The following is a 115,343-nucleotide window of genomic DNA, read 5'->3' as shown; positions in this document are numbered from 1 at the left end:
CATCGTCCGCGAACAGATCCGCATCGCCTCCGGCCTGCCGCTGTCGGTGAAGCAGGAAGACATCCAGCACCGTGGTTTCGCGTTGCAGTTCCGCATCAACGCTGAAGACCCGAAAAACAACTTCCTGCCGAGCTTCGGCAAGATCACCCGTTACTACGCCCCCGGTGGCCCGGGCGTGCGAACTGACACGGCGATCTACACCGGTTACACCATCCCGCCGTTCTACGACTCGATGTGCCTGAAACTGGTGGTCTGGGCGCTGACTTGGGAAGAGGCCATGGATCGTGGCCTGCGCGCCCTCGACGACATGCGTCTGCAAGGTGTGAAAACCACCGCCGCGTACTACCAGGAAATCCTGCGCAACCCGGAATTCCGTAGCGGCCAGTTCAATACCAGCTTCGTTGAAAGCCACCCTGAACTGACCAACTACTCGATCAAGCGCAAACCCGAAGAGCTGGCCTTGGCCATCGCCGCCGCCATCGCCGCCCACGCAGGCCTGTGAGGAATAGAACAATGACTAAAAAGATTTTTGTAACCGACACCATCCTGCGCGACGCCCACCAATCGCTGCTCGCCACCCGCATGCGCACCGAAGACATGCTGCCGATTTGCGACAAGCTCGACAAAGTCGGCTACTGGTCGCTGGAATGCTGGGGCGGCGCGACGTTCGACGCCTGCGTACGTTTCCTGAAAGAAGACCCGTGGGAACGTCTGCGCCAACTGCGCGCCGCGTTGCCTAACACGCGTCTGCAAATGCTCCTGCGTGGCCAGAACCTGCTGGGCTACCGCCACTACAGCGACGATGTGGTCAGAGCCTTCGTCGCTAAAGCCGCTGTTAATGGCATCGACGTGTTCCGCATCTTCGACGCCATGAACGACGTGCGTAACCTGCGCGTGGCTATCGAAGCGGTGAAAGCGGCGGGCAAACACGCCCAAGGCACCATCGCCTACACCACCAGCCCGGTGCACACCATCGACGCCTTCGTGGCGCAAGCCAAACAAATGGAAGCCATGGGTTGCGACTCGGTGGCGATCAAGGACATGGCCGGCCTGCTGACCCCGTACGCCACTGGCGAACTGGTCCGGGCGCTGAAAGCCGAGCAGTCGCTGCCGGTGTTCATTCACTCCCACGACACCGCCGGTCTGGCGACCATGTGTCAGCTCAAGGCCATCGAAAACGGCGCCGACCACATCGACACCGCGATCTCCAGCTTCGCCTCGGGCACTAGCCACCCAGGCACCGAATCGATGGTCGCCGCCCTTAAAGGCACCGAGTACGACACCGGTCTGAACCTGGAGCTGCTGCAAGAAATTGGCCTGTACTTCTACGCCGTGCGTAAGAAGTACCACCAGTTTGAAAGCGAATTCACCGCCGTCGATACCCGTGTGCAAGTCAACCAGGTGCCGGGCGGGATGATCTCCAACCTCGCCAACCAGTTGAAAGAGCAGGGCGCGCTGAATCGCATGGCCGAAGTGCTGGCGGAAATCCCGCGTGTGCGTGAAGACCTCGGTTTCCCGCCGCTGGTGACCCCGACCTCGCAGATCGTTGGTACTCAGGCGTTCTTCAACGTGCTGGCCGGCGAGCGCTACAAGACCATCACCAACGAAGTGAAGCTCTATCTGCAGGGTGGTTACGGCAAGGCACCGGGCGTGGTCGACGAGAAGCTGCGTCGTCAGGCCATCGGCAGCGAAGAAGTCATCGACGTGCGCCCGGCCGATCTGCTCAAGCCGGAAATGACCAAGTTGCGTGCCGACATCGGCGCACTGGCCAAGTCCGAAGAAGACGTGCTGACCTTCGCCATGTTCCCGGACATCGGCCGCAAGTTCCTTGAAGAGCGTGCCGCCGGCACCCTCACGCCGGAAGTGCTGCTGCCGATTCCAGAGCCAGGCAGTGTCGCGTCGGCGGGCGGTGCGGGTGTGCCAACCGAGTTCGTCATCGACGTCCACGGCGAAACCTACCGCGTTGATATCACCGGTGTTGGCGTGAAGGCTGAAGGCAAGCGTCACTTCTACCTGTCCATCGACGGCATGCCGGAAGAAGTGGTGTTCGAACCGCTCAACGAATTCGTCAGCGGTGGCAGCAGCAAGCGCAAGCAGGCCTCTGCACCGGGCCACGTCAGCACCACCATGCCGGGCAACATCGTCGATGTGCTGGTCAAGGAAGGCGACACCGTCAAGGCTGGCCAGGCTGTGCTGATCACTGAAGCCATGAAGATGGAAACCGAAGTGCAGGCGGCCATCGCCGGTAAGGTCACCGCCATTCATGTCGCCAAGGGCGACCGGGTGAATCCGGGCGAAATCCTGATCGAGATCGAAGGCTGAGATAACGGCCGCGATCCAACGCTTTAAACCTCGGGGGGGCATGTGCTCCCCTTTTTTTCGCCTGAAATTACTGACTCACACAAATCCCCTGTGGGGGCGAGCAAGCTCGCTCCCACAGGGACAGTGTTCAGACCATCAGAACGCCATTCGCCACTGGCCTATCACGCCCTGATTGCGGCTCTCGGTACCGTACTCACCGGTGACACCCACGCCCAGTGTGTGGTTGGCCGACAGTCCGAGATCGAGACTGGCGTCGATGCCCAGGCTGTTGCGATCCAGCGCGGCACCGGCCACTTTGAAGCGCTTGCCACCCTTGACCAGTTGCTGGCGAGTATCGCTGTCGAGCTCGCCGAAGGTGTGTTTCCAGCCGGCACTGAATCGAGGTGTCAGGCTCATGCCGTTATCCAGGCGATTGAGTTTTGCCGTGCGCAGGCCAAAGGTACTGCTGAGGTTATCGCGGGTTTGCCCAGAAACTTTCAGCGCTGCATCGCCGCCTTTTTCGCTGTAGCTGTCACGTTGATAACGTTGATAGCCAAGGCTGGCGAATGGCTCAAGCGTGACGTTGTTACGACCGAGGTTGAAGCCCAGTTCGGCAAAGGCTTGCTGGGTGTTGGCGTCGTAATTGCCTTTGAGGCGATCGCTGAATCCGTTGAACGCCACCCGACGTTTACTGCTGCCGTCATGGCTGGCATAGGTGGCGCCGAGGCGCAGCGCCAGCGGTCCGTCCTGACGTACGGCGTAGGCGCCGAGGTGCCAGCTGTCGAGGTCGCCATCGTACTGGCGGGCATCGAGTCTGGTCTGGGATTTGCCACCCAGCAGACCGACATGCCATTGCTCATCGAGCCGCCAGTCAGCGCCCACGACCAGACCCTGGGTGGCGTGTTTCAGGGTGCTGTCGAACTCGCGGTCGACCTTGCCGCCATGACCGAGTGCCTGAACCCAAACTCGGCCAGAGTCTGCACCGCCAGCGGCTTGGCGAGGATTGTTGCCGGAGCCATGGGCGGAACTGCTGCGGTTATCGAGTTGGCGCATGGCCGAAAGCATGCTCGCGCTCACGGGCGTGACGGCGCTCAGTGTGGCTTTGGCGAGGTTGGCGTTGCTGCCGGCGGCGAGTTGTTCGATGGCGACAGGAGCGGATGTTTTACTGCTGTTCACAAGGGCGCGAACGGCGGTGTTGAGAGTGGCAGCCTTTGGCGTGTCAACGCTGCGGGCCAAGGCTCGGCCACTGGTGGATGTCGCCAGTTCCTGGAATGTTACGTCGTTGCGCTGATAGGTCAGTGCCACGGCAGTCTCGGTGTAGGAAAGCGTCGGCGTCATGAAGGCCAGGTTGGTACTGACTCTTGCGAATTCGCCGTCGATTTTGCCGGCACGCAAAACCGGACGTACTGTGCTGTCGGCGTATTCGCCGGGGGTGCCGTAAACAACGAGATCGGCATTTCCCAGTGTGGCGGTACCTTCAACCAAAATGGCATCAGAGAACTTGTCAGGGGTTACTCCGTAGGAAACTGTCGCCCCTTCACCTAACGTCAGATTGCCGTTGATTTTTGGCGATCCAAGGTCGGGGTTGGCGATCAGGAAACCCTCTACGTGCAGGTTTTTGACATTACCGGAACCCCCGTAAAAGGCTTTTGCGTCGACGTAGGCATCACCTTTTATCGAGCCGTTGTTGATCAGACTGGCGTGCGTTTTAACTTCGGCACTACCGTTGAAATCATGGTGCAGTTGCCAGTTTCCTCGTGCAACTCGCACACCTTCAAAGTTTGCTGTTTCACCAATCTCGCCGCCTTCGGAGGCGTTCAGCAGCAAGGCGTTTTTGCCCGCGCCACCGTCCAGCCGCCCAGCCCATCGGTCACCGTTGTTGATGACCAGCAGGTCGTCCCCGTCCCTGAGTTGTAATGCGCCGTCGCTGTTTTGGAATGCTTCCGATAGGGACGTGAGCTGCGTGGTATAGGCATTCTGAAAACCGTCGAACGGGTTTTCATCTGTCTCGGCTAACGACGTTTCGCCAGTGGCTGGCTCGGGGAATTCAAGATCTTTAAAGAAGGCGTCATCGAACGCGACAACTACATGCCGCTCCTTTATGGAACGAAGGGTGGTTTTCAGCGGACCGATAAAGTCCGGGATCGCAAAGATATCCTCGATAGGCTCGAAGTCATCGATGGTTGCCTCGGAAATGACAGGCGCAGCAGGAGCAGCCGCTTTGGGTTTTTTACGCGCTTTGCTTCCTTCTGCGGCGGCAATAATAACGGGGTCATCCGCATTCTGAGCGACGGAGGTCTCTACGCAACAAACAGTAAGCGCAACGGCCAAAGCCAGGTGTTTCGGTTTGAATTTGTGTTGAACGGGCATCAAGAAAGGCCTCTTTTGATAGGAGTCCCAACTCTATTGATGCACCGAAAATTCCGATGTCGGCTGCTTCCCGCAGTCTTGCAGGCGACATCGCATCATTCTGTAGAAATCTTCCCTCAGATCCGGAACCGGTATTTTTACTCGACTACACCGATTCCTTTTCCTACACCCAATCAAGACCTCGCCGGCTGTTCAACATCAAAAACTCATCTGCCACTGCCCAATCAACCCATGATTGCGACTGTTGCTACCCATTTCACCGCTGTAACCCACACCCAGCGTATGCCGAGCAGAAATCCCAACGTCCAGGCCCGCCTCCAGCACCAGACTATCGCGATCCAGCGAACTGCCATCGACACTGAACGCCGTGCCGCCGACCACGAAGGCCTGACGCGTCGAGCTGCTGACGTCGCCATAGGTGTGCTTCCAGCCCACCGCCATGCGCGGGGTCAGGCTCATGCCGTTGTCCAGGCTGCTCAGGTGCGCCAGGCGCAGGCCGAAGGTGCTGTTGAAGTTGTCCTGGGTCTGGCTGTCGACTTGCAGCGCCGCGGCGCCGCCCTTTTCCCGATAGCTGTCGCGGTGGTAGCGCTGGTAGCCGAGGCTGGCGAACGGTTCGGCGCTGAGACGGCCGCTGCCCATGGCGTAGCCGAGTTCGGCGAAGGCTTGCTGGCTGTCGGCGTCGTAGTCGCCTTTCGGGCGATCGCTGAAACCGTTGAAGGCGATGGTGCGTTTGCTTTCGCCTTGATGGCCGCTGTACGCCGCGCCGAGGCGCAGAGAGATCGGGCCGTTCTGATGCAATGCGTATACGCCGGCATGCCAGCTCTCGACATTGCCATCGACGCCGGTGGCGTCCAGATCGGTTTTCGAATAACCACCGAGCACGCCTAGACGCCATTGCGGATTCAGAGACCAGTCGGCACCGAGTACGCTGCCCTTGGTGCGCTGTTCCAGACCGCTGCTGCCGTGTTCGCCGTCGAGCTTGCCGTAGCCACCGATGCCTTGCAGCCAGAGGCGGCCGCGCGCGTTCGGATCATTCAGGTTACGCGCTGCGGATGGCACGCCGTTGGCCGCCAACACCGGTGTATCGCGCTGATCGAGGCCGACCATCAGTCCCGGGCTGCCGCCGATCTGCTGCATCGCCGAGAGCATGCTGCTGCCGATCTGACTGCTGGCGCCGAGGGTCGCGCTGGTGAGGTTGGCGTTGCTGGCGCCGGCCAGTTGCTCGATCGCCGCGCCGGCCGTGCTTTGGGTGGTGTTAAGCAACGCGTTGTACAGCGCGTTGTTCTTGCCCATCGAGGCCAGGCTGTTGGCGGCGTTGCTGCCGTTGCCGGTGGCGGCGAAATCATTGAAGGCCACGTCGTTGCGGGTGTACGTCAGATCGACTTGAGTCGGCGTGTAGGCCAGCGTCGGCGTGAGAAACGCGTAGTCGCTGCTGACTTTGCCGAAGGTGCCGTTGACCTGTGCCGCTTGCAGCACGGTGTAATGGCTCTGCCATGGATAAGTGCCGCTGCCGGGGTTTACCGCCAGGGTCGCGCCGTTGAGATTCGCGGTGCCGCCGACCTGCACTGACGCGCTGCTGCCGTCGGCGTTGACGCCGTAGGCGAGGGTGGAGGCGCTGCCCATGTTCAGGTCATGAACAATGGTCGCGCGGCCGAGGCTGGTGTCGGTTCGCAGCGTGCCGTTGACGTTGAGGCTGCCCACCGAACCACCGCCGGCATATACACCGCCGGCATCCACGGTCAGGTTGCCTGCGATACTGCCTTGGTTGATCAGCGTCGCGTTGTCACGCACCGCACCGCCATCACTGAAATCGCCAGTACCGGTCAGCGTCCACGCGCCTTGCTTGACCTCCAGCCATTCAAAGTTGCGACTCTCGCCGAAGTTGCCGCCCGCCGCGTCGTCCATCACCACCCGGTCGTACCCGCTACCGCCATCGACCCTACCGACGAAGCGACTGCCATTGCGCAAGTTCAGGCTGTCATCGCCGCCGCCCAGATCCAGCGCCAGGCCATTGCTGCCGCTGATCGTGCCGCCGTTGATGACGTTGTCGGCGAACTCTCCGACAAGCTTCACGCCGAAACCGTCGAGGCCCTGGATGGTGCCGAAGTTCTCCAGCGTGGTCGCCGCCAGCCCCGAGCCACCGCTGCCGTCATCCACCAGAATGGCACTGGTGGCGCCGCTGATCATCGCGCCGCTGGCGTTGAGAATGTAGCCGCCGCCGAGGGCGATGCCCTCACTGCCATTGGCAAAACCACCCTTGTCGACACCGCCCGCGCCGACGCCTTGGATGGTGCCGTAGTTTTCGATGTGGGCGATCTTGTCGATGTCCACGCCGTCGCCGTCACCGTTGGGTTGCAGCCCGGAGTAGGCGCCGGTGATGGTGCCGTGGTTGATCACCGTGCCGTCGCCATCGGAACCGAAGCCGGAGCCATTGCGCCCGGTGATTTGCCCGTAGTTGATCAGTGTTGCGCCGAGGTCGGTGGTGATGCCGTGGCGGCCGCCGGAAATGACGCCGTAGTTGGTCACGCTGACACCGGTTGCGGTGTCGATATCGATGCCGTCGAATTTCTGATCGGCGTTGTGCGAGTCTCCCGTGGAGATCTCGCCGTAGTTGGTAATCGTCGCGTTGGCGCCGGTCTTCATGCCGTCGCTGGCGTCGCCGCGAATCAGTCCGCCTGTGCGGTTGATGATCGTGGTTTTCACCCCGTCGCTGCGCAGTGCATCCAGATCCAGCCCTTGGCCGGTGGTGGAGCGGATGATGCCGCTGTTATCAATCAACAGACTGCCGCTGACGAAGTTACTGTCGATGCGCAAGGCATCGTTGGCGCCGAGAATCTGCCCGCCGCTGCGGTTGTAGAGGGCGTAGTTGCGCGCCTGGGTCAGGTCGCCGCTGCTGTCGATGGCCCGGCCACCGGTTGAAACGATTTTGCCGGCGTTATCGATCACCACCCCGGCGCCGCTGGTGCTGTCCTTCAGGCTGACGGCCTTGCCACTGTTGGTGATGCTGCCCGGCGCCGAAATTGTCAGCGTGTCGCTGCCGCCCAGGGTTTGCGAGGCGGTGGTGGCAGTGTCGATCTGCACGGTTTTACCGTGGGCGGCCGTGGTGGCGATCAACAGGGCGATGGCGAGGGACAGGCGCTGAGGCGGGAAGGGCATGGACGGACGGCCTTTTGTTATAAGCGGGCCGTCCTGTATAGCGATGGGTTTTTACAGAATGATGTCTGTGGTGTTGCAGAACACCTTAAGTTCGGCGCTCGTAAGCCTTGCCGTAATGCCGTTCCATGCGCGCCTGGATCAGCTCCAGCCCGATCGACATCACCCAGTAAATGATCGCGGCGGTCGTGAGCATCTCGATGTAGCGATAGCTTGAACGACCATACGACTGCGCCAGAAACATCACTTCCCAAACGCCCATCACCGAGATCAGCGACGAGTCTTTGAGCATCGAGATGAATTGGTTGGTGGTCGGCGGGATGATGGTGCGCATGGCCTGGGGCAGGGTGATGCGCCAGAAAATCACGCTCTCGCGCATGCCCAGCGCCAGCGACGCTTCGCGTTGGCCGTAGGGGACGCCGAGGATGCCGGCGCGGAAAATCTCGCTGAGATAGGCGCCGTAGTTCAGCGACAGCGCGATGATCCCGGCAGCGATGGCGCCGGGCACGATGCCCAGTTGCGGCAGGCCGAGGTAGATCAGCAGGATCTGGATCAGCAGTGGCGTGCCGCGAAAGAACGAGGCGTAGAAACTGGCGATGCCAAAGGCCACAGCGCTTTTCGACAGTCGCGCCAAAGCCGTCACGAAGCCCAGTAATGACGAGGTGACAATCGAGCATACGCACAGAAACAACGTCAGCGCCGCGCCTTGCAGGAAGCCATTGGGTGCGAGTTTGAGGCCGACCAGGTTGGGCAGTTTGTCGAGGATGATCGAGAACTTCAGGTCGAAGCTCAGGAAGAACCCGGCGAACAGGCAGAACATCACCGCCCATGTCAGGTACAGCCGCGTACGAAAACCGAAGAGTCGGCGCAGACGTGATTCAGCCACCGGTTGCGGTGGCTGTGGAGGTGTCGGAAAAGAAGTCATTGACTGATATCGGCGCCGATCCATTTCTGCGAGAGCTTGCTCAGTGTGCCGTCCTGCTTGAGCTGCGCAAACACCTCGCGCACTTTCGCATCCCACTGGGCATCACCCTTTTCGATGGCCACCGAGTTCGGCTCCGAATACAGCGGCGCACCGGCCAGTTTGAAGCGCTTGTCTTCATTCAGGCGTGGCTGCGCAGTGACGAGGTTGGTGAGGATCGCATCCAGTCGCACGCCAGCGCCCAGGCCCAAGTCCTGGAAGGCAACGTTGTCGGTGTCATAAGGGGCGATCTGCACCTCTTCGAACGGGTACTGCAACTGCGTGTCTTCGGCGCCTTCGATGACCAGATTCTTGTTCAGATAGCTTTCGTAGCTGGAGGCGCTGGTGAGGCCGACTTTCTTGCCGCTCAGATCCTTGGCACTGTGGATGCGATCGTCTTTGGCGTTGACCACGATCACGGCTGGCGAAGCGTAGTACTCGACCGGGAAGTCGAACACCTCGGCGCGGGCCTTGCTCGGGGTCATCGAGCAGATGCAGATGTCGTAGCGCCCGCTCCAGCGGCCGGCGGCGATGACATCCCAGGACGGTGTTTCGAGGCGCAGCTTGACGCCGAGTTTGTCCGCCACGGCTTTGGCCACATCGACGTCGAAGCCGTCGAGCTGGTTCTGCTCGTTAAGGAACGAGAAGGGTGGATAGCTCTCCATCAACACGCCAACCAGTTCTTTTTTCTGCTCGACGCGATCCAGCGTGGCGCCGCCGAAGGCTTGAGTGGAGGCGGCCAGAATCGTCAGGCCCAGGGCCAGTAGCGGTTGAAATTTCACAGTCGATCCCTGGTTAAAAAAGAGGTTGTTATTAACGGAATGGTGCGTATTAAATAGTTATAAGAACGACTCTGATAGTGAGTTATTTTCATAAGCTTATGAGTGAAAGGCATATGGGCGCAGCAAACACGATTATTCTCGATGGCGGCATGGGCCGTGAGTTGCAACGCGCCGGTGCGCCATTCCGGCAGCCAGAGTGGTCAGCCCTGGCGCTGAGCGAAGCGCCGCAAGCAGTGGAAGCGGTACACGCCGCCTACATCGCCAGCGGTGCCAATGTGATCACCAGCAACAGTTACGCGGTGGTGCCGTTCCACATCGGCGAAGAGCGCTTCGCCGCTGAAGGGCAGGCGCTGGCGGCGTTGGCCGGTGAACTGGCGCGGCGTGCGGTAGAGGCTTCGGGCAAAGCTGTGCTGGTGGCTGGTTCCTTGCCGCCGTTGTTCGGTTCTTATCGCCCGGATCTGTTCGAGGCGTCCCGCGTGACCGAGTTGCTCAACCCATTGGTCAAGGGCCTGGCACCGCACGTTGATCTGTGGCTGGCGGAAACCCAGAGTTCGATCGTCGAGGCGCGCGCCATTCACGCCGGCCTGCCGCAGGACGGCAAGCCGTTCTGGCTGTCGTTTACCTTGAAGGACGAAGACACCGACGAAGTGCCGCGTTTGCGTTCCGGCGAGCCAGTGGCCGACGCGGCTGCAGTGGCCGCCGAGTTGGGCGTTGAGACGCTGTTGTTCAATTGCAGTCAGCCGGAAGTGATCGGCGCGGCGATTGATGCGGCGCGCGACACCTTTGAACGTCTGGGGGTGAAGATTCACATCGGCGCGTATGCCAATGCGTTTCCGCCGCAGCCTAAAGAAGCCACGGCCAATGACGGACTCGACCCGTTGCGCGAAGATCTCGACCCGCCGGGTTATCTGCATTGGGCGCTTGATTGGCAGCAGCGTGGTGCCAGCCATTTGGGCGGTTGCTGCGGGATCGGCCCGGAGCATATCGCGGTGCTGGCGCAGAAACTCGGTTAAGAGAAGAGGCCTGATACGACAGAAAAATCGCCAATTTTTCTTGTGCAGTAAACCTCTGTCGCCGCTCTTGTTTAAAGCCTATTGGCTTTACGTCTTGCGACCTACAAAACCTTGCGCCGCTGCCTACGCATGCACCAGAATCCGCCGGCTTGTGCGCCTTTGGCTGGCTGCGTAACTTGGTTTGCATCACTGATTTCCAGTGATCGGGCTTAGCGGCCCGGCTAGTCACTACGGTTGCACATATCTATCCAGTCAGGCATTCGCCTGCACTTGATGGTGGCTGTGCGCATGGCACCTTCGGGTGCACCGGGTTTTTGGTGACTACCGGTCCGCTAACTTGCGCACAGCCGCCACCCTTTCGCTTAGCGGCGAAAAGATGGCGGCCTCACAGAGGTTAGTCACCATGTTCAAACCAACGCCAAACCCGCCGACGACAGACCCGGCATCCCCCTACGAATCGCCCGATTCAAAGAAATTCCACGAAGCCGCCGAGCGCGCCCTCGACCACTATCTTGGCCCATCGGCGGCCGACATCATGGCCGCGCCTTACAAACCCAACGCGCTCTACATGGCAAGCCCCGAGGCCGACAACGAGTCCTTGCTGGTAGATGCCAGTGAAACCCTTGGCTCGGCCACCGTCATGATCAACAACCATATCGTGCAGGTTGAAGGTACCCACCGCAAAACCCTGCAAGGCATCGCGCAGGTGGTGATGCTGGCAGAGCTGGCGGTCAATCGGGTGCTGGACAGGTTAGTGCCAACGGAGTGATCAACGCGCTGGCGGCGCATTCGCATGTGCTGCCAGCACATTGGCTGGGAAATACGTTGTTGAGGCGTGAATGACCCGCGATTGAAAAAGAGGGATCTGAAATGAGCCTGACCGTTGCCGAACGCACTGTGCTTATTGAAAACATAAAAGAGGGGCTGGCGCAGGAAACGCTTGAGATCGGTGAGGCCGTTCGCCGCTTGCGTGTGGAAGTGACGGGTTTGCATCAGACCCAATTTGCGAAAATGTGCAAAATTTCGGTTCGTACCTTGGTGCACATCGAACACGGTGAAGGTAATCAGACGCTGAAGTCGCTGAACGCCGTGTTTCGTCCGTTTGGGATGAAGATGGGCGTTGTGCGGATTCGGCGAGATATCAGTTAAAGATCAAAAGATCGCAGCCTGCGGCAGCACCTACATTTACCTTGTGTAGGAGCTGCCGAAGGCTCGGGCCGCGTTCGGACGATCTTTTGCTTTTAAAAGGTTAAGAACGGCACTCGACCAACCCTTTCACCTGCCCATCAGGCGTCTGGTTTTCATCCGACAGCCACCGCTCAAACCCCGCCGCAATCGCCGGCCACTCACCATCCAGAATCGAGTACCACGCAGTGTCGCGGTTCTGACCCTTGACCACCATGTGCTGGCGGAACACGCCTTCGAAGCTGAAGCCCAAGCGCTCGGCCGCGTATTTGGAGCGGGCGTTACCGTTGTTGCACTTCCATTCGAGGCGGCGGTAGCCCAGCGCAAAGGAATACTTGGCCAGCAGGTACACCGCCTCGGTGCTTTTTGGCGAGCGCTGCATCGGTGCGCCGAAGGTGACGTGGCCGATTTCGATGCGGCCCTGAGCCGGGACGATCGACATCAGGCTGAGGATGCCTTGCACTTGATTTGTTGCGCGGTCGATGACGCTGAAGAAATACGGATCGCTGCTGGCTGCGTGATTGTTCAGCCAGGCATTGAACACGCTGCGCTCCGGGAACGGGCCGTAGGGCAAGTAATCCCAGAGTTTCGGGTCGGCACCGGCGCCTTGCAGGGCGTTGAACAGCTCGTCGGCGTGGAGCGTCGGGTCGAGTCTTTCCAGACGGATGAAGCGGCCTTCAAGCAGTTTGGTGGTGGGGGCAGGGACGCCTTTCCAGTCGGCAAGTGAAGCAGTCATGAGCGTCTCTCCTTAAAGGGCTTTGCGAAACTGGATGAACCCCGGGCGCTCGGCGATGCGCTCGTAGAGCTGGATCGCGGTGGCATTGGTTTCGTGGGTCAGCCAATGGACTTTGCAGCAACCGTCGGCCTTGGCCGTGGCGTAGACGTGTTCGATCAGCAGGCGACCGACGCCGCTGCCGCGAGTGTGTTCCTCGACCAGCAAGTCTTGCAGGTAGCAGGAGTTTTCGATGCTCCAGTTCGAGCGATGGTAGATGTAATGCACCATGCCCACCGCTTTGCCGTCAGCCCAGGCGAGCGCGGCATGAGTCGGCTCGCCCGGATCGAGAAAGCGCTGCCAGGTGCTGTGCGTGACGGCGTCCGGCAGTTCGCCTTTGTAGAAGGCCAGGTAAGCCTGCCACAGCGGCAACCAGGCAGCGTGGTCGCCGGCGGTAACTGGGCGGATATCGATCTGACTCATGTGTTTTCCTTAACGCATCAATTGGGCAAGGGTTTGGTCGTTGACCTCTGGGCTGGCCGCGAGCCCTTCGCGCACACCGGCAATATCCTCGGGGCTGCGGTTCTGGCTGAGCTTGCGTTTGCCTTCGAGACGATCGATGGGAATGGCGAAACCGACGATGGCCTTAAGCATGCCGTCGATGTAATCGGCGGGGGCGTCGTCGACCTTCCATGGTTGCGCACGGCCGGCTTCATGGCGGTCGGTGAGGGTGCTGACGATGTCGAGCAGGCGTCCGCCATCACTGAAGGTTTCGGCGTGGCCATAGGCGTGGACGGCGACGTAGTTCCAGGTCGGCACCACTTTGCCGTGTTCGGCTTTGCTTGGGTAAAAGCCCGGGCTGACGTAGGCGTCCGGGCCGGCAAAGATCAGCATCGCTTCGGCGCCGTCGCGCAGGTCTTTCCACTGCGGATTGGCCTTGGCCAGATGCCCGTAGAGCGTGCCGTTCTCGCCTTGCTCGCAATGCAGCAGCACCGGCACATGGCTGGCTTGCAGACCGTTTTCGCCGTGGGTCACCAGAATGGCGAGGCGGGTGGCGAGGATCAGTTCGTGGAGCTGCGACAACTCGTCGATGGCAAAGGCGCGTGGCGTGTACATGGAGATATTTTCCTTGGCGAATGCCAGCATCGTAGGCAGGCTATTGGTCTGTTGTAAGAGCCATTGATGACCAATTTCATAGGTCCATTGCCATGCCCGATTCGAGCACGCTGTCGCTTTCCTTCAACCCGGCCGGTATTGAACTCGACCGTCGTCAAGGCTTGAGTCGTCAGCTCTATCAAGAACTGCGCCTGCGCGTACTCGACGGTCGATTGAGCAGTGGCACGCGGCTGCCGGCCAGCCGTGATCTGGCGGCGGCACTGGCGATTTCACGCAACAGCGTGGTTCGCGCTTACGATCAGCTCTACGCCGAAGGCTTCATTGAGGGGCGGGTGGGCGATGGTACTTACGTGGCGCAATTGCCCGGTGAGCAACTCTCGGCAAAAAAACTATCCACAAAAGTATCCACAGGGTTTTCAACAGGCTTATCCACAGCCTTATCCACAAATTGGCTGGATTTGCCTGTTGATCCATCCAGTAAAGTTATCCACAACGATCCGCTGAGTCGGGTGAAAAACAACCATTTATCCAAACCTCCCAGTGGTCCGCCACGGGCATTTCGCGTCGGCGTGCCGGCCTTCGATCTGTTCCCGTTTGACGTCTGGGCCAAGCTCAACGCGGCTTTCTGGCGTAAACCGGATCTTCAGCAGCTCTGTTACGGCGACCCGGCTGGCGATGCGCGCCTGCGCGGGCTGATCGCCGCTTATTTGCGCAGTTCGCGCGGCATGCAGTGCTCGGCTGAGCAAATTGTGATCACCAGTGGCGCGCAGCAAGGCATTAGCCTTTGTGCACAGCTGCTGGTGGAGCCGGGCGACGGTGTTGGCATCGAAAATCCGGGGTACCGCGCGGCCGGCCATGCGTTCGCTGTGGCGGGTGGCCGGTTGCGCGGGATTGCTGTGGATGAAGAGGGTATGGATTGCTCGGCATTGTCGGCGGCCACTGATTGCCGCGTGGCTTATGTCACGCCGTCCCATCAATACCCGACGGGCGTGGTGATGAGTCTGGCGCGACGTCTTGAGCTGCTGGCCTGGGCTGAACGCACCCAAGGCTGGATCATTGAGGATGACTACGACGGCGAGTACCGCTACACCGGCGCGCCATTGGCACCGTTGGCGGCGCTCGATCGCCAGGGGCGCGTGTTGTATGTCGGCACCTTTGGCAAGGTCGCGTTCCCGGCGTTGCGCCTGGGTTATCTGGTGCTGCCACCGGGGCTGGTGGAAGCGTTTTCGCAACGCCGGGCGGTGGACGTCCGGCATTCCGAGGTGAGCACGCAAGCGGTGATGGCCGAGTTCATGGCGGCCGGGCATTTCCAGCGGCATATCCGCCGGATGCGCCGGGCCGCGCTGAGTCGTCGCAATACCCTGCTCGACGGTTGGCCGACAGCCATCGCCGGTGTCGGCAAGCTGCCGGCGGTGTCTGCCGGTTTGCACCTGACGGTGGCTGTGGACAGCATCGAGCGCGAGCAGCAACTGGTTGAGCAGGCTGCTCGCGTGGATGTGGAGATCAACGGTTTGAGCAATTACTGGTTGCCTGACTCATTGACCTCGCCCGACCAGCGCGCCGGTCTGGTTCTGGGCTTTGCCGCCGTGCCGGAGGTTGCGATCAAAGCGGCGCTGACCCGGTTGCAACAGGTTTGGCGAGAGTGAAGAACACGTTCTCGGCGAGCTGCGTTGAAATCTCGCTGCGGTAAATATCAATGACTTGCTGATTATTGAGGCCGCGCAGTTCATAGGCGCCACCGAGGTGACGCTGTGCGACGGTTTTCATGTGGCCGGCTTCGAAAGCAATGTCCGGGGCGCTCACGCTGGTGTAGTGAAAGTGCGCATAACACAGCACCTTTCGGGTCTTGACCTCGCGTACCTCGTACTCGTCCAGAAAGTCATTGGGACGGCTTTGGAGTTTGCGTCGCGTAACGGTTTTGTAGATGTAGACCTCATCTTTGCTTTTAAGCCACTCGATCCCGGCCGCCGATGGCGGTTGTTGTTTGATCATGCGGATGCGGGTGCTGGTGCCTTTTTCATACAGGCGGGTTGCGGCGTCGCTGAGCGCGTGACCGAGGGCTTCAGTTCCGGCGGAGGAGCCGGCGGTGAGATTGCTGGCGGTCAACGCCTCATCTATTGCTGCATTGGCTCTGGTTAAACGGTCGGCATGGCGGTGGTATTCCTCCTCAATCTCGACGGGAACTCGTCGATCTCGTTTGATGCGGGCTTCGATCAGTCGATGAAACGCCGCCAGCCCGTCGATCAAGGCCTGACCCTGCGCGAGGCTTCTTTTGAGATTCGGTCTGGCCTTGGCAGGCTGCGAGTGTGTACTGGCCTGTTCGACCCATTCCCCCGGCGACTTCTCATGAAACGTAGCGATCACTCCTGTCAGCTCGCTACGCACTTCAACCAGGTCAGTGTCTTGACCATCAACACTTTTTTTCCGCTCGCCGACCAAGGTGCCCTTGAACTTGGTCTTGATGATTTTTCGCCCGGAGGCTGAACCGGAGGAGGGTCTCGACGGCCCGGGCAAGGGGTCGAGTAAATGTTTGTTGCGCAGCAGATCCGCCAGGCGCACATCTGTTCCCGCCTTGAACTCGCTCACCCGCGTGCGTATGTGTCTGAGTCGATCAGTCTGAATCTGGTTGGCAAACTCTGCGGTGAAGTCGGCAAAGCGTTGATCCACCGAGCTGAACTGCTCGGAAACATTGCTCAGGGCTTCGATCCGTTCACGCAGGTTGCTCAGGCCATCGTCGGCGGTCAGATTCAGTGAGCTCTGAATATTCAGCGCAGCATCTTCGATCAGGGTTTCCAAAGCCTGTTGTGCCTCGACCCGGAAGGCGTTCTCGCCGGGCTTGAGGCCGATTTCCTGCCCGAGGCTGATCTGTAAAAGCTTGAGGTCATTCAGGTCGTAGGTCGGCAACGCCTTTCGATAAAGGGCCAGGGTTTCCACGGCGTCCTTGCCCAGCAGTTCCAGTTCCTGGAATCGGCTATGAGCCGACTCGACCTTTTCGATGATGCTCTGGGTCTGATCGGTCATTCGTTCGCAGGCCTGGACAAAGGCCTGCCGTTCGACATTGGCGTCGTCAGCAATCATCGCCATCGTCGCGGTCACGTTGGTTTGATAGTCGGTGGCGTTCTCAGTGAGCCACTGTTGGCCGAGAAACAACTGCATTTCCAGCCGCTGGATCATGGTGGTGCGGTAGTTGGGAATGTTCTGCACCAGGTTCAATGCCTTGATCTGCTCGATGTTCGCGCCGTACGCCTTGCTCTGTGAGTCGAGGGTGTCCAGATACTGTTGGCGTGCCACGTCAACGGCTTGTGGCTGAGCAGCGGTCATTGCGCTGTGGGCCTGGTCGAGCCGGGCTTGCTTATCCTCCATGGTCAGGTCGAAAGCCTTGAGGTCGGCGGTGAGTTTTTCGGCTTGTTTGTCGCGTTTGCTTTTGGCTTCCTTGCGGCGATTGCGCAGCCCGCCTCCGCGCAGGCGCAAGCGAAGATCGAGGACCCATTGACCGCCGGCGGTGCGGGTCAGCAAGGGGCCTTTTAATGGCGGTTGCTGACGTGAGTCGATGATCTGCACGTCTTCGTTGTCATTGATCTCCACTTCAAACCAGCGTTTGCCGACGGGGGCATACCATTTGTTCTCGTGTGCATAGAGGTGCTGATGCCGACCTGTACTGGCGGCCTCCCCGAGCCCTTCGGGTTTGGAGATATTGAAGCTGTCGAGCAGGGCGGTCAGCGCAAGGGGCGAGCGCAGTAGCGCGGCGATGGCGTTGACGGAGGTCTCGTGGGCGGCGGGCAACTCGGTACTGGTAATGTCAGGCAAACGGAGCGGTTTGATCACCTCGGAGGGTGGGGTTATTGCCTGCGGTTCTTCCTCCTGCACCAGGGGGAGCGATTCGCTGGCTGGCCTGTCACCGACCGCTGCGCGATGAGCAAGCACCATACCCAGCGCGAGGAAAATATCGGCCAGCGCCGTCCAGGCCACCTTGCCGGACTCTTGATTGGCGACGTCGCTGATCTCCTGCAAGTCGTCCATGATTTGCCATATCCATGCCGCCGTACCAACACTGCGGCCCAGAAACGGTAATGCCGCATTGAATAGCATCCAGCCGCCGCGCTTGAGGCTGGCCCAGCGTGCTTCAGCATTGGAGACGGACTGGCGATCGGCCTGGTTGATGACTGCCTGAACGTTGGTGGTGTGCAGTGTCGCCAGGATATCGCCTTCGATCACTGCAGCACCGAGTGTCACAGGGCCGGACATGTCGAGGGCGGTGAGCGGATTGACCAACAGTTGCGGAATCGTCCACACCGACGGCAGTTTGGCGGTGAACACGAACTGGCTGTAGTTGAATCTCACATCGTCCGGCAACCAGGCCAGAACCGATTCACGCAGTTGCCGGGAATGCTGGATCGCATACAGCAGGTTGGCGTGGCTGGGGTACTGAATCAGTGCCATTTGGAACAGCGGTCGATAAAGCACGCAGGGGCCCTTGTCCGCGTCGCGCGGGCCGATGACGAACATGTTGGTCACGGTGTCGGTCTGTGAACCGCTGCGGTGGGCAGCGAACGCGAGCGGCCGGATGACGATCTCATGCCCATCGACCTGACGCGCCTGGGCACTGCTGTTCAGGGCGGCAACCACATACCGGTAACCGAGTTCGTTGATACCGGCATTGCCACGGATCTTGTGTTGCAGCGCCAGAAGCGGCAGCTCGAGGGATAACTGGCAGGTGTACAACCTCTGCAAGGCCGCCGCGTGCACCGCATCGTCCACCAGCAGCTTTTTCAAGTGTGCGGGGTAGGTTTTGCCAATATCGACGCTGCTGACCAGTTGTTCGAGGTACGTCACGGTCATCCAGTCCGGCAGGGCGCTACCGTCCTTGTAATGCACGGTTTTATTGCCCAGCGGCAGGCCCGCCAGGTTTTGCAGGGCAAGCTCGGTCAGCGACAGGCTTTTGATCTGAATATTGCCCGGCAGGACGAACGTGCCCCACACCTCCAGGCTGGCAATGCTGATTTCGATCTTGTCGATCTTCAGATCTTTTGCTGTCGGGTGATCCTCGAGCATTTGTCGGCTCAGGGCATCGCGAGTAAAGGTCTGCAGGCTGGCAACCTGCTCCTGAAACGACTTGCCCTTGTTCGAATGCTGCAACACCGTCAGGTCCAACAGATAACGACTGTAGGCGGCCTGGTCCGCGGGCGCAGCCTCGTCCAGCCAGACTGGCAGTATCGGACGCATGCGATCGATATGCGGTTTAAGGTTGGGTGGTGGTTGCCGAGGTTTACCGGTGTGCGAGTAGAGCTGATCGGTTGTCGAGCTCCCAAAGAAATTGATCTCCCCGAGGGCGTCGCCTTCCAGGGCGATCAGTGTGCAGGCCTGGTGGTCGAAAAAGTTGCCTTCCGGTTCCAGTAACCGCCACTTGAGCGGGATGCTGGAGGTTCTTTGCCAGGATTTGCGCGGCAATGCGTCGCCGAGTTCATCCAGGGAGTCGAAACTCTGGAAACCATGGATCACTGAATAGGTCAGGATTATCGTGCGCTCGTCGACGCTACCGATCAGCACTGCGCTGTCCAGCAGGGTCAGATGCTCGTTGCTGTCGCCGTCACCCTGGTCGAGGTCAATCAGGCAGGCGCGGGTCTTGTATTTGTCATTGGGCAAGCGCTGTTGTTTGTCCGGGACCTTGAAAACGGCATGGGCCATGGCCCGTTGTTCGGCATCCCAGCCTTGGCGGGCGTCGACGTTCCACAGGTTGCGCAGGGCGTCCGACATTTGCTGCCAGCGCGGCCGCTCCGGGGCGATGAAGGTGCCCCAGTAAGCGATATGTTGTTCTTTGAAGGCGACGAACATCAAAGGCGCAAATTCATTGAGCAGGCGGCCGACCGCGTCGATCTTCACGGGCAGCTGGATTGCCGACCGGCCGGGCTGCAAGGTCAGAAAGTGCTCTCCGTCGAGGTAGTTCACCGTGGTGCCGCTCAGCGTGAGTCGTACCAGAACATCGGTCAGAGACTCGATCTGCTCGCGGCCGGGCACGACTTGCTCGCCTTCGATGACCCACGTTGGTGTCACCACCATGGCCTGTTGCGGATCGATGTGCAGGGTCGGGTACAGCGTCTTGAGCGCCGGTTGCAGCGTTTTCGAGGCGACTTCGCGCAACGAAGGGCCGGTCACCAGTTGTGTCACGACATCAACGGCGCTGGGTATGGAAGATTCGGGCATTGGCAATTCCTGATCTGACGAAAGAGGCGCGCCGCAAGGGCGTCATATCAGGGCAAGGTAGAGGTCACGTTGTGGCGCTGTGCGGTACATAAATGTTGCGGGCAAAAAAAGACCCGCGAGTGCGGGTCGTTTACGGCTGCGTTGCTCTCTACGGGTTTTCAAATCCTTCGAGGACGTTCACCGCGTTGATCCCGATTTCTTCCACGGCGTAGCCGCCCTCCATGACGAACAGGGTCGGTTTGCCAAGGGCGGCAATGCGCTTGCCCATCGCCAGATAATCCGGGCTGTCGAGTTTGAATTGCGAGATCGGATCATCCTTGAAGGTGTCGACACCCAGCGACACGACGATGATGTCGGCGCCGTAGCTGTCGATCTCGTTGCAGGCCTGATCCAGCGCTGCGCTCCATGCATCCCAGCCAGAGCCGGCCGGCAGCGGATAGTTGAAGTTGAAACCCTCACCGTCGCCTTCGCCGTGTTCATCGTCATAGCCGAGGAAGAACGGGAATTCCGCTTCCGGGTGGCCATGAATCGAGGTGAACAACACGTCGCTGCGCTCATAGAAAATCGACTGCGTGCCGTTGCCGTGGTGATAGTCGACGTCGAGGATCGCGACTTTTTTATGGCCCTGATCGAGGAACGCCTGCGCGGCAATGGCAGCGTTGTTGAGGTAGCAATAACCACCCATCAAGTCGCCGGCGGCGTGGTGCCCCGGTGGACGGCAGAGGGCGAACGCAGCGCGTGCGCCACGCTGGATGGCCGCCTGCGCAGTCAGGGCAACTTGCGCTGCGCTGTACGCTGCTTGCCAAGTGCCGGCGGTTATCGGCGCGCCGCCGTCGAAGCTGTAATAGCCGAGTTGGCCGTGCAGGCTGGTCGGCTTGATCGCACGCAAGGTGCGCGCCGGCCAGGTGTAGGGCAACAAATCGCCGTCGGTGTTGAATTCGGTCCAGCGCGCCCACGCGCCTTTGAAGAAATCCAGGTAGTCGCGGCTGTGGATGCGGGCGATCGGTTCGAGGCCGAAATCCTTCGGCGCTTCCACAGGCCCCAGGTGCTGGTGTTGCACCCGTTGCAGCACATGGTCGGCGCGCGACGGCATCTCGAAGCACGGCTTGAGCTGGCCATCGATCAATTCGCAGCGGCCATGGTGCAGGTGGTGATCGTCCGAGTAGATCGTCAGCATTTGTTGTTCTCCGCAGGGCTGAATCGGTTGCCCCAAGTGTTGCGGCGCGAGGCGATTCGGAGAACGGCAGGAAAGGCCAAAAGGGGATTGATCTGGCCAAAAATGCTGACCGCTATTCGCCCCTCGCTGGAGCAGCCTGCCCCCACAGGGTTTATCAGTGCGGCCGGAACTGACTCGGCGCCACGCCGCTCCAGCGCACGAATGCATGGCGGAAACTCGCGGTCTCGCTAAAGCCCAATGTCTCGGCGATACGGTAGATCGGCAACTGATCTTCGCAAAGCATCTGCTTGGCCCGTTCGAAGCGCAGTTCGTCGAGCAGCTCCTGATAACTGCTGCCCATGTCCTTGAGGTGTCGGCGCAAGGTACGTGGCGAGCACTTCATCTGCTGCGCCAAGCCTTCCAGCCCCGGGGCCGCGTTCAACTGGGCGCTGAGCAACTGACGGATGCGCCCGAGCCACGCCTGACGCCCGGTGAACTCGAGGTTTTGCTTGCGGCAGCGTTCGGCCATGGCTTGATGGGTGATGGCATCGGCCAGCGGCAGCGGCTGATCGAGCCAGTGCCGGTCGAAGGCGAAGGCATTGTCCTTGGCGGCGAAGTGCAATGGGCTGGCGAAGTGCTCGGCGTAGCTGTCGCGGTAATCCGGCGCGGCGTGTTCGAACCGCGTGGCGAGTAGCGGCAGCGGATGGCCAAGCAAGTCATCGCAAATGACTTTCAGCGAAACCAGACAGAACTCGGCATTAAACACCGCCATCGCCGGGCTCTCGCGATAATCGGCTGCGACGAACCAGACGCGCTCGCCGTCCTCTTCCAGGCTCAGCTCGAAAAGTGTTCCCAACAGCGCCGGATAACGGATAGCCAGACGCAAAGCGTCACCGAAGGTGGCACAGGTGAGCAGCGCGTAACCGAGCATGCCGTAGCAGGAAACGTGCATGCGCCGGCCCAGTTCCAGGCCGATGTCGTGCTTGAGCGCGACAGCATTGGCGCAGACCTGCATTTCCTGATTGGTGGTGATGCGCGTATCAGCACGGTTCAGATCCGCCGCACTGATGCCGCTGCCGGCCAGCAGTGCTTCGCTCGGCAAGCCTTCTTCGTTGAAGGTTTTGAGAATCAGGGAGACGGCATTGAGGGTGGTGAGGTGGGAGTGGAGCATGGTGGGTTCCAGCCTTAGGAGGCTGGGAACAGAGCAAGTTGCATGCCTATCGCCCTCCTGTAGGAGCTGCCGAAGGCTGCGATCTTTTGATCCGGAAAAACCAAATCAAAAGATCGCAGCCTTCGGCAGCTCCTACAGGGGTTTTGTGTGGTGTCAGATCAGTTCGCCACACAGGTCGAGTTCGACCAGTCGGCGGACTTCAGCGGTTTCCAGGCCTGCCCCCAGCAACCCATGCAACTTGCCGAACGCCGCTTCGCGCGTCATGCCGCCACCGGACAGGACACCGACGCCGCGCAAACGGCTGCCAGCCTCATACACATCCAACTCGACCCCGCCTTCATGGCACTGCGTGACCGCGACCACCACCACGCCCTTATCCCGCGCACGGCCGAGGCTGGCGAGGAATTCCGGGTTGTCGCTCGGCCCGGTGCCGCTGCCGTAGCATTCCAGCACCAGCCCCTGAATGCCGCTGTCGAGCAGGCCGTCGAGGATCTCGGCGCCGATGCCGGGGAACAGCGGCAGCACGGCAACTTTCGCCAATTGCTTTGGCTGGTTGTAGTTCAACGCGGCTGGAATCGAAGTGGCTTTCACGCCGCCGCCCTGACGCTCCAGACGTTTGAACGGGTGACGGCCGAAGCTGCGCACTTTCGCGCAACGGGTTGGTGCCAGCAGTTCGCCGTGAAAGTACAGGTGCACGCCCGGCGCCAGGCCTTGGCCGAGGGCGACCAGCGCACCGCCGAGGTTTTCCCAGGCATCGCTGTCGGTCACGCCCGCCGGCAACATGGAGCCGGTGAAGCACACGCGGGCGTGCAGGCCGAGCAACTGGAAGCTCATGGCTGCGGCGCTGTAAGCCAGGGTGTCGGTGCCGTGCAGGATCAGCACGCTGTCGCAGCCTTGCACGTCCACGGCATCGACCACCGCTTCACGCAGTTGCTGCCAATAGGCCGGGGTCATGTTGGCGCTGTCGATCAGCGGCGACATCTCGCGAAAGCGCCACTGCGGCACGACCAGTTCAGGCTGGCTGTGCAGGTACTCGCGCATCCGCGCTTCAAAACCGGACGCCGGGGCCAGGCCATTGGCGCTGGCCTGCATGCCGATGGTGCCACCGGTGTACAAAACCATGACGTGCTGGGCGGCAGGATAAGTCGACGAATTCATGAGGATTCTCCGAGAGGAAGAGTTCCTGTGGGAGCGAGCAAGTCGGCTCCCACAGTTTTTCGAACTGTAACTGACGGGCGCAGAGGATGCGCCCGTCATTTACCCATCAGCGTTGCGCTGCGGGTACGCCTTGCGGCTCGGCTTCAGTCTTGCCGGCAGCGGCAGGCGGGTTGGCCGGCCAGGCTTTGCGGTCGAGGTCCAGATCCGGGAACTTGCTCGAATCGAACACCGGGGTCTTGATGCCGGCAGCACGCTGGTCATCGTAGTCACGCAGGATGCGCATGCCGACCTTGAACAGCAGGAACAGCGCGATCAGGTTCACAAACGCCAGCATGGTCATGGTGATGTCGGCGAAGGCGAACACGGTGCCGAGGTTTTCGATGGCACCCCAGAAGATCAATACCAGTACCAGTGCGCGGTAGCCGATCAGCGCCTTGCGGTTTTCACCGATCAGGAAGCGCAGGTTGCTCTCGCCCAGGTAGTAGTTGTAGAGGATCGAGGTGAACACGAACAACGCCAGTGCCACCGAGATGAACATCCGGCCCCATTCACCGACCACGGCGGCCAGCGAGTTCTGGGTCAGGGCAATGCCGTCGCCTTCGAAACCCGGGGTGTAGAAACCGGAGAGCAGGATCAACAACGCGGTGCAGGTGCAGATCACGAAAGTGTCGAGGAACACGCTGAACGCTTGAACCACACCTTGTGCCACCGGGTGCTCGACCGAAGCCACCGCCGCCACGTTCGGCGCACTGCCAAGGCCTGCTTCGTTGGCGAACACGCCGCGCTTCACGCCCATGACAATCGCGCTGCCGATCAGGCCGCCGAAAGCCTGGTCGAGACCGAAGGCGCTCTTGACGATGGTCATCAGCATGGCTGGAACGTGGTCGAATTGCAGCACGATCACGTAGAGGGTCACGCCGATGTAGACCAGGGTTTTCACCGGCACCAGCAGGTCAGCGACCTTGGCGATGCGCTTGATCCCGCCGATGAACACCAGACCCAGCAGTACCGCCAGCGCGAGGCCGGTGTAAGTGGTGTCGAGGCCGAAGGCGTTGTTCAGCGAGTGAGTCACGGCGTGGGCTTGCAGGCCGTTGAAGGCGAAACCGAAGGTCACCAGCAACAGGAACGCCATGACCATACCCAACCAGCGCTTCTGCAAGCCGTGCTGAATGTAGTAGGACGGGCCGCCACGGAAGGTGCCGTCTGAATCAGTGCGTTTGTACAGCTGACCGAGGGAGCACTCGAAGAAGCTGCTGGACATGCCGACCAGTGCGGTTACCCACATCCAGAACACCGCACCTGGCCCACCAAGGGTCACGGCGATGCCGACACCGGCGATGTTGCCTGCACCAACGCGGCCGGCGAGGCTGAGCATCAGGGCCTGGAACGAGCTGAGCTGCCCGGCGCTGCTTTTCAGGCTGTCGCGGAACACCGCGAACATGTGGAAAAAGTGACGCAATTGAACGAAACGCGAGCGAATCGTGAAGTAGCTACCGAGCCCGACAATGAGCACGATCAGTACTTTCCCTGAGAGGAAGTCGTTAATGACTTCGAGCATGGATTTTTCCTCGCTGTTTTTTGTGTAAGCAAATGCTGGATGTTCGGAAACATCGCGTTACACCGGTTTGCGCGCGGCACAACAGGTGGGGCGAAGGTTTCGTCCCGGTTCCATTTCGCGGGTTTGTTATTAGTTCGGGTTTCGCATGGGTTATGGCCTCGTTACCGACGACCGCTCACGCGAAGAGGGGCGGCACTATACCGATCAGTGGCGCGCCCGTCTGCACGGTAGTGGTGCAAGCGACGAAACGAAGCTTTGAAACACCCGGCGTTACCGGCGCCGGGCTTGTGCAGGAACTGCTTTTTTGTTGACGCAAACCCTGTGGCGAGGGGATTCATCCCCGATCGGCTGCGAAGCAGTCGCAAAACCATTCGGCGCGGTGCACCGGATACATTGCGATTGCAGTTTTTGGGGCCGCTTCGCGACCCATCGGGGATGAATCCCCTCGCCACAAGGGCTCACCTCCACATGAAGCAATCCCCAGACATACGGGTCTCAGGATCAAAAAGTTAAAAAAAAGGGCCTGGGGACTGATCCCCAGGCCCTCAAAAGGTGAGAGGTGTCTAGTCCCTCGACCTGGTGAGCGGTGCTACAAACAACACGTCGGTTCAGCCTTTGAGCGGAACCAGACGCGGAGCAATCATGTTTTCCGGGCGCAGGATGTCGGCGAGACTGGCTTCGTCGAGCAGACCTTCTTCGCGCACCAGTTCCAGCACGCCGCGGCCGCTTTCAAGAGCGATACGGGCGATGCGGGTGGCGTTTTTGTAGCCGATGTACGGGTTCAGCGCGGTGACCAGACCGATCGAGTGTTCGACCAGTTCGCGGCAGCGGGCTTCGTTGGCAGTGATACCGACAATGCAGTGCTCGCGCAGCATGTCCATGGCGCGTTGCAGCAGGCGGATCGAGTCGAAGATCTTGAACGCGATCAGCGGCTCCATCACGTTCAGTTGCAACTGGCCGCCTTCAGCCGCCATGGTCAGCGCCAAGTCGTTACCGATGACCTGGAAAGCCACCTGGTTAACGGCTTCCGGGATCACCGGGTTGACCTTGCCGGGCATGATCGAGCTGCCTGGCTGACGCGCCGGCAGGTTGATTTCGTTGATACCGGTGCGTGGGCCGCTGGACAACAGACGCAAGTCGTTGCAGATCTTCGACAGCTTGACCGCGGTGCGCTTGAGCATGCCGGAGAACAGGACGAAGGCACCCATGTCGGAGGTGGCTTCGATCAGGTCGGCTGCCGGTACCACCGGTTGACCGCTGATCAGCGCCAGACGCTGTACAGCCAAGGCCTGATAACGCGGGTCGGCGTTAATGCCGGTACCGATCGCGGTGCCACCCAGGTTCACTTCAGTCAGCAGTTCCGGGGCCAGCGTCTTCAGACGGGCCAGGTCTTCGCCCATGGTGGTGGCGAAAGCACGGAATTCCTGGCCGAGGGTCATCGGCACAGCGTCTTGCAACTGGGTACGGCCCATTTTCAGGACGTGATCGAATTCTTTGCCCTTGGCCGCGAATGCCTGAATCAGGCTGTCGAGGCTGGCCAGCAGGGTGTCGTGACCCAACAGCAGACCCAGGCGGATGGCCGTCGGGTAGGCGTCGTTGGTCGACTGCGCCATGTTCACGTCGTCGTTCGGGTGCAGGTACTGGTACTCGCCTTTCTGGTGACCCATCGCTTCGAGCGCAATGTTGGCGATCACTTCGTTGGCGTTCATGTTGGTGGAAGTACCGGCGCCACCTTGAATCATGTCGACCACGAACTCTTCGTGGAAATCACCGCGGATCAATCGGGCACAGGCTTCGCTGATGGCAGCGTGCTTGGCTTCGCTCAGGTGACCCAACTCGCGGTTGGCGTCAGCGGCGGCCTGTTTGACCATCGCCAGACCGACAACCAGTTTCGGGTAATGCGAAATCGGAACGCCCGAGAGGCGGAAGTTATTCACCGCTCGCAGGGTCTGGATGCCGTAATACGCTTGAGCCGGTACTTCGAGGGCGCCAAGCAGGTCGTTTTCTGTGCGGAAAGATGCAGCGGAGGACATGATAGAAATCATCTCGATATGGACCCGGTCGATGCCGGAACGCTGCGAATGCTAGGCTTGTGGGAAATTTTGGGCCAATGCTGTTCAGCACTGACCTATGCACATTCGGCATAATGCCCGTGTGACGCCGCGTGCGCGGCAGACGTGTGACCTGTTTTGGTGCGTGTCCGGGAGGACGTGATGAATCTGGAAAGCAAATGGCTCGAGGACTTCAGTGCTCTGGCCGCCACCCGCAGCTTCTCGCAGGCCGCCGAACGGCGCTTCGTGACCCAGCCGGCCTTCAGTCGGCGGATACGCAGCCTGGAAGCCGCGCTGGGGCTGACATTGGTCAACCGCTCGCGCACGCCAGTCGAGCTGACGGCGGCGGGGCAATTGTTTCTGGTGACCGCGCGCACCGTGGTCGAACAGCTCGGTGAAGTGCTGCGCCATCTGCATCATCTGGAGGGCGGGCAGGGCGAGGTGATGCAGGTTGCCGCCGCTCACTCCCTGGCACTGGGTTTTTTCCCGCGTTGGATCGCGCAGTTGCGCAATGAAGGCCTGAACATCGCCACGCGACTGGTGGCGACCAACGTCGGTGACGCCGTGCACGCACTGCGCGAAGGTGGCTGCGACTTGATGCTGGCGTTCTACGACCCGGACGCGGCGATGCAGATGGACCCGGAAATTTTCCCGTCACTGCATTTGGGCCAGACCGAGATGCTCCCGGTGTGCGCGGCGGATGCCGATGGCAAGCCGCTGTTCGATCTGGAAGGTGACGCCAGCGTGCCGTTGCTGGCGTACAGCGCCGGGGCGTTTCTCGGGCGTTCGGTGAATGGCCTGCTGCGTCAGCGACAGCTGCGCTTCACCACGATCTATGAAACCGCGATGGCCGACAGCCTGAAGAGCATGGCGCTGGAAGGCCTCGGGATTGCCTGGGTGCCGCAGTTGAGCGTGCGTGCCGAACTGGCCCGGGGCGAACTCGTCGTATGCGGCGGCCCGCAATGGCATGTGCCGCTGGAGATTCGTCTGTACCGCTGCGCGCTGGTGCGCAAGGCCAACGTGCGGTTGTTGTGGCGCAAGCTCGAAGGTGGCGCCGCCCAAGCTTCCTGATGGATGGTGTCTGGGGGAAAAGATCGCAGCCTTCGGCAGCTCCTACATGTTGAAGTGCGTTTCCCTGTAGGAGCTGCCGAAGGCTGCGATCTTTTGATCTTTTTGGCTGACCTTCAAGTCAATAAAACCGGGCTTTTGCGGCAGGTGACAGATGGTCGTGACGGGGGCTGTTTATTGCTTTCTTTGCGGTATACTGCGCGGCCTTCGGCCGGTACGTCCGGCCATTTTTCCTACAACAAGCCACGCATTCTGCGTGGCTTGTTGTTTTTGACGCGCCTGCGGGCGCCCAGAGAGAAGAGGCGCGACGATGAGTGCACTGGTTGGCGTGATCATGGGCTCCAAGTCCGATTGGTCCACCCTTAGCCACACCGCCGATATGCTGGAAAAGCTCGGCATCCCGTACGAGGTCAAGGTGGTCTCTGCCCACCGCACCCCGGATTTGCTGTTCCAGTACGCCGAAGAGGCTGAAAGCCGCGGCATCGAGGTGATTATCGCCGGTGCCGGCGGCGCAGCCCACTTGCCAGGCATGTGTGCGGCCAAGACCCACCTGCCGGTGCTGGGTGTTCCGGTGCAATCGTCGATGCTCTCGGGCGTCGATTCGCTGCTGTCGATCGTGCAGATGCCGGCCGGTATTCCGGTCGCCACCCTGGCCATCGGCAAAGCGGGCGCGATCAACGCCGCCCTGCTCTCGGCGAGCATCCTCGGCGCCAAGCATCCACAGTTCCACGCGGTACTGAAAACCTTCCGTGCCGAGCAGACAGACAGCGTCCTGGACAATCCAGACCCACGTATTGCCTGAGGTTGTTGAGATGAAGATCGGTGTAATCGGTGGCGGCCAGTTGGGTCGCATGTTGGCCCTGGCGGGCACCCCGCTGGGCATGAACTTCGCTTTCCTCGACCCTGCGCCGGACGCTTGCGCCGCTGCGCTGGGCGAACACCTGCGGGCCGATTACGGCGATCAGGATCATCTGCGTCAACTGGCTGATGAAGTCGATCTGGTGACCTTCGAGTTCGAAAGCGTCCCGGCTGAAACCGTGGCGTTCCTTTCGCAATTCGTGCCGGTTTATCCGAGCGCCGAAGCCCTGCGCATTGCTCGCGACCGCTGGTTCGAAAAGAGCATGTTCAAGGATCTGGGGATTCCGACCCCGGCCTTCGCCGACATCCAGTCGCAAGCCGATCTGGATGCCGCCGTGGCCTCGATCGGTCTGCCGGCCGTGCTGAAAACCCGCACCCTGGGTTACGACGGCAAGGGCCAGAAAGTCCTGCGCAAACCCGAAGACGTGGTTGGCACCTTCGCCGAGCTCGGCAGCGTGGCCTGCCTGCTGGAAGGCTTCGTGCCGTTCACTGGTGAAGTCTCACTGATCGCCGTTCGCGCTCGCGATGGCGAAACCAAGTTCTACCCGTTGGTGCACAACACCCACGACAGCGGCATCCTCAAGCTGTCTGTGGCCAGCACCGATCACCCGTTGCAGGCCTTGGCCGAAGACTATTCCAGCCGCGTGCTCAAGCAACTGGACTACGTCGGCGTGATGGCGTTCGAGTTCTTTGAAGTCGACGGCGGCCTCAAGGCCAACGAAATCGCCCCGCGCGTGCACAACTCCGGGCACTGGACCACTGAAGGTGCCGAGTGCAGCCAGTTTGAAAACCATCTGCGTGCCGTTGCCGGTCTGCCGCTGGGTTCGACGGCCAAGGTCGGCGAGAGCGCGATGCTCAACTTTATCGGTGTGGTTCCGCCGGTAGAGAAGGTCATCGCCATCGAAGACTGCCATCTGCACCACTACGGCAAGGCCTTCAAGGCCGGGCGCAAGGTCGGTCACGCCAACCTGCGTTGCGCCGACAAGGCCACGCTCCAGGCGCAGATTCTCAAGGTCCAGGCGCTGATCGCCGAGTAAAACAGTTTCATGTGGCAGCGGCGGAACCATTCAGGGGCCGCCGTTCTCTGATGGCAGGATGCCAAAGTCTGTCTAGGCTTTGGCATAGCCAATTCACACAGAGGGAAATGCCATGGGAATTATCGGAACCATCTTTATCGGCTTGATCGTCGGCCTGCTGGCTCGGTTCCTGAAACCGGGCGATGACAGCATGGGCTGGATCATGACCATCCTGCTCGGTATCGGCGGTTCGCTGGCAGCCACCTACGGCGGCCAGGCCCTGGGCATCTATCGGGCGGGCGAGGGCGCAGGTTTCATCGGCGCACTGGTTGGCGCGATCGTGTTGCTGGTGATCTACGGCCTGATCAAAAAGAAGTGATCCAAAGCGACAAAGCCCTCTCTGCCAATCGGGCAGGGAGGGCTAGAATGCTCGGCGATTTATAGTCCTTTCCTTTGTCCGAGCACCTTCATGCGCCGTCTTTTGTTGACTCTCCTTTTACTGGGCAGCGGTTTGGCCCACGCCGGCGAACTGCCGGAAACCGACTGGCTCGAACTGATGCCCAAGTCGGATCAAAAGGCCCTGGAGGCCATGCCCGACATCGACCACAACTCCCCGGAAGCCACCGGCACCTTCACCGAGAAGGGCGGGATGAAACAGGCCAAAGGTCTGCCGGCGGTGATGTACTCGACCAAAACCGTGGCGTCGATGAACGACAAGCACATCCGCATCGGTGGTTATCCGGTGCCGCTGGAATCCGATGCCAAGGGTCGCAGCACCCTGTTTTTCCTGGTGCCGTACCCGGGCGCGTGTATCCACGTGCCGCCACCGCCGCCGAATCAACTGGTACTGGTGCGCTATCCGAAGGGGCTGAAGCTGGAAGACATCTACACGCCGCTGTGGGTGACCGGCACGCTGAAGGTCGAAAAGGTCAGCAACGATCTGGCCGATGCGGCGTATGCGCTGGAGGCGGACAAGGTGCGGGTGGTGCAGGAGTCGGATCTCTAGGACCTACACAAATTAACTGTAGGAGTGAGCTTTTGTGGTGAGGGGATTTATCCCCGATAGGTCGCGAAGCGGCCCCGGCTGTTCAAATCAAGAGTCGGGGACTGCTGCGCAGTCCATCGGGGATAAATCCCCTCGCCACAAAGGCTCGCTTCCATGAGTTATCTGGTTTGGGTTAGAGCTGTTTGCTGCCGATGCTGACACCCATGGTATGGCTCCCATCCGGCGCCAGACTCACCACATCATCCATCACATTCGCCGTCTCGATGCACAGCATGCGTTGCCAGCCATCGTTATCCATATCGCTGAGCGCTGCGGCGCGGTCGATCCACGGGTTCCAGATCACCGCAGTGCGCGAGCCCGTGCTGGTGAGGACAATGCGCCGCTCCCACGTCGGGTCGACGATGCTCAACTGCGGCGGGGCGTCGAGGTAGATGCGGTCGGTTTCGCCGGCAAAATGCAGGTCGCCTGTCTGGGCGTTGGTCTTCCAGTCGTCCAGGGTCTCGATGTAATTCAAACCGTCCACACCTTCGACATGCACATTGCGCACATCGCTGACGGCGAAGTAGGTGTGCAACGCCTGGCTGAGGCTGACAGTGTCGCCGCCACGGTTATGGCTGGTCAGGCTGAGGTGCAACTGATCGTCCAGACGCAGGGTCAGGGCCAGATCGACCTGATGTGGCCAACCCGGCAGGCCGCCTTCAGGGTAGGGCAGTTTGAACTCGACCTTGAGGCCATCGCCTTCGGCTTCTATGCCGCCCAGCTCCCAATCCATCGCCCGCACAAGACCGTGCGCGGGTGCGGGTTGCTCACCGGTGTACATGGCCTGCACGTTCTGCGGGTTGCGTTCGAATTTGCCGAACCACGGCCAGCACACCGGCACGCCAGCACGGATGCTCTTACCGGTCTTGAACTCGGCCTTGTCGTTGAGCCAGATGATCGGCGGCTGGCCGTCAACCTGATAACTGAGGATGTGCGCGCCTTGCTGGGCTACCAGCACTTCGGCCTGACCGTGGCGGATGCGCCAGCAGTTCAGTTCATCCAGTTTCACGGCTTCAACGTTGGGCGTGTTCATGGGACAGCTCTCGATCAGACACTTGGGACAACTATCGACCGTGAAACGGCCGTGAGGTTTAGCGTGCGCGCGGCGGAACCGACCGGGTGCGACCACTGCCGTCGATGGCGACGAAGACAAACACCGCTTCGGTCACTTTACGCCACTCGCTGGACAACGGATCGTCGCTCCACACTTCGACCATCATCTGGATCGAGCTGCGGCCGATTTCCAGGGTCTGGGTATAAAAGGACAATTGCGCGCCAACGGCGACCGGAACCAGGAACGCCATGCGGTCGATAGCGACGGTGGCCACGCGGCCTCCGGCGACACGGCTGGCCATCGCGGTGCCGGCCAAATCCATCTGTGCCACCAGCCAGCCGCCGAAAATATCGCCAAAGCCGTTGGTTTCACGCGGGAGAGCGGTGATTTGCAGGGCCAGGTCGCCTTGCGGGATTGGATCTTCTTGTTCGAGCTCTATCATGCCGGGGGTGCCTCTGACCCGTGACTCTTGTTGGTATTGCTGGTGGTAGCCGTCTTCAGGAAAAACGATTCAGCACCGAACATACTACGTCCGTCACGTCTTCCATAAGGCGCCTAAAGGGAAACTCTGCGAAACCGGCTGCTCCGTTCAAAGGGCGGGCCAACGACGTTTTCGCACAGCAACCCCCTACAAACCGGGGCAAGGTTGCGAGTATATCGGTCGGTAGACTCCGCGACGACCACCCGGTTCTGATTTTGACCGTCAAATACGCGCCTCTATGTGCTTTTTCGAACAATTTGCTATGGTGCCGAACCTGCCAAAGCTCCAGCCAGCGTTGTTGGAGTCGCAGATCCGCCTATAAGAGAAGCCCTTGCCATGACCACAGCGCCTTCGAGCCTCGCGCAGCCCGACCAACCCGCACGACCATTGACCCGCAATGACTACAAGACTCTGTCGCTATCGGCTCTGGGCGGTGCGCTGGAGTTTTACGATTTCATCATCTTCGTATTCTTCGCCACCGTGGTCGGCAAGTTGTTCTTCCCGGCCGACATGCCTGAGTGGCTGCGCCTGATGCAGACCTTCGGCATCTTTGCCGCCGGTTACCTGGCGCGGCCGCTGGGCGGCATTGTCATGGCGCACTTCGGCGACCTGCTGGGGCGCAAGAAAATGTTCACCCTGAGCATCTTCATGATGGCCGTGCCGACCCTGATCATGGGTCTGCTGCCGACGTATGCGCAGATCGGCATGTGGGCGCCGATCCTTTTACTGCTGATGCGGGTGATTCAAGGCGCGGCGATTGGCGGTGAAGTACCGGGGGCATGGGTCTTCGTTTCCGAACACGTCCCGCAGAAGCACATGGGCTACGCCTGCGGCACCCTGACCAGCGGCCTGACCGCCGGAATTCTGCTCGGCTCGCTGGTCGCCACGGCGATCAACAGCATCTATACGCCGACCGAGGTTGCGGATTACGCCTGGCGGATTCCGTTCCTGCTCGGTGGCGTGTTCGGTCTGTTCTCGGTTTACCTGCGCCGCTGGCTGCACGAAACCCCGGTGTTTGCCGAGCTGCAACTGCGCAAGGCGCTGGCCGAAGAAGTGCCGCTGCGCGCGGTGCTGCGTGACCATCGCGGGGCGATTGCGATCTCGATGCTGCTGACCTGGCTGCTGTCGGCCGGGATCGTCGTAGTCATTCTGATGACCCCGACTGTGCTGCAAACCGTTTACCACTTCTCGCCGACCACCGCGCTGCAATCCAACAGCCTGGCGATCGTGTTCCTGAGCTTCGGTTGCATCATTTCCGGTGCGCTGGCGGATCGCTTTGGCGCCGGCCGGGTGTTTGTGTTCGGTTGCCTGGGCTTGCTGATCAGCTCCTGGACCTTCTATCACAGCCTCGCCGATCACCCGAACTGGCTGTTCCCGCTGTATGCGTTGACCGGTTTGCTGGTCGGCACCATTGGTGCGGTGCCCTACGTGATGGTCAAGGCGTTCCCGCCGGTGGTGCGTTTCAGTGGGTTGTCGTTCTCTTACAACGTGGCGTACGCAATCTTCGGTGGCCTGACGCCGATGATCGTCAGCCTGCTGCTTAAAGAAAGCGCGATGGGCCCGGCCTACTACGTGGCAGTGCTGTGTGCGATGGGGATTCTGGTGGGGGCGTGGCTCTGGAAGAAGGGTCGCTGATCCGAAATCTCCTCAGTAGTCACGGCCATTTCGCGAGCAGGCTCGCTCCCACATTGGAATGCATTTCAAACGGTGGGAGCGAGCCTGCTCGCGAATGGGGGCACCACGAATCATCCAGTAAAACCTTGGATGCTGGCCTTTCATCCAATTGTCATATTTCAGCCATAGAGTGTTCACACGGCCTGCTGATACTTGGCCCCGACTTAACACACCCTATCTGCTAGGAGTAAGGCATGAAACTGAAGCGTTTGATGGCGGCAATGACTTTTGTCGCTGCTGGCGTTGCGACTGCCAACGCGGTTGCCGCTGTTGACCCTGCTATCCCGAGCTACACCAAGACCACTGGTGTGTCGGGCAACCTGTCCAGCGTCGGCTCCGATACCCTGGCCAACCTCATGACCCTGTGGGCCGAGAACTACAAGAAAGAATACCCGAACGTAAACATCCAGATTCAGGCCGCTGGCTCCGCCACTGCGCCACCTGCGCTGACTGAAGGCACCTCGAACCTGGGCCCGATGAGCCGCAAGATGAAGGACACCGAACTGGCGGCCTTCGAGCAGAAGTACGGCTACAAGCCAACCGCTATCCCGGTTGCCGTGGATGCCCTGGCTGTATTCGTACACAAGGACAACCCGATCCAGCACCTGACCATGGAACAGGTTGACGCGATCTTCTCGTCCACCCGTCTGTGCGGCGCCAAAGCCGACGTGAAAACCTGGGGTGAGCTGGGTGTAACCGGTGACCTGGCCAACAAGCCAGTGCAACTGTTCGGCCGTAACTCGGTATCCGGCACTTACGGCTACTTCAAAGAAGAAGCCCTGTGCAAAGGTGACTACAAGCCAAACGTCAACGAACAACCAGGTTCGGCTTCGGTCGTGCAGTCGATCAGCTCCTCGCTGAACGGCATCGGTTACTCGGGTATCGGCTACAAGACCGCTAGCGTGAAGACCGTGCCTCTGGCCAAGAAGGGCAGCACTGACTTCATCGAAGACACCGAAGAAAACGCCCTGAACGGCAAGTACCCGCTGTCGCGTTTCCTCTACGTTTACGTCAACAAAGCCCCGAACAAGCCTCTGGCCCCGCTGGAAGCCGAGTTCGTGAAGCTGGTTCTGTCCAAACAGGGCCAGGAAGTTGTAGTCAAGGACGGTTACATCCCGTTGCCAGCCAAAGTCGCTGCCAAAGCACTGGCTGACCTGGGCTTGCAAGAAGGCGCTGCAGTCGTAAAGAAGTAACAAATTGAGTCCGGGGTGAACCCCGTCGGACTCAAGTGAAAGGCCGGATCTGCCCGCAGACCGGCCTTTTACACACCTCAAATTTTCGATCCTCTGCCAGCCCCGCTGGCGGTGGATTTGCTGCGTCACTGCACTGTCATCTTTCTGTCATACAGGATCGCTAGGGTGAGCGCATGAATGATCTGGCCAATTCCCAAATGACTACTAATCCTCCCAAGCGCATTGATTTCAATACGCCTGAGCTGCAACGCAAGCGCCGCATTCGCGCGCTCAAGGATCGCTTCACTCGCTGGTACGTCCTCGTTGGCGGTCTGGCGGTGCTGGCAGCCATCACCCTGATCTTCTTCTTCCTCGCCTACGTGGTCGCGCCGTTGTTCCAGGGCGCTGACCTGGAGGCGAAAGACTCGATCACTCCAGCCTGGATGCAGGACGCCGGCAAGCCGCTGATGATTTCGCTCGAAGAGCAGAATCAGGTGGCCATGCGCGTTTCCGACAAGGGCCAGGCATTGTTCTTCGATATCGACAGTGGCGCTGAACTGAAGCGCGTCGATCTGCCGCTGCCCGCCGGTGCAACCGTGACCTCCATTGGTGAAGACCAGCCAGGTCATCCGCTGGTTGCCGTGGGTCTGTCCAACGGTCAGGCGCTGGTGTTCCGTCACACTTATAAGGTCAGCTACCCCGACGGCAAGAAAACCATCACCCCGGCCATCGAATACCCCTACGGCGAGGCGCCAATCGCGCTGAACGAAGCGGGCGGTGCGCTGGAGCATGTCAGCCTCAACGCCACCGATACGACGCTGATGCTGGTGGGTTCGACCGGTTCGCAACTCAATGTGCTGTCGCTGACCAGCGAAGAAAACATGATGACCGGCGAAGTCACCAACGAGCAGAAGCGTATCGATCTGCCGCAAATGACTGAGCCGGTTAAAAACATCTTCGTCGACCCGCGTCAGCAATGGCTTTATGTGGTCAACGGTCGTGCCCAGGCCGACGTGTTCAGCCTGCGCGACAAGAGCCTCAACGGTCGCTACAAATTGCTGGAAAACGCCGATACCGAAGTCACTGCGACCACACAACTGGTGGGCGGTATCTCGCTGATCGTCGGTGACTCCAAGGGCGGCCTGGCCCAATGGTTCATGGCCCGCGACACCGATGGTGAGCTGCGTCTGAAGCAGATCCGCACCTTCCAGATGGGCACCACGCCGATCGTTGAAATCAGCGCCGAAGAGCGTCGCAAAGGCTTCGTTGCCCTGGATGCCAGCGGCAAGCTCGGCGTGTTCCACAGCACCGCGCACCGTACTTTGCTGGTTGACCAAGTGGTCGATGGCCCGGGCCTGTTCGGTCTGTCGCCGCGCGCCAACCGCGTGATCGTCGAGTCTGGCGGCAAGCTGCAACCGTTGCTGCTCGACAACCCGCACCCGGAAGTTTCCTGGAGCGCGCTGTGGAGCAAGGTCTGGTACGAAAACTACGACGAGCCTAAATACGTCTGGCAATCGACCGCGGCCAACACCGATTTCGAACCAAAGCTGAGCCTGTCGCCACTGACCTTCGGCACCCTGAAAGCTGCGTTTTACGCGATGCTGCTGGCCGCGCCACTGGCCGTTGCCGCTGCGATCTACACCGCGTACTTCATGGCCCCGGGCATGCGCCGCAAGGTCAAGCCGGTGATCGAACTGATGGAAGCGATGCCGACGGTGATCCTCGGTTTCTTCGCCGGTCTGTTCCTCGCGCCGTATGTCGAAGGGCATCTGCCGGGCATCTTCAGCCTGCTGATGCTGCTGCCGATCGGCATTCTGGTCGCCGGTTTCGCCTTCAGCCGTCTGCCTGAGTCGATCCGCCTGAGAGTCCCGGATGGCTGGGAAAGTGCGCTGCTGATTCCAGTGATCCTGTTTGTGGGCTGGCTGTCGCTGTACATGAGCCCGTACATGGAGAACTGGTTCTTCGGCGGCGACATGCGCATGTGGATCTCCCACGACCTGGGCATCACCTACGACCAGCGCAACGCTCTGGTGGTCGGTCTGGCCATGGGTTTTGCGGTGATCCCGAACATCTATTCGATTGCCGAAGACGCCGTGTTCAGCGTGCCGCGTGGCCTGACCCTCGGTTCGCTGGCCCTCGGTGCCACACCGTGGCAGACCATGACGCGTGTGGTGATCCTGACCGCCAGCCCGGGCATCTTCTCGGCGCTGATGATCGGCATGGGCCGTGCGGTCGGTGAAACCATGATCGTGCTGATGGCCACCGGTAACACCCCGGTCATGGAAATGAACCTGTTCGAAGGCCTGCGCACCCTGGCCGCCAACGTCGCGGTGGAAATGCCGGAGTCGGAAGTCGGCGGCAGCCACTACCGCGTGCTGTTCCTCTCGGCGCTGGTGCTGCTGATGTTCACCTTCGTCATGAACACCCTGGCAGAACTGATTCGTCAGCGTCTGCGCAAGAAATACTCGTCGCTTTAAGCAAAGGTAGAAGTCTGTGAAACAGAACTCCCTGAAAGGATGGTTCAAGAGCGGCGCCCCGGGCGTCTGGATCAGCGGTGGCGCGGTGTCCATCGCGGTCATCATGACCATTGGCCTGCTGGCGGTGATTGCCGTGCGCGGTCTGGGTCACTTCTGGCCGGCGGATCTGATCCACGCCAGCTACGACGTACCGGGCCAGGCCCAGCACCTCGTGGTCGGCGAAGTGGTACAGAAGGAAGAAGTGCCCCGTGCCCGCCTCAAAAGCGCTGGTTTGCCAGTGCCGGACGAAGGCCCGGAATTCATGACCCGCGAGCTGATCAAGGTCGGCAACCGTGACCTGAACGGCAACGACTTCACCTGGATCGTCGGCGAGTGGCTGACCAACCAGAAGACGCCGCCAGAGCTGATGGCGCTGGAGCGTCGCGAGTGGGGCAACTTCTACGGCTACCTGGTCAACGTCAAACAGGACGGCAAGGTCATCGCCGAAGGCGAAGCCGCATGGCCAGAGCTGCAAGCGCGGATCAACCGTGTGAACGGCCTCGCCGCGCAGCTCAAGTCGATGGAAAAAGTCGATATCGGCGCGATCAACGCAGGGCTGGAACGCATCCGTCTGCACGGTCGCAAGCTGGAACTGGAAGGCAAGCTCGACGCCACCGCGCAAGCGGACATGGAATCCGAGCGCGCCGAACTGAACGCCCGTTATCAGGACATCGAAGCGCGTCTGGCCGATCTGCATGCGCAGTTCAACCGCGATGCGCTGACGGCTCGCGATGCCAACGGTAAAGAGATCGAAATCGGTCTGGGCAAAGTGGTTCACGCTTACCAGCCGAACGCCATGAGCACCTTCACCAAGGTCGGTTTCTACTTCAGCAAGATCTGGGAATTCCTCTCCGACGATCCGCGTGAAGCCAACACCGAAGGCGGGATCTTCCCGGCGATTTTCGGCACCGTGATGATGACCCTGATCATGGCGATGATCGTTACCCCGTTCGGCGTACTGGCGGCGGTGTACCTGCGTGAATACGCCAAGCAGAACACCCTGACGCGGATCATCCGTATCGCGGTGAACAACCTGGCGGGCGTTCCGGCGATCGTTTACGGCGTGTTTGGTCTGGGCTTCTTTGTGTATGTGTTGGGTGGTTCGGTCGACCGCTTGTTCTTCCCCGAAGCACTGCCGGCACCGACCTTTGGTACGCCGGGCCTGCTCTGGGCTTCGTTGACCCTGGCGCTGCTGGCGGTGCCGGTGGTGATCGTGGCCACCGAAGAAGGTTTGGCGCGGATTCCTCGCACCGTGCGTGAAGGCTCGTTGGCCCTCGGCGCGACCAAGGCTGAAACCTTGTGGAAGATTGTGATCCCGATGGCCAGCCCGGCCATGATGACCGGCATGATCCTCGCCGTGGCCCGTGCCGCCGGTGAAGTGGCGCCGCTGATGCTGGTGGGTGTGGTGAAACTGGCGCCGTCGCTGCCGGTGGATGGCAACTATCCGTACCTGCACCTGGACCAGAAGATCATGCACTTGGGCTTCCACATTTATGACGTCGGGTTCCAGAGCCCGAACGTCGAAGCCGCACGCCCGCTGGTGTACGCCACGGCGCTGTTGCTGGTGCTGGTGATTGCGACACTGAACCTGTCGGCCGTTTATATCCGTAACCATCTGCGCGAGAAGTACAAAGCGCTCGATAGCTGATTTCTTATGTAGGAGTGAGCCTGCTCGCGATGGCAACACCGCGGTTTAATAGAAAAACCGCAGCGCCTGAATCGCGAGCAGGCTCACTCCTACAAAAAACCGAACCGAATTTGTTAGCACAGGGAGCCTCCCATGCAGCACGAAACACATAGCCACGGCATCAACATGTCTGCCTTGGGCCGCGACAAGCAGAGCCTGAATCTTGAACAGGAAACCGTGGCCATTGAAGTCCCGGGCCTGAACCTGTTCTACGGCGATAAACAAGCGCTGTACGACGTCAGCCTGAACATCCCGAAACAGCGCGTGACTGCCTTCATCGGCCCGTCCGGCTGCGGCAAGTCCACACTGCTGCGTACCTTCAACCGTATGAACGATCTGGTTGACGGCTGCCGCGTCGAAGGCGCGATCAACCTGTACGGCAACAACATCTATCGCAAAGGCGAAGACGTTGCTGAACTGCGTCGTCGCGTCGGCATGGTGTTCCAGAAGCCCAACCCGTTCCCGAAAACCATCTACGAAAACGTGGTTTACGGTCTGCGCATTCAGGGCATCAACAAGAAGCGCATCCTCGACGAAGCCGTTGAGTGGGCGTTGAAAGGCGCGGCACTGTGGGACGAAGTCAAAGACCGTCTGCACGAGTCGGCTCTCGGTCTGTCCGGTGGTCAGCAGCAGCGTCTGGTGATCGCCCGCACCATCGCGGTTGAGCCGGAAGTGCTGCTGCTCGACGAACCGTGCTCGGCCCTCGACCCGATCTCGACCCTGAAGGTTGAAGAGCTGATCTACGAGCTGAAATCCAAGTTCACCATCGTTATCGTGACCCACAACATGCAGCAGGCGGCGCGGGTGTCCGACTACACGGCGTTCATGTATATGGGCAAACTGGTGGAATTCGGCGACACCGATACCCTGTTCACCAATCCGGCGAAGAAGCAGACCGAAGACTACATCACTGGTCGCTACGGCTAACAGTTGCGGGTTATTCACAGAATTTGATGCTGCGGCCCACCGCACCTTACCGGACGCTCCAAGGACGCCAACATGATTAGTAAAGAAGGCCTTACCCATCACATCTCCGCGCAGTTCAACGCCGAGCTTGAGGAAGTGCGCAGCCACCTCCTGGCCATGGGCGGGCTGGTGGAGAAGCAGGTCAACGACGCGGTGACCGCTCTGATCGAAGCCGACTCCGGTCTGGCTCAGCAGGTGCGCGAGATCGACGACCAGATCAATCAGATGGAACGCAACATCGACGAAGAATGCCTGCGCATTCTGGCCCGTCGTCAGCCGGCGGCGTCTGATCTGCGGCTGATCATCAGCATCTCCAAGTCGGTGATCGACCTTGAGCGCATCGGCGACGAAGCGACCAAAATCGCCCGTCGTGCCATTCAGTTGTGTGAAGAAGGCGAAGCGCCGCGCGGTTACGTCGAGGTTCGCCACATCGGCGACCAGGTGCGCAACATGGTTCGCGATGCGCTGGACGCGTTTGCCCGTTTCGACGCCGATCTGGCCTTGTCGGTGGCGCAGTACGACAAGATCATCGACCGCGAATACAAGACCGCCCTGCGTGAGCTGGCCACCTACATGATGGAAGACCCGCGCTCTATCTCGCGGGTCTTGAGCATTATCTGGGTGCTGCGTTCGCTGGAGCGCATCGGCGACCACGCGCGCAATATCTCGGAACTGGTGATCTATCTGGTGCGCGGCACTGACGTTCGCCACATGGGCCTCAAGCGCATGAAGGAAGAAGTTGAAGGCACAAGCGGCGAAACCGCTAATGTTCCGGGCGATGCTGACGATAAGTAAGATTGCCTGAGAAAAGCGCCCGGCCCTTTGGCCGGGCGTTTTTGTTAGGGGCTTTCGAATTAAAAAGCAGCACCCGCGAACGAAAAGTCCCGGCGTGACTGAAGATTGTTGGCAATGTGCCATCAGCAAAGCGGTATGCTTGCCGGGATTTTTATAGGGGTGTTGGATGAGCAAGATCAGTGTGTTGGTCGTGGACGATGCTTCGTTCATTCGTGACCTGGTGAAAAAGTGCCTGCGTAATTACTTCCCGGGGATCCGCACCGAGGACGCCGTCAACGGTAAAAAGGCTCAGGCCATGCTGGCCAAGGAAGCGTTCGACCTGGTTCTGTGCGACTGGGAAATGCCGGAAATGTCCGGCCTCGAACTGCTGACCTGGTGCCGCGAGCAAGACAATCTCAAGACCATGCCATTCGTGATGGTCACCAGCCGTGGCGACAAGGAAAACGTGGTGCAGGCGATTCAGGCCGGCGTTTCCGGCTACGTCAGCAAGCCGTTCACCAACGAGCAACTGCTGACCAAGGTCAAGCAGGCGCTGAACAAGGTCGGCAAGCTCGACACCTTGATGAACAGCGCGCCGACCAAGATGAACTCGGCATTCGGCAATGACTCCCTGAGCGCGCTGACCGGCGGCAAGCCTGCCGTGGTCGGTGGTGCTCCGGCGGCCGCTGCGGTCAACCCGTTCGCCAAGCCGGCTGTTGTCGCGCCGACACCAGCCGCTGCGCCGTCTCGTGGCTTGCTCAACAGCCCGCCAGTCAAAGCGCCAGCTGCCTCGGCAGCGCCTGCAGGTGGTCGTGGTCAAGGCCAGTTGCGCCTGCCAAGCGGCAATCAGCAGTGTGTGATCAAGGCCCTGAGCATCAAGGAAGCGCTGTTGGTGGTGAAGCGCACCGACACCCTGCCGCAGATCCTCGACAGCGCCGTGCTCGACCTGGAGCAGGGCGACAACGCCGAAATCGCCCGCCTCAACGGTTATCTGCACGCCATCGTCGCCTTTGAGCAGAAAGCCGACAGCGACTGGCTGCAACTGACCTTCCGTTTCGTCGACCAGGACGCACAGAAGCTCGACTACATCTCCCGCCTGATCGCCCGCGGCACGGCGCAGAAGCACTTCGTTCCCGGCGCTTGATCACAGCTTTACGCTGATCGTTCCCACGCAGAGCGTGGGGACGATCATTTGAAACATCTGTCGACTAGCCTGGTCTGCTTCACCTGCTAGGCTCTCTTCCAGGCCTTACTTCGACAGAACCTTTGCCATGCTCGCGCGCCTGCTGTTTTTCTGTGGTCTTTTCATGGCCTCCACCTCGACTGTGGCCATGACCATTTACAAATCCACCGATGCCAACGGCGTGGTCTCGTACAGCGACCGTCCGAGCAAAGGCTCGCAGGTGTTCGTCTTTCAGGATCGGATGGTCGAACGCCTCGAGCGGCAGGTCTATCTCGACATCAAAAAGCAGAAGGGCGTCGACGTGGTGTTCGTGCGCAACGATCTGTATGCGCCGGTTGAGGTGGCACTGGCGTTTACCGAGATGAGCAATGTACGTGGCGCACCGGCTCAAACCATCCGCCGGGTGTTGCCGGCACGCAGCAATACGCGGTTAGCGTTGCTGAAGGCGATTACCGGCGGCAAACCGCTGGTGTATACGCCGCAGTTTCATTACGCCCTGGGTGACCCTGCCGGAAAGGCTCAGGGCTATCGCTATCCACTGCCATGGCGTGGCGGGCCGTTCCGCTTGAGTCAGGGCGCCGAGGGCCAATACAGCCATTACGGGCCGAAGAACAAATATGCGATGGACATCGCCATGCCGGTTGGCACGCCGATCATTGCCGCGCGGGCAGGGGTTGTGGTGAAAACCGAGAATTCGCAGAGCGGACGCGGCACCGACCCCTCCGGCAATTTCGTGCGGGTGCTGCACGATGACGGCACGATGGGCGTGTACCTGCATCTCAAGCAAGGGTCGGTGAGCGTGCGCGAAGGGCAGCGGGTGGTGGTGGGCAGCCCGTTGGCGCTGTCGGGCAACACCGGCAACAGCAGCGGCCCGCACCTGCACTTTGTGGTGCAGCGCAATACCGGGTTGGGGCTGGTATCGATTCCGTATCAGTTCAACCAGCCGCTGGGGGCGTTGCCCAACTTTGCGTTGGGCAAGCAGTAGAACCGTTAGGGGGCCGCTGTGGAGGGGCTTTTGTGGTGAGGGGATTTATCCCCGATGGACGGCGCAGCCGTCCCTAAATCATTGAAGGCATTGAGTCAGGAGTTACGCGATTGCAGATTACAGGGCCGCTCCGCGACCCATCGGGGATAAATCCCCTCACCACAGAAGCGTCCCCCAAAACACCCATCAATCCAGCATCAACACCTTGGCCAGCACAATCTTCGGCCCTTTCATCTTCTTGATGATGATCCGCAGGCCTTCGACTTCCAGCACTTCTTCCTCTTCCGGCACCCGTTTCAGGGTTTCGTAGACCAGCCCGGCGAGGGTTTCGGCTTCGATGTGGTCAAGGTCGATACCCAGCAGGCGTTCAACCTTGAACAACGGCGTGTCGCCACGCACCAGTAGCTTGCCCGGTTGATAGGCGAGGATCCCGCGTTCAGCCTTGCGGTGTTCGTCCTGAATGTCGCCGACCAGCACTTCCAGCACGTCTTCCATGGTCAGGTAGCCGATGATGTTGCCGTCAGCCTCCTCGACCACGGCGAAGTGCGAACCGCCCTTGCGGAACTGCTCCAGCAACTGCGACAGCGGCATGTGTCGCGACACGCGCTCCAGCGGACGGGTCAGTTCAGCCAGGTTGAACGATTCGGGAATGTGATCCAGCGCCGCCAGTTCCAGCAGCAGATCCTTGATGTGCAGCAGGCCGACGAACTCCTGACGTTCGCTGTCGTACACCGGATAACGGCTGAACTTGTGGCGACGGAACATCGCCAGGATTTCTTTCAGCGGTGCGTTGAATTCCAGAGTGATCAGGTCTTCCCGGGAGTTGGCCCAGTCGACCACTTCCAGTTCACCCATTTCCACCGCCGAGGCCAATACGCGCATGCCTTGGTCGCTCGGGTCCTGGCCACGGCTGGAGTGCAGGATCAGTTTCAGTTCTTCGCGGCTGTAATGGTGTTCGTGGTGCGGGCCGGGTTCACCTTGGCCTGCGATACGCAAAATGGCGTTGGCGCTGGCGTTGAGCAGGTAAATCGCCGGGTACATCGCCCAATAGAACAGGTACAGCGGCACCGCCGTCCACAGCGACAGCAACTCGGGTTTGCGGATCGCCCATGACTTGGGTGCCAGCTCGCCGACGACGATGTGCAGGTACGAAATCACGAAGAACGCAGCGAAGAACGACACGCCTTTGATCACTTCGGGCGACTGCACGCCAACGCTTTCCAGCAATGGCTCGAGAATGTGCGCAAACGCCGGTTCACCAACCCAGCCCAGACCAAGAGAGGCGAGGGTGATGCCGAGCTGGCACGCCGAGAGGTACGCATCGAGCTGACTGTGCACGGTGCGCAGGATGTGCCCGCGCCAGCCGTTCTTGTCAGCGATGGCCTCGACCCGGGTCGAGCGCAGTTTGACCATGGCGAATTCCGCCGCAACGAAAAAGCCGTTGAGCAAAACCAGGATCAGAGCAAAAAGGATCATGCCGAAATCGGCGAAAATTGTAGCGAGGGACAAGCCAGGGGAAGGGTCCATGATGGAGTTTTGCGGGTTCCGTGTGATTCGTAAGAGAGAAGAAGTCGCGCCTGAAAGGCAGGCGCAAGTCCGCCAATGTAGCGGCTGACTGGGCGATTGCCTAGTGGCGCGTGCCGGCCGGTATCACTCGGCTGCGCTGATCGCCCGTGCCTGAGCCACCTGAGCCGGGGCGAAATGGCAGGTGAACGTGCTGCCATGACCGGGCACGCTGCTGATTTCCATGCGTGCGCGGTGGCGCAACAAGACGTGTTTGACGATGGCCAGGCCTAGGCCGGTGCCTCCGGTGTTGGAGTTGCGGCTGGAGTCGACGCGGTAGAAGCGTTCGGTCAGGCGCGGCAGGTGTTTGCTGTCGATGCCGATTCCCGAATCCTGCACGCTCAGGTGCGCGCCATGTGCGTCACCCCACCAGCGAATGCGGATATTGCCCTCGGCCGGGGTGTACTTCACCGCATTGAACACCAGATTGGAGAACGCACTGCGCAGTTCCGCCTCGCTGCCCTTGAGCAACAGGCTGGCGTCGGCTTCAAGAGTGATGCGTTGGTTTTTCGACCCGGACAATTGCTGCGCGTCGCTCGTGATCGATTGCAACAGCGTGTCGATCTGTATCGGTTGGTTGTCGGATGGATAATCGGTGGCTTCCAGCTTAGCCAGCAGCAGCAAGTCATTGAGCAGCGTCTGCATGCGTCCGCCCTGTTGCTGCATCTGCTGCAAGGCGCGGCTCCAGCGCGGGTTCACTTCCTCGACGTTGTCGAGCAGAGTTTCCAGATAGCCGCAGATCACCGTCAGCGGCGTGCGCAGTTCGTGGGAGACGTTGGCGATGAAGTCTTTGCGCATCTGTTCCAACTGATGAATGCGGGTGACGTCGCGCACCAGCATCAAGTGTTCATTGTTGCCGTAGCGGGTCAGGTACAGCTGAATGCGAACTCGATCGTTGGTTGGCGAGGGGATTTCCAGCGGCTCGGCGTAGCTGTCCTGCTCGAAGTATTCCTTGAAGCGCGGATGCCGTACCAGGTTGGTCACCGGTTGGCCGCTGTCTTGCGGGGTCTTGAGGCCGAGCAGGGTTTCGGCGGCGCGGTTCCACCATTCCAGATTGCCGTCGCTGTCGAGCATGATCACCGCGTCTTTCAGCGCTGCGGTGGATTCCTGCACTCGGTCGATCACCGCTTGCAGGCGCCCGCGCACCCGTTGGTCGCGGCGTTGCAGGTGATAGATGCTGTCGAACACTTCGCCCCACAGGCCATAGCCATCGGGCGGAGCTTCATCGGGTTGGTGTAGGCGCAGCCATTCGTGCAAACGCAGCAATTGCTTGAGCGTCCAGGCCAGGTAAATACCCAGGCCCGCCGCGAGGCTCCAGCCGTAATAGCCGGTGATCAGGCCGATCACCAGACAGGCGGTGACCAGCAGCAGCATGTGGCGAATCAGGGTGCCATGCCAGTTTTGATTCACGGAAATTACAGTCCTTGTCAGCGAGTCTGGCGGTCGGGTCAGGCCTTGGTGGAAAACCGGTAGCCAGTGCCGCGCACGGTTTGTACCAGATTTTCGTAGGCGTCGCCGAGAGCCTTGCGCAGGCGTCGGATGTGCACGTCGACGGTGCGCTCTTCAACGTAGACGTTGCCACCCCAGACCTGATCCAGCAACTGGCCACGGGTGTAGGCGCGTTCTTGGTGGGTCATGAAGAATTGCAGCAGACGGTATTCGGTCGGGCCCATTTCGGCAGGCTTGCCGTCGATGGTCACGCGGTGGCTGATCGGGTCGAGCAGCAGGCCACCGACTTCGATCGGCGCTTCGCCATCGGTCGGACCGGCGCGGCGCAGCACGGCTTTGAGGCGTGCAACCAGTTCACGCGGGGAAAACGGTTTGGTGATGTAGTCGTCGGCGCCGACTTCCAGGCCCTGGATCTTGTTGTCCTCTTCGCCCTTGGCGGTGAGCATGATGATCGGGATGTCTCCGGTCAGCTCATCACGCTTCAAGCGGCGGGCCAGCTCGATGCCGGAGGTGCCGGGCAGCATCCAGTCGAGCAGGATCAGGTCCGGTTTGCGGTCGACGATGATGGCGTGCGCCTGCTGCGAGTTCTCCGCCTCGAGGCAGTCATAGCCGGCCATCTCCAACGCAACGGCGATCATTTCGCGAATGGGCGCTTCGTCGTCGACGATCAGAATGCTCCTGCCAACCATGCCTTAATCCTCTTGTCATTTAACTGTCTTGCGCCGCATTAGATAACGGAATTATTGCAGTCGTGTGACAGTATTTTAGTCGCCCGGCGGTGGGAGGGATCCTGAACTAAGCTTTAAGTCCGAATCCTGACAACCACAAAAGAAGGTTTCCATGACTCAGATGACTGCTTGCTTCAAAGGTTTGCTGCTTGCCGCCGCCCTGACACTGCCCGGACTGGCGATGGCGGCGGAACCCGCCATGATGAAAGACGGCATGATGGTCGATCACAAAGGCATGACCGTTTATACGTTCGACAAAGACGCTGACGGCAAGTCGATGTGCACCGGTGAATGCGCGAAAAACTGGCCACCGATGATGGCGCCGGCAGATGCCAAGGCTGAGGGCAAATGGAGTGTCATCAAGCGCGATGACGGCATGATGCAGTACGCCTACGACGGCAAGCCGCTGTACACGTTCGTGAAGGATGAAAAACCTGGAGAAAAGAAAGGCGACATGATGAAAGACATGTGGCACGTCGTGCATATGTCGCAGAAATAACTGCGATTCCCTGTGGGAGCGAGCAAATTCGCTCCCACAAGTTTTGCGGATTAGCGCAACGCGTAATCCAGCACAATCCCCACAAAAATCGCCAACCCGGCCCAGTGGTTGTGCAAAAACGCCTGGAAGCAACGCATCCGGTCCTTGCTGCGGGTGTACCAGAACTCCCACGCGTAACAACCGGCGGCCACCAGCAGACCGAGATGGAACCAGATCCCCAGTTCGAAATTCGACCCCGCCAGTAACAGACAGCCCAGCGACAGCGCCTGTAAGGTCAAAATGATCACCCGATCAGCCTCGCCGAACAGAATCGCCGTGGATTTCACGCCAATCTTCAAATCGTCATCACGATCAGTCATCGCATAATAGGTGTCGTAACCCACCGTCCACAGCAGGTTGGCGATCCACAGCAACCACGCAGCGGCGGGCACTTCGCCGGTCTCGGCGGTGAACGCCATCGGCATGCCCCAGGAAAACGCCGCGCCCAGCACCACTTGCGGGTAATAGGTGTAGCGCTTCATGAACGGATAGGTGAACGCCAGCGCCAGGCCGCCCAACGACAGCCAGATCGTCGGCGCGTTGGTGCACAGCACCAGCAGGAAGCTCACGCCCATCAGGATGGCGAAGAACACCAGCGCCTCTTTCGAGCTGATCTTGCCGCTGGCCAGCGGCCGTTGCGCGGTGCGTTTGACGTGGCCGTCGACCTTGCGATCGGCCCAGTCGTTGATCACGCAGCCACCGGCGCGGGTCAATACCACGCCGAGGACAAAAATCACCACGTTGGCCAGCGACGGCGAACCTTTGCCAGCAATCCACAAGGCCCACAAGGTCGGCCATAGCAACAGGTAAATGCCGATCGGCTTGTCCATGCGGGTCAACTGAATGAAGTCCCAGGCGCGTGGGTTCAAGCGGTTGAAGGACTTGAGCAGGCTCTGGTACATCAGCAGTTCTCCGGATGGGCGCGGGCGGCGTGCCACAGGCTCGGCAGGAAGATTTCGGCGACCAGTACGCTCAGTGCGCCTCGGTCGAAACGCGAACGACGGCCCCACAGCTCAGGGGCGCGAGAGGCTTGCGGCAGCCAGTCTTCGGGGTAGTGACAGACTTCGATGGCGCGGCGCTGGAAGGCATGATCGCAAAACAGCAGTTCACCCAGCGAGCGGCTACCCAACTCATCCATGTGCAAACCGTCGCCCTGCAAGGCGCTGCGCGAGGCCACGCTGCGGGCGAACACCCAGGCCTCGCCATGGCCACGCAAATACACCTCACGCACCCAGCCTTCACTGCCTTCGGCCAGATCCAGCGCGGCGCATTCGTCCGTGCGCAACGTGTCCCAGCCTTCGAACAGCGGCGTGACGCTGAAGCCATCGTTGGATAGACGAGTCAGGCGGCGAGTCAGGGAACCTTCGTCGAACAACCAGTCGAGGGTCGACGAATCGGGGAGGGGCGTCAGTCGGCTTTGAGTCAGCCAGAGCGGGGCCGGGCAGGCATTTGAATGTTGCACAATGAGTCATTATTGGCCGCAAATGAGGCGGCGAGCTTACCATGGCGGGCCGCGAGATTGATTGATCCGGGAAGCCGTTGCGCCGAACAGGCTTGCATCTGCCCGGCACCATCAGTACAAAACGCGCTGAGCCGGATGGCAGAGCACCACCCATCGACCGTTCGCGCCGACAAAAGCCTGAAACCTGAGGAAGTACCTGAATGAAAAAGTGGCAATGCATCGTCTGCGGCCTGATCTATAACGAAGCCGACGGCTGGCCGGATGACGGCATCGCACCGGGCACCCTGTGGCAGGACGTGCCGGAAGACTGGCTATGCCCGGACTGCGGCGTCGGCAAGATGGACTTCGAAATGATCGAAATCAACTGAGCAAACTCAAGGAGTAAGGCATGAACGCACCTGTCGTAATCATCGGCACCGGGCTTGCGGGCTATAACCTGGCCCGGGAGTTTCGCAAGCTCGATAGCGAAACCCCGCTGCTGCTGATTACCGCCGATGACGGCCGCTCTTACTCCAAGCCAATGCTTTCCACCGGTTTCGGCAAGAACAAGGACGCCGATGGCCTGAGCATGGCCGAACCGGGCGCCATGGCCGAGCAGTTGAAGGCCGAAGTGCGCACCCATACGCGCATCAGCGGCATCGATGCCGGCCACAAGCGCCTGTGGATCGGCGAAGAAGCGGTGTACTACCGCGACCTGATCCTCGCCTGGGGCGCGGAAACCGTGCGTGTGCCGATTGAAGGCGATGGCGCGGATCTGGTGTTCCCGATCAACGATCTTGAAGACTACGCACGCTTTCGCATCGCAGCGGCCGGCAAGCGTCGTGTGCTGCTGCTCGGCGCCGGGCTAATTGGTTGTGAATTCGCCAACGACTTGATCCTCGGTGGCTACGAAGTGCAACTGGTCGCGCCGTGCGAGCAGGTCATGCCGATGTTGCTGCATCCAGCGGCCGCAGCAGCGGTGCAGTCCGGGCTGGAAAGCCTCGGCGCAAAATTCCACCTCGGCCCGGTGCTGACCCGTCTGCACAAGGTCGCCGACGGCCTGGAAGCGCATTTGTCCGACGGTCAGGTCATTGCGTGCGACGTGGTGGTCTCGGCTATCGGCCTGCGCCCACGCATCGATCTGGCGGCGGCTGCCGGCGTGCAGGTCAATCGCGGCGTCGTGGTCGATCGCCATCTGAAGACCTCCCACGCCAACATCTACGCCCTGGGCGATTGCGCCGAGGTCGACGGGCTGAATTTGCTGTACGTGATGCCCCTGATGAGCTGTGCGCGAGCGCTTGCCCAAACGTTGGCGGGGAACCCGACAGCGGTGAGCTACGGCCCGATGCCGATCACTGTTAAAACCCCGGTGTGCCCGCTGGTGGTTTCGCCACCGCCGCGGGGCAGCGAAGGTCTCTGGACAGTCGAAGGGCAGGGCGCCGACATCAAGGCGCTGTGTCATGGCACCGATGGTCAGTTGCTCGGATATGCCCTGACTGGCGCGGCCGTCATGGAAAAACTCGCCCTGAACAAACAGCTTCCGGCCCTGCTGGCGTAAATACCGGTCGTTCTGTCGGAATCACCCCGCTTTTGCCCCTACAAAGGTCGCGGGGAGACTGGCGCCGCCGGTATCCGCGTGCCATCCTCACTCCCGTCTGCCGCAGAGTAGAGCCTGCGGCGCCTTGGGCGCTGTTCCAACGAGAACAGCACGGACATAACAACAAAAAACCGTCAAAGGGGCTTCACTAATGCGTAAACCAGAACTCGCCGCTGCAATCGCTGAAAAAGCAGATCTGACCAAAGAACAGGCCAACCGCGTGCTCAACGCCGTTCTCGAAGAAATCACCGGCGCTCTGCACCGCAAGGACAGCGTCACGCTGGTGGGCTTCGGCACCTTCCTGCAACGCCACCGCGGCGCCCGCACCGGCAAAAACCCGCAAACCGGTGAACCGGTGAAAATCAAGGCCAGCAACACCGTTGCGTTCAAGCCAGGCAAATCGTTGAAAGACAGCGTTAATCCGTAATTGCGGCGAACTCCCTGAATAACGGGGAGAAGCGCAATGAAAAAATGGGCATACCGATTGCGGTCGGGTGCCCATTTTTTATGGATGTATGTCAGGTTATTTGCGGAAGCAGGCTTTGCCGTTGCCAAAGTCTACGGCCAGGCAGTTTGGCTCGATCGCCAGTTGCAGATCTTTGAACAACACAGAAAGATCGCCGTTGGCAGGGTCAGGATAGGCTTGCCAGTCCAGCGTCGCCCATCGAGTTTCCGGCATGACGGTGAACCACTCGATTTCATCAGGAGAATTTTGTGTATGTAAGCCGATTTTCGCCAATGCTTTATTTGGGGAAAACGGCAGTGTCAGCGTGTTTTGCTGCGAGTCTGTCCAAACCTCCTTCAATGTCGAACCGTCTTCGAATTGCCAATGAACTTCCACTGGACGGATCGCGGGTGGTGAGACCGGATCGAAGTGATAAAACGTCAACCAATAGTTATGGTCAACTCGTTCTCGCTCTTCTGGAGCCAGATAACGGCTGGTGGTCGCCAGATCAAATCCGATTGGTTGTTCGAACGTTAAGGGCTGATTTTTTCGTTTCTTCCAGCCAATGTTGAAGGCTCGGCTATCCCCCGCGACATCGAACCATTGATAGGTTCCACGATTATGATCTGTGCCAAAGCCAATTTTTTTCAGAGTTCTCTGATGATCGTAAGGAAACCAGAGATCTGTTTGTTGATTCGAGTTCAAGAGCAATTGACCCGGTGGACCTGAATTGAACTCGAGACTGACCATCACGGGCTTTAGGGGCGGCGGCGGAGGTTGGTGATCGTACCGTAGCTCTAAAACGTAGCTCTCTTTAGCCAACTCATTTTTTTCTTTTTCGGCATATTCCTTGAGTTCGATCAGAGTTCTCTCGCGTGAAAGATTGTAGGAAAGCTTCTTTGCTGGTTGGGCAGCAGGCTCTTGCTCCAGCATGAGAGTGTTTTCCTCGACATACCAGTTTCCCTTGGCAACACCGCCAGCCGATCCGTAGGCGATACCAGCAGAAAAGGTGCCGTCCTTACGCAACAGCAACTCGGCGGCCATTTCCATGGCGCCAGACAGGTAGTAATGACCGTCCAGTGGCGGGTTGTCTGTGGATGCGTGGGTAACGGGAGGCCACATCAGCGCTGCGAACAACAGCGGTTTCAATTCCATGAGGTAATGCTCCTTACCAGCTCCCGAAGGGAATGCCGAATTTTTCGATGTAGGCTTTAGATACGTCAGTTAGAGGCCGATGTTTACCGCCGGATTTGCTCTCGTAGGGGCCTTTGGGATTGATTATTCCTTGGACGCGGGCAATTTCGACCGCCTTAAAGCAGGGGCCGCCCAGCCAGACCTTTGCTATGCCTCCGGGTGCCAGGCCGATACCAATGTCATTGCGGTAATCGGTGATCCATTTTCCATCAGCCCTGCAGAAAGCTTTTTCCGGCTTACGCATGATTTCCCGAGCCGATTCGGAAATGGTGATGTAAGCCTCATAGGTTTGAGGTTCGGCCAGGGATTGCCATCGTACATAGATCAAGCGGGGCAGGTCGGCGCCGGTGATATCTCGCCCTGCGCCACTTCCGGGGTTTTCTGGCCACCCTGCGGGCGTGCCTTTGTTATCAGCGGGAGCTCTTACCGAAGCAATCCCGGCTCCGGCACGTCGGAATACTCGCTCTCGAATATCCACCACATCGGCGGTTTCAATCCAGACCTCCATGTAGTCCGGTGCTCCAAAGCCAAGGAACCATGGGAGCTTGTCCGCAGCTTGGGAGACGTCTAGTCCGCAGCCGGCCAATAATATGCCTAGAAGGAAGTACATTGTTTTCCTGATAGGTCGAGTGAAGTCATTCATGGGGGTGCACCACTCGTTGGTTGTTCTTGGCTGGTCGGTTGATGAAAACAATATTCAAGTCGCTGCTGTTCAAGCCCTTGGCTGCATTCCAGTGAGCGGAAAGATGTATATAGCGGCTACGTAACAAAGCCCTTTCTTTGATAGTCAGCGCTTCGACAGATGATTTCCCAAGCGCATAAGCTTCAAGCTTGGCGTGGATCGTGATCAATTCCGGAGGAAGGGACAGTCTTGGCTCATTCTCGTCAATCTCTTCGAATGGCACCCCATGTCTGACCGCAAGCTCACGCATGATGCGCAGATACACCAGTGACAGCTCGCCATGTACTGGCCGCTCGATGCTGGCCGCCGCGTAAACCCGCTTTTGGGGATCCGGGCTGGATCTGCCATTTGCTGTTGATTGAGTCACGGCTCTTTCCCAAAATGCCACGCGCAATTGACTGCCTGGGACGTCCTCTTCGATGACGCCTTTTGCATACCAGGCAAATGCTTCTTTCTCGGCAGCAACATAGGCTGCACTGCGGGTCGCGTCCTTGTCTCGGCTGATAGTGCTGGTGATCGGGTTGCTCAGCAGAAGTTTTTCCTTGGCTCTGGGCAAGTAGCCGCCGCCCAGATCCGAGTGAGCGCCGGGTAAAACCAGATCGATGTCGCCCAGGCTGTTGAGTGCAAAGTTCTCGCGATATTCATCCCGCGCAACCAGATGGACTACTTTGTTGGCGCAACCATCAGGCAGCTTTAAATCGAGTCCGGAGTTTCTGCTGTTAGCGCCAGTAAAATCGAACAGCCATGGGTTGGCGATTGCCGCAACGGTGTCAAACAGACCAATGAAATTGATGCTGATGCTCGATTGCGGGCGCCAGTCAAAGGTGCTGGAGAGTGCCGGAGAACCTGCTGGAAGCGCATCTGCGAGAATACTGCGCTCGCCTTTGAGAACCTCATTTGCAAAGTGTCGAGCCGCGGCGGCACCTCGACTGAAGCCGAAAATATCGAACTCGATCTTTTCTATAAGTAGATTGGGATTCTTATCGATCAGTGAGCGCACTTGACCGATAATTTTTTCAGGGCTCTGCTCCACACGAGCTGATACGCCAGTCTCACCTCGGCCTGTCGCTTGTGCGTAAAGTGAGTCACCTGCGTCAGTTGTTGTGCCAATACCTTCGATGTACACGCGCAAAGAGGCGTTTCTCGTTGTCTCCGGCAGTGTTTCGAAGGAGTGGTCCGCATACAGCTCATACAGCCGCACAATATTGCTTACATCATTCCCATAACTGTTGTCCGGCGAACTTCCGTTCCCGTCGTAACCGTAGGTGGCGCAGTGCTGCTGGATCTCTGCAGCCGCTTCTGCGAGATTGGCGTCCGGGGCGTAGCACGCGGCGACCGTCTCGCTGTTGGCCTTGTTGTTCCCGGTTCCATCGAAAAACACGCCGATCCGCAAAGTAATGCCACCCGGCGTTTCATCCTCCAGATCGACTTCCTCCTCCTCTTCTTCGAGTTCTTCCTCGATAAGTGCTTGTGCCGGCGCCGAGGAGGAAACGGGTAATGCGCCCTCCAGCCCAGGCAGTAGCAAATGACTGTCACCGCTGTCGGCTGGCTTGCGGCCCGTTTCAATTTCGACGCTGCTGAAAATACCGCCAGCATCAATCACGAGGTGATGGCCGCCGGCTTTCAGCGTGATGCTGGCGCCGGCATCCAGTACGACGCTGGAACCGGCCTTGAGGTGCACCTGCTGGCCGGCTTCAATGTCGAGGATCTTGCCGACACGTGTGTGGCTGTTGCCGTTGATGGTTTCGCGGCGTTCGTTGTCGACTTCCAGTTGAAGGCTGTTGCCGATTTCCTGAACCATGTCGCGTTGCGCGCGCAAGTAGATCAACTCTTGCCCGGCGCGATCTTCGATCGCCAGTTCGTTGTAGCCGCCTGTATTGGGCGAACTGTGGCTGCGCAGTACGGTTCTGGTTTTGTGCTCGGGCAAGGCGTAGGGCGGCTGCGTGACTTTGTTGGCGACGCAGCCGGTGATCAGTGGTTTATCCGGATCGCCCTCCAGAAAGGTCACCACGACTTCCATGCCGATGCGTGGGAGGGTCACCGTACCGAAATGATCTCCGGCCCAACCCGTCGCCACGCGTACCCAGCAACTGCTGCGCTCATTGTCCAGCTCAGCGCGATCCCACGGAAACTCAATTTTCACGCGCCCGAATTCGTCGCAATAGATCTCTTCGCTCGCTGGCCCGGTGACTCGCGCGGTCTGGGCCACCAGCAGTGGTCGACGTGGGGGCAGCGGTGGGCGGTAAATCACTTCGGCGGGAATCGCGCTGAAGGTATTTCGATAGCCTTGGGTAAAACCATCGGTGGCTTTGGCGTCACTGGTGACCGATTCTTCGAGCACTTGTGGCTGTCGGCCGAGGTGGGACACGCTGAGCAACAGCCACAAGTCGTTGCACTGTTGGCGTGTGTGCTCGGTCAGATCGAACAGGTGGCCGCAGCGCAGGTTCGGCTGATCGCTTTTACCTTCGCCCCGTTCATAGTCGCTGCGATGCCGTTCCAGCGCCTGACGGGCAAGTTGCTTGGCGTGCTTTTCATTATCCAGCACCAAGGGGTAACGATAGTCCTCCAGCACCGGAGTGAACTCGGCGCTGAAGCGGCTTTCGAGCAACAGGCTCGGACGCTTGAGGTCATAGTCGCGGCGGGTGGTCGTACTGGTCCGGGTGCTGGTCCGAACGCTGAACCGGCTGACTACCGGATGTTCCGTGGCCATGCCGGAATCTTGCTGATAGGGTGTTGCGCGAAGTCTGGGCAGGAATACCTGATCATCGGTGAACACCAGCAGATGCCCATCCGCCGAGTGCTGATGATGCCAGGCGATACCGTCCTCGGCGCATAACCTTTGGATGAATTCCAGATCATTTTCCGCGTACTGGACGCAGTATTCGCGTGGCACGCTGGAGCTGACATGGAAGTTAAATGCATCGGCCTGAATGCCATGTCCCTTGAGCACCTGCGCGATGATCTGTGGCACCGTGCGTTGCTGAAAGATTCGCTGATCGTGACTGAACTGCAAGTAATACAGCGCTGGGACAAGCGTCAGCTCATAGCGAGTCAGGCGTTTTCCAGACTCGGCTGCCATCACATCTTCAATGCGTCCGTGAATGCCTTCGTTATTCAAGCCGAACTGCAGAAACGCCGGGAGACTGAGCAGGCTCTCCAAATCGATCCCGGGTCGCTCGCTGACCAGTTCGATTCGGATGGAGTAAAGCTGACTCATGGCTTCGGTGCCGTTGAAGGAAAGCACTTTGAAATCGTGGCGAACAGCGGGGATTTGCAGAGTAAATAATGCGCAATTGCTCAAACTGACCATGCGCTTGTCCTTAAGCAGAATGATTCGAAGCGTGGCGTCTGATCGTCCGTGATCAGCCACGCGAGAAAGTTTGCCAAGGCACGCTAGCTGCGCAGGAAATAAATTGATGTAGGAAGTATCTCTGACATTTGTAAGGGCATTCTTGGTTGAAACGAGTTGCACGGATTGCAGGAAAAGACTGTAGGACTCCACCTCGATAATTATTGAGTTAGCATCAACATCCAGTACTTCGGGCTTCAAGAAGTTTCAAAAGTATGAAATGCCATCAAATTGATGGCACTTTTATTGGTGGCTGTTGTCGCGGGTAATTTGATAATAGAAGGCAGTGAATTTTCGGAAGAATCCTACTTTTATTTTTTTCAAGTCTTGTCATGATTGCCGCCGTGCAATGGGACGAGCTTTCGAGAAAAAGCGTTCTGGTTCCGCCGGATGCTCTGGATCAACGGTTTGGCAGGCGCGGTTCAAATGCGAAGCATATAAAACGGCATCAGGGAAACCCCTGCCACATATAGGGCGATCTCTTACAAGCGCCAATGAACACTTCGTCTTGTTGTTTGATCAGATGCTTGCTAGTGGCCATCATAGTGATTACGATGCGCCAACTTGAAAGAGCACTCACTCAATTGGATGAGTCGCGTCACTGCTCTTCGATACTGTCCCGCGCCGTTGCAACTCCAAAAGGCGCCTGACTGTAATCCTAATTAAAGGCCATGGATGTCCTACTCAAGCAAACTTTCCGCCCATTACCTCGAACTCGCTAAAGTCTCTGTTTCCAAAGAGAATTTTGCGGGCGAAGACGTTCGTTTTTCGAGCGAATTCGAGGCGCTGGAAAGCGAGCTGGCCAAAGCCTCGTCGATGCACGAAAGCGGGCAGATCGACTGGCTGAAAATTCGCGAAAACAGCGAAAACCTCCTGCGTACCCAATCCAAGGATTTGCGTGTCGGCGCCTGGCTGACCTGGTCGCTGTACCAGCGTGAATCCTTCCCCGGGCTGCTGGCCGGTCTTGGATTGCTGCACCATCTGTCGGAAAACAACTGGGCCGACGTTCACCCGCTCAAACCCCGCACCCGTGCTGCCGCCATTGGCTGGCTGGTGCCGCGTCTTGAGCAGGTCATCACCGAAAACATCGCGATCAAAGAGCAGTTACCGATGTTCCGGCAGCTCTCCGAGCATCTGGCTGACCTCGACGCTGCCTGCACCGAACATCTGGGTGATGACGCGCCGCTGCTGCTGCCGCTCTCCCGTCGCCTGAAAACCATGATCCAGCGCGCTTCCGACAACCAGCCGGCACCCGGGGTAGTGGGCGCGGCGGTGGCGCAGGTCAAGCAGGCCGCGAGCCAGTTGCTCACCCCCGGCGCACCGATCGACAACGAAAAAGACGCCCACAAGGCACTGCGCGCCCAGCAGGAAAGCGCGCGGCCGCTGTGCGCCTGGTGGCTCAAGCAGAAAGCCACCGACCTGCGCGCCCTGCGCCTGAATCGCACGCTGCTGTGGATGACCATCGACGCGGTACCCGAACGCAACGCCGAGCAGATCACCGTGCTGCGCGGTCTGCCGGTCGACAAGCTCAAGCAATATCAGGATCGCTTCGATCAGGGCAAATACGCGGATCTGCTGGTGGAACTGGAGGCGAGCCTGGCGAAGGCGCCGTTCTGGTTCGATGGCCAGCGAATGGTCTGGGAGTGTCTCCAGAACCTCAACGCCGAGTTGGCAATGCGCGAAGTGGAAATCCACTTCGCGCTTTTGGTTCAGCGCCTGCCCGGCATCATCGAATGTCGTTTCCATGACGGCGCGCCGTTTGCCGATCCGTCCACCCGGGCGTGGATCGCCGGCAATGTCATGCCGCACCTGCAAAGCGCCAGCGCGCCGCGCAAGGCCGAAACCGAAGATGTTCAGACGCAGCCAGCCTGGGAAAAGGCCCTCGAAGAAGTCTTGCCGCTTCTGCGCAAGGAAGGCCTCAAGCCTGCCGTGCAGATCCTCAAGCAAGGGCTGCAGTCGGCCCACGGTGGACGCGAGCGCTTTTTCTGGCAGTTCGCGCTCGCCCGCCTGTGTTTCATGGCCAAGAAATACGAACTGGCCAAGAACCAGCTCGAAACACTCGATCAGACATTACAGGACTCAGGCCTGCACGCCTGGGAGCCCGATCTTGCATTGGAAGTGCTGCACCTGCTGCACAGTTGCTGCGAGTTGTTGCCGCAGAACCATGCAGTGCGTGAACGCAAGGAAGAGATTTATCGCAGGCTGTGCCACCTCGATCTCGAAGTGGTACTCGAATAGGCCCCAGGGCCACAACCGCAAGGAGAAAAGCCATGGCCAAAGAAGGCTCGGTAGCCCCCAAGGAACGCATCAACGTCACCTTCAAACCCGCCACCGGCGGTGCTCAGGAAGAGATTGAACTGCCGCTGAAACTGCTGGCAATCGGTGACTACACCCACCGCAAGGACGAGCGCAAGATCGAAGATCGCAAGCCGATCAGCATCGACAAGATGACCTTCGACGAAGTGCTGGCCAAGCAAGAGCTTAGCCTGACGATGAACGTGCCGAACCGTCTGCAGGAAGAAGGCAGCACTGAAGAGTTGGGCGTGCAACTGCGCGTCAATTCGATGAAGGACTTCAACCCGGCCAGCCTGGTCGAGCAAGTGCCTGAGCTGAAAAAGCTGATGGAACTGCGTGACGCGCTGGTAGCCCTCAAAGGCCCGCTGGGTAACGCACCTGCTTTCCGTAAAGCCATCGAAGGCGTGCTCGCCGACGACGAATCCCGCGGTCGCGTACTCGGTGAGCTGGGCCTGAACGCCGCAGCCACCGACGCCTGAACCCAGCAGCCAAGGAAGCCAACACAATGAGCACTAGTGCAGCACAAGAGAAAGGCGCCGCGAGCGGCGAGTACAGCATTCTCGACAGCATCATCGCCGAAACCCGCCTGACACCGGACGACGAAGCCTACGACATCGCCAAGCGCGGTGTGTCGGCCTTCATCGAAGAGCTGCTCAAGCCGCAGAACAACGGTGAACCGGTCAAGAAAGCCATGGTTGACCGCATGATCGCCGAGATCGATGCCAAGCTCAGCCGTCAGATGGACGAAATCCTGCACCACCCGGACTTCCAGTCGCTGGAATCGGCATGGCGTGGTTTGCAGTTGCTGGTCGATCGCACCAACTTCCGCGAAAACATCAAGATTGAAATCCTCAACGTCTCCAAAGACGACCTGCTGGACGATTTCGAAGATTCGCCGGAAGTCATGCAGTCGGGCCTGTACAAGCACATCTACACCGCTGAATACGGCCAGTTCGGTGGTCAGCCGGTTGGCGCGATCATTGCCAACTACTACATGTCCCCAAGCTCGCCGGACGTGAAACTGATGCAGTACGTTTCCAGCGTAGCCTGCATGTCCCACGCGCCGTTCATCGCTGCGGCCGGTCCGAAGTTCTTCGGTCTGGAAAGCTTCACCGGCCTGCCGGATCTGAAAGATCTGAAAGACCACTTCGAAGGCCCGCAATTCGCCAAATGGCAGAGCTTCCGTACCTCGGAAGACTCCCGCTACGTTGGCCTGACTGTGCCACGTTTCCTGCTGCGTAACCCGTACGACCCGGAAGAAAACCCGGTCAAATCGTTCGTGTACAAGGAAACCGTTGCCAACAGCCACGAGCACTACCTGTGGGGCAACACTGCCTACGCGTTCGGCACCAAGCTGACCGACAGCTTCGCCAAATTCCGCTGGTGCCCGAACATCATCGGCCCACAGAGCGGTGGCGCGGTTGAAGATCTGCCGCTGCACCACTTCGAAAGCATGGGCGAAATCGAAACCAAGATTCCTACCGAAGTATTGGTTTCCGACCGTCGTGAATACGAACTGGCCGAGGAAGGCTTCATCTCCCTGACCATGCGTAAAGGCTCCGACAACGCGGCGTTCTTCTCCGCAAGCTCGGTGCAGAAGCCGAAGTTCTTCGGCATCAGCGCAGAAGGCAAGGCAGCAGAGCTGAACTACAAGCTCGGCACCCAACTGCCGTACATGATGATCGTCAACCGCCTGGCTCACTACTTGAAAGTGCTGCAGCGCGAGCAACTCGGTTCGTGGAAAGAACGTACCGACCTCGAGCTGGAACTCAACAAGTGGATCCGCCAGTACGTGGCCGACCAGGAAAACCCGAGCGCCGAAGTACGTGGCCGTCGTCCGCTGCGCGCTGCGCAAATCATCGTCAGCGACGTTGAAGGCGAGCCGGGCTGGTACCGCGTGAGCTTGAACGTGCGTCCGCACTTCAAGTACATGGGTGCCGATTTCACCCTGTCGCTGGTTGGCAAGCTGGACAAAGAGTAAGAGCGACTCATGGACGGATACGGCAGCCTTTTCGAACGTCTCAATGGCGACGCGGAAAAACGCAAGGGCAGGAGCCTCGAGGTTTCTGCCATGGCGTCAGTCGCTGCCCATCTGGCCAAAATGCTCAGCACCCGGGCCGGCAGCGTGCAAACGCTGTCCGACTACGGGTTGCCCGATCTCAATGACATGCGTCTGAGCCTGCACGACTCCCTGAGTCAGGCCCGCCTGGCCATCGAAAGCTTCATCGAAGCCTACGAGCCGCGCCTGAGCAACGTGCGTGTCATTTCCCTGCCGCGTGACCACGATCAGCTTCGCCTGGCCTTCAGTATCGAAGGGCTTCTGGAAGTTGAAGGTTTCAAGCGTCAGGTCAGTTTTTCCGCGCGCCTGGATGGCAGCGGACAAGTGAAGGTCAACTAAGGAGAACCCCGATGTCTGGCAAACCCGCAGCACGCGTATCCGACCCCACCGCTTGCCCACTTCCAGGCCACGGTACCAACCCGATCGCCGCCGGTTCCGGCGACGTGTTCTTCGACGGCCTCGCGGCCGCCCGCCAAGGCGATGCCTCGGCGTGTGGTGGTGCGATGTCGGGAGGTTTGGCGACCACTGTGTTGATCAACGGCAAGCCTGCCGCCACTGTTGATTCGGTGGGTACGCATGGCAACAAGGTCACGGCAGGTTCCGGGACGGTGATTATCGGGAATTCGCATTCGCCAGCGTCATTTGTGCCTCCGTTGCCTTTGATCATTCCGGGCTTTGATGCTCAGTTCCAGCTCAAGAACGGTCTGGGCAATCCGCTTGCCGATACTAAATACCTACTCCGTCGAGCGGATGGTTCTCTCGAAAGTGGAATCACCAATGAGTTGGGCCTGACTCATCGCGTGAAGGCCCATACAGCTTCCGAAAAAATCGAAGTTTTTATTGAGAGCTGAGGGAGTACTCGTTCATGGCCGAGGCTGAAAAAATCAACAAGGATGGGCAGGAATATGTGCCAGCTGGCGCGGCCGCGAGCACAAAAACCTCTGAGGTTGCGCCGGTAGAGTTGCAGGTTTGCCGCTGTAACGGAAAAGAAGTCACAACGCTGGCTGGCTACGACAGCATCCCGAGCTATACCGGCGAGCTGCCTTCTCCGTTGCAAATTATGTGGTACGTGCCAAAAACCAAGGAAATGCTTAAGGCAAGTTTCTCTGATACAGAAATTCGTGTCTGGATAAAGCAGGCGGCTGAATATTATGGCGTCCCGCATATTTTGCTGGCGGTTATTCTGCAGCAGGAGAATGGACCTAAGGGCAGTAAATTTCTTCAATCCATGCAATTCGGCGAACGGTCGCTGACCACTCTGCTGGCGATTGTTGACAACTTGGCTTTCGATGCCGTCCCGGACAAGTTGGCCGGTGGCTCCAGCGGCTTTGCCAATATGAGTAGGGCAACATTGCAGAAGTCCGTTCAATACACAGAGAACTATTACTGCAAGAAACCATTGCCCGAAGACGTTCAGTACCGGATTTTCGGGTGGAACCAAGACACGCGAATCCCGGGTGATGACTGGAAGGCGGACCTCTACTATTGCGCCGGCCATCTACGTGAACTGGTTGACCGGGCTACCGGGACTCGCTGTCACTCCGGGGTGCTGTCCGCAGACCAGTTGAAAAAGGTGATTGCTTCCTACAACGGTTCGGGGCCGCTTGCCGAAAAGTATTCAACCGATGCTATGACGTTGTTAGACGCAGCGAAAGCAGGTACGGCGTGGTTGTATTTTTATGAAAGATAAACTCTCGACGTCTACCACTCTTGCGCTTGCTGCCGGCATTTTGGCTGTGGGGGTTGTCGTGTGGACAAATATTTTCTCCAATTCGCTGATGCTGTTAATGGACGGCGTTAATTTTATTCCTGCGGAATCTTCAATCCTCGCATTTGAACCTTATGAGATAAATCAAGGGTCGTCTTCTTATTGGATCTACGGTCAGGATGGGGAAAATTATTATTATTTTTCTTATGACGCGGCTGCGCCTTACATTTTTATTTCCAAAGCAAATGTTTGTCAGGGGTTTGATCGTCTGAATTTCAAAACATGGTGCAGTGCGAAACAAGGTACGAAGAAATGATCAGCGAGGCATCGATCTGCTCATGAAACAGTCAAGGATGATTTCGATGTCGGGCGGGGCAGTGTTTTTCACGTTTTTCATCCCAGTGACTACCTACGCCGCTCAGCAGGTCTACAGCAATAATGTTTTCCTGCTGAACACCTGTGGCGTGCCTCTGGAATTGTCCGTGGTGCATGACTCCAACTATGACGATAAAGCCCGCCGCTTGGTGTTGAATCCAAATCAGCGCAGAACTATCGCCAACTACAGATCGTTCGGCGAGGACGTAGCCGGTCAGATCAGCGACCAGTACAGCCTGTCGATTAAGAGCTCGACGGGGACCAAAACCATCGACGCGCAGACGTTGCGAAAGGCTGTCGCAAGCACCGAAAGAACTGAAGAAAAAGCTGTTCGTTCATGGGTCATTACTGATGGGGCGTTCTGTCCATGACGCACATGTTCGGGTCGGCTCAATGAAACTCAGAGCCTGGCAATGTCTTGTCGCTTTTCTCAGCTCGGTTGGTTTGCTGGTGATTCTGGTCGGCTTCGCGCTGCTGTTGCGAATGGAAAGCTCGACCAAACCAAAGCTGTTCGCTCATCCCAACGCGTTGTGGGTTGGCGCCGAGGATGGCGGGGTATTCGTTGAAGTTACCAGGAACGAGGCGCCGGACTATTACGTCGAGATTCGCCACGAGAGTGGCGGAGTGTGGACTGAGGGCTGGGTTCGATACGGCACGCGGGACAGCTACCCATTGAGCGCTGCAGCCATTGGCGGCTATGACGGCGTCGAGCTCTATGTGTATTCGGGGATGGCGATCACGCCGAAAAAGCAGGGAGTGGCGCAGTGATGAATATCTATGCGCGTCTTGCACTCTGTCTGGCGATCCACGCGGCGGGATGTGTGGCCTACGTGTTTCTGAATAACGCAGTGGTTGTGGCCTACAAGGCTTTCAACGGCGGATTCACCACCCGTGGCGTGGCGATTGGCATCGCCCACTACATGTTCATCTACATATTTTTTGGCATAAACGCGCTGGCCGCGATCATCCCGAACCTGTGGGCCAAGCTCGGTCTGCTCGCTCTGATGGTTGCCTGGATTCTGTTCATGATGGTGCCTGACTACCCGCTACGTGCGCTGTTCTACACCGTGGCCCAAGGCGGAGTCACGTTGTTGGCGATTCTGCTCACGCAGGTCATTGAACTGCGTTGGGAGAGGCTTGCGCTGATGCGACAGACGTCGCCTGCGAGTCCTGCTCATGCTTAGCCGTGCGCAACTGAGCTTCTTCATGGCCGCCTTGTGGTGGCCATTGCTGGCGGTGTTGGCGATCAGTTCCTATGGCCTGTGGAATGGCGAGTACTCAACACCCGAGTCGTCCGGGATTTATTGGCAGTACCTGTTGTGGTGGGGAGTTCCCGGGTTTCTGGGTTTTTCGCTGTGGATGTCCCGATCGGCGCAGAGCCGCAACGAGCAACAGGCACTGCGGATGGTTTGGTGGGCGCCGGTGAAGTTCATCCCGTTCTACGCCGTGCCATGGATGCTGTATGGCTTGTTCAGTCTGCTCGTCGGGCCGTCCAGTGACGCTTACATGGCGTACGGCTGGATCTCGATTGTGCCGTTTCTCCTGATTGGCGGTTACGTCAGTGCCGGCGTGACGGTCGCGGTCTACAGGATATTTTTTTGATGAGTTCCACTACCAGGCAGGTAACCCGTGTCCTTTAACCACTACTACCAAAGCGAACTCACCGCACTGCGCCAACTCGGTCGCCGTTTCGCCGAGCGTAGTCCGGCGTTGGCGCCGTATCTGGGGCAGGCCGGGCGGGATCCGGATGTGGAGCGGTTGCTGGAAGGCTTTGCGTTTCTGACCGGGCGGCTGCGCCAGAAACTCGATGACGAGTTGCCGGAGCTCAGCCATTCCCTGATGCAATTGCTGTGGCCGAACTACATGCGCCCGCTGCCGGCGTTCAGCATTTTGCAGTTCGATCCGCTCAAGCGTTCGGGTCCGGCGCTGGTGGTCGAGCGCGATACGCCGGTGGAAAGCAAGCCGATCGAAGACGTGCGCTGCCGCTTCCGCACCTGCTACCCGACCGAGGTGTTGCCGCTGGATCTGGCCGCGCTGAACTACTCGGTGAAGGGCGACGGGTCGTTGCTCAGCCTGCGTCTGGAAATGAGCGCCGACGGCCACCTCGGCGAGTTGGAGCTGAGCAAACTGCGCCTGCACTTTGCCGGTGAGCGCTACATCAGCCAGATGCTTTACCTGAGCCTGCTGCGCAACCTCGAAGGCATCGAGCTGATCCCGCTCGACGGCGCCGGCAAGCCGATTGATGGCGTCAGCGGCAAACCGATGGCGTTCAAGATTCCCGGTGACCGGGTCAAACCGGTGGGCTTTGCCGAAGAAGAAGCGCTGATTCCGTATCCGCTGAACACCTTCCGGGGCTATCGCTACCTGCAGGAATACTTCGCCTTTCAGGACAAGTTCCTGTTCGTCGACGTCAACGGTCTGGACATTCTCAAGGCACTGCCGGAAGACACCCTCAAGCAGATGCGCGGCCTGGAGTTGCGCTTTGATATCCGCAAGAGCGGGATCATGCGCATGCGTCCGACCCTGGACAACGTGAAGCTGTTCTGCACGCCGATTGCCAACCTGTTCGCGCACGACGCATTGCCGATTCGCCTCGACGGCAAGCAGGACGAATACCTGCTGCTGCCAGCGGAATACGATCTGGAAAACTGCGGCGTGTTCTCGGTGGAAACCGTGACTGGCTGGAAGCCCGGCGGCCTCGGTTATCAGGAGTACGTGCCGTTCGAATCCTTCGAGCACGACCCGAGTTTCGACGTGCCCAACAGCCGTCCGCATTACAGCATTCGACAGCGTTCGTCCTTGCTGCACGACGGCCTCGACACTTACCTGAGCTTCGGTATTCGCCACACCGAAGCCCATGAAACCCTGTCGATCGAGCTGATGTGCACCAACCAGAACCTGCCGCGCAAGCTCAAGCTCGGCGACATCTGCATGGCCTGCGAAGAGACCCCGGAATTCCTGAGTTTCCGCAACATCACCCCGGCCACATCGAGTTTTGCGCCGCCGCTGAACCGTGACTTCCTGTGGAAGCTGATCAGCAACATGTCGCTTAACTATCTGTCGCTGGCCGACGTCAATGCGTTGAAGGTGATTCTGGAAACCTACGACCTGCCGCGCTACTACGACCAGCACGCGGAGAAGGTCAGCAAGCGCCTGCTCGGCGGCCTCAAACACATCAAGCACCACCACGTCGATCGGTTGCACCGTGGCCTGCCGGTGCGCGGTTTGCGCACCGAACTGACCATCGACCCGGAAGGGTATATCGGCGAAGGCGACCTGTTCGTTTTCGCTTCGGTTCTTAACGAGTTTTTCGCGCTTTACGCCAGTCTCAATTCATTCCATGAGCTGCGGGTAAAAAGCACACAGGGAGAGGTGTACCAATGGACACCACGTATGGGTCTGCAACCCCTGCTTTAAGCGGGTTGACCCGGGTAATACGCGAATACTCGCTGTTTCAGGCCGTGCTGCTGGTGATCGACCGGCTGCGCGAGGCACACCCGCACCTGAGCGAAGACGATTTGTACGATCACGTCGAGTTCCAGGCCAACCCGAGCCTCGGATTCCCGCGCAGCGATGTCGATCGCGTGGAGTTTTTCGAAGAGCACGGGCAGATGCGCGCGCGCATGCGGTTCAACCTGATCGGGCTGGTCGGTTCCGGCTCGCCGCTGCCGGCGTTCTACGGCGAGCAGGCACTGGGCGACAGCGAAGACGGCAACCCGACGCGCAATTTCCTCGACCTGTTCCACCATCGCCTGCAACGGCTGATGCTGCCGATCTGGCGCAAGTACCGCTACCGCGCGAGTTTCCAGAGCGGCGCGATCGACCCGTTCTCGTCGCAACTGTTCGCGCTGATCGGTCTGGGCGGTGACGAGATCCGCAAGGCCAAGGAACTCAACTGGAAACGCCTGCTGCCGTACCTCGGCCTGCTCAGCTTGCGGGCGCACTCGGCGGCGCTGATCGAAGCCGTGCTGCGTTACTACTTCAAGCACGAAGACCTGGTCATCGAGCAGTGCATCGAGCGCCGCGTGGAAATTCTCGAAGAGCAGCGCAATCGTTTGGGGCGTGCCAATAGCATGCTCGGCGAAGACCTGGTGCTCGGTGAACACGTGCGCGACCGCAGCGGCAAATTCCGCATTCACATCACCCAACTCGACTGGCAGCGATTCCACGAATTCCTGCCGATCGGCTTCGGTTACCAGCCGCTCTGCGCGCTGGTGCGGTTCACCCTGCGTGACCCGCTCGATTACGACATTCGCCTGGTTTTGCGCCAGGAAGAAATCCGCGAACTGCGCATTGGTGAGCAGAACGCCTGTCGCCTCGGTTGGACCAGTTGGCTGGGCCGCGAAAAAGCGGACGGCGTGGTGACCCTGGGCAGCAAAATTCATTAAGGACGTGAGCCATGATCAACGTAGACCTGCAACAACTCATCCAGGCGCTGGACGCCGAAACCCGTCGTGATCTGGAGCGTTCGGCCGAGCGTTGCGTTGCCCGTGGCGGCAGCAAGATCCTCGTCGAAGACTTGATGCTCGGCCTGCTGGAGCGTCCGAACGGCTTGCTCGCACGCGCGTTGCAAGATGCTGACGTCGACGCCGGTGAGCTGAGTGCCGCGCTGCAATCGCGCGTTGAACACAGCGCTTCGCGCAACCCGGTGTTCGCCCCGGAACTGGTGCAATGGCTGCAAGACGCCCTGTTGGTGGCCAACCTCGAACTGGGCCAGACCCAGGTCGAAGACGCCGCGCTGATCCTCGCCCTGCTGCGTAACCCGATGCGTTATGCCGGCAGCCGTTATCAGCCGCTGCTCGCCAAGCTGAACATCGATCGCCTGAAAGAATTTGCTCTGTCGCAACAGGAACAACCGGCGGCCAATGGCAAACCGGCCGCGCAGGGCGAATCGCTGTTGCAGCGTTTCACCCACAACCTGACCCAACAGGCCCGTGACGGCAAACTCGACCCGGTGCTGTGCCGCGACGGCGCGATCCGTCAGATGGTCGATATCCTTGCCCGTCGCCGCAAAAACAACCCGATCGTGGTCGGTGAGGCCGGTGTCGGTAAAACCGCCATCGTCGAAGGCCTGGCCTCGCGCATTGCTGCCGGTGAAGTGCCGCAAGTGCTCAAAGGCGTTGAGCTGCTGTCGCTGGACATGGGCCTGTTGCAGGCTGGCGCCAGCGTCAAAGGCGAATTCGAACGCCGTCTCAAAGGCGTGATCGACGAGGTCAAAGCCTCGCCGAAGCCGATCATTCTGTTCATCGACGAAGCCCACACCCTGATCGGCGCGGGCGGCAATGCCGGTGGTTCCGACGCGGCCAACCTGCTGAAACCGGCACTGGCTCGGGGTGAGCTGCGCACCATCGCCGCGACCACTTGGGCCGAGTACAAAAAATACTTCGAGAAAGACCCGGCCCTGGCCCGTCGTTTCCAACCAGTGCAATTGCACGAACCGACTGTCAGCGAAGCGGTGACCATCCTCCGTGGTCTGGCTCAGGTCTACGAGAAGAGCCACGGCATCTACCTGCGTGATGACGCGGTGGTGTCTGCCGCCGAACTGTCCGCGCGTTATCTGGCCGGTCGGCAACTGCCGGACAAAGCCGTCGACGTCCTCGATACTGCGTGCGCCCGCGTGCGCATCAGCCTCGCCGCCGCCCCGGAAAGCCTGGAGCGTCTGCGTGGCGAACTGGCCGAAGGTGGGCGTCAGCGTCAGGCCCTGCGCCGCGATGCCGAAGCCGGTCTGCTGATCGACCACGAAGCGCTGGAAGCACTGGAAGCGCGCCTGGACGAAGCCGAAAACGAAATGGTCGCGCTGGAAACCCTGTGGACTGAGCAGAAGCAACTGGCCGAGCGTCTGTTGGAGCTGCGTCAGCAACTGGCCAAGGCCCGCGAAGCTGCCGCCGTCGAGCCGACCGTCAACGTTGAAGAAGACGCTGAAGGCACCGTGATCGAAACGATTGCAGCCGAAGTCGAGGAAGGCCAAAGCGTTGAAGCGCTGGAAGCCCAGCTCAACGAAACCCACAGTGCTCTGACCGCCGCGCAAGTCAAAGAGCGTCTGGTCAGCTTCGAAGTCTGCCCGCGTCTGGTGGCTGAAGTGATCAGCGCCTGGACTGGCGTGCCGCTGGCGCAACTGGCCCGTGAGCACAACGCCAAAGTCGCCAGTTTCGCCACCGACCTGCGCACGCGCATCCGTGGTCAGGAACAAGCCGTACACGCCCTGGACCGCTCGATGCGCGCCACCGCCGCCGGCCTGAACAAGCCTGATGCGCCGGTCGGCGTGTTCCTGCTGGTTGGCCCGAGCGGCGTCGGCAAGACCGAAACCGCACTGGCACTCGCCGATCTGCTGTACGGCGGTGATCGTTTCATCACCACCATCAACATGTCCGAGTTCCAGGAGAAGCACACCGTCTCGCGCCTGATCGGTGCACCGCCGGGCTACGTCGGTTACGGCGAGGGCGGCATGCTTACCGAAGCCGTGCGCCAGAAACCGTACTCGGTGGTGCTGCTCGATGAAGTCGAAAAGGCTGATCCGGACGTGCTCAACCTGTTCTACCAAATCTTCGACAAAGGCGTGGCCAACGACGGCGAAGGTCGCGAGATCGACTTCCGCAATACGTTGATCCTGATGACCTCGAACCTCGGTAGCGACAAGATCAGCGACCTCTGCGAAGACGGCGCGCGGCCAACCGCCGAACTGCTCGAAGAAACCATTCGCCCAGTACTCAGCAAACACTTCAAGCCGGCGCTGCTGGCGCGGATGAAAGTGGTGCCGTACTACCCGGTCGGTGGCCCGGTATTGCGCGAGCTGATCGAGATCAAACTCGGTCGTCTCGGCGAGCGCCTCAACCGTCGTCAGCTGGATTTCAGCTGGTGCCAGAACCTCGTCGATCACCTGTCCGAGCGCTGCACGCAAAGCGAAAGCGGCGCACGCCTGATTGATCATCTGCTTGATCAGCACGTACTGCCGCTGGTGGCGGATCGTCTGCTCGACGCGATGGCCACCGGCGAAAGCCTCAAGCGTGTGCATGCCACGCTCGACGGCAACGCCAGCGTGATGTGCGAGTTCGCCTGAGGTGGGCGTGATGTTCACTCAAGTGCCGCAGCCGCTGGTCTATGCCGAAGCGTTGCTGGCGCAGTTCGCCAGTCTGTCGCGGGCGGCGGACGGTGCTGCGTTGCTGGGTGAATTCGTGCGTGGGTTGGCCGAGTTGAGTGGCTGCGAATTGACGCAGCTGTATCTGCTCGACGCCACCCACACGTGCCTCGGGATGAACGCCGAGTACCTCGACGGTGCGTTGCAACCGCGTCAGGCCGCGAGCCTGCCGGCGGATTACAACGGTGAGCAACTGTTGCAATTCGCTCTGTGCCAGAACCGCGTGGTGTGCCTCGACGACCTCAGCGGCAGCCTGCACGAAACCAGTTTCCTGCCCGCCGCGACGACGCCGTGGCAGTCGCTGTTGTGCGTGCCGCTGGTCAATCAGCACAAGGCTGTCGAAGGCTTGCTGCTGTGTGCCAGTCGTCATCGCACCGACCTGCAGGGCTTTGCTGATTCGCTCGGCCAGCTCGGCTCGTTTGTGCTGGGGCAATTGCATTTGCTGCAACGCCTGCGTCAGCCGCTGGATGTAATGGAACCGGCACTGCGCAGTGTGCCGAGCATCAGCGGTTACGGGTTGATCGGCAAAAGCGCGGCGATGCGTCAGACCTACTCGCTGATCAGCAAAGTCCTGCACAGCCCGTACACCGTGCTGTTGCGCGGCGAGACCGGTACCGGCAAGGAAGTCGTGGCGCGGGCGATTCATGATTGCGGCCCGCGTCGTTCCCAGGCGTTCATCGTGCAGAACTGCGCGGCGTTCCCGGAAAACCTGCTGGAAAGCGAACTGTTCGGTTATCGCAAAGGTGCCTTCACCGGTGCCGACCGCGACCGCGCCGGGCTGTTCGACGCGGCCAATGGCGGCACGCTGTTGCTCGACGAAATTGGTGACATGCCGCTGTCGTTGCAGGCCAAGATCCTGCGCGTGTTGCAGGAAGGCGAGATCCGTCCGCTGGGTTCCAACGACACGCACAAGATCGACGTGCGCATCATCGCCGCGACGCACCGCGATCTGTCGGTGCTGGTCAGCGAAGGTAAATTCCGCGAGGACTTGTACTACCGCCTCGCGCAATTCCCGATCGAGTTGCCGGCCCTGCGCCAGCGCGAAGGCGACATCCTCGATCTGGCTCGGCACTTCGCCGAAAAGACCTGCACCTTCTTGCAGCGTGATCCGGTGCGCTGGTCGGACGGGGCGCTTGAGCACCTGTGCGGTTACACCTTCCCCGGCAACGTTCGCGAACTCAAGGCGCTGGTCGAACGCGCGGTGCTGTTGTGCGAGGGCGGCGAGTTGCTCGCCGAGCATTTTTCCCTGCGCATGGAGCCGATGCCTGAAGACAGCAGCGGTCTGAATCTGCGCGAACGCCTGGAACAGGTCGAGCGCACTTTACTGCTCGATTGCCTGCGCAAAAACGACGGCAACCAGACCCTCGCCGCCCGCGAACTGGGCCTGCCCCGGCGCACGCTGCTGTATCGCCTCGGGCGGTTGAACATCAATCTGGGAGATTTCGATGGGTAGGCCAAAATCATCGATTTCCCCGCAAAAAAACAATTTCAGCGCCGCCCGCAAGGGTTGGCGCTTTGTGCTTTGTCTACCCCTGGAGACCCTCTGATGTCTGTTCGTCACTGGCACGCTGTCCTGCTGACCCTCGTCGTTCTATGCGGCCTTGGCGGCTGTAGCGGCAATTACAAATTCAACGACAACGACTATCGCCCGTTGGGTGATCCGCAAGCGGTCAATCGCGGCAAGTGACCGCAAGGAGCATCAAACATGGAATTGGTTTTCGAAATGCTGAACACCAAGCAGTTCGTGCCCACCGAGTTGTGCCAGAAGACCTTCAAACAGGCCGGCGGCGTGATCGGGCGGGGCGAGGACTGCGACTGGATCATCCCTGACCGCAAGCGTCATCTGTCCAATCATCACGCGATTGTCAGCTACCGCGAAGGCACGTTTTTCCTGACCGACACCAGCAGCAATGGTGTTCAGGACGGCACAAGCGGCGCACGCCTGCACAAGGGCGAACCGATGCGCATCGAGCACGGCAGCACCTACGTGCTGGGTGACTTCGAGATTCGCGCGCGACTGGTGCGTGACCCGGCAACCTTCGACGGTGAAGTCGGCCGTCCGCGCGCTGCCGGCAGCATCATCCCCGACGACGCGTTCCTCGATCTCGATCCGCTTAACGCCCTCGAACAGCAAGAGCGCGTCTACTCGGAAATCGACGAACTGCTGGCGCCGAACACCAAGCCTGAAGACTCCCGTCAGCGTGCCGACTACGCGCGCATCGACATGGAAAGCCTGATGGTGCCGGAACTGATCGCCGCGCCCGCCGAACCTGAGCCTGCTCCGGCGCCTAAAGCCGTCGAGCGTCAGAGCGAAGGTTTCTGGGATCACTTCGGTGCTGCGCTGGGTGTGGATGTCAAAGGCCTCAGCCATGACGAACGCGAAGCCCTGGCGCTGAACGCCGCGCGTCTGCTGCGTCAGAGCATCGGCGGTTTGCAGCAGAGCCTGCGCACCCGTTCGGAGCTGAAAAATGAACTGCGTCTGGCCCAGACCACCGTGCAAGGCACCAACAAGAATCCGCTGAAATTCGCCGTCGACCCGAGCGAAGCACTGCAGATTCTGTTGCAGCCGAGCAAGCCCGGGCATCTGCCGGCCGAGCAAGCCATCTCTCGCGCGTTCCGTGACTTGCAGGCGCATCAGGTGGCTTTGCTGACCGCCAGCCGCGCCGCTGTGCGCGGCACGCTGGAGCACTTCTCGCCGGAGCAACTGACCCTGCGTTTCGAGCGCGACAACAAGCCACTGATCGCCACGTCCGGCGGGCGCTGGAGAGCGTTCGGCCGTTATCACCAGGCGCTGCGTCAGGACGATGACTGGAGCGAGCGTCTGCTGGCCCGCGACTTCGCTCAGGCCTACGAAGAACAGATCCGCCTGATCTCCACCCTCCACACCGACCACCAAGGATGATGCGCATGTCTCGCCGCTCGACCGCTTTTTTCAAGACGCTGACTGCGCTCACCGTGCTGGTGCTGCTCGCCGGTTGCTCGTCGCTGTCGCCGTACTCGAAAGTGACCAAGGTCAACCTGAAACTGACCGGCAGCGATCAGTTGAACCCGGATCTCAACGGCCGTCCTTCGCCGATCGTGGTGCGCCTGTTCGAACTCAAGCACCCGGTGACCTTCGAGAACGCTGACTTCTTCAGCCTTTACGAGCGCGCCAAGGAATCCCTCAACCCGGATCTGGTGGCCAGCGAAGAACTCGAACTGCGCCCGGGGGAAACCGTGGAGCTGAAACTCAGCGTAGAGGAGGGCAGCCGTTACGTCGGCATCCTCGCCGCCTACCGCGACCTGCCGGAAACCAAATGGCGCTACACGGTGCAGATCACTCCGCTGGAGCTCACCGACGCTGATCTGACCCTCGATCAGGCTGGTATCCGCAACACCCACGAAGTGATCGCCAAGGCGGATGACTGAACATGAATACCCATAAAGTCATTTGGCAGGAAGGCATGCTGCTGCGTCCGCAGCACTTCCAGCACAACGATCGCTACTTCGATCACCAGATGAAAACCCGCACCCAATTGCTGGGTGGCTACACCTGGGGTTTCCTCAATCTGGAGATCGACTTGCAGTTCCTCAACATGGGCAAACTGGTGATCAGTGAAGCCTCGGGGATTCTGCCGGACGGCAGCCTGTTCGAACTCGGTGGCAACACCGAACCGCTGGCGCTGGACGTGCCGCCGAACACCGGCAACACACCGATCTACCTGGCACTGCCGCTGGTCACCGGCAACCACATCGAGGCGCGCCGTCCGGAGCAGTCCGACGTGCTCGCGCGTTACACCGCGTACGACGCCGAAGTGGCCGACTCCAACGCCGGCGACGATTCCGCCAGCCAGGTCAGCTGCGGTCGCCCGGATTTCAAACTGTTGCTCGGCGAGCAGCAGAGCGATCAGGCCTACGTAAAGCTGAAGATCTGCGACGTGCTCGACACCACGCCCGACGGCGTGATCAGCCTCGATCCGGACTTCGTGCCGACCTACATTCAGGCCCACGCCTCCAGCTACTTGCTGTCGTGCCTGAAAGAAGTCATCAGCATGCTCAGCCACCGTGGCGACACCATTGCCGAGCGGATTCGCTCCAACGGCAAGGTCGGCGGTGCGGAAGTCGGCGACTTCATGATGCTGCAACTGATCAACCGCACTGAACTGCTGCTGCGCCACTATCTGGGTCTGGAGCAGGTGCACCCTGAAGAGTTGTATCGCACGCTGCTGACCATGCTCGGCGATCTGGCGACCTTCTCCGGCGAGAGCAAACGCCCGCGTCTGGACAGCCGCTACTCCCACGCCGACCAGGGCGCGAGCTTCCGCAAACTGATGGAAGCGATTCGTCAGGTGCTGTCGATGGTGCTCGAACAGCACGCCATCGAACTGATCCTGCAAGCGCGTCAGTACGGCATCATCGTGTCGCCGTTGCACGACCACAAACTGCTCGGCTCGGCTTCGTTCGTGCTGGCGGCCAGTGCCAACTGCGACTCCGAAGAACTGCGCCAGCGCCTGCCGGCGCACCTCAAGGTCGGCCCGGTGGAGCGCATCCGCCAACTGGTCAACCTGCACTTGCCGGGGATCAAGGTCAAACCGTTGCCGGTGGCCCCGCGGCAGATCGCGTTCCACTCCAACAAAACCTATTTCATCCTCGAACTCAGTTCCGAAGACCTGGCACAACTCGAGCGCTCCGGCGGCTTCGCGTTCCACGTGTCCGGCGAATTCGCCGAGCTTGAACTGAAATTCTGGGCCATCAGGAACTGACCGACATGATCAAGGAAACGGATTACAACCAGGACGACAAAACCGTCCTGCTCGATCGTCAGGGCCACGGACCGGCAGCCAGTCCGCTGACCGACTTCGCCGCGCCGCCGCGTTTCGAGCAACTGGAAGAACGCATGATCTACGCCGCGCGCCTGCGTCCGGCGGAAGCGTTCAATATCAGCCTCAACTCGCTGGTGGCGGCGTCGTCCGAACTGCTCTCGGAAGTGGTGCGCCTCAAACACAGCGAGACCCGCGAAGATTTGTACGCGCTCAACGAGCGCCTGACCGCCGGGCTCAAGCTGTTTGAAGTGCGCGCCCTGCACAATGGCGCCGAAAGCAGCCAGGTGATGGCCGCGCGTTACGTGCTCTGCACCGTGGTCGACGAAGCCGTCGTGACCACGCCGTGGGGCAACGAAAGCGAGTGGTCGCAGATGAGCCTGCTCAGCAGCTTCCACAACGAAACTTTCGGTGGCGAGAAGTTCTTCCAGCTGCTCGATCGGTTGTCGAAGAACCCGGTCAAGCACCTGCCGATGCTGGAGCTGATGTACCTGTGCCTGTCCCTCGGTTTCGAGGGCAAGTACCGCGTACAGGCGCGCGGCATGCTCGAACTCGAAGGCATCCGCGATGCCTTGTATCGCCAGATCCGTCAGTTGCGTGGCGATGTGCCGCGCGAGTTGTCGCCGCACTGGGAAGGCCTGAACGATCAGCGTCGCAACCTGGTGCGCATCGTGCCGGCGTGGATGGTGGTGTTGTTCACTTTCGTCTGTCTGGTGGTGATGTATTCGGGCTTCGCCTGGGTCTTGGGCGAGCAGCGCGACACCGTTCTGCAACCTTATCAGCCGCTTGATCCAGCCGCGGTTCAACCGCAGTCGCAGCCGTAAACAGGGACGTGTGATGAAAAAGTTTTTCAAGAAAGTCGGCGCCTTCCTGCGCCAGACCTGGGTCTGGACCCTGCTGCTGGTGCTGTTCGTGGCGCTGCTGGTGTGGTTCGCAGGTCCATTGTTGGCGGTAGATGACTACAAGTTCTGGGAGAGCGCGACCTCGCGCCTGCTGACCATCAGCGTGCTGTTCCTGATCTGGGGCCTGACCATGGTCTTCGTCAGCTGGCGCGCCGGTGTACGCAAGAAAGAAGTCGAAGCCACCGAAGACGGCCAGGATCGTATCCGCCGTGAAGAGTTGATCGACGACGAGCAGAAAGAGTTGAAGGCGCGCTTCAAAGACGCGCTGAAAACCCTGAAGACTTCGAGCCTGTATCGCGGCCGCAGCGAGCGCTGGCGCAGTGACTTGCCGTGGTATCTGCTGATCGGCCCACAGGCCTCGGGCAAGACCAGCCTGCTGGACTTTTCCGGTCTGGAATTCCCGATCAACAAGATCGACCGCAAGCTGACCCGCGACACCCTCGGCACCCGGCATTGCGACTGGTACTTCGCCGACCATGGTGTACTGATCGACACCGCCGGGCGCTACACCACCCAGCCGGACGCCGAAGTCGACGGCAGCGCCTGGCGCACCTTGCTGGAGCTGCTGCGCAAGCGTCGTCGCGGCCGTCCGTTGAACGGCGTGCTGGTGACCATTCCGGTGGAAACCCTCACCGGTGGCAGCGAGCAGGACATCGACACCCTGGCGCGCCAGGTTCGTGGTCGTCTGCAAGACGTCTATCAGAAGCTGCACGTCGACGTACCGGTCTATCTGGTGCTGAGCAAGGCTGACAAGCTGCTGGGCTTCGACGAGTTCTTCGATCAACTGACCCGCGAAGAAAGCGATCAGGTGCTCGGTACCAGTTTCCGCAAGGATCAACAGGGCACCGACGTGGCTGTGCTGCGCAACGAGTTCGAAGAACTGCTGCGTCGCCTCAACAGCCAGGTGATCATGCGCATGCACTCCGAGCGCGATACCCAGCGCCGTGGCCGCATCCTCGACTTCCCGCATCAACTGGGGCAGATCGGCGAGCGCCTGTGCCTGTTCGTCGACATGGCGTTCACCGGCAACCGTTATCAGCGTGCCACGCAACTGCGTGGTTTCTACCTGACCAGCGCCCCGCACCTGACGCAAGAGATGGACGCAACCACCGCCGGCATCGGCGCCAGTCTCGGCATGAATGCCGGTGTGCTGCCGACTCTGCGCAGCGGTCGTTCGCGTTTCATCCATCATCTGTTCAGCCAGGTGATTTTCCCCGAGGCCGATCTGGCCGGTCTGGACAAACGCGAACGCAGCCGCATTCATTGGGGCCAGCGCGCGCTGTACGTCGGCGCACTGGCGGCACTGGCGCTGTTCGGCATGCTTTGGGCGGGCGGATTCTCGGCCAACTACGAGCGGCTGGAAAACCTGCGCACACTGGCACAGAACTGGACTCAGCAACGCACGGCGCTGTCCCCGCGTGATGACGCGATGGGCGCGCTGAAAACCCTCGACACCAGCTACGCGGCGACGCAGGCGTTCCCGAAAAAGGGCGACGTCTCGTACCACGAGCGTGGTGGTCTGTATCAGGGCGAAGACGTCAATCCAGTGGTCAAAGTGGCTTATGAGCGCGAGCTTGAAACGCAACTGCTGCCACGGGTTGCGACCATGCTCGAAGGGCAGATCCGCGCCAACATGAAGGACCGCGAAAAGCTGCTCAACAGCCTGCGTGCGTACCTGATGTTGAACATGAAAGATCGTCGCGACGCCGCATGGCTCAAGGACTGGGTCGCCACTGACTGGTCGCAGCGCTACACCGGCAACACCGCGGTGCAGAACGGTCTGAACACCCACCTCGAACGCCTGCTGAAGCAGCCGTTTATCTACCCTCTGAACGATCAGTTGGTGACGCAGGCACGTCAGGTTCTGCGCGCCGAATCACTGGCGACCGTGGTCTATCGCATGCTCCGCGAGCAGGCGCGCAACCTGCCGGAATACCGCTTCAGCCAACACCTCGGCCCACAGGGCTCGTTGTTTATCGGCACCGAGTACGTGATCCCGGGTTTCTACACCCAACAGGGTTATCAGCAGTACTTCTCGGTGCAGGGTTCGGCGCTGGTCACCGACATCCTGCGTGACAACTGGGTGCTGGGTGAAGGCGTGGGCATCAGTGACATGGACTTGCGTCGCCTGATGGTCGAGCTGGAGCAACTGTACTTCCGCGACTACGCCAACTACTGGAGCGAGGCCGTTGGCCAGGTGGCTTTGCCGCCGATCAGCGACGCCGGTGAAGGCGCCGAGCAATTGGCGGGCCTGACTTCGGCCAACTCGCCGGTACTGGCATTGCTGACTGAAGTCCGCGAAAACACCCGCTTCGAAGCCGCCGCCGATCCGGTGGATGAAGCTGGTGATGCCGCTGATGCGCTGGCCGGCCAGAAGGGCAAGATTGGCAAAGTCGGCAAACTGGCGTCGGCTGTGGCGGACAAGGCTTCGGCCCTGAACGTCGCGAAAAACCTGCCGGACACCGCGAAGAAATCGCTGCAACGTCGCTTCGAACCGCTGCATCGTTTGCTCGATGACAACAACGGCCCGGCCGCTGACCTGACCCCGGCCCTCAGCGCGCTCAACGACCTGCAACTGCAACTGTCCGGTCTGGCCCGTTCCAGTACGCCGGAACAAGCCGCGTTCGAAATGGCGAAAACCCGCATGAGCGGCCAGCGTGATGCGCTGACCAACCTGCGTGCCGCCTCGGGTCGTCTGCCGCGTCCGCTGAGCGTGTGGTTCAACGTGCTGGCCGAAGACTCGTGGCGCCTGGTGCTCAACGATGCTTACCAATACCTGAACGGCCGTTATCAGAACGAGCTGTACAGCGTGTATGGCAAAACCATCAGCAAGCGTTATCCGTTCAGCGCCAGCAGCACCAGCGACGTGGCGATCAGCGACTTCCGCGAGTTCTTCCGGGCTCAAGGCACCGTCGACCGCTTCTTCGACAGCTACATGCGTCCGTTCGTCAGCGGTGATCCGGGCAACTACCGGATGCGCAGCGTCGACGGCCACAGCCTGCCGGTGTCCAAGGTCTACCTCGATCAGATGGCTGCAGCGCTGACAATTCGTCAGAGCTTCTTCTCGATCAACCCGGCCGAGCCGACCGTGCAGTTCAAACTTGAGCCGTACACACTCGATCCGGCGGTCAGCCGTTCCGAATTCAAGTTCGGCGACAAGACCATGGAATACCGTCACGGCCCGATCCTGCCAATGTCGTTCAAGTGGCCGACCGATGCTGAAGACGGCCGCACCAGCCTGGTCATGGACAAAATGGCCGGGCGTCCGATCGGTATCGAGAAGAACTCCGGTCCATGGTCGCTGTTCCGTCTGTTCGACCTGATGCAGACCGAGTACCTGACCGGTCGCGACGTGCTGGTGCTGAAAGCCGACGTGGGTGGCCTGCGCGCCAACTACCTGCTGACCAGCCAACGCACGCCGAACCCGTTCGACATGGGCGTACTGCGCACCTTCCGTATGCCGGTGCAGCTCTGATGCTCGTGGCCAGTACCTGGCGCAGCGCGGCGCGTACCGACCCGGGCAAGGTGCGGGCGCGCAACGAAGATGCCTTCCTCGACTCGCCACAGCAGGGGCTGTGGGTGGTCGCGGACGGCATGGGCGGTCATCAGGGTGGCGACATCGCCAGCCAGTTGATCGTCGCCAGCCTGGCTGAACTGCCGCAACACGAGGACTTCGACGAACGCCTCAAAGCCATCCGCCAGTGCTTGCACTGGCTGAACCGGCGTTTGGGGCAGGAGTTGACCGTCACTGCCGGCCGTCACGACAGCATCATGGGCAGCACCGTCGTGGCGCTGCTGGTGGAAGGCAATCGCGCGGCCTGCATCTGGGCCGGCGACAGCCGTTGCTATATGTGGCGCGGGCAGCGTCTGTATCAGCTGTCCAAAGACCATTCGCTGCAACAACAACTGATCGACGAACAGCAAATGAGCGTCGAACAGGCGGCGGCGCACCCGGCGGCTCAGGCATTGACCCGAGCTGTTGGTGCGGCCGAAACACTGACCCTGGATGTGCTGGAACTTGAGGTGTATCCGGGCGATGCGTTTTTGCTGTGCAGCGATGGTTTGTACCAAGGCCTGAGCAGCGATGCCCTCGGCAACGCCCTCAGTCTGAGTGCGCCACACGTGGCGCTGGAACGTTTGTTCGACGGCGCCCTGCGGGGCTCCGCTCGCGACAACCTGACTGCCGTGGTGATCCGCCAATGACCAATATCGAATCGCCAATCGATGACTTGCTGATGAGCGAAGAACAGGCCAACAACCTGACCTACTTCGCCTTCGCCAAGTCCAACAACGCAGAGCCTGCGCTGGCCCCGACCAAGGCCAGCATCGGTGCGCTGCCGGACGTGCTCGCCGGTCGCTACCACCTCGAGCGTCTGCTCGGGGCGGGCGGCATGGGTGCTGTCTACCGGGCAAGGGATCTGCTGCACGAACAGTTCGGCGATCCCGACCCTTACATTGCGCTGAAAATCCTCAGCGAAGAATTTGCCGAGTCGCCGGACGCCAGTGCCTTGCTCTACAGCGAGTTCGCCCTGACCCGACGCCTGCGCCACGACAACGTTGTGCGCGCACACACCTTTGAAGTCGACACTGACTGCCAGCGGGCCTTCATCACCATGGAATACATGCGTGGCCTGACCCTGGACAAATTGCTCTGCGAGCGGCCCCTCGGCCTGCCGTGGAAAGAACTGCGCGACATCGTGCTGCCGCTGCTCGACACGTTGGCTTATGCCCACCGTCGCGGCGTGCTGCACGGTGACATGAAACCGAGCAACGTCATGCTCAGCGAAGACGGCCTGCGCCTCTTCGACTTCGGTTTGGGCCAGGCAGAAGAGGGCACCTTGCCCGGTCTGCCACACCTCAGCCGTGAGCGCTTTAACGCCTGGACCCCGGGCTACGCCGCCCCCGAACTGCTTGAGGGCCAACCGTTGTCGGCCAGCGCGGACGTGTACGGCGTGGCCTGCGTGATCTATGAACTGGCGAGCGGCAAACACCCGTTCCGCCGCTTGCCCTCGACCCAGGCCCGCGACGAGCACCTGGAGCGCGAACTGCAAGCACCGCAAAACCTACCGAAACACTGTTGGCCAGCGCTGCAAACCGCGCTGAGCTTTGATCCGGCAGCACGCACCATCACTGCCGACCAACTGCGTGACGCCATGGGCGCCACTTCGTCCTGGCTACAACGTCTGCGACTTCGGGCGTAACGGATGACATTCGAACAGGGAGCACACGATGTTCAACTCAGCTAACGAAACCCACTTCAGCCTCAAGGTCGAAGACTACGTGGGCGACCTGCAAGTGCTGTCGTTTGTCGGCACCGAAGGCATCAGCCAGCCGTATCGCTTCGACCTCGAACTGGTCAGCGAAAACCCCGATCTCGACCTGGAAAAGCTCCTGCACAAGCAGGCCTTCCTGGCGTTCGATCCGCAGGGCTCAGGCATCCACGGCCAGATCTACCGCGTCGCCCAAGGCGATGCCGGCAAGCGCCTGACCCGCTACAAAGTGTCGATGGTGCCGCAACTGCAATACCTGCATCACCGCACCAACCAGCGCATCTACCAGCAGATGTCGGCGCCGAAAATCATCGCGCTGATCCTCGAAGAGCACGGCATCAAAGGCAACGCCTACAGCTTCCAGCTGAGCCAGCCGTGCCCGGATCGCGACTACTGCGTGCAGTACGATGAAACCGACCTGCACTTCGTCCAGCGCCTGTGCGAAGAAGAAGGCATTCACTACCACTTCCAGCACAGCGACAAAGGTCATCTGCTGGTGTTCGGCGACGACCAAACCGTGTTCCCCGACCTCGGCCAGCCGACCGCGTATGTGCAAGGCAGCGGCATGGTCGCCGACGAACCGGTGATCAAAGGCTTCAAGCTGCGCCTGGAAACCCGCACCAGCCGCACCACGCGCCGCGACTACGACTTCGAAAAGCCGCGCCTGCAAATGGAAGCGGCGTACAAACCTGAAGGCGCTCTCGATAGCAAAGACGCCGAACCGGATCTGGAAGAATACGACTACCCGGGCCGCTTCATCGACCGCGCGCGCGGCAAATTCCTCAGCCAACGCGCCCTCGAACGCCACCGCGCCGACTACCGCCAGGCCGAAGGTCGCGGCGACCAGACCAAACTGGTCAGCGGCCACTTCATGGCCATGTCCGACCACCCGCGCAGCGAGTGGAACGACCTGTGGCTGCTCACCGAAATCGTCCACGAAGGCAAACAGCCGCAAGTGCTCGAAGAAGGCGTGACCAGCGACACCACCGACAACAAGGACGACTTCCACCAAGGCTACCGCAACACCTTCCTCGCCACCCCGTGGGACGTGTTCTACCGCCCGGCCCTCGAACACCCGAAACCCCGCGTCCTCGGCAGCCAGACCGCCCACGTCACCGGCCCCAAAGGCGAAGAAATCCACTGCGACCAATACGGCCGCATCAAAGTCCAATTCCACTGGGACCGCGAAGGCCTGGCCGACGACAAAACCAGCTGCTGGCTGCGCGTCTCCAGCTCCTGGGCCGGCGACCGCTACGGCGCCATCAGCATCCCGCGCATCGGCATGGAAGTCCTCGTCACCTTCCTCGAAGGCGACCCCGACCAACCCCTCGTCACCGGCTGCCTGTACCACAAGGAAAACCCGGTGCCGTACGCCTTGCCGGCGAACAAAACCCGCAGCGTGTTCAAAACGCTCAGCTCCCCGGGTGGCGGCGGCTACAACGAACTGCGCATCGAAGACAAAAAAGGCGCCGAGCAGATCTACATTCATGCGCAGCGCGATTGGGATGAAAACGTTGAGCACGACCAGAAGATTCGGGTCGGTAATGAGCGTCACGATACGGTGGTGAAGAACACTTACACCGAGCTGAAGGCCGAAGAACACCGCACGACGATTGCCGACCGCAAGGTTGAAGTCAAAGCCAACGACCACCTTAGCGTGAGCCAGAACCAGCACATCAAACTGGGCACGGCTCAGTTGACCTATGCCGGGCAAGAAATTCACCTGAAGTCTGGCGACAAGATAGTGATCGAGGCGGGAACGGAATTGACGATCAACGCGGGAGGCAGCTTTATCAAACTCGACGCCGGCGGCATCACCGTCGTCGGGCCGCTGGTGAAGATCAACGCCGGCGGGGCTGCGGGAACAGGTTCGGGGATTGCGATCTTGCTGCCTGTGCTACCGGTACTCGCGGATAAAGACAAGGCCGGAAACCTGATGGATCGCGCGCAGGGCAATGCCCGAACGCCCGTCCCGCCGGTCGAGCCGAAGAACCTGCGCTTTGACATTCGTCTGGCCGACCGGCCGGGGGACGGCGCCTTTGCGTTGGCGAACACACCGTGGCGCATCATCAAAATGAGCGAGCCGACCTGGAAAAAAATCGGTCGTGTGGCGGAAAGCGACGTCATCGCCAAAGGCGAAACCGATGACGAAGGCAAAGTCACTCTTACCGATGCCATTCAGAAAAAGCTTTCTCTCGAATACCCACAAAATCCGGAAATGTTCTGGCTGGTGTATCCAGGCCAGTGTGTCGCGCTCAAGGCACATACCGACACCGGCTGGTCTGAGGAACAGCGTGAACTGCTGGCACTGGCAAGTATGGACTTCAGCAGCGAGCCCCACACCAACGCCCGTCACGAACAAGCCGGCACAGACAAACTCAGCGCCTTCGAAAACTTGTCACTGACCGACGGCATTGCACTCTTCGAAAAATTAAAGGGGTTTAAGGCATGAGCAACTTGAACGGCGTTCAGCCCAAGCAACTGAACCAGCTCAACTCAAAAGACGGCGATGCCTACACCGCTACTTCCGCTCCCGGATGGTTCATCAAAGGCAATGCCAAATACGGCGAAGCTTTTTCACCTGAGCGCCCGGGCAACGAAGTGAAGTTTTTCACCACCGGCAGTGACTACTTCAAAGATGTCGCCAACGCGATAAAAAACGCCAAGAAGTCCATCTTCATTTCCGGTTGGCAGATCAACTACGAAGTGCGGCTGGAGGGCGAAACCCGGCTGTGGGACTGCTTGCATTATGCGTTGCACAAAGGCGCAGCACCGGACATCTACCTCATGCCCTGGCTGTCCCCGAAGGCCGCTGTTGATACCGGTGATCTGGAAACCATGGTGGCCGCGTTTGTTCTGAATGCCGGTCTCGCGAAGAAAAAAGTTTGGTGCCTGCCGGCGATCCAGCAAAGCGACATGGGCACCCTCGGTCTGTTCTTTTCCCATCACCAGAAGATGGTGGTGATCGACAACGAAATCGCCTACGTCGGTGGGATCGACCTCGCCTACGGGCGCCGCGATGACAACAACTTTCGTCTGGCCGCCGAAGGCCGAACCGCCAACGAGTTTTACAACCCGTGCATCCCGCCGATCAAGGAAATCGAAGCCCACAAGCAATACCCGTACATGACCACCGTCGAGTTGATCGGCGCAGCCTTGATGGAGGGTGATGTATTGAGCAAGGCCCAGCGCAAGCTGGCATGGGCCAAGGACAACAAGATGTTCAACGTGCTGCGCGAGGCGAAGAAAGACGCCGGTGAATGGTTCGCCGAAAAGGGCAAGGACGGTCTGCGCTTGCTAGGCGCGGGCGCGGCGTACTCCACTGGCGGTGTGATCTACATTGCTGAGTTCATCCAGCAACAGTTGACCGGAGACAATCTGGAAGGCTGGAAGAAAAGCTTGCGCCAATGGAAAACCTCGCTCGATGGCGCCGTCGGCACCATTGATCATGAAGTCCAGACGCTGCAAAAAACCGACAGTGCCCTGACTGAACTGCGCCAGGAAGCCAAATCCATCAGCGAGGCCATTGGTGTGGCGCTGAACAAACCGGAGCAAGCCTCGGCCATTCAGCAGCGCGTCGAGAACTGGCTGGTGCGCGCGCAACAGAAAATTCCTGCGGTGACCGCGGTCACTCAGCCGGGTCGCGCCAAGTTGCAAACTCAGGTCACCCGCCTCAAGGGTGAAGTGCAGACCTGGGTAGAGCGCGCTGCTCCGCAGGCGGACAAGCTTCAACAAGACTTGTCCGCCTGGGCTGGCCAAGTCATAAAGTCCGGCGGTCAAATCAGCGAGCAGCTATTGAACGAGGGCAGCGAACTCACCAGTCTGTGGATCCAGCAAACAGGGCTGGGCGCGTTTTATGCCTGGCTCAACAACACGCCAACGCCGATTATCACCGCCAAGGCGATGACGGAATTCGAACAGATCTCCACACCTTTTGTCCTCTACCTGCACTCGGTTCTCGACCGATTGAGCGATGCTCAATCGGGCCAGCCCTATTCGTACCTGGCTGACCCCGCGACTCGCCTGCTGCCACCCGGGGGCATGATGCTCGACAGCATCAAACAACCGCGCATGCCTTGGCATGACGTGCACATGCGCCTGGAAGGCAGCTCGGTTTATGACCTGTCTCGCAACTTCATCGATCGCTGGAACAGTCTGCAGGCGCGCTTCGACGGCAAAGTGCAGAAGATGCCCAGCGCTCTGGCAGGCCTGCTTAAGTTCGCTGACAAAAACCTAGAGCCTGTCCCGTTCAAACCGCGCTACCTCGCGCAACCCGAACGTGTCGCACCAAAGGGCAAAATGAGCATGCAAGTACTGCGAAGCGCTCCGCTGCGCATGCAAACCGAAGAACGCCAGGGCGCCAGCAAGTCAGGCGCCAAAGCTCCAGCCTCCGCCCCGGCAGGCGTTCAGGCAAATTGCATGCAGGCCATGCTGCAAGCGATCTCGGGGGCGCAGCATTTCATTTACATTGAGAATCAGTTTTTTCAGAGTGCGTATGGCGAGGGGACCAAGGAGTCACCTTCTGTAGTCGATGGACCGATGCAAAGCTTGATGAGCATCTCAGGGTTACCAGGGTACGAAACCTATAAGAAACGGCTACGACTGGACGAAGTGGAAAAGGACCCTAAGAAGCTTCACAAAATCAATTATTTCGCATTGGCGGAGATGATACGAAACAAAGAGGCCGAGGCGTTTACTCAGGGCGTCATGCAGGTTTTGACCAATCAGGCGACCGTCGAGAGCTTGAATCTCCTGCAAACACCACAAACCGCCCTGATAAACCCCTTGTGCGAAGCGCTGGCCGATCGAATTGAACGCGCGATCGAAATGGGCGAGAACTTCCATGTCTACATGGTTCTTCCCGTGCACCCCGAAGGACCGCTCAACGCGATCAACCTGATGACCCAAGTTCACCTGACGATGCAAAGCATTTCGCTGGGCGAGCAGAGCCTGATAAAACGAGTACAGCGGGCGATGGCGATTAAGGAGCAGATGGATAGAGGCAGACCGGAAGCAGAGGCTAAGGCTGGTGTAGAGTTCATTTCTGGCACAGACAAAACACTTCGAGTTTTTGAAACAATGGAGTGGAGCCGTTATTTGACTCTATTGAATCTTCGCGCTTGGGAAAACCTAGATCGCCCCGTGACTGAGCAAATTTATGTTCACAGTAAGCTGCTGATTGCAGATGATCGCGTGGCGATATTAGGTAGTGCAAACATAAATGATCGCAGCCAATTGGGGGGTCGAGACTCTGAACTCGCTGTCATCGTATCGGGAACTGTATCGATGCCTGCGCCGGTGAACGGCAAAAAGCAACATCCCGTCTGCGCTGAAATCAAGGCGCTACGAAGTAAGCTCTGGAGTAAGCTATTCGCCCTTGACGTCACAGATAAAAAAGTCAAAGTCCAGCCAGCTACGTTCTTGGGTAGTTTAATTGATCAACCTGCGTCACCAGAAACCTGGAAAGCGATTCAAGAACAGGCGCAATTGAACTCTGACGAGTACACAAAAGCGTTTCCTTTTATCCCAAGCGACAACATGTCTATCTGGCCAACTTGGAAAAAGACACCCAGCAAAAACGAAACAACCAAACCAGCCGCAAGTAAAAAAGACGAACCAATGCCATTCGAGTCTGACTTCTGGAAAAAATCCAGAGCCAGCGAGATGCCTGGAGTAATCTTAGGGTTTATCACAACGCTCCCCGTCGACTGGACAAAAAACGAAATCAATGATTCCAAATTCAATTTGACCATTCTTGCTCAAATAGAACCAAACAAACAGGACGGTGATTACAAAGCTATCGCAGCTTTAACCAACAATCGATCCACGGAAAATTCATAATGCACTCTATTAAATCAATCTACACTCTGATCAGCTGTTGCTTTCTCTTAGCTCAAGGTGTGCAAGCAGAAACCAACACCGCCACACAACAATCTAGAACAGAGTGCTTGGGGCGATCGGTATTCGACATAAAACCAGAATTAACGTGGCACCTGCTTAACGACCAATGGACCTATACTGCCGGCACTGATTTCACCACTTATTCACCGGATATACGCTTGGCGGACAAGCAGCTCAGTTACGGCAGTGATCCAACAAATGATGCATACGGTCTAGTCACCATTGAAGTCTCACCTAAAACCGATTTAGAAACCTTTAACGAATTGGTCAGCAGCCATCGCCCAGACATAACCGTGGCAAAAGAACGTGTAGTAAAAAACAAAATCGACAAAATTTCAGAAATAATGACAGGAGACTTATCTCGCTCGGACCCCGCAAAATATAAATCACTGCAAAAGCAACGACTCGATCTCCGCAAAACATTAACCAGAATCAGAAAAGTAAGCACCGAACTCGTTGTGTTGGCGGACTTTATAAGTCAGTTCAAAAGAGAAAACCGTCCCTACGAACATTTTGAAATTGAACTGGAAGCCTACAAAAAAGAATTCGACACCTACCCCACGGACGATCTGTACGCCGAACAGTCCGCCTTCGACTTCGGCATGCCAGATGCCTACGGCGCTCGCTATCCCGATAAACTCATCGTGCTCTTGTGGCGTGACGACCGAATCTATCGCTTCGCATTCGGCCAACAAAGCGACTATTCCGAACACAGAAGCTCGTTCGAAAAACTACTCCCCGCCGCCCGTGACGTGCTCGCGCGGTTCCGCACGCGCGCAGAATTTGAGATACCCAAAGAGACTGGCTTTTGCCTGCCCTTCGGCTTCATCGCCGATGATGGCAAAGCCCACTACTCGATCACCATGGCCTGGCATCCCACTGACAACCCGAACCTTCTTTACAGCCTGAGTTTGAGCGACGACATCGGCAAAGCCCTTAATCTGCTCCCGGTATTGACCACGCCGATCATGGGCAACCCATTCCCAAGTGCCGGCGTCATTCAAACCTTCGGCCCTTCAAAAGTGCAAATCGGATCGCGGACAGGAATCATGGGCGGGAAGTATTACAAGCCCACGGACCCGCAAGGCAAAGAAACCGAGTCCACAGAAAGATTCGTCATGACCGCAGGTCTGGCCAGCAAGGGTTATGAGCCGAGTATGGTGTTGAAGGCCGAGAATTACGCTTCGACACAAGTCAGATCCTTTGAGCAGAGCAAGGAAGACTTTCTCAACATTCTGAAGAGCTTCCGCCTGCAACCGGGTATGGACAAACTGACCGGTAAGTGAAAGCAGAATCCGGGGGCGCAAATAGAGCAGATTTTTCTGTATGGGAGACTTGAATAAATCTGCTGCCCCCCCTACACCACTACAATTGCATTATTGGCGCACGTAAATCAGAACATGGATACGCTAGACGCGCCTTCTAAAAACTAGTCCTAGAGAGCTGTAAATAATCGTAAATATCGCCGGAGAAAATAAATGGGGTATTACGCTGCTTTGCCGCTTCAGGTTTAATAAGTATGAAAAAAAGACAGCCGTTTTTTACTGAGGCCTATTATAAAAGCCTTGTCGGGCTTTATGATTCTTCGGAATCGTATTGGAGTACGCACAATCTGGAAGAGGATTTTCCAGGCCAGGAAGCATCTTTGAAAGCCTTTGAGGTTAAACAGGATTCACTCGGCGCTTTGATAATCAGGTATACAGCTGGCGAACCTATTTCAGAGTTGTTTGAACCGCTTGAAAGAGTCGTGCGAAATTTTGAGGTGTATCAAAATGCCTTGGCTGAGTATGAGGGGGTGCCGAATATATCGCCACTAGATCTTGAAGATTCTCCAGCAGATTTTGAGGAGTTTGTTCAGGTGGCCAGCCTGTGCATCCTGTTGCATCGGAATGATCTATTGGCCAGGTTTGTAAGTTTGACAGATGCGGCAGGCTTTAATAGTGAGGATACGCTGTACGAAGATTTGCTACGTAAAAACTTGGCAGGTAGGGCTGATATAGATGAGTGGTTTCATCCAGTATATACGAAGCTGATCAGATCAATTTATACCTCTAGCAAAACCGAGGCATCTAAGCTTTTGAATGAATATTGCGGTCAGTGGTATGAGTCTTTTGGTGAACTCCAGGCGAGTTGGCACGACTCGCATTTAAGTATTGATGGTGATGATGGTAGCTACGTTGGTTACTGGGCCTTTGAAGCAGGTGCTATTGCATTTCTTTATGGGATTGATGATAGCAAAATAGATCATATGGTTTATCCGAAGGACTTGGTTGAGTATGCTAGAAACTATACCGGCTCCAGCATCTCACAAGTTGGTCGTGTTGACTCGGGGCAACCATGTAGTAAACAAGGTTATTGGTTTACTCCCGCGCAAGCTAACTCTCGGCGATACTTCAAGCAGGGCGAAATTATGCCGAATGTAGATGATTCGCGATGGGGCGATACAATTTGGTATTGGTCAGGGGAATAGAGGTTTAATAAATTAAATGGGCACAGACCCTGAGAAATCCCCGCTTTTTCCTACGAGAAATCAAGAAGTTGGGAATTGAAGAGACCTGCATGGGTCGGCAGCTTGTATTGCACCACACAAAAACAAGATCCCGATCCCATGCAGGCAATCCGATTCTTACACAGCGCGCTCGCTCAAGCACTTCCCACTGTCCATTCCCATCGTCTGAAAACGCTGATGTGTTGTGTCAGTTCATTACTGAAAGGCCGTCGTCTGACGCTGACAGGACTGGGTCGATTCATGTCTGGCAAGGCCTATCCCAAACATGCCATCAAACGGGTGGATCGACTTCTCGGTAATCGCCATCTGCAAACGGAGCGTTCGCTGTTTTATTGGGTCATGTTGCGGGCCTTGCTGGGGTCGTTGAAACATCCCTTGATTCTGGTCGACTGGTCACCGATCGATGCGGCGGGAGAGTTCTTTTTGTTACGCGCCGCCATCCCGTTGGCTGGGCGCTCGTTTCCTATTTACGAGAGCGTTCACGAGCGCGAAGGATGTCCTAAATATCAAAAGCGATTGCTGCAAACGCTGGCCGAAATGCTTCCCAAAGACTGTGTGCCGATCCTTGTGGCCGATGCGGGTTTTCGACGGCCCTGGATCAAGGTTGTCGAGGCGCAAGGCTGGTATTACGTGGCTCGGGTGCGCAATCGTGATCTTTACCGCGGTGATTCGAACACCTGGCTGCCAGTGAAAAACCTGCACGCTTTGGCGTCTTCTTCACCGAAGTCTCTGGGCCGGATCGAGATGACCCAAAGCGCTCCGCATTTCATCCAGTTGTACTGCGTCAAGCACCGAGCCAAGGGGCGAAAGCATCAGCGCGTCACCGGCTCAATCGCCAAAAACAAGCTCAGCAGGCAATCGGCCAATCGTGAACGAGAGCCGTGGTTGCTGGCCAGTAATCTGCCGGAGGAGCTATGGAATCCATCGAAAATCGTGGCGATTTACAAACAACGGATGCAGATAGAAGAAGGCTTCCGGGATGTAAAAAGCGAGTACTTCGGTGTTGGCGTGACTCGTCATCGAAGTCACTGCCCACGCCGAATTGAAGTGCTATTACTGATCGCGGCTTTGGCCAACTACATCATCTGTTTGACCGGCTTACAGGCCCGCGAGGCGGGCCACGAACATCGCTTTCAAAGCAATAGTCTTAAACACCGACGAGTGTTATCGCTGTGGCGACTGGGGCTTGAATACTGGCGTAGCGGACGCGGCTCAAAGTCTGGAAAAACCTTGGAGAGACTTGAGCACGCGTTAAGAAACGAGGTGCGTCAACAGGCGCAGGCTCTGGAGTAGATTTGTGGGGATCTATCAGGGTCTGTCCCCGGTTTCCTTTAAATAGTTGGAAAGTGAGGACGGATTTTTATTTAACCCAATCAGTCCCCTCGTTCCGCTTACGTTTTCGCTTCCAGCCTTGCCGCGATCAATTCTTCTAAGTGATCCAACGCACGTTCCACCATGAGCTGCGCACCATCGGCAATTCTACTCAGTGCCAATGCCACCGAGCGGTTTGAGCCTTCGACGTCGTCCGCTAGTTTGGCGGCGATGGCGCTGATGGACAGCATGTCTTCGGAGGCATTGGCCAAGAGGGCTTCCGGATCAATGCCGGTTGAGATGGTGAAGAGTCTGCCTTTACGGCGTTTGGATGGTTTGTCGTTGGTAGGTGGGAAGTAATGGGCGAAGGCGCGGTCGGCGGCTTCTTTGTCGAGCGTTGCAGTGTTGAGGGATTCTTCGGCGGGGGTGCCAGTGTTGTCTGGCGGGTTGGGCGTCACTTTGAACATGGATGTATCTCCGTCTGTATATTAGGAGCCACCACCGTTCGCTTGCACGCAAATAAGGTGGCAGCTGTGCGCAGGTGTGCAAGACCGGGCAGACGGACCCGGCAGATCGCTCTCGAAAGAAGGATCTCCCGCGCACAGCCGCCATACAGTCGATAACGCGAGCAGGGATATGCCCGATCAGCGGCCAATGACGTTGCGCGTCGTCTTTTACCCGGACTTGCACGTCCGTGTCACCGTTTTTTGCGGTGACAAATCAAGGTTAGCGGCGAATGGGAAGGTCGGATAGTTCATGGAGGGCTCGGCGTCTTGCGGGAAATGTCCGACGAACATGACATCCGTTTAGCAGTAGATCGAAAGATCGTGACTTCTGTTTAAGTGGTTGCGACACAGCGAGGATCGGTCTGACAACAACGGCCTATCCACGTAACCGACGCCTACCGATGACAGATTTTTTGCTGGAGAAAGCCGGGAGTTAAAGAGCAGTGAACCCGACTCTCATAAGGAAATGAACATGAAAAAAATACTTCTGTTGCTCTGCTGCCTCTTCCCGCTGATGGCCCACAGCGCAGTCACCAGCGAATCACTCTGCTTCGAACTCTCCGAAACCAGCCCGGTAAAGTTCGAACTCCGCACTTATTACGACGAAGCCAGCAAATGGTCTGGTGGCTTTGTGAAGTACGCCAAATCCAATGAGCCAATTTCCATTGTTCTAACGGATTCCGAGAACGAAATTCTCGACCCGGACGCCCCTTGGCAGCACACCAGAACCTGGTCCGAAGTCGTCAACGGCAAGGTCACGGGCACTTATGAGTTGATGACGCAGGGCTCACAGATCGTCTCGATGTCTTACACAAAGCAGTCCAACGGCAAGGTGTACAGCTTCGGATTCAATACCAGCATCGATTCCTCCCTGGAGTCCGGATGCAAATGGGAGTAGGGCGAGTACATGCAATTCAAAACTTTGGCGTTATCACTGCTCGGCCTGATGTGGACGATCCCGGCGTTGGCCGAAACCACCACGTTCAGCCCAACCAAAGGCGTCGAAGCGACGCTGGTTCTCGAAGGCTCCAAGCTGAACATCGCGGTTAAAAGCGAAACGCACAGCGAGTCGCGAACAATCGATTTTGAAGCCGAAAACGAACTCCATGTGCAGTTCGATGATTTCAATTTCGACGGCACCCAGGATTTCGCGATCTGGCAGCTGGATGACGGCATGGGTACTTACGATTACTACCGGGTGTTCGTTTACCAAACCAGAACCGGAATGTTCGAAGAGTTGCAGCCGGACTGCGGCGATGGCTTCGTTAACCTGCGCGTCGACAAAAAACGTAAGACGTTGCTCAGCACTTACTGGGGCATGAACGGACCAGATCAATGCATCACCCGATTCACCAAACGCAAAACCTTAATGACTCAAGGATGAACACAGTGAACCGTTTTGTTTTTACCCTGCTGGCCGTGCTGCTGCCGGTTTCAGCGGCCTATGCGCAGGATGACTGCAGCCAGGTCACCTCAAGTCTGGAAATGGTGCCCTGCTCGGAGGCGGCGAAGAAGGCTGCCGATGCGCAGTTGAATGTCAGTTACAAGCAGTTGATGACGCGGCTTGAGTCTGACTATCGAGCAGATCCGGGGTTGGGCGCGGAGTACGCGGCGAAGGTTAAAGAGTCGCAACGTGCGTGGTTGAAATTGCGCGATGCGAACTGCCCTTTGGAGGCGTTCGAGATCGAGACGGGGATGCCGGCGCATGTGTTCGCCGTCAACTCGTGCATCGCCAGAATGAGTCGCGAGCGTTCGGCGTATCTGGACAAGATTGCGCCGGAACAGTCCGCGCATCTATCCGATAAAGGCAATGCCAGCGACGCTTGTCCATCCGAGGATTTCTTACCGTTCCTGGAAGTGTTTTCTGCCGATATCGAAGCACAGCGCCGGCTCACTGCGTTTACCGTCAAATCGCTGGTATTAAAGCCAAAGGCCGAACCGGGTCGTTTCGAACCGGTGACCACGGGCGAGAAGGGGGCTGGGTTGGCCTATCCGTTGATGGCGCCTATCGAATCTCGCAAAACCCCGGGTGTTGTGATTTGGGAATACGACGACAGCCATTCCACTGTTGTGGATCGACGCGCCGGTTGGAGCAACGTCAAAGCCTTCAACTTTTCCCGGCAGGCGTGTTGGGTGCTCGAGGGTGTTGAAGACTGGTCGATTCGGGAAAAAGATCTGGTAGCGGCGAGCACGCCGACGATGAGCAAGAAAGAAAGTTTCTGTTTCCAGCGTGCCGAGGCGTTCGAAGCATTGGGTGCGCCGGAAGACCAGCCTCGCACCGTTGAGTTGTTTGAGGCCACGCTAGAAAACTTGTTATGTGCAGCGCACTCCGGAGACCCACTCGCCAGTTATAAAGCAGCCATTCTGAGTCTCTCTGGCATGGCGCCGCAGGTGCCGACGAATACTTTGGAGTCACTATTCAAAGCAGCGGCCACCACTTTGCCGAACGGTGCGATGGGGCTTTCCGAGTTTTACTGCGACGGCAACGAGCTAACTTTTGACGGTCCCTGCAAAAATCCTGCGCTTGCAGAGCAAGCACTGATGGGCGCCGTGAAAATGGGCAATGCCACCGCGATCAGCAAGTTGGGATCTACCTTCGCGAGCGGCGAATGGGGTACCAAAGATCCATCCCGAGCCATGGCCTGTTATCAACTGGCTCTCGCGAAGGGTAGCGAAGGCGCGAGTTTCGGTTTGGAACACTTGAAGAAAAACTCCACCACGCCAATCAAACCCAGCTACTGCTACTGACAACCCCCGAAACCCCAAGCTTTTCCTTTAAACTCCCCACCCCCAAGGAATGCGCTCAGGACACGGAATGCCAGCCCCCTCGACCTCGCTTCGCCCAGCGCTAGTGCTCTGGCTATACGCCGCCACAATCGTCCACATTCTCGCCGGCCTTACCCTGACCTGGGCCGGTCACTCCGGTTTACTCGATGGCTATCTGCAAGTTCTCGAAAAGGCATTCTGGGGCACCGAGGCAGTACCCACCGCCGGCCACGAACAACAGGTCTGGTGGCTCGCACTCTTCGGCGCGACGCTGCAAAGTTATTCGCTGTACATGCTCGCGCTGGTGCACATCGGCAATCGTTCGAAAGTGCCGAGTGTGTGGGGCTGGTTGATCGCCGGCATCCTGTTATGGGCGCCGCAGGACATGTGGCTCTCGGCGCAACAACAGGTCTGGTCGCACCTGTGGCTCGACGGTTTTGCCCTGTTGCTGCTGTTGCCGCCGCTGATCTGGCTGTATCGCCATGACCGCCGGAAATCCCCTTCTGTAAAAATTCCGAGTCAGTCCAACCCTTTTGCCGGCGGCGCCCACAAGCGTGTGCTGATCACCGGCGGTACCGGGTTTATCGGCGAGGCTGTGGTCAATCAATTGCTCGATGCCGGCCACTCCGTGAGTGTGTTGGCACGTGACCCGTTGAAAGCAGCCAATCTGTTCGACGGTCGCGTTCGCTGCGTGCAGTCTCTGAGCGAACTCAGCCACGACGAAACCTTTGACGTGGTGATCAACCTCGCAGGCGCACCAGTCGCCGGCCCGCGCTGGACTCCCAAACGTCAGGCGCAACTGCTCGCCAGCCGGGTCGGCACCACCGAAGCGCTGATGATCTGGCTGAAGAACACCAAGCAAAAACCAACGCTGTGGATTCAAGCCTCGGCCATCGGTTTCTACGGCGTGCGCGATGCCAGCGAAAGTCTCGACGAACACGCCAGCAAGGGCGACGGTTTCATGGCTGAACTCTGTGCGCGTTGGGAAGCTGCCGCGCAACCGGCCACTGAGTTTGGCGTGCGTCAGGTGGTGCTGCGTCTTGGCGTGGTCTTTGGCTTGGGCGGTGCGTTGACGCCGTTGCTGCTGCCGTTCCGCTTGGGTTTCGGCGGGCGAATGGGCGACGGTCGGCAAATCATGAGCTGGGTGCATCGCGACGATGTGCTTCAGGTGATCGCGCGGGCTTTCAACGATGACAATCTGCGCGGCACCTACAACATGGTCGCGCCCGAAACGGTCAGTCAGGCCGCGTTCGCCGCCCATGCCGGTAAAGTCCTCAAGCGCCCGGTGTGGTTCCACATTCCGGCGGCGCCAGTACGCGCGCTGGCAGGGGAAATGGCGGAGCTGTTTTTCGACGGTCAGCGCGTGGTGCCGCAGCGTTTGACCGAGGCCGGTTACACGTTCCGCTATCCCACCCTCGACGCCGCTCTGCGCGATCTGACCTGAGGATTGCTCATGAGCAAGCCCTTGATGTACCTGCTTGCCGGCAACGGCAGCGCCGCCGATTGGTGGGATGACGCGCTGCCGCACTTCCAGCGCTACGACGTGGTGCCGCTGGAGTTGCCGGGCTTCGGCGCCAATCCCCAGCCGCCCTGCGAGGATCTCGCGGACTACGCGCAGACCTTGCTGGCGATGACGCAGAAGGGCAGCGCGATCATGGCAGTCGGGGTCAATGCCTTGCTGGTGCTGCATGCGTTGCAACGTCGGCCTGGGCACTTTTCGCGCAGTGTTTTGCTTGCACCGGTCGGGGCGTTTTTGTGGCAACGTCGGCTGCCGGCGTTGATGTCGCCGCTGCCGATCCGCAAGACCATTCACTGGCTGCTGTCGAACAAACCCACGCTGTTCGCCCGCAAGTTCTCCAACCAGATTTGGACGCCTGCGCAGTACCAGCGCATGGGCGCCGGTTATGCGCGCTGCCGGGCATTCGTGCCGCACTGGGATCTGGTGCGGGCCGACACCGCGCTGCCGCTGCTGGAGTGGATCACCGATCCGGTCGAGCTGGTTTGGGGCGATCAGGACAACGTGCTGGGCATCGAGCAAGCGGCGGCATGGTCGGCGATTCTCGCTCGCGCTGATCTGACCATCAGCCTTAAACCGGGATGGGGTCATTACCCGTGGATCGACGCGCCCGCGAAGTTTGCGCAATGGCTGGAGTCCGGCGAGCGCGGGTTTGTCGCGCACACCAAGGGCGGGCGTTTGCGTTTGGCCGAACTGGCCCGGCAACCGGTGCCGGCAGCGCTGACACTCAACGATTGCAAGGACACGCGTCTGCCGGCATTTCTCGCTGCCCAACCTGATGTGACCTGGGCGGTGCGCTCCTCCAGTTATGGCGAAGATCAGGCCGATTCGGCGAATGCCGGTTTGAGCACGACCTATCTGCGCGAGCCGTCCGCCAATGTGCCAAACCGCATTGCCGAATTGACCGCCGAAGGCGTTGAGGAAGTGGTGGTGCAGCGCTTCATCACGCCGGTCGTTTCCGGGATCGCGTTTGTGCGACATCTGTCGGTAGAACTGGAATGGGTTGAAGGCCATCTGGAGTCGCTGGCCGACGGTCACGTCAGCCCTTCGCGGGCAACGCTTTCTCGGCTTGGCGAGGCCTGGCGCAGCTGCGCGTTCACGCCATCCTACGGCTTGACCGAAGAGCAGCTATGGCAATTTCTGCAAGACGTGTTGCGGGTGTTCCACTACGTGCCCGGCGACGTCGAATGGGCCTGGGACGGCGCGCAACTGTGGCTGCTGCAATACCGACCGATCAGCGATTACGGCTGGCGCCGGCACCTCACCGCCGCGAACATCGCCGAGATCCTGCCGCCGCAACCGAGCGTTTTTGTGGAGTACGCCCAGCGCCGGGCAGCGGCAAGTATTCCGGCGATCATGGCGCGGTGGGATGCGCGAGTGTTGCAGGACAACGAGCCGTTCACCGCCGTGTTCGGCGGCGCGTCCTACATCAACAACGACCTGTTCCTCGCCCGGTTGGCCGACTGGGGCATCAGCGCCAGCAACTACGCCGGTGAAGTCGGCGGCGCGACCCCGCATCTGCCGTGGCAACCGCTGAAGATGCTGCGTTCGCTACCGCTGTTCCTGCGCATGCAACACATTGCCCGTGGTCATCTGCTGACGCTTGAGCGTGGTTTGCAGCGCTTCGATCAAGAGCTTGCCGAACTCGTCGTCCAAGAGGCCGACGGCCAACAACTGGCGGACTGGTTCACCCGGTTTTATGTGTTCGTGGTGCAAGGCAACCTGTGCATCGCCACGGCGCTGGCCAGTAGCGGCGGCGATTGGCTCGGGCGCCCGCGGACGGCTTACGACAACCTCGAAAACAGCCCCCATCGTTTGCCGTGGGAAACCGACCCGGCCACGGCTCGACCCGCGTCGAGCGAACTGCCGTTACAGGCGTTCCCGCAGTGGTCAGGGCTGATCCGCTTCGCGCATTCGGCCGGACTGCCGGGCCTGCGTGGTTACTACCTGCAAGTGCGCGAGTGGTATCGCGACAACCAGATGCGCATCTTCTTCCGCCTGCATCACGCTATGCCGTTGGCGGATCGCGAGCACTGGTTCGCGCCGCATCCCGACATTCGAAGCCGCGACGGCAGCTTCTGGCAGGACGGTCGCGAGGGCGCTGAGCAGGCCACCGGGTTCATGATCTACCCAGGGCAGGTGCAGGGTGTTCTCGGTGAGGACATCTTGCTGGAAGACACCCTCGATCCGGGGCGGCATGCGCACTATCAAGCCGCGCGGGCGGTGATTGCGCGGATGGGTGGGCGGTTGTCCCATGGCTCGACGTTGTTGCGTGAATTGTGCAAGCCGTCGGCGGTGATGCCGCAGGTTGATCCGGCGTGGGTGGGGTGTGAGGTGGTGTATCGGGATGGGGAATTGGAATTGATGAATTCGAAGGATGCGAAGTGAAACGACTGTTGTTGATGTGTATGGCCTGGTTGCCGATGGCGAGCATGGCGACGGAGCTGTGCAACGAGAGTAGCGATACCAAGAACTATCTCTCGCAATGGGTGGAAAGCGCAGATCGAAAAATTGACGTGCATTCGTCGTTCTACGACAACCGGTTTTCCTTGGAAGAGGGCAAGGTCGTGTACCAAGGCGACCTTAATGGTGACGGCCAGGACGACTTCATTTTTCTCTCATATTCAAGTCACGGCTCGGCAGGCGACATGACGTATGCCTTCCTGATCCAGTGCCGTGGTTACTTGAAACACACGGGCGGCGATTACTTCGCCGGGGTCAAGGTTTTGGACGGCCCGCCCAAGAACGGCGGCGATGTCAAAGACATCGAGATCTACTCCTACATCCGGGATAAGCGTGACCAGATTCGCTACAAGGGGAAGGTAGCCATGACCCGGCCACACCTGTGGCAATTCAACCCGCAGACACAGCTTTATGAAGGGCAGTCTGAGTAAACCCTTGGTTCCTACTGCATTTACGGAGTTACTACGTGAAAGGATTTTCGGCTCTTCTCGGCAGCTTGATATTGGCGGCCACATCCATGGCATTCGCCGCCGACCCCGCCTTCAAGGATTACCCCGTCACACCAGTGTTCACCGGCACCCACCATGCACTGGTGCCGCAGGAAAACAGCAATCCGGTGATGGACAGTGCGCGAGCGAAAGCCTTGAAAGACAAGATCAACTTCGCAGGCCATTACATCCTCCACCAGCTCGGTTGTGGCGGCGGCGCGATCTGCGCCGAAGTGCTCGATGCCCTCACTGGTGAAGTCGCTGGCGGGCTGCCGAATGCTTACGACGGCAGCACATTCGCCATGGCCTACCAACCCGACAGCCGCTTGATCTTCATCACCGGCATCACCCTCGACGGCGAAGAAGACGCCCAAGGGAATTCGCTGGAAAGCGTCAACCGGGATCGCTACTACGAGTTTGTGAACAACGAATTTCGATTGCTGGCGATGACCGAGGCGGAATCGCCGCCGCTTGATTAAGGATGATGGGATGAACGGTTTTTTCAATCGACTCGTGTTCAGTGCGCTGCTGCTTTTGCCTTACGCAATGCCGGCGAGCGCCAGTGAAGGGAGTTGCTACGGCTACCTCACCGAAATGATCAGGAGCAGCGACTTCCCGTTTCAGTATGTGGGCAAGGACAAGGTCAATCTGCTGATCGACGACGATGACGGTGAAACCGTTAGAGCGCAGTTGTTCTTCGATACTGACGGCACGGGGACCATTGGCTGGATCAAATACACCCCGGCGACGCGCGTGTTGCTCAACACCTCGGCGGAATTGGACGAGCCGGTGGCGTTGTCCTTCGAGGCAAAGTTCGCCGATGGCTACGCAAAATGCCTGACGGAAAAACAGGCCGGATAACGGCGAAAGGGAAGTCTTGATGAATCAGCTTTTTTTCGCAGGCAGCCTGTCATTGCTGCTCTCTGCGCCTGCGCCTGCGCCTGCGTTTGCTGCGCCGGCGGACGCTTATACCCAACGCGATGTCATGCAATGCGGCGGGGTTGAAGTGGTGTTGGCGTCGTCCTGCCGATCGGTGACGGTGGATGACGCAGAAACCCACCTCATCCCGGTCTGCTCAGACCAAACGATCAACATCGGCGGTAAGGTGCTGCGGCGTGATGTCGGCAAGGTTTCGCAACTCACCTCCGACGGTGCGAAGACGAAGATGTTGAGCAACGTGGTGGTGGCAATGGATTGCGTGACAGGTAGCAAGGGCAGCCTTGTTTCAATCGGTGGTTACGGCGGTTGCGGTGCCTGCCCGGAGTGGCACGGCTATTACTCGACGGCCGGGCGGCTGGAGCAATATAGCTTCGATAATACCCAGAGCTCGTTTGGTTCGAAGGGCTCCCGGGAAGCGCTGATGGGGGCCTATGGCGTTACCAAAAGGCAGCTGCAATCGGAAAGCCCAGCAGTGAAAAGGATTGAATATGGCCAGCCTTAATTGGGTGTTGATGTTCGGCAGCTTGGTTGCCGCCAGCGCCTTTGCCGAAGAGCCGCCAATCGTCGGCATCGACGGGCACACCGTGACGTTACGAGCAAAAAAATGGACTTCACCTGTGGTGGAGTCTGCCACTGCCTGGTTCACGGCGAATGGAAAAACGTTTCCGCTCTTCCATGCTGGCATTGGTACTCAGGCCTATCCCGAATGGCTTAGCCCCGATAAAAAAACCTTGTTGGCGACCCCGGTGGAGTACGGCGTAGTCATAGGTGAGAACGGTGAAGAAATAGCGACATCACAGGGGCATTGCGCTGTGATCTCGATGGAAACCGGTTGCGTGTTGGCTGAGAGTTACGAAAGGTTTTGTGAGGGTAAATGGGTGGTCAATCAGTGGGTTTCCGAGGAGGGCGGGGTGCTCAACCCTGCCTTGGAAACCAAGCCTCCCAAGGAACTGCTGAAACATGTCTTGAACAACGAAACGGCGCAGTCCCGCGCCGAATCTCTCGAGTGGAGCATGAGTTTTTTAAGTCCCGAATCCTACATGGCCTGCCATCCCCCGGCGCAAAATGTTCAAGCCTACAACGACTTGGGTTTTTACCTGGCCGAGGGCGGTAAAGATGAGCTGGCGATGAAGTTTTATCGCGGCGTTGAGGCGGTTGGCAAGCGCACGGTGTTGATGTTGAACATGGCGGATTCCTTGTGGCGACTGAACAAGAAAGACGAAGCGCAGCGCTATTACCGCGAGTACGGTGCAGCGATGACTACCGCTGGCAAGGCACAGAAAATTCCGCAACGTGTAGTTGAGCGATCTGAACTTCAGGGAGTGAAGAATTGAACGGGCTTTTCCGCTTTACCGTGTTGCTCCTTGGGCTGCTGTCCACTTCAATCGTGCTCGCTGAGGACACTTGCAAAGTCATAACCGTGAGTTGGCAATACCTTGAATGCGTTGAAACCGACCGCCAGGCGGCCGACGCAAAGCTAAATGCCAGCTACAAAAACCTCATGGCGCGCTTCGCTTCTCAGAGAGAGGCAGACCCTGCACAAGCTGATGCTTTCATAGCAATCGCCAAAGACTCACAGCGTGCCTGGCTCAAGTTGCGCGACACAACGTGCTTGCTGGAAGCCACAGAAGTAGAACCCGGCTCGCAGGCGCACTCTTTGATGAATAGTCTGTGTGTCGCCCGAGTAAGTCTTGAGCGTGCTGGTTATCTGGACGCTATCGCATCTGATCGACCGAGTGATGTGACCAATATCAGTAGAGTGTCTAAATCTGCCTCTCAACGCTTCGGCGATGTCGTGGCTCGCTACGTCAATATCTTCGGCAATCCTTGCCTGACTGTTCAGATCCTCGCACCTGACGGCAACTGGAGAGAGCTGTCGTCCAGGCAGTTTTGCAGTTTCGATGGCAAAGCATTCTGGAAGGACTATGCCGACGCTGGTTTCGAGGATCACGCGTTTGCCGAGGACGGGTTACACGTAACGCTCAGCCTGACGGAGCTTCGTGGGGCCGGAGAGAAACGTCTTGCCTGTGTAATTCCGATTCAGAACGCGCAAATCAAAGAACTGAAATGCGGCGTAGAAGATTGATCAATTCGTCGATCAACAAGGAAGTAATGGAAGTGACCAGGTTTTCAAGTTTTGTGTGCATGCTCGTATCGATCATTGGACTTACCGTGCAACCGGCAACGGCTGATGACCTGCAAACCATCGAGCAAATGCATCCGCCGGTGGTGGCATCGGTGGGCGAGCAGAAGATCACCGTGTTGTTCTTGAAGAACACGCTCAAAGGTCAGACGACAGGTGCCTACGTTCCCGGTGGTGAGGTTTTTTACACGACAATGAGTGCCACGAAGCCAGAACTCTCGTTTGTGGCGCCGCTCGTGGGTGATGAAGTCGCATCGGTGTTTTTCTTCGAACGAAAATTCCCTGAGCAAGCGGGGAAGTCCCTGTACGTGCTCATGAGGCAGAAAGAGTCAAACGTTGGGTTCGAAGGCTATACCTATTGGACGCTGGAGTTGCCGCTCATCAAGCAGGGCGAGCAGTTGTCGTTGCGTTTTTTTCGTGGTGATCCGCCAGACCCCGAATTGCAGGATTGCCGAGACGGCCGAGATCTTGAAAACGGCGTCGATGTTGTGTGTGCCTACAAGGATGCGGCGAGTATCAAAAAGCGCCTGGCAGACCTCGATGCAAAGATCATTGACGATTCAAAGCTTCAACAGGACCTCCGCCAGAAGTCGCCCAAAACCAACGGCGACGTGACCAGTGTTGCTTGTCCTTCGCCCGACTTTTCAGCGTTCCTCGCAGCCTTCTCCGAGCGCGCCGAAGTGCAGAAATCCTTCGTTCAACAGCCGCTGAAAATGGTCACGACTGTGGCCGGTGATCCTGAGCCTGAGATGGAAAAGCGCAGCCTCAGCGGTGATGAACTCAAGTTTCCAATCATCCCGGATCAGGCCAAGCGAGAAGTCCAAGGCCTGACATTGACCGTCAAGGAAGAGCGGGGAGATCGCGCCGTCGCCATCCTGCAGAAACCGGATACCGACTATGTCTTCGAATATCGGTTTGTCCGAGGGCAATGCTGGCGGTTGGAAGAAGTGATGGATTATTCGCTTTAAAACGCAGGAAGCAGGGGTGAGGGGCGAGATTTCGTGTGTTCAAGCAGGCCCGTAAATCATGAGCAGGGAGGCAAGTTGAAAAGATTAGGCTTGATCGCGTTATTGCTGTGTTCATTCTCTGTGGCTGCGGGGCCGATGTTCCCGTCCCTCAAGTCGTGCATGGAAGCCGACAGCGGCTGCGCGTTGACACTGAAAGACGATTTCCTGATGGACTCACAGTCCGGGCAACGTCTCTCCGAAAGACCCGTATCCGCCGGAGCGATGAGTGTTTTCTGGCTGTATCGAGATGGCGAGCGCTACATTTTGGAGGAGGAAAACTCCTCACAGTCGAAGACGCGCCGTTGGCTGGTTTTTACCTACGACAGCGGCAAAGTGGTGCTCGACGGCGCTTATATTTTCTCGATCGACATTGATGTAAGCACCGGTCCCTACTGGCACGGCTACGACTGCCGAGGTGATGCCAAGCCGCTCGCCGTGCCCACGAAAGATTCGTTCAGTGAAGTCGCTTTGGAGGAGTTGTGTGGCGAGGCCGAAGGCTGGGTTGTCTCGGGTCGGGACGCCGAAGTGCCGGTGTCTGCCAAGGGGCTGGCCGTCAGTGTTCCCGTTTACCACGCCCGTAACCGTGATGGTTCAGCGACATACCTGTTTACTGAAAGCGATGTTCCGGACCTTTCGAAACTGGTGTGTTTGTCCAATTGCGCCGATGTCACTCAAACACCGGAGCGTGTCTCGCGAGAAACAGCGCCACTGAAGGGCGGGCAGGATGGGACGTTGTGTGCGGATGACGAAGATATTTACTTCAGTTGCCCCTTGCAGGGGGGCAAGACGGTTTCCATTTGTGCGCAAGGAAACAGCAAACCCACGGTAGGATCCGTGCAGTACCGTTATGGCGTGCCGGGAAAAATAGAAATGGTCTATCCGAAGACTGCCTCGCCGCCCAAGGGCAAGTTCTTCGTCGTAGATGCGTCGGAAGGCAGCGTGAACCTGAACATCATCAAGTTCAAAAGCGGTGCTTATACCTACCTCGTCAATCAGGCCTTTGTGAGTTATCTCTCGGTACTCAAGGACGACAAGGTTGTGTTCCGACAGTCCTGTAATGCCGGTGGTGATGCGTACATCCACCGCGCAGCGATTTTCGGGTTGGAGGCACGTCCAAAAAGTGCAGAGGACTTTCGCTAGTCATTGTTGCCGAGTAGCAGGAAAGGGGACTTAACGTCCCCTTTTTTCATCCGCATGTCCCGTCCTGAATAAGGTTTACACCTTCTGACCCATTCTCAGGAGGGAGTAATGAATACGGGAGAAAGGCGCAGTCAGCGTGATTACACGCTGACCTTTAAATTGTCGGTCGTCGATCAGGTCGAAAAAGGCGAGTTGAGTTATAAAGAGGCTCAAGAGCGCTATGGCATTCAGGGTAAAACGACCGTACTGAACTGGTTACGCAGGCATGGTCGGCAGGACTGGAGTCAAGGCGCGTCCATTCGCTCCAAGAGACCCCGTTCCATGGATGAGCCCGATAAACCCCTGACACCCGAACAGCGAATCAAAGAGCTTGAAGAAAAGCTTGCCCAAGCCAACCAGAAAGCTCAGTTTTTCGAGGCCGTCGTTGACGTTTTGAAGAACGACTTCGGTGTTTCTGTCGTAAAAAAGCGATCCGGCAAGTCCTCTCCCAAGGGTAGATCCAAGGCCTGAGCATCAGTAGGGCTTGCCAGTTCATGGGGATTTCCCGTCAGGCTTATTACAAGCGCAACCGGGCGTGTGATGCCCGGGCCCGTCATGCCCAGGAAGTGATGGGATTCGTGAGGGAAAAGCGACTTAGGCAACCGCGCCTTGGCACCCGAAAACTTCACAATCTAATGCGCACTGAGCCAGAAGTGTCCGTAAAGGTTGGTCGAGACCGTTTATTCGATATCTTGCGAGATCGGCGCGAACTGGTTCCTCGCAGACGGGCGTATCACAAAACGACAGACAGCCATCATCGCTTTCGCCGGCATCCAAACCTGCTCAAAGATGGACCGATTCAGGTAGTCGCCAAGGCGCCAGAGCAAGTATGGGTTGCGGACATCACCTACTTACCGACGCAAACGGGTGTGGCTTATCTGAGTTTGGTCACCGATGCGTACTCCCGAAAAATCGTGGGGCACCATGTACATGAAAGCTTGCACACCGAATCGGTGATCCAAGCGTTCAACAAAGCCCTCAAGCAGCGGACAACGGAACAACGTCTGGTGCATCACTCGGACAGAGGCGTCCAATACTGCTCCGAGCTTTATCAGCGGCTGCATGCCAAATACGGCATCACCTGCTCAATGACCGATGGCTACGACTGCTACCAAAATGCGTTGGCTGAGCGTGTGAACGGGATTTTGAAAAACGAGTTATTGCTGCATCGCCCCAAAGATTTTGCAGAGGCCATCCGGATGGTGGACGAGTCGGTGCAGATCTATAACAACGAGCGGCCTCATCTGTCGCTGAAATACAAAACGCCCGATGCGGTGCATCGGGCGTTTTGAGGCTGAAACAGGTGTAAACCTATTTCAGGACTAGACAGCAAATCCCGTTACGGCTTGGCCTTCACACTCCGCACTTCAATGTGATCGAGCATCCCTTCGACCATCAACCGCACCCCGTCCGCCATTCTGCTCAGGGCCAGCGCGACCGAGCGGCGGGAGCCGTGGAGGTCGTCGGCCAGGTCGCAGGCGATGACGCTGATGGACAGCAGGTCTTCCGAGGCGTTGGCCATGAGGGCTTCGGCGTCGGTGCCGGGGGAGAGACTGAAGAGGCCGGTTTCGCGTTTGGGGCGGGGTTCGGCGGCGGGTTTGAAATGGTGGTCGAGGGCGCGCTCGGCGGCTTCGTGGAATTTCTTCGAATTGGGGGATTCGTAGGGCGAGGTTGCTTCAGTGCTGAATGTTTCATCGGTCATCGGTGTAAATCCTGAGCAGTTAATTGATTTCCCCGAGTTCGGACTTGCACATCCGGCCACCGATTTTGCGGCGACCCACAGAGCCTATCCACATCGCACCAACTCGCCTAGTTCATGGACAGCCCGGCACTTTGCAGGAAATTTCCCATGGATTTGCAGGGCGGAAGATCAAAAGATCGCAGGCTTCGCCAGCTCCTACAGGGATGTGTTTCAACAGGTGTAGGACAGGTGAATGGTGAGACGCGGAGCGTCTCGGGATGCATTCCCGCGCGGAGCATGGGAACGATCAGCGGCTGAACACTGAATCGTGACTTGGTAGTCATCGTGCGGGAAATGGTCTGCATCCTCTTCCAATAGAGGCAGATAGTGGCGTTATCGTTTGAATCCCTTACACTGCGCCGGCCGTTCATTTTCCTTTTGAGGCTGTGCGCATGAAATTTCGTTTTCTTCTGTGGATGCTGGGTCTGTTGATGGGTAAGGCCAGTCGGACTAATCCTGCGTTCCAGCAGCAGTTGGGTGACAAGGATCTGGTGTTTCAGATGCAGACGCTGGACGGGAAGGTGGCGCGGCATTTCGTGGTGAAGAATCAGCGGATTACCAGCAAGTCTGGCGTAGTGGCAGAGCCTGCGTTTGCGATTGCCTTTAAAGATGCGGCTTATGGCTTTGCCACGATGCAGGCGAAGAACAAGCAGTTGGCGTTTATGCAGGGGATTCAGGACAAGTCGATCCAGATCAAGGGCAATCCGGCGCTGGTGATGTGGTTTCAGGGATTGATGAAGTATTTGAAGCCGCGCAAGGCCAAGCCTAAGGTTTGAGTTGGTGTAGCGAGGGCGGTGGTGCAGCTATCAGCATTGGCCTCTTGTGTCGGTGGTATGTCTTCCAAAGACAATCTGACTGTTATTTCTATCAGGTGTGGAAACGCTAGTCGCAGTGCTCTACTCAAGTTCGAGTCCTGGATGCAGGACTTTCATAAAAACTTGATGGAGCAAGATCATGACTCAGGCACAGGACACCGCAAAGGCGGGGACGCTCGATCCGACGTTTGCCGACGGTGGCGTACTCAATTGGGCGTTTCCCGAGGTATCCAGCCTGGCGCCTCAGGCTGTTGTTTCATTACCCGACGGTAAGTTGATTGCCGTGAGTCGTTTATCAGGTTTTCCGGTCGGTTTTGCGGTGGTGCGATTGACTGCCGGCGGAAAGATTGATGCTGGAACGGGTTTTGGTACCGAACAGCAAGGCTTTGTTGAGATCTCTTTTCCTGATACGCACATACCTTTCATCTTAGGGGCGGGCCTGTTAGCTGATGCTGGGGTGCTGATTGCCTGTGAAGCCCGAAAAAAAGACGAAGCCTACAGCAAAGTGGCGATCATCCGGCTCCTCAAGGATGGTCGTCTTGACGAAAGTTTTGGAGACGGCGGAGTCGTATTTCTGGATCCCTTGAGTGGCGGGACGCCTGATCAGGCAAAAAAAATGGAAGCTCATCTCGGTGAGCGAAAAGCTGCTGACCCTATTCATGCGGCCCGCAAGGGCGATGGCAATTCTCTGGCGGCGGGGGTTGAGCAGCCAGATGGCAAGATAGTCGTAATGACTTCCGCCGCTGATTACTCCGTCGGCGAATACAAGGGGCTGGTTGTTCGGCTGAATTCGAATGGCACGTTTGATAAAACCTTCAACGGAACCGGTAGGGCTTTTGTCGAGTTGGAGGGGACGACCGGGAGTTATGGCTCGGGCCTGGCCATTCAGGCAGATGGAAAGTTAGTGGTATTCGGTCCGTACTTCACACCGGGCAACGATATAGGCATGTATGTCACACGCTTTAACGCAAATGGAAAACAAGACCCGCTTTTCTCGACCTTGATGTTGCCCAGCCAGGGCGATCAACTGGTTATTAGTGACATTGCTGTGCGGCGAAAAGATGGCTTGATCGCTCTCGTCGGAGACGTTTTTGAAGGTCTTTATTCGGCCAAAGGGGCGATTTTTGTATTGAACCGGGATGGCGATTTCAATCTGGTCTTCAATGGAGGCAAACCGCATTACTCCAAGTTGACGGATATGGGTCAGACCTGGCGTCGTTGCGCCTTCGGCGGCGATGGCGATGACAAGCTAATCATTTCAGGTGTTACAGGCAGCGTTGCCCAGACGGATAACACCCTTGCCTTGACCGCACGTTATTTGCTCACGGGTGAATTGGATCTGACCTTTAACAGAGTGGGTTGGGTTGTTTTTGATAATCGTAATTGGCTGGATGTCATGTTCGATATGACAACTACGGCTCAGGGTCAGATTGTTGTGTGCGGTGAATATGCAGTCAAAGGATCCCCCATTGTAGAGGGCGGTTGGATGATCCGTTACCTGGCTTGATCTTCGTTGCACAAGACACGCTATGGGGGCTGGGTATGCGACTGCTGCGCAGCCGGTCGGGGATAAATCCCCTCACCACAGGTTTTGTGTCAGTCAGATAGACCGAGTTGGACGCTTCGCGAGCAGGCTCGCTCCCACAGGGATTGTGTAACCCCTGAAGGAGCGGGCCTGTTTGCGTTTAGGCCTGGCTGAACTGCGAGGCTAGTTCGCGTAGCAGGACTTCGGCTTCAAGCACTTTGCTGACGACGTCGTTGGCTTTGTCGCGGGTCAGGCCGACGCGTTCGAGCAGGGCGTCGGGGATGTCTTCATCCGGGCCGGAACCGATGCCACGGCTGCGCAGCAGGCGTACGGCCAGGCAGACGAGGTTCGGGTATTCGGCGTAGGCGCCGTTGTAGCTTGGGTCGTGCTGGAAGCGCAGGGCGGTGGCCAGTTCATCAGGCATGTCCCAGTAGCGCATCAGCCACGAGCCGATCTGTTCGCGGCTGATACCCAGCAAGTGCTGCTCCACAAAGCTGTGGCACAGGTGCGGGTTGACCTCCAGGTGGCGGCAGATCAGCGAGAAATGCGGCGGGAACACGTGGGCCAGCAGCAGGTAACCGAAGTTGTGCAGCAGGCCGGCCAGATACGTCAGGCCGGCTTCCGGGCGCTGGGCGCGTGGCATGGCGCGGGTCAGGCCTTCGATGACGGCGGCGGTGTAGATCGACTGCTGCCAGTATGGCGTGGTTTGTTGTGGATGATCCTTCGGCAGGCTTAGGGTCTTGCCGAGGGCCAGCCCCAGCGCCAGGTTGATCACCAGATCGAAACCGAGCACGCGGACGATCGCGTCTTCCACCGAACGAATCTTGCCCGGCGAAGCGTAGTACGGCGACGCCGCCCAGCTCACCACTTGCGCGGCCAGTGCCGGGTCGGTTTCGACCACGCCGGTGATGTCGTCGATGGTGGCGTTCGGGTCTACACGAAGCTTGATGATTTTCTGCGCGGTTTCGGCCAGCGGCGGAATCTCGATGGTCGCTTCCAGGCGTTGCTGGATGCGGCGCGCGGTGAAGGCTTGCACGGCCTGGGTGATTTCCTCGCGGTCGTCGTCCGGGCGGTCGAGGTTCGGGCGGATGCTGCTCAGGGCTTCGCCGAAGTTGGCGGCGCTGGCCTTGGTCAGCATGGTCTTGAAGGCTTCGCTGGCAATTTCCAGCAGCACGCCCGGCTCGCCGGAGTTGATCAGCAACTTCGGCTCACGCAGCAGGCTTTCTTCGTAGAGGCACGGCGAACTGGTCAGCGCCGGCAGACCCGGCAGCAGGCTCAGGCTGTGTTTGCCGAGCATTTTTTCCAGGCGCTCGGTGGAGACGGCGGTCAGGCGACGGCCCGTCAGTTCGGCGAGGCGGTTGAGATCCAGCAACTGGCTCTGGGGAAACAGCACCATCAGCGCACCGACCGCGTCGTCCAGCAACACGGCTTGCACTTTGCGCGAAGCATTAAGGCCGTGGTGGTCGAGCACTTCTTCGTAGGCAATGCCCAGCTTGTTGAGCAGCAGCCGAATAACAGACGGAGCGTGCGGAGATTCGGGGGCGAGAGCAGCTTCGGTCATGGTCTGTATCCGTTTTTGAAACAATTGCACGAGTATAACCAGCTTGGTTGGAACGAGGGTTCAGAAACTGCGACGGTGCTCACACTTGGCCGTATTGCTGCCCATGGCGCAGCCAGCGGTCGAGCAATGGGCTGACGTGCGTCGGCCAGCGTTCCAGCAAAGCTTGCGCGGCATCGCGCACGGCGGGCAGAAGGTCGGCGTCGCGCATCAGGTCGGCGACCTTGAATTGCAGCAGGCCGGTCTGGCGGGTGCCGAGCATTTCGCCGGGGCCGCGCAGTTCGAGGTCTTTTTCGGCGATGACGAAACCGTCGTTGGTCTCGCGCATGATGCCCAGGCGCTGGCGACCGATCTGTGACAGCGGCGGATGGTAGAGCAGCACGCAATGGCTGGCGGCGCTGCCTCGACCCACGCGGCCGCGCAACTGGTGCAACTGCGCGAGGCCGAGGCGTTCGGGGTTTTCGATGATCATCAGGCTGGCGTTGGGTACGTCGACACCGACTTCAATCACCGTGGTGGCGACCAGTAGTTGCAAGTTGCCGGCCTTGAACTCGGCCATCACCGCGGCTTTTTCGACGGGTTTCATGCGGCCGTGGATCAGCCCGACTTTCAGCTCGCCGAGGGCGGCGGTGAGGTCTTCGAAGGTGGTTTCGGCGGCCTGACAGGTCAGCTCTTCCGACTCTTCAATCAGCGTACACACCCAGTAGGCCTGACGCCCTTCGGCGCAAGCGCCGCGTACCCGCTCGATGACTTCGACGCGGCGGGTGTCGGTAACCAGCACGGTGTTGACGGGGGTTCGACCGGGCGGTAATTCGTCGAGGATCGAGGTGTCGAGGTCGGCGTAGGCGCTCATCGCCAGCGTCCGCGGAATCGGTGTGGCAGTCATGATCAGTTGATGCGGGCACATGCGCCCGCCGACGCCTTTCTGCCGCAGTGCCAGACGTTGCTGTACGCCGAAGCGGTGCTGTTCGTCGATGATCACCAGCGCGAGATTCTTGAACTGCACTTCGTCCTGGAACAGCGCGTGGGTGCCCACCACCATCGGCGCGCCGCTGGCGATCTGCTCCAGCGCGGCGACGCGATTCTTGCCCTTGAGCTTGCCGGCCAGCCACGCGACTTCAATGCCCAGCGGTTCGAGCCAGCGCTTGAAAGTGATGAAGTGTTGTTCGGCCAGGATCTCGGTCGGCGCCATCAGTGCAACTTGATAGCCGGCCTCCAGCGCTTGCAGCGCAGCGAGGGCGGCGACCACGGTTTTACCCGCGCCAACGTCGCCCTGAATCAGCCGCAGCATCGGTTCGTGTTGGCTCAGGTCGTAGGCAATTTCGTTGCCGACGCGTTGTTGCGCACCGGTCGGGCTGAAGCCGAGGTTGGCCAGATATTTCGGCGGCAGCTTTTTCGCTTTCGGCATGGCCGGCGCGCGTAGCGAACGCATGCTCTCGCGCAGGCGTTGCTGGGACAGTTGATGCGTCAAAAGCTCTTCGAAGGCGAGGCGGTGCTGCGCCCAGTGATGACCGAGGGCGAGTTCATCGACGTCGGCATCGGCGGGCGGGTTATGCAGGTAGCGGATCGCATCGGCCAGTGGCGCCAGTTGATAGTCACGAGCCAGCTCGGTCGGCAGCCAGTCGGGCAGGGTGTCAGGTTTGAGCATCGTCAGCGTTTGCATGCATAGCTGGCGTAGTCGCGCCTGGGTCAGGCCTTCGGTGAGCGGGTAGACCGGGGTCAGGGTTTCATCCACCGGTGGCGGCTCGTCGCCAGTGATTGCGCGGTATTCCGGGTGGTAGATTTCCAGTCCTGATGCGCCGGGTCGGGCTTCACCGTAGCAGCGAACTCGCGTGCCGCGCTTGAGGCCTTCTTTCTGTGCGTTGCTGAAATGGTAGAAGCGCAGACTCAGGCCGCCGGTGCCGTCCTGCAAGCGCACGACGAGGCTGCGACGACGACCCATGACCACGTCGGCGCCGCTGACGGTGCCTTCGACCACGGCGTCCTGTCCCGGACGCAAGTGGCCGATAGGCACCACGCGGGTGCGATCCTGGTAGCGCAGCGGAAGGTGGAACAGCACGTCCTGGAGATTCTCCAGACCGACCTTGGCCAATTTCTCGGCCATGGCTTCGCCGACACCCTTGAGTGCCGTCACCGACACTTGCGACAGCTCCGTCATGACGCTTGCTTAACCGGCTGTAACCGGTGCCGCTGGCTTGGCCACCGAGCACAGGCGAATGGAGTCGGCGAGGATCTCGATGGCTTTCGGGCGCGGGAAGCTCGCGCGCCAGGCAATCGCCACGGTGCGGAATGGCACCGGCGGCGACAAGGGCCGTACTTCGATCACGCCCGGGGCGTAGTGATGGCTGTCGACGGCCGACAGCGGCAGGATCGAGATGCCCAGGCCGGACGCGACCATGTGGCGAATGGTTTCCAGCGAGCTGGATTCGACCGTGGTGTGCTTGGCGCCGTCGTTGCCCTTGGTGAGGGTCGGGCAGGCTTCGAGCACTTGATCACGGAAGCAGTGACCTTCGCCGAGCAGCAGCAGGCTCTTGTCGTTGAGCAGGCCGGCGTCGATGGTTTCTTTTTGCGTCCACGGGTGCTGCGCCGGCATCAGGACGTAGAACGGCTCGTCGTAGAGCGGCAGGGTCAGCACGTCGGCTTCGTTGAACGGCAGGGCGATGATGACCGCGTCGAGCTCGCCGTTGCGCAGTTTGTCGCGCAGCACATGGGTGAAGTTTTCTTCGATATACAACGGCATCTGCGGGGCGACCCGGTGCAGTTGTGGAATCAGGTGCGGGAACAAGTACGGGCCGACGGTGTAGATCGCGCCGACTTTCAGCGGGGCTGTCAGCTGGTTTTTGCCAGCCTGGGCCAGTTCGCGAATGCCTTGTGCTTGCTCAAGTACTTTTTGTGCCTGGGCGACGATACCTTCGCCGACCGGCGTCACACGCACGGCACTTTTGCTGCGCTCGAAAATCAGCACACCGAGTTCGTCTTCAAGTTTCTTCACGCCCACCGACAGGGTCGGCTGGCTGACGTGGCATTTTTCGGCGGCGTGGCCGAAATGCTGCTCTTGGGCGAGGGTGACGATGTAGCGTAATTCTGTGAGGGTCATAGCAAGCGTCCATGAAGATGCGGGCCAAGCATACCGGCTGCGATCGATAGACGCACGTTATCAGACTGAGGGAGGAGTGCGACACCGGGCAATGTGGGTTTGCCGTTGCTAGATATGCAAAAGGCACCTTTCGGTGCCTTTTGACTTGGCTCTCTCGGCTGGCGGAGAACCCTGTGGGAGCTGGCTTGCCAGCTCCCACAGGTGTTGCGGTGTTTCTTAGCGGCGGCGCTCGAGCGAGTAAACAAACGGCGCAACAATTTCGATCGAGCCATTGGTCAACATGTCGGCCGGTGGCTTGGGTAGCGGCTGCGCGCGGCGGATCATTTCCAGGGTGGCCCGGTCCAGATCGGCGTTGCCGGAGCGGCCCACCAGTTCGAACGACAGCACGTTGCCTTCGCCATCGACCACGAAACGTAGTCGGTTCAGGCCTTCCTTGCCACGTGCCTGAGCACTTTGCGGATACTTTTTGTACTTGGCCAGATGCGCGAGCAGGGTGCCTTGCCAGCTGGCTTTGGCGGCCAATTGTGCCGGCGACGGGCCTGGTGCCGGTGCCGCGGATTTCTCCGTCGGTGCCGGAGTCGGTGGCGTGTCGGCCGGTTTTTCCTCGGAAGGTTTTTCCTTCGGCGGATCGGGCAGCTTTTTCTCGATCGGCTTTGGCGGTTTAGGCTTTGGCTTCGGTTTGGGTTTCTGCACTGCGATTTCGGCTTTCGGCGCTTCGGCCAATTTCGGAATCGGCAGCTCTTCGACCGGCGCAGGTGGCTGCGGTGGCGTGACGACTTTCGGCGGGGCCGGCGGTGGCGGGGCTGGAACCGGTGCCAGCTCGACCATCATTGCCTGAGGCGGCAATTCGATGGGCGGGCGGGTCGTCCAGTTCAGCGCCAGCGCGATGGCCAGCGCGTGAACGCCCAGCACCACGGCCAGGCTACCGCTGTAACGCGTCAGCTTATGGCGCGTCCTGATCATTTCTTGACTGCGCTCTCGAGTCCGACCAGACCGACCTTCAGGTAGCCTGCTGCGCGCAGGTTATCCATCACGCTCATCAGGTCGCCGTAATCCACGCCTTTGTCAGCCTGGAAGAAGATGGTGGTGTCTTTCTTGCCTTTGGTGCGCGCGTCGAGGGTGGCGCCCAGTGCTTCAGGCTTCACTTCGTCTTCGCCGAGGAACAGGCGCTGGTCAGCCTTGACGCTGAGGAACACCGGTTTCTCCGGCCGCGGCGCCGGTTTGGCGGTCGAGGCAGGCAGGTCGACTTTGATGTCCACCGTGGCCAATGGAGCGGCCACCATGAAGATGATCAACAGCACCAGCATCACGTCGATGAACGGCGTGACGTTGATTTCGTGGTTCTCGGCCAGATCGTCGTCTGCGCCTTCTTTCAAATGCAGGCCCATGGCCGATTACCCCACTTTCACCATGTGCGGTTGCGAGCTGCGCTCAGGCTGGTGATCGAGGTCGCGGCTGACCAGCAGCAGGACTTCTGCCGAAGCGTCGGAAACCTGCGCCTTGTAACCGGCGATGGAGCGGGCGAACACGTTGTAGATCACAACCGCAGGAATCGCAGCAACCAGACCCAGTGCGGTGGCCAGCAGTGCTTCAGCAATGCCTGGGGCCACGACGGCGAGGTTGGTGGTCTGGGTTTTGGCAATGCCGATGAAGGAGTTCATGATGCCCCACACGGTGCCGAACAGGCCGACAAACGGTGCGGTGGAACCGATGGTAGCCAGCACGCCGGTGCCGCTGCTCATGTTGCGACCACAAGCGGCAACCAGGCGCTCGAGACGGAAGCTGACGCGTTCCTTGATGCCTTCTTTCTCGCGGCTGTTGGCCGACAGGCGCATCTCTTCGAGCGCGTCGTGCACCAGCAGGTTGGCGAGGGTGCCTTCCTTGCCCGCAGTGGAACTGGCTTCTTTAAGGGTGGTGGCTTTCTTCAGCGCGGCGATTTCACCCCGCAGACGACGCTTGGCACCCATCAGCTCAAAGCCTTTGGCGATCCAGATGGTCCAGGTGATGATCGAAGCGATGGCCAGGCCGATCATCACGATTTTCACGATAATGTCGGCGTTCTGGTACATGCCCCATGGCGACAGGTCGTGAGCCATGCCCAGGCTGTTGTCGGCTTCGAGGGCTTGAGGGACTTCGGCCGGTGTGGCATCGAGGGTCTGAACAGGGGCTGTTGCGTCAGGTGCGGCAGCCGCAGGAGCGCTCTGCTCGGTGGCGGCTGGCGTCGCAGGCGCTTGGGCGTCGGCGAAGGCGGCGGTCGGTGCCAGCATCAGGCTGAGCAGCAGAGCTGCCACCGCGCTCCAGGCGCGAGGTCGGTTGGTTGGCGAAGCGGGGATGTGATTACGTGTCATGCTGGCCGGACCTGAGATAGAAAAACGATGATGCTCTTCCAGGCCTCGTGAGGCCGAGAACAAAAGTGGCCTGCATTATTGCAAGTAATTCTTGTTAACAAAAGTAATAGAGTATCTTTTTTTCCTTGATTGCTAGCCGCACGTCTCCTGCCAAGGCTAGTCTGTCCCTTTCCGATGGGAGTTTTTTGATGTCCGCGCCTTCTGTTTTGATTGCCGGTTGTGGTGATGTCGGCAGTCGTCTGGCCAAGCAATTGTTGACCGCCGGGTGGGAAGTTCATGGCCTGCGCCGTGATGTCTCGCGTTTGCCTGAGGGTGTCATCGGTGTTGCCGGCGACCTGTTCAACGAAGACTGTCCGGCGACCTGGCCCGTAGGTGCCGTGGATTACCTGGTGTATTGCGCAGCGGCGACCGATCACGACGAGGCCGGCTATCGCGCGGCTTATGTGCAGGGCTTGCAGAACGTGCTGAGTTGGCTGGACGACTATGGGCAAGTGCCCGAGCGCCTGATCTTCGTGTCCAGCAGCAGTGTCTACGGGCAACTGGACGGCGAGTGGGTGGATGAGACTTCCGAAACCGTCGCCACCGGCTACTCAGGTCGATTGATGCTCGAAGCCGAGCAGGTGACACTTAACAGC

98 protein-coding genes and 1 pseudogene (2 of these 99 cut by a window edge) are annotated in these 115,343 nt (G+C 59.1%); 68 read left to right on the top strand and 31 right to left on the bottom strand.

The window, feature by feature from the left end; genetic code table 11:
- Window positions 1-502: the end of an acetyl-CoA carboxylase biotin carboxylase subunit gene (locus ACA069_RS28470; RefSeq protein ID WP_187677179.1), read on the top strand. It extends 914 nt beyond the left edge of the window; the window shows 502 of its 1,416 coding nt (coding positions 915-1,416); its start codon lies beyond the left edge, outside the window; the stop codon is at window positions 500-502.
- Window positions 503-513: 11 nt separating this feature from the next.
- A complete protein-coding gene (oadA, locus tag ACA069_RS28465) occupies window positions 514-2,322 on the top strand; it encodes a sodium-extruding oxaloacetate decarboxylase subunit alpha (protein WP_187677178.1) in 1,809 nt (602 codons plus the stop codon).
- 135 nt (window positions 2,323-2,457) lie between these two features.
- On the opposite strand, the gene ACA069_RS28460 is transcribed toward oadA, so the two are convergent.
- The 4 genes from ACA069_RS28460 to ACA069_RS28445 all read right to left on the bottom strand — a co-directional run bounded on the left by ACA069_RS28460 (window position 2,458) and on the right by ACA069_RS28445 (window position 9,567).
- Entirely contained in the window at window positions 2,458-4,671 is a 2,214-nt protein-coding gene (locus tag ACA069_RS28460) for an autotransporter outer membrane beta-barrel domain-containing protein (protein WP_497615673.1), read from the bottom strand.
- Between the two features lie 198 nt (window positions 4,672-4,869).
- Window positions 4,870-7,827: an autotransporter outer membrane beta-barrel domain-containing protein gene (locus tag ACA069_RS28455; RefSeq protein WP_497615671.1), complete on the bottom strand. Its 2,958-nt coding sequence runs from the start codon at window positions 7,825-7,827 to the stop codon at window positions 4,870-4,872.
- Between the two features lie 85 nt (window positions 7,828-7,912).
- The gene (locus ACA069_RS28450) at window positions 7,913-8,749 is read right to left on the bottom strand and encodes an amino acid ABC transporter permease (RefSeq protein WP_497615669.1); all 837 of its coding nucleotides are present in this window, start codon (window positions 8,747-8,749) and stop codon (window positions 7,913-7,915) included.
- Window positions 8,746-9,567 carry an ABC transporter substrate-binding protein gene (locus ACA069_RS28445; protein WP_497615667.1) on the bottom strand — a complete coding sequence of 274 codons (822 nt, stop codon included), beginning with the start codon at window positions 9,565-9,567 and terminating at the stop codon, window positions 8,746-8,748. The genes ACA069_RS28450 and ACA069_RS28445 overlap by 4 nt, the downstream gene beginning before the upstream one ends.
- A 113-nt stretch (window positions 9,568-9,680) precedes the next feature.
- Between ACA069_RS28445 and ACA069_RS28440 the strand changes: the two genes are divergently transcribed.
- The 3 genes from ACA069_RS28440 (at window position 9,681) to ACA069_RS28430 (ending at window position 11,729) form a co-directional block, all read left to right on the top strand.
- The gene (locus ACA069_RS28440; RefSeq protein ID WP_497615664.1) at window positions 9,681-10,580 is read left to right on the top strand and encodes a homocysteine S-methyltransferase family protein; all 900 of its coding nucleotides are present in this window, start codon (window positions 9,681-9,683) and stop codon (window positions 10,578-10,580) included.
- Window positions 10,581-10,983: 403 nt separating this feature from the next.
- Window positions 10,984-11,349 carry a DUF6124 family protein gene (locus ACA069_RS28435; RefSeq protein ID WP_497615662.1) on the top strand — a complete coding sequence of 122 codons (366 nt, stop codon included), beginning with the start codon at window positions 10,984-10,986 and terminating at the stop codon, window positions 11,347-11,349.
- Window positions 11,350-11,450: 101 nt separating this feature from the next.
- Window positions 11,451-11,729 (top strand): helix-turn-helix domain-containing protein, encoded by a 279-nt coding sequence (locus tag ACA069_RS28430; protein WP_489880199.1) that lies wholly within the window; start codon window positions 11,451-11,453, stop codon window positions 11,727-11,729.
- 100 nt (window positions 11,730-11,829) lie between these two features.
- Here ACA069_RS28430 and ACA069_RS28425 read toward each other — a convergent pair whose 3' ends face one another.
- From ACA069_RS28425 to ACA069_RS28415, 3 genes are read right to left on the bottom strand one after another with little or no spacing between them, the layout of a single operon-like run.
- Entirely contained in the window at window positions 11,830-12,501 is a 672-nt protein-coding gene (locus ACA069_RS28425; protein ID WP_497615660.1) for a GNAT family N-acetyltransferase, read from the bottom strand.
- A 12-nt stretch (window positions 12,502-12,513) separates the two neighbouring features.
- A complete protein-coding gene (locus ACA069_RS28420) occupies window positions 12,514-12,960 on the bottom strand; it encodes a GNAT family N-acetyltransferase (protein WP_497615658.1) in 447 nt (148 codons plus the stop codon).
- A 9-nt stretch (window positions 12,961-12,969) separates the two neighbouring features.
- Entirely contained in the window at window positions 12,970-13,593 is a 624-nt protein-coding gene (locus ACA069_RS28415) for an FMN-binding negative transcriptional regulator (protein WP_187677167.1), read from the bottom strand.
- 92 nt (window positions 13,594-13,685) lie between these two features.
- Here ACA069_RS28415 and pdxR point away from each other — a divergent pair, with 92 nt between their 5' ends.
- The gene (pdxR, locus tag ACA069_RS28410) at window positions 13,686-15,239 is read left to right on the top strand and encodes a MocR-like pyridoxine biosynthesis transcription factor PdxR (RefSeq protein ID WP_497615656.1); all 1,554 of its coding nucleotides are present in this window, start codon (window positions 13,686-13,688) and stop codon (window positions 15,237-15,239) included.
- On the opposite strand, the gene ACA069_RS28405 is transcribed toward pdxR, so the two are convergent.
- The 6 genes from ACA069_RS28405 to aspA all read right to left on the bottom strand — a co-directional run bounded on the left by ACA069_RS28405 (window position 15,196) and on the right by aspA (window position 26,870).
- Window positions 15,196-19,794 carry a dermonecrotic toxin domain-containing protein gene (locus tag ACA069_RS28405; protein ID WP_497615654.1) on the bottom strand — a complete coding sequence of 1,533 codons (4,599 nt, stop codon included), beginning with the start codon at window positions 19,792-19,794 and terminating at the stop codon, window positions 15,196-15,198. The genes pdxR and ACA069_RS28405 overlap by 44 nt on opposite strands.
- Window positions 19,795-19,942: 148 nt before the next feature.
- A complete protein-coding gene (locus ACA069_RS28400) occupies window positions 19,943-20,971 on the bottom strand; it encodes a histone deacetylase family protein (RefSeq protein WP_401266650.1) in 1,029 nt (342 codons plus the stop codon).
- A gap of 154 nt (window positions 20,972-21,125) precedes the next feature.
- Window positions 21,126-22,121, bottom strand: coding sequence for an AraC family transcriptional regulator (locus ACA069_RS28395; protein WP_187677164.1), 996 nt, complete (start codon window positions 22,119-22,121; stop codon window positions 21,126-21,128).
- Window positions 22,122-22,274: 153 nt separating this feature from the next.
- On the bottom strand, window positions 22,275-23,279 hold the full coding sequence (locus ACA069_RS28390; protein WP_497615651.1) for an asparaginase: 1,005 nt from the start codon (window positions 23,277-23,279) through the stop codon (window positions 22,275-22,277).
- A gap of 106 nt (window positions 23,280-23,385) precedes the next feature.
- Window positions 23,386-24,837, bottom strand: a complete 1,452-nt coding sequence (locus tag ACA069_RS28385; protein WP_497615649.1) for an alanine/glycine:cation symporter family protein — start codon at window positions 24,835-24,837, stop codon at window positions 23,386-23,388.
- 608 nt (window positions 24,838-25,445) lie between these two features.
- A complete protein-coding gene (gene aspA, locus ACA069_RS28380; protein WP_187677160.1) occupies window positions 25,446-26,870 on the bottom strand; it encodes an aspartate ammonia-lyase in 1,425 nt (474 codons plus the stop codon).
- Window positions 26,871-27,050: 180 nt separating this feature from the next.
- Between aspA and ACA069_RS28375 the strand changes: the two genes are divergently transcribed.
- The 5 genes from ACA069_RS28375 (at window position 27,051) to ACA069_RS28355 (ending at window position 30,836) form a co-directional block, all read left to right on the top strand.
- A complete protein-coding gene (locus ACA069_RS28375; RefSeq protein ID WP_007912103.1) occupies window positions 27,051-27,959 on the top strand; it encodes a LysR substrate-binding domain-containing protein in 909 nt (302 codons plus the stop codon).
- A gap of 307 nt (window positions 27,960-28,266) precedes the next feature.
- On the top strand, window positions 28,267-28,758 hold the full coding sequence (gene purE / locus ACA069_RS28370) for a 5-(carboxyamino)imidazole ribonucleotide mutase (RefSeq protein ID WP_095081226.1): 492 nt from the start codon (window positions 28,267-28,269) through the stop codon (window positions 28,756-28,758).
- 10 nt (window positions 28,759-28,768) lie between these two features.
- Entirely contained in the window at window positions 28,769-29,851 is a 1,083-nt protein-coding gene (locus ACA069_RS28365) for a 5-(carboxyamino)imidazole ribonucleotide synthase (protein WP_489880205.1), read from the top strand.
- Window positions 29,852-29,963: 112 nt separating this feature from the next.
- Window positions 29,964-30,209, top strand: coding sequence for a GlsB/YeaQ/YmgE family stress response membrane protein (locus ACA069_RS28360; protein WP_187677158.1), 246 nt, complete (start codon window positions 29,964-29,966; stop codon window positions 30,207-30,209).
- Window positions 30,210-30,299: 90 nt separating this feature from the next.
- On the top strand, window positions 30,300-30,836 hold the full coding sequence (locus ACA069_RS28355) for a DUF3299 domain-containing protein (RefSeq protein ID WP_401266636.1): 537 nt from the start codon (window positions 30,300-30,302) through the stop codon (window positions 30,834-30,836).
- A 172-nt stretch (window positions 30,837-31,008) separates the two neighbouring features.
- Here the strand turns inward: ACA069_RS28355 and ACA069_RS28350 are convergent, their stop codons facing one another.
- Both ACA069_RS28350 and ACA069_RS28345 read right to left on the bottom strand, forming a co-directional pair.
- Complete coding sequence (locus ACA069_RS28350) at window positions 31,009-31,908, bottom strand: D-hexose-6-phosphate mutarotase (RefSeq protein ID WP_497615646.1); 900 nt, start codon at window positions 31,906-31,908, stop codon at window positions 31,009-31,011.
- Between the two features lie 58 nt (window positions 31,909-31,966).
- A complete protein-coding gene (locus ACA069_RS28345; protein WP_003229628.1) occupies window positions 31,967-32,371 on the bottom strand; it encodes an acyl-CoA thioesterase in 405 nt (134 codons plus the stop codon).
- 375 nt (window positions 32,372-32,746) lie between these two features.
- Here ACA069_RS28345 and ACA069_RS28340 point away from each other — a divergent pair, with 375 nt between their 5' ends.
- From ACA069_RS28340 to ACA069_RS28305, 8 genes are all read left to right on the top strand, one after another.
- Window positions 32,747-34,045, top strand: coding sequence for an MFS transporter (locus tag ACA069_RS28340; protein ID WP_187677155.1), 1,299 nt, complete (start codon window positions 32,747-32,749; stop codon window positions 34,043-34,045).
- A gap of 233 nt (window positions 34,046-34,278) precedes the next feature.
- Window positions 34,279-35,277: a phosphate ABC transporter substrate-binding protein PstS gene (locus ACA069_RS28335; RefSeq protein ID WP_095137738.1), complete on the top strand. Its 999-nt coding sequence runs from the start codon at window positions 34,279-34,281 to the stop codon at window positions 35,275-35,277.
- A 422-nt stretch (window positions 35,278-35,699) separates the two neighbouring features.
- Window positions 35,700-37,733: an ABC transporter permease subunit gene (locus ACA069_RS28330; RefSeq protein ID WP_497618325.1), complete on the top strand. Its 2,034-nt coding sequence runs from the start codon at window positions 35,700-35,702 to the stop codon at window positions 37,731-37,733.
- A 16-nt stretch (window positions 37,734-37,749) separates the two neighbouring features.
- Window positions 37,750-39,420 (top strand): phosphate ABC transporter permease PstA, encoded by a 1,671-nt coding sequence (gene pstA / locus ACA069_RS28325; RefSeq protein WP_497615645.1) that lies wholly within the window; start codon window positions 37,750-37,752, stop codon window positions 39,418-39,420.
- Window positions 39,421-39,552: 132 nt separating this feature from the next.
- Entirely contained in the window at window positions 39,553-40,386 is an 834-nt protein-coding gene (pstB, locus tag ACA069_RS28320; protein ID WP_187677153.1) for a phosphate ABC transporter ATP-binding protein PstB, read from the top strand.
- A 72-nt stretch (window positions 40,387-40,458) separates the two neighbouring features.
- Entirely contained in the window at window positions 40,459-41,220 is a 762-nt protein-coding gene (gene phoU, locus ACA069_RS28315) for a phosphate signaling complex protein PhoU (RefSeq protein ID WP_007954334.1), read from the top strand.
- Window positions 41,221-41,386: 166 nt separating this feature from the next.
- Window positions 41,387-42,343 carry a response regulator gene (locus tag ACA069_RS28310; protein WP_305440530.1) on the top strand — a complete coding sequence of 319 codons (957 nt, stop codon included), beginning with the start codon at window positions 41,387-41,389 and terminating at the stop codon, window positions 42,341-42,343.
- A gap of 127 nt (window positions 42,344-42,470) precedes the next feature.
- The gene (locus tag ACA069_RS28305) at window positions 42,471-43,367 is read left to right on the top strand and encodes a peptidoglycan DD-metalloendopeptidase family protein (RefSeq protein ID WP_497615644.1); all 897 of its coding nucleotides are present in this window, start codon (window positions 42,471-42,473) and stop codon (window positions 43,365-43,367) included.
- Window positions 43,368-43,553: 186 nt separating this feature from the next.
- Here ACA069_RS28305 and ACA069_RS28300 read toward each other — a convergent pair whose 3' ends face one another.
- The 3 genes from ACA069_RS28300 to phoB form a co-directional block, all read right to left on the bottom strand.
- Entirely contained in the window at window positions 43,554-44,894 is a 1,341-nt protein-coding gene (locus ACA069_RS28300) for a hemolysin family protein (RefSeq protein ID WP_150593411.1), read from the bottom strand.
- A 123-nt stretch (window positions 44,895-45,017) separates the two neighbouring features.
- Window positions 45,018-46,304 (bottom strand): phosphate regulon sensor histidine kinase PhoR, encoded by a 1,287-nt coding sequence (gene phoR / locus ACA069_RS28295; RefSeq protein ID WP_222944015.1) that lies wholly within the window; start codon window positions 46,302-46,304, stop codon window positions 45,018-45,020.
- Window positions 46,305-46,378: 74 nt separating this feature from the next.
- Entirely contained in the window at window positions 46,379-47,068 is a 690-nt protein-coding gene (gene phoB, locus ACA069_RS28290) for a phosphate regulon transcriptional regulator PhoB (protein ID WP_007896474.1), read from the bottom strand.
- Window positions 47,069-47,219: 151 nt separating this feature from the next.
- Here phoB and ACA069_RS28285 point away from each other — a divergent pair, with 151 nt between their 5' ends.
- Window positions 47,220-47,606, top strand: coding sequence for a COG4315 family predicted lipoprotein (locus tag ACA069_RS28285; RefSeq protein ID WP_497615643.1), 387 nt, complete (start codon window positions 47,220-47,222; stop codon window positions 47,604-47,606).
- Window positions 47,607-47,656: 50 nt separating this feature from the next.
- Here ACA069_RS28285 and ubiA read toward each other — a convergent pair whose 3' ends face one another.
- A complete protein-coding gene (gene ubiA, locus ACA069_RS28280) occupies window positions 47,657-48,547 on the bottom strand; it encodes a 4-hydroxybenzoate octaprenyltransferase (protein ID WP_497615642.1) in 891 nt (296 codons plus the stop codon).
- Window positions 48,547-49,107 (bottom strand): chorismate--pyruvate lyase family protein, encoded by a 561-nt coding sequence (locus ACA069_RS28275; RefSeq protein ID WP_497615641.1) that lies wholly within the window; start codon window positions 49,105-49,107, stop codon window positions 48,547-48,549. Before ACA069_RS28275 ends, ubiA begins: the two co-directional genes overlap by 1 nt.
- 200 nt (window positions 49,108-49,307) lie before the next feature.
- Between ACA069_RS28275 and ACA069_RS28270 the strand changes: the two genes are divergently transcribed.
- The 3 genes from ACA069_RS28270 to ACA069_RS28260 all read left to right on the top strand — a co-directional run bounded on the left by ACA069_RS28270 (window position 49,308) and on the right by ACA069_RS28260 (window position 51,110).
- Window positions 49,308-49,475, top strand: a complete 168-nt coding sequence (locus tag ACA069_RS28270) for a rubredoxin (RefSeq protein ID WP_003437744.1) — start codon at window positions 49,308-49,310, stop codon at window positions 49,473-49,475.
- A gap of 20 nt (window positions 49,476-49,495) precedes the next feature.
- Window positions 49,496-50,644, top strand: coding sequence for an NAD(P)/FAD-dependent oxidoreductase (locus ACA069_RS28265; protein WP_497615640.1), 1,149 nt, complete (start codon window positions 49,496-49,498; stop codon window positions 50,642-50,644).
- Window positions 50,645-50,834: 190 nt separating this feature from the next.
- Window positions 50,835-51,110: an HU family DNA-binding protein gene (locus ACA069_RS28260; RefSeq protein ID WP_003213368.1), complete on the top strand. Its 276-nt coding sequence runs from the start codon at window positions 50,835-50,837 to the stop codon at window positions 51,108-51,110.
- Window positions 51,111-51,206: 96 nt separating this feature from the next.
- Here the strand turns inward: ACA069_RS28260 and ACA069_RS28255 are convergent, their stop codons facing one another.
- Genes ACA069_RS28255 through tssI form a run of 3 tightly spaced genes read right to left on the bottom strand, consistent with a single transcriptional unit; the run spans window position 51,207 to window position 56,314 of the window.
- Window positions 51,207-52,283, bottom strand: coding sequence for a hypothetical protein (locus tag ACA069_RS28255; protein ID WP_187677308.1), 1,077 nt, complete (start codon window positions 52,281-52,283; stop codon window positions 51,207-51,209).
- Between the two features lie 13 nt (window positions 52,284-52,296).
- The gene (locus tag ACA069_RS28250) at window positions 52,297-52,965 is read right to left on the bottom strand and encodes a DUF2931 family protein (RefSeq protein ID WP_497615639.1); all 669 of its coding nucleotides are present in this window, start codon (window positions 52,963-52,965) and stop codon (window positions 52,297-52,299) included.
- Window positions 52,958-56,314 carry a type VI secretion system tip protein TssI/VgrG gene (tssI, locus tag ACA069_RS28245; protein ID WP_497618323.1) on the bottom strand — a complete coding sequence of 1,119 codons (3,357 nt, stop codon included), beginning with the start codon at window positions 56,312-56,314 and terminating at the stop codon, window positions 52,958-52,960. Before tssI ends, ACA069_RS28250 begins: the two co-directional genes overlap by 8 nt.
- 714 nt (window positions 56,315-57,028) lie before the next feature.
- Here tssI and tssA point away from each other — a divergent pair.
- The 28 genes from tssA (at window position 57,029) to ACA069_RS28105 (ending at window position 90,599) form a co-directional block, all read left to right on the top strand.
- Window positions 57,029-58,591 carry a type VI secretion system protein TssA gene (gene tssA / locus ACA069_RS28240; protein WP_497615638.1) on the top strand — a complete coding sequence of 521 codons (1,563 nt, stop codon included), beginning with the start codon at window positions 57,029-57,031 and terminating at the stop codon, window positions 58,589-58,591.
- A gap of 32 nt (window positions 58,592-58,623) precedes the next feature.
- A complete protein-coding gene (tssB, locus tag ACA069_RS28235) occupies window positions 58,624-59,127 on the top strand; it encodes a type VI secretion system contractile sheath small subunit (protein ID WP_042561805.1) in 504 nt (167 codons plus the stop codon).
- Window positions 59,128-59,153: 26 nt separating this feature from the next.
- On the top strand, window positions 59,154-60,629 hold the full coding sequence (tssC, locus tag ACA069_RS28230) for a type VI secretion system contractile sheath large subunit (RefSeq protein ID WP_497615637.1): 1,476 nt from the start codon (window positions 59,154-59,156) through the stop codon (window positions 60,627-60,629).
- Window positions 60,630-60,638: 9 nt separating this feature from the next.
- Window positions 60,639-61,046: a type VI secretion system baseplate subunit TssE gene (tssE, locus tag ACA069_RS28225; protein WP_497615636.1), complete on the top strand. Its 408-nt coding sequence runs from the start codon at window positions 60,639-60,641 to the stop codon at window positions 61,044-61,046.
- 11 nt (window positions 61,047-61,057) lie between these two features.
- On the top strand, window positions 61,058-61,558 hold the full coding sequence (locus tag ACA069_RS28220; RefSeq protein WP_489880213.1) for a PAAR domain-containing protein: 501 nt from the start codon (window positions 61,058-61,060) through the stop codon (window positions 61,556-61,558).
- A gap of 14 nt (window positions 61,559-61,572) precedes the next feature.
- Complete coding sequence (locus ACA069_RS28215) at window positions 61,573-62,397, top strand: hypothetical protein (RefSeq protein ID WP_187677140.1); 825 nt, start codon at window positions 61,573-61,575, stop codon at window positions 62,395-62,397.
- A complete protein-coding gene (locus ACA069_RS28210; RefSeq protein ID WP_150694286.1) occupies window positions 62,387-62,731 on the top strand; it encodes a hypothetical protein in 345 nt (114 codons plus the stop codon). Before ACA069_RS28215 ends, ACA069_RS28210 begins: the two co-directional genes overlap by 11 nt.
- Window positions 62,732-62,753: 22 nt before the next feature.
- A complete protein-coding gene (locus ACA069_RS28205) occupies window positions 62,754-63,161 on the top strand; it encodes a hypothetical protein (protein ID WP_489880214.1) in 408 nt (135 codons plus the stop codon).
- 22 nt (window positions 63,162-63,183) lie between these two features.
- Window positions 63,184-63,558 carry a hypothetical protein gene (locus tag ACA069_RS28200; protein ID WP_187677139.1) on the top strand — a complete coding sequence of 125 codons (375 nt, stop codon included), beginning with the start codon at window positions 63,184-63,186 and terminating at the stop codon, window positions 63,556-63,558.
- Window positions 63,558-63,974: a hypothetical protein gene (locus ACA069_RS28195; protein WP_187677138.1), complete on the top strand. Its 417-nt coding sequence runs from the start codon at window positions 63,558-63,560 to the stop codon at window positions 63,972-63,974. The genes ACA069_RS28200 and ACA069_RS28195 overlap by 1 nt, the downstream gene beginning before the upstream one ends.
- Window positions 63,967-64,392: a hypothetical protein gene (locus ACA069_RS28190; RefSeq protein WP_489880216.1), complete on the top strand. Its 426-nt coding sequence runs from the start codon at window positions 63,967-63,969 to the stop codon at window positions 64,390-64,392. Before ACA069_RS28195 ends, ACA069_RS28190 begins: the two co-directional genes overlap by 8 nt.
- 27 nt (window positions 64,393-64,419) lie before the next feature.
- Complete coding sequence (gene tssF / locus ACA069_RS28185; protein ID WP_187677136.1) at window positions 64,420-66,207, top strand: type VI secretion system baseplate subunit TssF; 1,788 nt, start codon at window positions 64,420-64,422, stop codon at window positions 66,205-66,207.
- The gene (gene tssG, locus ACA069_RS28180) at window positions 66,171-67,178 is read left to right on the top strand and encodes a type VI secretion system baseplate subunit TssG (RefSeq protein ID WP_187677135.1); all 1,008 of its coding nucleotides are present in this window, start codon (window positions 66,171-66,173) and stop codon (window positions 67,176-67,178) included. Before tssF ends, tssG begins: the two co-directional genes overlap by 37 nt.
- 11 nt (window positions 67,179-67,189) lie before the next feature.
- Window positions 67,190-69,847, top strand: a complete 2,658-nt coding sequence (gene tssH / locus ACA069_RS28175; protein WP_497615635.1) for a type VI secretion system ATPase TssH — start codon at window positions 67,190-67,192, stop codon at window positions 69,845-69,847.
- A gap of 10 nt (window positions 69,848-69,857) precedes the next feature.
- Window positions 69,858-71,378 carry a sigma-54 interaction domain-containing protein gene (locus ACA069_RS28170; protein ID WP_497615634.1) on the top strand — a complete coding sequence of 507 codons (1,521 nt, stop codon included), beginning with the start codon at window positions 69,858-69,860 and terminating at the stop codon, window positions 71,376-71,378.
- Between the two features lie 93 nt (window positions 71,379-71,471).
- Window positions 71,472-71,612, top strand: coding sequence for a hypothetical protein (locus ACA069_RS28165; RefSeq protein ID WP_003229566.1), 141 nt, complete (start codon window positions 71,472-71,474; stop codon window positions 71,610-71,612).
- A gap of 18 nt (window positions 71,613-71,630) precedes the next feature.
- On the top strand, window positions 71,631-72,827 hold the full coding sequence (gene tagH / locus ACA069_RS28160; RefSeq protein ID WP_187677132.1) for a type VI secretion system-associated FHA domain protein TagH: 1,197 nt from the start codon (window positions 71,631-71,633) through the stop codon (window positions 72,825-72,827).
- A gap of 5 nt (window positions 72,828-72,832) precedes the next feature.
- A complete protein-coding gene (tssJ, locus tag ACA069_RS28155) occupies window positions 72,833-73,333 on the top strand; it encodes a type VI secretion system lipoprotein TssJ (RefSeq protein WP_497615633.1) in 501 nt (166 codons plus the stop codon).
- A 2-nt stretch (window positions 73,334-73,335) separates the two neighbouring features.
- Window positions 73,336-74,667 (top strand): type VI secretion system baseplate subunit TssK, encoded by a 1,332-nt coding sequence (gene tssK / locus ACA069_RS28150; protein ID WP_497615632.1) that lies wholly within the window; start codon window positions 73,336-73,338, stop codon window positions 74,665-74,667.
- Window positions 74,668-74,672: 5 nt separating this feature from the next.
- Window positions 74,673-75,548 carry a type IVB secretion system protein IcmH/DotU gene (gene icmH / locus ACA069_RS28145; protein ID WP_095187890.1) on the top strand — a complete coding sequence of 292 codons (876 nt, stop codon included), beginning with the start codon at window positions 74,673-74,675 and terminating at the stop codon, window positions 75,546-75,548.
- A 13-nt stretch (window positions 75,549-75,561) separates the two neighbouring features.
- Window positions 75,562-79,101, top strand: a complete 3,540-nt coding sequence (gene tssM, locus ACA069_RS28140) for a type VI secretion system membrane subunit TssM (protein WP_497615631.1) — start codon at window positions 75,562-75,564, stop codon at window positions 79,099-79,101.
- Window positions 79,101-79,829 carry a PP2C family protein-serine/threonine phosphatase gene (locus tag ACA069_RS28135; protein ID WP_187677128.1) on the top strand — a complete coding sequence of 243 codons (729 nt, stop codon included), beginning with the start codon at window positions 79,101-79,103 and terminating at the stop codon, window positions 79,827-79,829. The genes tssM and ACA069_RS28135 overlap by 1 nt, the downstream gene beginning before the upstream one ends.
- Window positions 79,826-80,827, top strand: coding sequence for a serine/threonine-protein kinase (locus ACA069_RS28130; RefSeq protein WP_187677127.1), 1,002 nt, complete (start codon window positions 79,826-79,828; stop codon window positions 80,825-80,827). Before ACA069_RS28135 ends, ACA069_RS28130 begins: the two co-directional genes overlap by 4 nt.
- Before the next feature lie 28 nt (window positions 80,828-80,855).
- Window positions 80,856-83,348 carry a type VI secretion system Vgr family protein gene (locus tag ACA069_RS28125; protein WP_497615630.1) on the top strand — a complete coding sequence of 831 codons (2,493 nt, stop codon included), beginning with the start codon at window positions 80,856-80,858 and terminating at the stop codon, window positions 83,346-83,348.
- Window positions 83,345-86,737 (top strand): hypothetical protein, encoded by a 3,393-nt coding sequence (locus tag ACA069_RS28120; protein WP_497615629.1) that lies wholly within the window; start codon window positions 83,345-83,347, stop codon window positions 86,735-86,737. Before ACA069_RS28125 ends, ACA069_RS28120 begins: the two co-directional genes overlap by 4 nt.
- Window positions 86,737-88,083: a T6SS immunity protein Tli4 family protein gene (locus tag ACA069_RS28115; RefSeq protein ID WP_489880220.1), complete on the top strand. Its 1,347-nt coding sequence runs from the start codon at window positions 86,737-86,739 to the stop codon at window positions 88,081-88,083. Before ACA069_RS28120 ends, ACA069_RS28115 begins: the two co-directional genes overlap by 1 nt.
- A gap of 233 nt (window positions 88,084-88,316) precedes the next feature.
- Window positions 88,317-89,267 (top strand): PoNe immunity protein domain-containing protein, encoded by a 951-nt coding sequence (locus tag ACA069_RS28110; RefSeq protein ID WP_497615628.1) that lies wholly within the window; start codon window positions 88,317-88,319, stop codon window positions 89,265-89,267.
- A 138-nt stretch (window positions 89,268-89,405) separates the two neighbouring features.
- On the top strand, window positions 89,406-90,599 hold the full coding sequence (locus tag ACA069_RS28105) for an IS4 family transposase (protein ID WP_497618322.1): 1,194 nt from the start codon (window positions 89,406-89,408) through the stop codon (window positions 90,597-90,599).
- Between the two features lie 98 nt (window positions 90,600-90,697).
- Here the strand turns inward: ACA069_RS28105 and ACA069_RS28100 are convergent, their stop codons facing one another.
- Window positions 90,698-91,084, bottom strand: a complete 387-nt coding sequence (locus ACA069_RS28100; RefSeq protein ID WP_497615627.1) for a DUF6124 family protein — start codon at window positions 91,082-91,084, stop codon at window positions 90,698-90,700.
- A 511-nt stretch (window positions 91,085-91,595) separates the two neighbouring features.
- Between ACA069_RS28100 and ACA069_RS28095 the strand changes: the two genes are divergently transcribed.
- From ACA069_RS28095 to ACA069_RS28030, 14 genes and pseudogenes are all read left to right on the top strand, one after another.
- Complete coding sequence (locus ACA069_RS28095; RefSeq protein WP_497615626.1) at window positions 91,596-92,021, top strand: hypothetical protein; 426 nt, start codon at window positions 91,596-91,598, stop codon at window positions 92,019-92,021.
- Between the two features lie 9 nt (window positions 92,022-92,030).
- Window positions 92,031-92,507, top strand: a complete 477-nt coding sequence (locus ACA069_RS28090) for an XAC2610-related protein (protein WP_497615625.1) — start codon at window positions 92,031-92,033, stop codon at window positions 92,505-92,507.
- A 5-nt stretch (window positions 92,508-92,512) separates the two neighbouring features.
- Window positions 92,513-93,871, top strand: coding sequence for a lysozyme inhibitor LprI family protein (locus ACA069_RS28085; protein WP_497615624.1), 1,359 nt, complete (start codon window positions 92,513-92,515; stop codon window positions 93,869-93,871).
- Between the two features lie 67 nt (window positions 93,872-93,938).
- Window positions 93,939-95,333, top strand: a complete 1,395-nt coding sequence (locus ACA069_RS28080) for a TIGR01777 family oxidoreductase (RefSeq protein WP_497615623.1) — start codon at window positions 93,939-93,941, stop codon at window positions 95,331-95,333.
- Between the two features lie 9 nt (window positions 95,334-95,342).
- Window positions 95,343-97,793 carry an alpha/beta hydrolase gene (locus ACA069_RS28075; RefSeq protein ID WP_497615622.1) on the top strand — a complete coding sequence of 817 codons (2,451 nt, stop codon included), beginning with the start codon at window positions 95,343-95,345 and terminating at the stop codon, window positions 97,791-97,793.
- Complete coding sequence (locus tag ACA069_RS28070) at window positions 97,790-98,299, top strand: hypothetical protein (protein ID WP_497615621.1); 510 nt, start codon at window positions 97,790-97,792, stop codon at window positions 98,297-98,299. Before ACA069_RS28075 ends, ACA069_RS28070 begins: the two co-directional genes overlap by 4 nt.
- An 86-nt stretch (window positions 98,300-98,385) precedes the next feature.
- Window positions 98,386-98,835 carry a hypothetical protein gene (locus tag ACA069_RS28065; RefSeq protein ID WP_497618321.1) on the top strand — a complete coding sequence of 150 codons (450 nt, stop codon included), beginning with the start codon at window positions 98,386-98,388 and terminating at the stop codon, window positions 98,833-98,835.
- 10 nt (window positions 98,836-98,845) lie between these two features.
- Window positions 98,846-99,217, top strand: coding sequence for a hypothetical protein (locus ACA069_RS28060; RefSeq protein WP_497615620.1), 372 nt, complete (start codon window positions 98,846-98,848; stop codon window positions 99,215-99,217).
- 19 nt (window positions 99,218-99,236) lie between these two features.
- Window positions 99,237-99,797 carry a hypothetical protein gene (locus ACA069_RS28055; protein ID WP_497615619.1) on the top strand — a complete coding sequence of 187 codons (561 nt, stop codon included), beginning with the start codon at window positions 99,237-99,239 and terminating at the stop codon, window positions 99,795-99,797.
- Window positions 99,784-100,629: a tetratricopeptide repeat protein gene (locus ACA069_RS28050; RefSeq protein ID WP_497615618.1), complete on the top strand. Its 846-nt coding sequence runs from the start codon at window positions 99,784-99,786 to the stop codon at window positions 100,627-100,629. Before ACA069_RS28055 ends, ACA069_RS28050 begins: the two co-directional genes overlap by 14 nt.
- A complete protein-coding gene (locus ACA069_RS28045) occupies window positions 100,626-101,381 on the top strand; it encodes a lysozyme inhibitor LprI family protein (RefSeq protein WP_497615617.1) in 756 nt (251 codons plus the stop codon). The genes ACA069_RS28050 and ACA069_RS28045 overlap by 4 nt, the downstream gene beginning before the upstream one ends.
- A 26-nt stretch (window positions 101,382-101,407) precedes the next feature.
- Window positions 101,408-102,406 carry a hypothetical protein gene (locus ACA069_RS28040; RefSeq protein ID WP_497615616.1) on the top strand — a complete coding sequence of 333 codons (999 nt, stop codon included), beginning with the start codon at window positions 101,408-101,410 and terminating at the stop codon, window positions 102,404-102,406.
- Window positions 102,407-102,565: 159 nt separating this feature from the next.
- Window positions 102,566-103,585, top strand: coding sequence for a hypothetical protein (locus tag ACA069_RS28035; protein ID WP_497615615.1), 1,020 nt, complete (start codon window positions 102,566-102,568; stop codon window positions 103,583-103,585).
- A 108-nt stretch (window positions 103,586-103,693) separates the two neighbouring features.
- Window positions 103,694-104,916 (top strand): annotated as a pseudogene (locus ACA069_RS28030) (IS3 family transposase).
- A 47-nt stretch (window positions 104,917-104,963) separates the two neighbouring features.
- Here ACA069_RS28030 and ACA069_RS28025 read toward each other — a convergent pair.
- Window positions 104,964-105,326: a DUF6124 family protein gene (locus tag ACA069_RS28025; RefSeq protein ID WP_489881432.1), complete on the bottom strand. Its 363-nt coding sequence runs from the start codon at window positions 105,324-105,326 to the stop codon at window positions 104,964-104,966.
- A gap of 431 nt (window positions 105,327-105,757) precedes the next feature.
- Between ACA069_RS28025 and ACA069_RS28020 the strand changes: the two genes are divergently transcribed.
- Together ACA069_RS28020 and ACA069_RS28015 are read left to right on the top strand one after the other, a co-directional pair.
- Complete coding sequence (locus tag ACA069_RS28020) at window positions 105,758-106,141, top strand: SCP2 sterol-binding domain-containing protein (protein WP_489881433.1); 384 nt, start codon at window positions 105,758-105,760, stop codon at window positions 106,139-106,141.
- Window positions 106,142-106,319: 178 nt separating this feature from the next.
- Window positions 106,320-107,687, top strand: a complete 1,368-nt coding sequence (locus ACA069_RS28015) for an NHL repeat-containing protein (RefSeq protein ID WP_497615614.1) — start codon at window positions 106,320-106,322, stop codon at window positions 107,685-107,687.
- Between the two features lie 178 nt (window positions 107,688-107,865).
- Here the strand turns inward: ACA069_RS28015 and ACA069_RS28010 are convergent, their stop codons facing one another.
- The 6 genes from ACA069_RS28010 to exbB form a co-directional block, all read right to left on the bottom strand.
- Window positions 107,866-109,266, bottom strand: a complete 1,401-nt coding sequence (locus ACA069_RS28010) for an aminoacyl-tRNA deacylase and HDOD domain-containing protein (protein ID WP_497615613.1) — start codon at window positions 109,264-109,266, stop codon at window positions 107,866-107,868.
- Between the two features lie 79 nt (window positions 109,267-109,345).
- Window positions 109,346-111,421, bottom strand: a complete 2,076-nt coding sequence (gene recG, locus ACA069_RS28005; protein WP_401269781.1) for an ATP-dependent DNA helicase RecG — start codon at window positions 111,419-111,421, stop codon at window positions 109,346-109,348.
- A 9-nt stretch (window positions 111,422-111,430) separates the two neighbouring features.
- The gene (locus tag ACA069_RS28000; protein WP_187680335.1) at window positions 111,431-112,360 is read right to left on the bottom strand and encodes a hydrogen peroxide-inducible genes activator; all 930 of its coding nucleotides are present in this window, start codon (window positions 112,358-112,360) and stop codon (window positions 111,431-111,433) included.
- Window positions 112,361-112,576: 216 nt separating this feature from the next.
- On the bottom strand, window positions 112,577-113,323 hold the full coding sequence (locus tag ACA069_RS27995; RefSeq protein WP_497615612.1) for an energy transducer TonB family protein: 747 nt from the start codon (window positions 113,321-113,323) through the stop codon (window positions 112,577-112,579).
- Window positions 113,320-113,748, bottom strand: a complete 429-nt coding sequence (exbD, locus tag ACA069_RS27990; protein WP_095187912.1) for a TonB system transport protein ExbD — start codon at window positions 113,746-113,748, stop codon at window positions 113,320-113,322. Before exbD ends, ACA069_RS27995 begins: the two co-directional genes overlap by 4 nt.
- Before the next feature lie 6 nt (window positions 113,749-113,754).
- Entirely contained in the window at window positions 113,755-114,708 is a 954-nt protein-coding gene (exbB, locus tag ACA069_RS27985) for a tonB-system energizer ExbB (RefSeq protein ID WP_497615611.1), read from the bottom strand.
- A gap of 188 nt (window positions 114,709-114,896) precedes the next feature.
- On the opposite strand from exbB, the gene ACA069_RS27980 reads away from it, so the two are divergent.
- Window positions 114,897-115,343, top strand: the 5' portion of a protein-coding gene (locus tag ACA069_RS27980; RefSeq protein WP_497615610.1) for an SDR family oxidoreductase. Its footprint extends 411 nt past the window's final position; only the first 447 of its 858 coding nucleotides appear in the window; its start codon is at window positions 114,897-114,899; the stop codon falls past the right edge of the window.

Source organism: Pseudomonas sp. LBUM1652 (assembly GCF_059716105.1).
Note: the sequence above shows the minus strand (reverse complement) of the source record. Positions and strands in the feature narration are given on the sequence as shown.

Bases quoted from the DNA above. Each gene is read 5' to 3' on its own strand.
- oadA (WP_187677178.1), top strand. From the start codon at position 514: ATGACTAAAAAGATTTTTGTAACCGACACCATCCTGCGCGACGCCCAC.
- ACA069_RS28460 (WP_497615673.1), bottom strand. From the start codon at position 4,671: ATGCCCGTTCAACACAAATTCAAACCGAAACACCTGGCTTTGGCCGTT.
- ACA069_RS28455 (WP_497615671.1), bottom strand. From the start codon at position 7,827: ATGCCCTTCCCGCCTCAGCGCCTGTCCCTCGCCATCGCCCTGTTGATC.
- ACA069_RS28450 (WP_497615669.1), bottom strand. From the start codon at position 8,749: ATGACTTCTTTTCCGACACCTCCACAGCCACCGCAACCGGTGGCTGAA.
- ACA069_RS28440 (WP_497615664.1), top strand. From the start codon at position 9,681: ATGGGCGCAGCAAACACGATTATTCTCGATGGCGGCATGGGCCGTGAG.
- ACA069_RS28435 (WP_497615662.1), top strand. From the start codon at position 10,984: ATGTTCAAACCAACGCCAAACCCGCCGACGACAGACCCGGCATCCCCC.
- ACA069_RS28430 (WP_489880199.1), top strand. From the start codon at position 11,451: ATGAGCCTGACCGTTGCCGAACGCACTGTGCTTATTGAAAACATAAAA.
- ACA069_RS28425 (WP_497615660.1), bottom strand. From the start codon at position 12,501: ATGACTGCTTCACTTGCCGACTGGAAAGGCGTCCCTGCCCCCACCACC.
- ACA069_RS28420 (WP_497615658.1), bottom strand. From the start codon at position 12,960: ATGAGTCAGATCGATATCCGCCCAGTTACCGCCGGCGACCACGCTGCC.
- ACA069_RS28415 (WP_187677167.1), bottom strand. From the start codon at position 13,593: ATGTACACGCCACGCGCCTTTGCCATCGACGAGTTGTCGCAGCTCCAC.
- pdxR (WP_497615656.1), top strand. From the start codon at position 13,686: ATGCCCGATTCGAGCACGCTGTCGCTTTCCTTCAACCCGGCCGGTATT.
- ACA069_RS28405 (WP_497615654.1), bottom strand. From the start codon at position 19,794: ATGCCCGAATCTTCCATACCCAGCGCCGTTGATGTCGTGACACAACTG.
- ACA069_RS28400 (WP_401266650.1), bottom strand. From the start codon at position 20,971: ATGCTGACGATCTACTCGGACGATCACCACCTGCACCATGGCCGCTGC.
- ACA069_RS28395 (WP_187677164.1), bottom strand. From the start codon at position 22,121: ATGCTCCACTCCCACCTCACCACCCTCAATGCCGTCTCCCTGATTCTC.
- ACA069_RS28390 (WP_497615651.1), bottom strand. From the start codon at position 23,279: ATGAATTCGTCGACTTATCCTGCCGCCCAGCACGTCATGGTTTTGTAC.
- ACA069_RS28385 (WP_497615649.1), bottom strand. From the start codon at position 24,837: ATGCTCGAAGTCATTAACGACTTCCTCTCAGGGAAAGTACTGATCGTG.
- aspA (WP_187677160.1), bottom strand. From the start codon at position 26,870: ATGTCCTCCGCTGCATCTTTCCGCACAGAAAACGACCTGCTTGGCGCC.
- ACA069_RS28375 (WP_007912103.1), top strand. From the start codon at position 27,051: ATGAATCTGGAAAGCAAATGGCTCGAGGACTTCAGTGCTCTGGCCGCC.
- purE (WP_095081226.1), top strand. From the start codon at position 28,267: ATGAGTGCACTGGTTGGCGTGATCATGGGCTCCAAGTCCGATTGGTCC.
- ACA069_RS28365 (WP_489880205.1), top strand. From the start codon at position 28,769: ATGAAGATCGGTGTAATCGGTGGCGGCCAGTTGGGTCGCATGTTGGCC.
- ACA069_RS28360 (WP_187677158.1), top strand. From the start codon at position 29,964: ATGGGAATTATCGGAACCATCTTTATCGGCTTGATCGTCGGCCTGCTG.
- ACA069_RS28355 (WP_401266636.1), top strand. From the start codon at position 30,300: ATGCGCCGTCTTTTGTTGACTCTCCTTTTACTGGGCAGCGGTTTGGCC.
- ACA069_RS28350 (WP_497615646.1), bottom strand. From the start codon at position 31,908: ATGAACACGCCCAACGTTGAAGCCGTGAAACTGGATGAACTGAACTGC.
- ACA069_RS28345 (WP_003229628.1), bottom strand. From the start codon at position 32,371: ATGATAGAGCTCGAACAAGAAGATCCAATCCCGCAAGGCGACCTGGCC.
- ACA069_RS28340 (WP_187677155.1), top strand. From the start codon at position 32,747: ATGACCACAGCGCCTTCGAGCCTCGCGCAGCCCGACCAACCCGCACGA.
- ACA069_RS28335 (WP_095137738.1), top strand. From the start codon at position 34,279: ATGAAACTGAAGCGTTTGATGGCGGCAATGACTTTTGTCGCTGCTGGC.
- ACA069_RS28330 (WP_497618325.1), top strand. From the start codon at position 35,700: ATGCAGGACGCCGGCAAGCCGCTGATGATTTCGCTCGAAGAGCAGAAT.
- pstB (WP_187677153.1), top strand. From the start codon at position 39,553: ATGCAGCACGAAACACATAGCCACGGCATCAACATGTCTGCCTTGGGC.
- phoU (WP_007954334.1), top strand. From the start codon at position 40,459: ATGATTAGTAAAGAAGGCCTTACCCATCACATCTCCGCGCAGTTCAAC.
- ACA069_RS28310 (WP_305440530.1), top strand. From the start codon at position 41,387: ATGAGCAAGATCAGTGTGTTGGTCGTGGACGATGCTTCGTTCATTCGT.
- ACA069_RS28305 (WP_497615644.1), top strand. From the start codon at position 42,471: ATGCTCGCGCGCCTGCTGTTTTTCTGTGGTCTTTTCATGGCCTCCACC.
- ACA069_RS28300 (WP_150593411.1), bottom strand. From the start codon at position 44,894: ATGGACCCTTCCCCTGGCTTGTCCCTCGCTACAATTTTCGCCGATTTC.
- phoR (WP_222944015.1), bottom strand. From the start codon at position 46,304: ATGCTGCTGCTGGTCACCGCCTGTCTGGTGATCGGCCTGATCACCGGC.
- phoB (WP_007896474.1), bottom strand. From the start codon at position 47,068: ATGGTTGGCAGGAGCATTCTGATCGTCGACGACGAAGCGCCCATTCGC.
- ACA069_RS28285 (WP_497615643.1), top strand. From the start codon at position 47,220: ATGACTCAGATGACTGCTTGCTTCAAAGGTTTGCTGCTTGCCGCCGCC.
- ubiA (WP_497615642.1), bottom strand. From the start codon at position 48,547: ATGTACCAGAGCCTGCTCAAGTCCTTCAACCGCTTGAACCCACGCGCC.
- ACA069_RS28270 (WP_003437744.1), top strand. From the start codon at position 49,308: ATGAAAAAGTGGCAATGCATCGTCTGCGGCCTGATCTATAACGAAGCC.
- ACA069_RS28265 (WP_497615640.1), top strand. From the start codon at position 49,496: ATGAACGCACCTGTCGTAATCATCGGCACCGGGCTTGCGGGCTATAAC.
- ACA069_RS28260 (WP_003213368.1), top strand. From the start codon at position 50,835: ATGCGTAAACCAGAACTCGCCGCTGCAATCGCTGAAAAAGCAGATCTG.
- ACA069_RS28255 (WP_187677308.1), bottom strand. From the start codon at position 52,283: ATGGAATTGAAACCGCTGTTGTTCGCAGCGCTGATGTGGCCTCCCGTT.
- ACA069_RS28250 (WP_497615639.1), bottom strand. From the start codon at position 52,965: ATGAATGACTTCACTCGACCTATCAGGAAAACAATGTACTTCCTTCTA.
- tssI (WP_497618323.1), bottom strand. From the start codon at position 56,314: ATGGTCAGTTTGAGCAATTGCGCATTATTTACTCTGCAAATCCCCGCT.
- tssA (WP_497615638.1), top strand. From the start codon at position 57,029: ATGTCCTACTCAAGCAAACTTTCCGCCCATTACCTCGAACTCGCTAAA.
- tssB (WP_042561805.1), top strand. From the start codon at position 58,624: ATGGCCAAAGAAGGCTCGGTAGCCCCCAAGGAACGCATCAACGTCACC.
- tssC (WP_497615637.1), top strand. From the start codon at position 59,154: ATGAGCACTAGTGCAGCACAAGAGAAAGGCGCCGCGAGCGGCGAGTAC.
- tssE (WP_497615636.1), top strand. From the start codon at position 60,639: ATGGACGGATACGGCAGCCTTTTCGAACGTCTCAATGGCGACGCGGAA.
- ACA069_RS28220 (WP_489880213.1), top strand. From the start codon at position 61,058: ATGTCTGGCAAACCCGCAGCACGCGTATCCGACCCCACCGCTTGCCCA.
- ACA069_RS28215 (WP_187677140.1), top strand. From the start codon at position 61,573: ATGGCCGAGGCTGAAAAAATCAACAAGGATGGGCAGGAATATGTGCCA.
- ACA069_RS28210 (WP_150694286.1), top strand. From the start codon at position 62,387: ATGAAAGATAAACTCTCGACGTCTACCACTCTTGCGCTTGCTGCCGGC.
- ACA069_RS28205 (WP_489880214.1), top strand. From the start codon at position 62,754: ATGAAACAGTCAAGGATGATTTCGATGTCGGGCGGGGCAGTGTTTTTC.
- ACA069_RS28200 (WP_187677139.1), top strand. From the start codon at position 63,184: ATGAAACTCAGAGCCTGGCAATGTCTTGTCGCTTTTCTCAGCTCGGTT.
- ACA069_RS28195 (WP_187677138.1), top strand. From the start codon at position 63,558: ATGAATATCTATGCGCGTCTTGCACTCTGTCTGGCGATCCACGCGGCG.
- ACA069_RS28190 (WP_489880216.1), top strand. From the start codon at position 63,967: ATGCTTAGCCGTGCGCAACTGAGCTTCTTCATGGCCGCCTTGTGGTGG.
- tssG (WP_187677135.1), top strand. From the start codon at position 66,171: ATGGACACCACGTATGGGTCTGCAACCCCTGCTTTAAGCGGGTTGACC.
- tssH (WP_497615635.1), top strand. From the start codon at position 67,190: ATGATCAACGTAGACCTGCAACAACTCATCCAGGCGCTGGACGCCGAA.
- ACA069_RS28170 (WP_497615634.1), top strand. From the start codon at position 69,858: ATGTTCACTCAAGTGCCGCAGCCGCTGGTCTATGCCGAAGCGTTGCTG.
- ACA069_RS28165 (WP_003229566.1), top strand. From the start codon at position 71,472: ATGTCTGTTCGTCACTGGCACGCTGTCCTGCTGACCCTCGTCGTTCTA.
- tagH (WP_187677132.1), top strand. From the start codon at position 71,631: ATGGAATTGGTTTTCGAAATGCTGAACACCAAGCAGTTCGTGCCCACC.
- tssJ (WP_497615633.1), top strand. From the start codon at position 72,833: ATGTCTCGCCGCTCGACCGCTTTTTTCAAGACGCTGACTGCGCTCACC.
- tssK (WP_497615632.1), top strand. From the start codon at position 73,336: ATGAATACCCATAAAGTCATTTGGCAGGAAGGCATGCTGCTGCGTCCG.
- icmH (WP_095187890.1), top strand. From the start codon at position 74,673: ATGATCAAGGAAACGGATTACAACCAGGACGACAAAACCGTCCTGCTC.
- tssM (WP_497615631.1), top strand. From the start codon at position 75,562: ATGAAAAAGTTTTTCAAGAAAGTCGGCGCCTTCCTGCGCCAGACCTGG.
- ACA069_RS28135 (WP_187677128.1), top strand. From the start codon at position 79,101: ATGCTCGTGGCCAGTACCTGGCGCAGCGCGGCGCGTACCGACCCGGGC.
- ACA069_RS28130 (WP_187677127.1), top strand. From the start codon at position 79,826: ATGACCAATATCGAATCGCCAATCGATGACTTGCTGATGAGCGAAGAA.
- ACA069_RS28125 (WP_497615630.1), top strand. From the start codon at position 80,856: ATGTTCAACTCAGCTAACGAAACCCACTTCAGCCTCAAGGTCGAAGAC.
- ACA069_RS28120 (WP_497615629.1), top strand. From the start codon at position 83,345: ATGAGCAACTTGAACGGCGTTCAGCCCAAGCAACTGAACCAGCTCAAC.
- ACA069_RS28115 (WP_489880220.1), top strand. From the start codon at position 86,737: ATGCACTCTATTAAATCAATCTACACTCTGATCAGCTGTTGCTTTCTC.
- ACA069_RS28110 (WP_497615628.1), top strand. From the start codon at position 88,317: ATGAAAAAAAGACAGCCGTTTTTTACTGAGGCCTATTATAAAAGCCTT.
- ACA069_RS28105 (WP_497618322.1), top strand. From the start codon at position 89,406: ATGCAGGCAATCCGATTCTTACACAGCGCGCTCGCTCAAGCACTTCCC.
- ACA069_RS28100 (WP_497615627.1), bottom strand. From the start codon at position 91,084: ATGTTCAAAGTGACGCCCAACCCGCCAGACAACACTGGCACCCCCGCC.
- ACA069_RS28095 (WP_497615626.1), top strand. From the start codon at position 91,596: ATGAAAAAAATACTTCTGTTGCTCTGCTGCCTCTTCCCGCTGATGGCC.
- ACA069_RS28090 (WP_497615625.1), top strand. From the start codon at position 92,031: ATGCAATTCAAAACTTTGGCGTTATCACTGCTCGGCCTGATGTGGACG.
- ACA069_RS28080 (WP_497615623.1), top strand. From the start codon at position 93,939: ATGCCAGCCCCCTCGACCTCGCTTCGCCCAGCGCTAGTGCTCTGGCTA.
- ACA069_RS28075 (WP_497615622.1), top strand. From the start codon at position 95,343: ATGAGCAAGCCCTTGATGTACCTGCTTGCCGGCAACGGCAGCGCCGCC.
- ACA069_RS28065 (WP_497618321.1), top strand. From the start codon at position 98,386: ATGGCATTCGCCGCCGACCCCGCCTTCAAGGATTACCCCGTCACACCA.
- ACA069_RS28060 (WP_497615620.1), top strand. From the start codon at position 98,846: ATGAACGGTTTTTTCAATCGACTCGTGTTCAGTGCGCTGCTGCTTTTG.
- ACA069_RS28055 (WP_497615619.1), top strand. From the start codon at position 99,237: ATGAATCAGCTTTTTTTCGCAGGCAGCCTGTCATTGCTGCTCTCTGCG.
- ACA069_RS28050 (WP_497615618.1), top strand. From the start codon at position 99,784: ATGGCCAGCCTTAATTGGGTGTTGATGTTCGGCAGCTTGGTTGCCGCC.
- ACA069_RS28040 (WP_497615616.1), top strand. From the start codon at position 101,408: ATGGAAGTGACCAGGTTTTCAAGTTTTGTGTGCATGCTCGTATCGATC.
- ACA069_RS28035 (WP_497615615.1), top strand. From the start codon at position 102,566: ATGGAAGCCGACAGCGGCTGCGCGTTGACACTGAAAGACGATTTCCTG.
- ACA069_RS28025 (WP_489881432.1), bottom strand. From the start codon at position 105,326: ATGACCGATGAAACATTCAGCACTGAAGCAACCTCGCCCTACGAATCC.
- ACA069_RS28020 (WP_489881433.1), top strand. From the start codon at position 105,758: ATGAAATTTCGTTTTCTTCTGTGGATGCTGGGTCTGTTGATGGGTAAG.
- ACA069_RS28015 (WP_497615614.1), top strand. From the start codon at position 106,320: ATGACTCAGGCACAGGACACCGCAAAGGCGGGGACGCTCGATCCGACG.
- ACA069_RS28010 (WP_497615613.1), bottom strand. From the start codon at position 109,266: ATGACCGAAGCTGCTCTCGCCCCCGAATCTCCGCACGCTCCGTCTGTT.
- recG (WP_401269781.1), bottom strand. From the start codon at position 111,421: ATGACGGAGCTGTCGCAAGTGTCGGTGACGGCACTCAAGGGTGTCGGC.
- ACA069_RS28000 (WP_187680335.1), bottom strand. From the start codon at position 112,360: ATGACCCTCACAGAATTACGCTACATCGTCACCCTCGCCCAAGAGCAG.
- ACA069_RS27995 (WP_497615612.1), bottom strand. From the start codon at position 113,323: ATGATCAGGACGCGCCATAAGCTGACGCGTTACAGCGGTAGCCTGGCC.
- exbD (WP_095187912.1), bottom strand. From the start codon at position 113,748: ATGGGCCTGCATTTGAAAGAAGGCGCAGACGACGATCTGGCCGAGAAC.
- exbB (WP_497615611.1), bottom strand. From the start codon at position 114,708: ATGACACGTAATCACATCCCCGCTTCGCCAACCAACCGACCTCGCGCC.